At 55.7% G+C, this 115,343-nt stretch carries 97 protein-coding genes, 1 other RNA gene, 2 pseudogenes and 1 other annotated feature (1 of these 101 cut by a window edge); of the genes and pseudogenes, 36 read left to right on the plus strand and 64 right to left on the minus strand.

Going from position 1 to position 115,343, the window contains the following annotated elements; translation table 11 throughout:
• Positions 1 to 646 precede the first annotated feature (646 nt).
• The 9 genes from hycI to hycA form a co-directional block, all read right to left on the minus strand.
• Positions 647 to 1,111 carry a hydrogenase maturation peptidase HycI gene (hycI, locus tag DW56_RS18030; protein WP_024562329.1) on the minus strand — a complete coding sequence of 155 codons (465 nt, stop codon included), beginning with the start codon at positions 1,109 to 1,111 and terminating at the stop codon, positions 647 to 649.
• The gene (locus DW56_RS18035) at positions 1,104 to 1,511 is read right to left on the minus strand and encodes a formate hydrogenlyase maturation HycH family protein (protein WP_024555318.1); all 408 of its coding nucleotides are present in this window, start codon (positions 1,509 to 1,511) and stop codon (positions 1,104 to 1,106) included. The genes hycI and DW56_RS18035 overlap by 8 nt, the downstream gene beginning before the upstream one ends.
• On the minus strand, positions 1,511 to 2,275 hold the full coding sequence (locus DW56_RS18040; protein ID WP_024555317.1) for an NADH-quinone oxidoreductase subunit B family protein: 765 nt from the start codon (positions 2,273 to 2,275) through the stop codon (positions 1,511 to 1,513). The genes DW56_RS18035 and DW56_RS18040 overlap by 1 nt, the downstream gene beginning before the upstream one ends.
• Complete coding sequence (locus tag DW56_RS18045) at positions 2,272 to 2,814, minus strand: formate hydrogenlyase complex iron-sulfur subunit (protein ID WP_024555316.1); 543 nt, start codon at positions 2,812 to 2,814, stop codon at positions 2,272 to 2,274. Before DW56_RS18045 ends, DW56_RS18040 begins: the two co-directional genes overlap by 4 nt.
• 90 nt (positions 2,815 to 2,904) lie before the next feature.
• Entirely contained in the window at positions 2,905 to 4,614 is a 1,710-nt protein-coding gene (locus DW56_RS18050) for a hydrogenase large subunit (protein WP_024555315.1), read from the minus strand.
• Between the two features lie 16 nt (positions 4,615 to 4,630).
• Entirely contained in the window at positions 4,631 to 5,557 is a 927-nt protein-coding gene (locus DW56_RS18055; RefSeq protein WP_024555314.1) for a respiratory chain complex I subunit 1 family protein, read from the minus strand.
• 1 nt (position 5,558) lies between these two features.
• Entirely contained in the window at positions 5,559 to 7,373 is a 1,815-nt protein-coding gene (gene hycC, locus DW56_RS18060; protein ID WP_024562328.1) for a formate hydrogenlyase subunit 3, read from the minus strand.
• The gene (locus DW56_RS18065; protein WP_024555120.1) at positions 7,370 to 7,978 is read right to left on the minus strand and encodes a 4Fe-4S dicluster domain-containing protein; all 609 of its coding nucleotides are present in this window, start codon (positions 7,976 to 7,978) and stop codon (positions 7,370 to 7,372) included. The genes hycC and DW56_RS18065 overlap by 4 nt, the downstream gene beginning before the upstream one ends.
• 69 nt (positions 7,979 to 8,047) lie before the next feature.
• Positions 8,048 to 8,515 (minus strand): formate hydrogenlyase regulator HycA, encoded by a 468-nt coding sequence (gene hycA, locus DW56_RS18070; protein ID WP_024555121.1) that lies wholly within the window; start codon positions 8,513 to 8,515, stop codon positions 8,048 to 8,050.
• A gap of 209 nt (positions 8,516 to 8,724) precedes the next feature.
• Here hycA and hypA point away from each other — a divergent pair, with 209 nt between their 5' ends.
• The 8 genes from hypA (at position 8,725) to DW56_RS18110 (ending at position 16,095) form a co-directional block, all read left to right on the plus strand.
• Entirely contained in the window at positions 8,725 to 9,075 is a 351-nt protein-coding gene (gene hypA / locus DW56_RS18075; protein WP_024555122.1) for a hydrogenase maturation nickel metallochaperone HypA, read from the plus strand.
• Positions 9,076 to 9,077: 2 nt separating this feature from the next.
• Positions 9,078 to 9,944 (plus strand): hydrogenase nickel incorporation protein HypB, encoded by an 867-nt coding sequence (gene hypB, locus DW56_RS18080; RefSeq protein ID WP_024555123.1) that lies wholly within the window; start codon positions 9,078 to 9,080, stop codon positions 9,942 to 9,944.
• Positions 9,935 to 10,213: a HypC/HybG/HupF family hydrogenase formation chaperone gene (locus tag DW56_RS18085; RefSeq protein ID WP_024555124.1), complete on the plus strand. Its 279-nt coding sequence runs from the start codon at positions 9,935 to 9,937 to the stop codon at positions 10,211 to 10,213. Before hypB ends, DW56_RS18085 begins: the two co-directional genes overlap by 10 nt.
• The gene (hypD, locus tag DW56_RS18090; protein WP_029590135.1) at positions 10,213 to 11,334 is read left to right on the plus strand and encodes a hydrogenase formation protein HypD; all 1,122 of its coding nucleotides are present in this window, start codon (positions 10,213 to 10,215) and stop codon (positions 11,332 to 11,334) included. Before DW56_RS18085 ends, hypD begins: the two co-directional genes overlap by 1 nt.
• Positions 11,331 to 12,341: a hydrogenase expression/formation protein HypE gene (gene hypE, locus DW56_RS18095; protein WP_024552719.1), complete on the plus strand. Its 1,011-nt coding sequence runs from the start codon at positions 11,331 to 11,333 to the stop codon at positions 12,339 to 12,341. Before hypD ends, hypE begins: the two co-directional genes overlap by 4 nt.
• Before the next feature lie 92 nt (positions 12,342 to 12,433).
• The gene (gene flhA, locus DW56_RS18100; protein ID WP_024552718.1) at positions 12,434 to 14,515 is read left to right on the plus strand and encodes a formate hydrogenlyase transcriptional activator FlhA; all 2,082 of its coding nucleotides are present in this window, start codon (positions 12,434 to 12,436) and stop codon (positions 14,513 to 14,515) included.
• A gap of 260 nt (positions 14,516 to 14,775) precedes the next feature.
• Positions 14,776 to 15,243, plus strand: a complete 468-nt coding sequence (locus tag DW56_RS18105) for a GNAT family N-acetyltransferase (RefSeq protein WP_024552717.1) — start codon at positions 14,776 to 14,778, stop codon at positions 15,241 to 15,243.
• Between the two features lie 270 nt (positions 15,244 to 15,513).
• Positions 15,514 to 16,095, plus strand: a complete 582-nt coding sequence (locus DW56_RS18110) for a hypothetical protein (protein ID WP_024552716.1) — start codon at positions 15,514 to 15,516, stop codon at positions 16,093 to 16,095.
• Between the two features lie 396 nt (positions 16,096 to 16,491).
• Here DW56_RS18110 and DW56_RS18115 read toward each other — a convergent pair whose 3' ends face one another.
• Positions 16,492 to 17,184 carry a tetratricopeptide repeat protein gene (locus DW56_RS18115; RefSeq protein WP_024552715.1) on the minus strand — a complete coding sequence of 231 codons (693 nt, stop codon included), beginning with the start codon at positions 17,182 to 17,184 and terminating at the stop codon, positions 16,492 to 16,494.
• 137 nt (positions 17,185 to 17,321) lie between these two features.
• Positions 17,322 to 18,212 (minus strand): HARLDQ motif MBL-fold protein, encoded by an 891-nt coding sequence (locus tag DW56_RS18120; RefSeq protein ID WP_024552714.1) that lies wholly within the window; start codon positions 18,210 to 18,212, stop codon positions 17,322 to 17,324.
• A gap of 72 nt (positions 18,213 to 18,284) precedes the next feature.
• Here DW56_RS18120 and DW56_RS18125 point away from each other — a divergent pair.
• Positions 18,285 to 19,191, plus strand: a pseudogene (locus DW56_RS18125) (LysR family transcriptional regulator).
• A gap of 978 nt (positions 19,192 to 20,169) precedes the next feature.
• Complete coding sequence (locus tag DW56_RS18135) at positions 20,170 to 20,754, plus strand: hypothetical protein (RefSeq protein ID WP_024552712.1); 585 nt, start codon at positions 20,170 to 20,172, stop codon at positions 20,752 to 20,754.
• A 352-nt stretch (positions 20,755 to 21,106) separates the two neighbouring features.
• On the opposite strand, the gene DW56_RS22510 is transcribed toward DW56_RS18135, so the two are convergent.
• Both DW56_RS22510 and DW56_RS18140 read right to left on the minus strand, forming a co-directional pair.
• Positions 21,107 to 21,364 carry a DUF6685 family protein gene (locus tag DW56_RS22510; RefSeq protein ID WP_139152809.1) on the minus strand — a complete coding sequence of 86 codons (258 nt, stop codon included), beginning with the start codon at positions 21,362 to 21,364 and terminating at the stop codon, positions 21,107 to 21,109.
• Positions 21,365 to 21,643: 279 nt separating this feature from the next.
• The gene (locus tag DW56_RS18140; RefSeq protein WP_024552711.1) at positions 21,644 to 21,937 is read right to left on the minus strand and encodes a DUF1330 domain-containing protein; all 294 of its coding nucleotides are present in this window, start codon (positions 21,935 to 21,937) and stop codon (positions 21,644 to 21,646) included.
• A 295-nt stretch (positions 21,938 to 22,232) separates the two neighbouring features.
• On the opposite strand from DW56_RS18140, the gene DW56_RS18145 reads away from it, so the two are divergent.
• Complete coding sequence (locus DW56_RS18145; protein WP_024552710.1) at positions 22,233 to 23,138, plus strand: LysR family transcriptional regulator; 906 nt, start codon at positions 22,233 to 22,235, stop codon at positions 23,136 to 23,138.
• Positions 23,139 to 23,201: 63 nt separating this feature from the next.
• Here DW56_RS18145 and DW56_RS18150 read toward each other — a convergent pair whose 3' ends face one another.
• The 3 genes from DW56_RS18150 to DW56_RS18160 form a co-directional block, all read right to left on the minus strand.
• Positions 23,202 to 25,157 (minus strand): putative bifunctional diguanylate cyclase/phosphodiesterase, encoded by a 1,956-nt coding sequence (locus tag DW56_RS18150; protein WP_029590139.1) that lies wholly within the window; start codon positions 25,155 to 25,157, stop codon positions 23,202 to 23,204.
• Between the two features lie 17 nt (positions 25,158 to 25,174).
• The gene (locus tag DW56_RS18155) at positions 25,175 to 25,669 is read right to left on the minus strand and encodes a putative pterin-binding protein (RefSeq protein WP_024552708.1); all 495 of its coding nucleotides are present in this window, start codon (positions 25,667 to 25,669) and stop codon (positions 25,175 to 25,177) included.
• 885 nt (positions 25,670 to 26,554) lie between these two features.
• Complete coding sequence (locus DW56_RS18160; RefSeq protein WP_024562127.1) at positions 26,555 to 27,127, minus strand: DUF4142 domain-containing protein; 573 nt, start codon at positions 27,125 to 27,127, stop codon at positions 26,555 to 26,557.
• A 463-nt stretch (positions 27,128 to 27,590) separates the two neighbouring features.
• Between DW56_RS18160 and DW56_RS18165 the strand changes: the two genes are divergently transcribed.
• A complete protein-coding gene (locus tag DW56_RS18165; RefSeq protein WP_024552706.1) occupies positions 27,591 to 28,355 on the plus strand; it encodes a gamma-glutamyl-gamma-aminobutyrate hydrolase family protein in 765 nt (254 codons plus the stop codon).
• A gap of 48 nt (positions 28,356 to 28,403) precedes the next feature.
• Here the strand turns inward: DW56_RS18165 and DW56_RS18170 are convergent, their stop codons facing one another.
• The 3 genes from DW56_RS18170 to DW56_RS18180 form a co-directional block, all read right to left on the minus strand.
• The gene (locus DW56_RS18170; RefSeq protein WP_024552705.1) at positions 28,404 to 29,792 is read right to left on the minus strand and encodes an APC family permease; all 1,389 of its coding nucleotides are present in this window, start codon (positions 29,790 to 29,792) and stop codon (positions 28,404 to 28,406) included.
• Positions 29,782 to 29,964 (minus strand): hypothetical protein, encoded by a 183-nt coding sequence (locus tag DW56_RS18175; RefSeq protein WP_024552704.1) that lies wholly within the window; start codon positions 29,962 to 29,964, stop codon positions 29,782 to 29,784. Before DW56_RS18175 ends, DW56_RS18170 begins: the two co-directional genes overlap by 11 nt.
• Before the next feature lie 234 nt (positions 29,965 to 30,198).
• Positions 30,199 to 31,617: a glutamine synthetase family protein gene (locus tag DW56_RS18180; RefSeq protein WP_024552703.1), complete on the minus strand. Its 1,419-nt coding sequence runs from the start codon at positions 31,615 to 31,617 to the stop codon at positions 30,199 to 30,201.
• 215 nt (positions 31,618 to 31,832) lie between these two features.
• Here DW56_RS18180 and puuD point away from each other — a divergent pair, with 215 nt between their 5' ends.
• The 4 genes from puuD (at position 31,833) to DW56_RS18200 (ending at position 36,132) form a co-directional block, all read left to right on the plus strand.
• On the plus strand, positions 31,833 to 32,600 hold the full coding sequence (puuD, locus tag DW56_RS18185) for a gamma-glutamyl-gamma-aminobutyrate hydrolase (protein WP_024552702.1): 768 nt from the start codon (positions 31,833 to 31,835) through the stop codon (positions 32,598 to 32,600).
• A 23-nt stretch (positions 32,601 to 32,623) separates the two neighbouring features.
• Positions 32,624 to 33,181: an HTH-type transcriptional regulator PuuR gene (gene puuR, locus DW56_RS18190; protein WP_024552701.1), complete on the plus strand. Its 558-nt coding sequence runs from the start codon at positions 32,624 to 32,626 to the stop codon at positions 33,179 to 33,181.
• Positions 33,182 to 33,361: 180 nt separating this feature from the next.
• Positions 33,362 to 34,852, plus strand: coding sequence for an aldehyde dehydrogenase PuuC (gene puuC / locus DW56_RS18195; RefSeq protein ID WP_024552700.1), 1,491 nt, complete (start codon positions 33,362 to 33,364; stop codon positions 34,850 to 34,852).
• Complete coding sequence (locus tag DW56_RS18200) at positions 34,852 to 36,132, plus strand: NAD(P)/FAD-dependent oxidoreductase (protein WP_024552699.1); 1,281 nt, start codon at positions 34,852 to 34,854, stop codon at positions 36,130 to 36,132. Before puuC ends, DW56_RS18200 begins: the two co-directional genes overlap by 1 nt.
• 1,435 nt (positions 36,133 to 37,567) lie before the next feature.
• Here the strand turns inward: DW56_RS18200 and DW56_RS18205 are convergent.
• Together DW56_RS18205 and DW56_RS18210 are read right to left on the minus strand one after the other, a co-directional pair.
• Complete coding sequence (locus tag DW56_RS18205; RefSeq protein ID WP_029590141.1) at positions 37,568 to 45,187, minus strand: AIDA repeat-containing protein; 7,620 nt, start codon at positions 45,185 to 45,187, stop codon at positions 37,568 to 37,570.
• A gap of 33 nt (positions 45,188 to 45,220) precedes the next feature.
• Entirely contained in the window at positions 45,221 to 46,477 is a 1,257-nt protein-coding gene (locus tag DW56_RS18210; protein ID WP_024554737.1) for an autotransporter strand-loop-strand O-heptosyltransferase, read from the minus strand.
• Positions 46,478 to 47,315: 838 nt separating this feature from the next.
• Between DW56_RS18210 and ynhH the strand changes: the two genes are divergently transcribed.
• The 3 genes from ynhH to lpp all read left to right on the plus strand — a co-directional run bounded on the left by ynhH (position 47,316) and on the right by lpp (position 49,495).
• The gene (ynhH, locus tag DW56_RS23240) at positions 47,316 to 47,516 is read left to right on the plus strand and encodes a protein YnhH (protein WP_422652284.1); all 201 of its coding nucleotides are present in this window, start codon (positions 47,316 to 47,318) and stop codon (positions 47,514 to 47,516) included.
• A gap of 7 nt (positions 47,517 to 47,523) precedes the next feature.
• On the plus strand, positions 47,524 to 48,936 hold the full coding sequence (gene pykF, locus DW56_RS18220) for a pyruvate kinase PykF (RefSeq protein ID WP_024554739.1): 1,413 nt from the start codon (positions 47,524 to 47,526) through the stop codon (positions 48,934 to 48,936).
• A 322-nt stretch (positions 48,937 to 49,258) separates the two neighbouring features.
• A complete protein-coding gene (lpp, locus tag DW56_RS18225; RefSeq protein ID WP_001082307.1) occupies positions 49,259 to 49,495 on the plus strand; it encodes a murein lipoprotein Lpp in 237 nt (78 codons plus the stop codon).
• Between the two features lie 98 nt (positions 49,496 to 49,593).
• Here lpp and ldtE read toward each other — a convergent pair whose 3' ends face one another.
• The 7 genes from ldtE to sufA all read right to left on the minus strand — a co-directional run bounded on the left by ldtE (position 49,594) and on the right by sufA (position 56,266).
• Positions 49,594 to 50,640 carry a L,D-transpeptidase LdtE gene (ldtE, locus tag DW56_RS18230; protein WP_024554740.1) on the minus strand — a complete coding sequence of 349 codons (1,047 nt, stop codon included), beginning with the start codon at positions 50,638 to 50,640 and terminating at the stop codon, positions 49,594 to 49,596.
• Positions 50,641 to 50,737: 97 nt separating this feature from the next.
• Complete coding sequence (sufE, locus tag DW56_RS18235; RefSeq protein WP_024554741.1) at positions 50,738 to 51,154, minus strand: cysteine desulfuration protein SufE; 417 nt, start codon at positions 51,152 to 51,154, stop codon at positions 50,738 to 50,740.
• Between the two features lie 12 nt (positions 51,155 to 51,166).
• The gene (gene sufS / locus DW56_RS18240; RefSeq protein ID WP_024554742.1) at positions 51,167 to 52,387 is read right to left on the minus strand and encodes a cysteine desulfurase SufS; all 1,221 of its coding nucleotides are present in this window, start codon (positions 52,385 to 52,387) and stop codon (positions 51,167 to 51,169) included.
• Positions 52,384 to 53,658 carry a Fe-S cluster assembly protein SufD gene (gene sufD / locus DW56_RS18245; RefSeq protein WP_024554743.1) on the minus strand — a complete coding sequence of 425 codons (1,275 nt, stop codon included), beginning with the start codon at positions 53,656 to 53,658 and terminating at the stop codon, positions 52,384 to 52,386. The genes sufS and sufD overlap by 4 nt, the downstream gene beginning before the upstream one ends.
• Complete coding sequence (gene sufC / locus DW56_RS18250) at positions 53,633 to 54,379, minus strand: Fe-S cluster assembly ATPase SufC (protein WP_024554744.1); 747 nt, start codon at positions 54,377 to 54,379, stop codon at positions 53,633 to 53,635. The genes sufD and sufC overlap by 26 nt, the downstream gene beginning before the upstream one ends.
• Before the next feature lie 20 nt (positions 54,380 to 54,399).
• Positions 54,400 to 55,887 carry a Fe-S cluster assembly protein SufB gene (gene sufB / locus DW56_RS18255; RefSeq protein ID WP_024554745.1) on the minus strand — a complete coding sequence of 496 codons (1,488 nt, stop codon included), beginning with the start codon at positions 55,885 to 55,887 and terminating at the stop codon, positions 54,400 to 54,402.
• A gap of 10 nt (positions 55,888 to 55,897) precedes the next feature.
• Positions 55,898 to 56,266 (minus strand): Fe-S cluster assembly scaffold SufA, encoded by a 369-nt coding sequence (gene sufA, locus DW56_RS18260; RefSeq protein WP_024554746.1) that lies wholly within the window; start codon positions 56,264 to 56,266, stop codon positions 55,898 to 55,900.
• A gap of 494 nt (positions 56,267 to 56,760) precedes the next feature.
• On the opposite strand from sufA, the gene DW56_RS18265 reads away from it, so the two are divergent.
• Positions 56,761 to 57,489 carry a hypothetical protein gene (locus DW56_RS18265; protein WP_029697518.1) on the plus strand — a complete coding sequence of 243 codons (729 nt, stop codon included), beginning with the start codon at positions 56,761 to 56,763 and terminating at the stop codon, positions 57,487 to 57,489.
• Between the two features lie 45 nt (positions 57,490 to 57,534).
• On the opposite strand, the gene menI is transcribed toward DW56_RS18265, so the two are convergent.
• Together menI and ydiJ are read right to left on the minus strand one after the other, a co-directional pair.
• Positions 57,535 to 57,945 (minus strand): 1,4-dihydroxy-2-naphthoyl-CoA hydrolase, encoded by a 411-nt coding sequence (gene menI, locus DW56_RS18270; RefSeq protein WP_024554748.1) that lies wholly within the window; start codon positions 57,943 to 57,945, stop codon positions 57,535 to 57,537.
• Positions 57,942 to 60,998, minus strand: a complete 3,057-nt coding sequence (gene ydiJ, locus DW56_RS18275; RefSeq protein WP_024562263.1) for a D-2-hydroxyglutarate dehydrogenase YdiJ — start codon at positions 60,996 to 60,998, stop codon at positions 57,942 to 57,944. The genes menI and ydiJ overlap by 4 nt, the downstream gene beginning before the upstream one ends.
• Before the next feature lie 225 nt (positions 60,999 to 61,223).
• On the opposite strand from ydiJ, the gene ydiK reads away from it, so the two are divergent.
• Positions 61,224 to 62,342: an AI-2E family transporter YdiK gene (gene ydiK / locus DW56_RS18280; protein WP_029590147.1), complete on the plus strand. Its 1,119-nt coding sequence runs from the start codon at positions 61,224 to 61,226 to the stop codon at positions 62,340 to 62,342.
• A gap of 183 nt (positions 62,343 to 62,525) precedes the next feature.
• Positions 62,526 to 62,630: antisense sRNA RprA (gene rprA, locus DW56_RS21890), an RNA gene on the plus strand.
• Positions 62,631 to 62,640: 10 nt separating this feature from the next.
• Here the strand turns inward: rprA and DW56_RS18285 are convergent.
• The 3 genes from DW56_RS18285 to ppsA form a co-directional block, all read right to left on the minus strand.
• Positions 62,641 to 65,016, minus strand: coding sequence for a glycoside hydrolase family 3 N-terminal domain-containing protein (locus DW56_RS18285; protein WP_024553439.1), 2,376 nt, complete (start codon positions 65,014 to 65,016; stop codon positions 62,641 to 62,643).
• A gap of 3 nt (positions 65,017 to 65,019) precedes the next feature.
• Positions 65,020 to 66,408 carry an MFS transporter gene (locus tag DW56_RS18290; RefSeq protein WP_024553440.1) on the minus strand — a complete coding sequence of 463 codons (1,389 nt, stop codon included), beginning with the start codon at positions 66,406 to 66,408 and terminating at the stop codon, positions 65,020 to 65,022.
• Between the two features lie 221 nt (positions 66,409 to 66,629).
• Positions 66,630 to 69,008: a phosphoenolpyruvate synthase gene (gene ppsA / locus DW56_RS18295; RefSeq protein ID WP_024553441.1), complete on the minus strand. Its 2,379-nt coding sequence runs from the start codon at positions 69,006 to 69,008 to the stop codon at positions 66,630 to 66,632.
• Positions 69,009 to 69,364: 356 nt separating this feature from the next.
• On the opposite strand from ppsA, the gene ppsR reads away from it, so the two are divergent.
• Positions 69,365 to 70,198, plus strand: a complete 834-nt coding sequence (ppsR, locus tag DW56_RS18300; protein WP_024553442.1) for a posphoenolpyruvate synthetase regulatory kinase/phosphorylase PpsR — start codon at positions 69,365 to 69,367, stop codon at positions 70,196 to 70,198.
• 154 nt (positions 70,199 to 70,352) lie between these two features.
• Positions 70,353 to 71,399, plus strand: a complete 1,047-nt coding sequence (locus tag DW56_RS18305) for a 3-deoxy-7-phosphoheptulonate synthase (RefSeq protein ID WP_024553443.1) — start codon at positions 70,353 to 70,355, stop codon at positions 71,397 to 71,399.
• Positions 71,400 to 71,435: 36 nt separating this feature from the next.
• Here DW56_RS18305 and selO read toward each other — a convergent pair whose 3' ends face one another.
• From selO to DW56_RS23245, 16 genes and pseudogenes are all read right to left on the minus strand, one after another.
• Entirely contained in the window at positions 71,436 to 72,884 is a 1,449-nt protein-coding gene (gene selO / locus DW56_RS18310; RefSeq protein ID WP_024553444.1) for a protein adenylyltransferase SelO, read from the minus strand.
• Positions 72,885 to 72,945: 61 nt separating this feature from the next.
• Positions 72,946 to 73,656: an EAL domain-containing protein gene (locus DW56_RS18315; RefSeq protein WP_024553445.1), complete on the minus strand. Its 711-nt coding sequence runs from the start codon at positions 73,654 to 73,656 to the stop codon at positions 72,946 to 72,948.
• Between the two features lie 349 nt (positions 73,657 to 74,005).
• Positions 74,006 to 75,316, minus strand: a complete 1,311-nt coding sequence (locus DW56_RS18320) for a 6-phospho-beta-glucosidase (RefSeq protein WP_024553446.1) — start codon at positions 75,314 to 75,316, stop codon at positions 74,006 to 74,008.
• 173 nt (positions 75,317 to 75,489) lie between these two features.
• Positions 75,490 to 75,954: a C40 family peptidase gene (locus DW56_RS18325; RefSeq protein ID WP_024553447.1), complete on the minus strand. Its 465-nt coding sequence runs from the start codon at positions 75,952 to 75,954 to the stop codon at positions 75,490 to 75,492.
• Between the two features lie 80 nt (positions 75,955 to 76,034).
• A complete protein-coding gene (gene btuD / locus DW56_RS18330) occupies positions 76,035 to 76,772 on the minus strand; it encodes a vitamin B12 ABC transporter ATP-binding protein BtuD (RefSeq protein WP_029697517.1) in 738 nt (245 codons plus the stop codon).
• Between the two features lie 10 nt (positions 76,773 to 76,782).
• Positions 76,783 to 77,334 (minus strand): glutathione peroxidase, encoded by a 552-nt coding sequence (locus tag DW56_RS18335; protein ID WP_024553449.1) that lies wholly within the window; start codon positions 77,332 to 77,334, stop codon positions 76,783 to 76,785.
• 30 nt (positions 77,335 to 77,364) lie between these two features.
• On the minus strand, positions 77,365 to 78,345 hold the full coding sequence (gene btuC / locus DW56_RS18340; protein WP_024553450.1) for a vitamin B12 ABC transporter permease BtuC: 981 nt from the start codon (positions 78,343 to 78,345) through the stop codon (positions 77,365 to 77,367).
• 103 nt (positions 78,346 to 78,448) lie between these two features.
• A complete protein-coding gene (ihfA, locus tag DW56_RS18345; RefSeq protein WP_024553451.1) occupies positions 78,449 to 78,748 on the minus strand; it encodes an integration host factor subunit alpha in 300 nt (99 codons plus the stop codon).
• A 4-nt stretch (positions 78,749 to 78,752) separates the two neighbouring features.
• Positions 78,753 to 81,140, minus strand: a complete 2,388-nt coding sequence (gene pheT / locus DW56_RS18350; RefSeq protein ID WP_024553452.1) for a phenylalanine--tRNA ligase subunit beta — start codon at positions 81,138 to 81,140, stop codon at positions 78,753 to 78,755.
• Between the two features lie 15 nt (positions 81,141 to 81,155).
• Positions 81,156 to 82,139 (minus strand): phenylalanine--tRNA ligase subunit alpha, encoded by a 984-nt coding sequence (pheS, locus tag DW56_RS18355; protein ID WP_024553453.1) that lies wholly within the window; start codon positions 82,137 to 82,139, stop codon positions 81,156 to 81,158.
• A gap of 61 nt (positions 82,140 to 82,200) precedes the next feature.
• Positions 82,201 to 82,324 (minus strand) — a sequence feature (Phe leader region).
• Positions 82,275 to 82,319: a pheST operon leader peptide PheM gene (gene pheM / locus DW56_RS22520; RefSeq protein ID WP_152525475.1), complete on the minus strand. Its 45-nt coding sequence runs from the start codon at positions 82,317 to 82,319 to the stop codon at positions 82,275 to 82,277. (Overlaps the previous feature by 45 nt.)
• Positions 82,325 to 82,439: 115 nt before the next feature.
• Positions 82,440 to 82,796: a 50S ribosomal protein L20 gene (rplT, locus tag DW56_RS18360; protein WP_013366084.1), complete on the minus strand. Its 357-nt coding sequence runs from the start codon at positions 82,794 to 82,796 to the stop codon at positions 82,440 to 82,442.
• 112 nt (positions 82,797 to 82,908) lie between these two features.
• Positions 82,909 to 83,106, minus strand: a complete 198-nt coding sequence (gene rpmI / locus DW56_RS18365; RefSeq protein ID WP_001124225.1) for a 50S ribosomal protein L35 — start codon at positions 83,104 to 83,106, stop codon at positions 82,909 to 82,911.
• A 96-nt stretch (positions 83,107 to 83,202) separates the two neighbouring features.
• A complete protein-coding gene (gene infC / locus DW56_RS18370) occupies positions 83,203 to 83,745 on the minus strand; it encodes a translation initiation factor IF-3 (RefSeq protein ID WP_012905609.1) in 543 nt (180 codons plus the stop codon).
• Between the two features lie 3 nt (positions 83,746 to 83,748).
• On the minus strand, positions 83,749 to 85,677 hold the full coding sequence (thrS, locus tag DW56_RS18375; RefSeq protein ID WP_024553454.1) for a threonine--tRNA ligase: 1,929 nt from the start codon (positions 85,675 to 85,677) through the stop codon (positions 83,749 to 83,751).
• Positions 85,678 to 85,965: 288 nt separating this feature from the next.
• Positions 85,966 to 86,067: pseudogene (locus DW56_RS23245) on the minus strand (DUF4113 domain-containing protein); the annotation flags it as partial.
• Positions 86,068 to 86,413: 346 nt separating this feature from the next.
• On the opposite strand from DW56_RS23245, the gene DW56_RS18380 reads away from it, so the two are divergent.
• Complete coding sequence (locus tag DW56_RS18380; protein ID WP_152976863.1) at positions 86,414 to 87,916, plus strand: hypothetical protein; 1,503 nt, start codon at positions 86,414 to 86,416, stop codon at positions 87,914 to 87,916.
• A 760-nt stretch (positions 87,917 to 88,676) separates the two neighbouring features.
• On the opposite strand, the gene proP is transcribed toward DW56_RS18380, so the two are convergent.
• The 3 genes from proP to DW56_RS18395 all read right to left on the minus strand — a co-directional run bounded on the left by proP (position 88,677) and on the right by DW56_RS18395 (position 91,928).
• Positions 88,677 to 90,182, minus strand: coding sequence for a glycine betaine/L-proline transporter ProP (proP, locus tag DW56_RS18385; RefSeq protein ID WP_024553456.1), 1,506 nt, complete (start codon positions 90,180 to 90,182; stop codon positions 88,677 to 88,679).
• A gap of 496 nt (positions 90,183 to 90,678) precedes the next feature.
• The gene (locus tag DW56_RS18390; RefSeq protein WP_024553457.1) at positions 90,679 to 90,903 is read right to left on the minus strand and encodes a hypothetical protein; all 225 of its coding nucleotides are present in this window, start codon (positions 90,901 to 90,903) and stop codon (positions 90,679 to 90,681) included.
• A 266-nt stretch (positions 90,904 to 91,169) separates the two neighbouring features.
• Complete coding sequence (locus tag DW56_RS18395) at positions 91,170 to 91,928, minus strand: DUF481 domain-containing protein (RefSeq protein ID WP_024553458.1); 759 nt, start codon at positions 91,926 to 91,928, stop codon at positions 91,170 to 91,172.
• 292 nt (positions 91,929 to 92,220) lie between these two features.
• Between DW56_RS18395 and pfkB the strand changes: the two genes are divergently transcribed.
• The 3 genes from pfkB (at position 92,221) to DW56_RS18410 (ending at position 94,461) form a co-directional block, all read left to right on the plus strand.
• Positions 92,221 to 93,150, plus strand: coding sequence for a 6-phosphofructokinase II (gene pfkB / locus DW56_RS18400; RefSeq protein ID WP_024553459.1), 930 nt, complete (start codon positions 92,221 to 92,223; stop codon positions 93,148 to 93,150).
• 60 nt (positions 93,151 to 93,210) lie between these two features.
• Positions 93,211 to 93,498 carry a type V toxin-antitoxin system endoribonuclease antitoxin GhoS gene (gene ghoS, locus DW56_RS18405; protein WP_024553460.1) on the plus strand — a complete coding sequence of 96 codons (288 nt, stop codon included), beginning with the start codon at positions 93,211 to 93,213 and terminating at the stop codon, positions 93,496 to 93,498.
• Positions 93,499 to 93,600: 102 nt separating this feature from the next.
• Positions 93,601 to 94,461 carry a fructosamine kinase family protein gene (locus DW56_RS18410; protein WP_024553461.1) on the plus strand — a complete coding sequence of 287 codons (861 nt, stop codon included), beginning with the start codon at positions 93,601 to 93,603 and terminating at the stop codon, positions 94,459 to 94,461.
• A gap of 40 nt (positions 94,462 to 94,501) precedes the next feature.
• On the opposite strand, the gene DW56_RS18415 is transcribed toward DW56_RS18410, so the two are convergent.
• A complete protein-coding gene (locus DW56_RS18415) occupies positions 94,502 to 95,038 on the minus strand; it encodes a YniB family protein (protein ID WP_024553462.1) in 537 nt (178 codons plus the stop codon).
• A gap of 159 nt (positions 95,039 to 95,197) precedes the next feature.
• On the opposite strand from DW56_RS18415, the gene hxpB reads away from it, so the two are divergent.
• The 4 genes from hxpB (at position 95,198) to DW56_RS18435 (ending at position 98,997) form a co-directional block, all read left to right on the plus strand.
• Positions 95,198 to 95,866 carry a hexitol phosphatase HxpB gene (gene hxpB / locus DW56_RS18420; RefSeq protein ID WP_024562156.1) on the plus strand — a complete coding sequence of 223 codons (669 nt, stop codon included), beginning with the start codon at positions 95,198 to 95,200 and terminating at the stop codon, positions 95,864 to 95,866.
• Positions 95,867 to 96,015: 149 nt separating this feature from the next.
• Positions 96,016 to 96,777 carry a 2-dehydro-3-deoxy-D-gluconate 5-dehydrogenase KduD gene (gene kduD, locus DW56_RS18425; RefSeq protein WP_024562155.1) on the plus strand — a complete coding sequence of 254 codons (762 nt, stop codon included), beginning with the start codon at positions 96,016 to 96,018 and terminating at the stop codon, positions 96,775 to 96,777.
• 102 nt (positions 96,778 to 96,879) lie between these two features.
• Complete coding sequence (locus DW56_RS18430; RefSeq protein WP_024555307.1) at positions 96,880 to 97,470, plus strand: metal-dependent hydrolase; 591 nt, start codon at positions 96,880 to 96,882, stop codon at positions 97,468 to 97,470.
• 135 nt (positions 97,471 to 97,605) lie between these two features.
• Positions 97,606 to 98,997, plus strand: a complete 1,392-nt coding sequence (locus DW56_RS18435) for an L-cystine transporter (RefSeq protein ID WP_024562154.1) — start codon at positions 97,606 to 97,608, stop codon at positions 98,995 to 98,997.
• 55 nt (positions 98,998 to 99,052) lie between these two features.
• Here DW56_RS18435 and cedA read toward each other — a convergent pair whose 3' ends face one another.
• Positions 99,053 to 99,286 (minus strand): cell division activator CedA, encoded by a 234-nt coding sequence (gene cedA / locus DW56_RS18440; protein WP_024555348.1) that lies wholly within the window; start codon positions 99,284 to 99,286, stop codon positions 99,053 to 99,055.
• Positions 99,287 to 99,514: 228 nt separating this feature from the next.
• On the opposite strand from cedA, the gene katE reads away from it, so the two are divergent.
• Complete coding sequence (gene katE / locus DW56_RS18445; protein ID WP_024562153.1) at positions 99,515 to 101,773, plus strand: catalase HPII; 2,259 nt, start codon at positions 99,515 to 99,517, stop codon at positions 101,771 to 101,773.
• 75 nt (positions 101,774 to 101,848) lie between these two features.
• On the opposite strand, the gene DW56_RS18450 is transcribed toward katE, so the two are convergent.
• From DW56_RS18450 to osmE, 5 genes are all read right to left on the minus strand, one after another.
• Positions 101,849 to 102,877 carry a fimbrial protein gene (locus tag DW56_RS18450; protein ID WP_174516608.1) on the minus strand — a complete coding sequence of 343 codons (1,029 nt, stop codon included), beginning with the start codon at positions 102,875 to 102,877 and terminating at the stop codon, positions 101,849 to 101,851.
• A gap of 14 nt (positions 102,878 to 102,891) precedes the next feature.
• A complete protein-coding gene (locus DW56_RS18455; protein WP_394372240.1) occupies positions 102,892 to 105,441 on the minus strand; it encodes a fimbria/pilus outer membrane usher protein in 2,550 nt (849 codons plus the stop codon).
• Positions 105,442 to 105,462: 21 nt separating this feature from the next.
• Positions 105,463 to 106,122 carry a fimbrial biogenesis chaperone gene (locus DW56_RS18460; RefSeq protein ID WP_234409239.1) on the minus strand — a complete coding sequence of 220 codons (660 nt, stop codon included), beginning with the start codon at positions 106,120 to 106,122 and terminating at the stop codon, positions 105,463 to 105,465.
• A 119-nt stretch (positions 106,123 to 106,241) separates the two neighbouring features.
• Positions 106,242 to 106,772, minus strand: a complete 531-nt coding sequence (locus tag DW56_RS18465) for a fimbrial protein (RefSeq protein ID WP_024554950.1) — start codon at positions 106,770 to 106,772, stop codon at positions 106,242 to 106,244.
• Positions 106,773 to 107,229: 457 nt separating this feature from the next.
• Entirely contained in the window at positions 107,230 to 107,571 is a 342-nt protein-coding gene (gene osmE / locus DW56_RS18470) for an osmotically-inducible lipoprotein OsmE (RefSeq protein ID WP_024554951.1), read from the minus strand.
• Between the two features lie 254 nt (positions 107,572 to 107,825).
• Here osmE and nadE point away from each other — a divergent pair, with 254 nt between their 5' ends.
• From nadE to cho, 3 genes are all read left to right on the plus strand, one after another.
• Positions 107,826 to 108,653 carry an ammonia-dependent NAD(+) synthetase gene (gene nadE / locus DW56_RS18475; RefSeq protein ID WP_024562150.1) on the plus strand — a complete coding sequence of 276 codons (828 nt, stop codon included), beginning with the start codon at positions 107,826 to 107,828 and terminating at the stop codon, positions 108,651 to 108,653.
• A 40-nt stretch (positions 108,654 to 108,693) separates the two neighbouring features.
• Positions 108,694 to 109,611: an aromatic amino acid DMT transporter YddG gene (gene yddG, locus DW56_RS18480; protein WP_024555367.1), complete on the plus strand. Its 918-nt coding sequence runs from the start codon at positions 108,694 to 108,696 to the stop codon at positions 109,609 to 109,611.
• Between the two features lie 73 nt (positions 109,612 to 109,684).
• Entirely contained in the window at positions 109,685 to 110,566 is an 882-nt protein-coding gene (cho, locus tag DW56_RS18485) for an excinuclease Cho (protein ID WP_024562149.1), read from the plus strand.
• Here the strand turns inward: cho and ves are convergent.
• The 5 genes from ves to astD form a co-directional block, all read right to left on the minus strand.
• Positions 110,557 to 111,105, minus strand: a complete 549-nt coding sequence (gene ves, locus DW56_RS18490; protein ID WP_024562148.1) for an environmental stress-induced protein Ves — start codon at positions 111,103 to 111,105, stop codon at positions 110,557 to 110,559. The two genes, cho and ves, sit on opposite strands and share 10 nt — an antisense overlap.
• Before the next feature lie 312 nt (positions 111,106 to 111,417).
• Entirely contained in the window at positions 111,418 to 111,903 is a 486-nt protein-coding gene (gene spy, locus DW56_RS18495; RefSeq protein ID WP_024555284.1) for an ATP-independent periplasmic protein-refolding chaperone Spy, read from the minus strand.
• Positions 111,904 to 112,220: 317 nt separating this feature from the next.
• Entirely contained in the window at positions 112,221 to 113,189 is a 969-nt protein-coding gene (gene astE, locus DW56_RS18500) for a succinylglutamate desuccinylase (protein ID WP_024562147.1), read from the minus strand.
• A 12-nt stretch (positions 113,190 to 113,201) separates the two neighbouring features.
• The gene (gene astB, locus DW56_RS18505; RefSeq protein ID WP_024562146.1) at positions 113,202 to 114,527 is read right to left on the minus strand and encodes an N-succinylarginine dihydrolase; all 1,326 of its coding nucleotides are present in this window, start codon (positions 114,525 to 114,527) and stop codon (positions 113,202 to 113,204) included.
• On the minus strand, positions 114,524 to 115,343 hold the 3' portion of the coding sequence (gene astD, locus DW56_RS18510) for a succinylglutamate-semialdehyde dehydrogenase (protein WP_024562145.1). 656 nt of this gene lie beyond the right edge of the window; 820 of the gene's 1,476 nt are visible here — the last part of the coding sequence; the start codon falls outside the window, past its right edge; it ends in the stop codon at positions 114,524 to 114,526. Before astD ends, astB begins: the two co-directional genes overlap by 4 nt.

The raw sequence follows: 115,343 nt of genomic DNA on the forward strand, positions 1-115,343 counted from the left end.
CTTCTCCCTGGGCGGAAGCTGCTTTCAGACCCGTTAAGACACCCACATTGCAGCGAGGTTTTGTTCCTGTCTTAAAACTGCCTGAGACAAGTGGCGCTGCGCTTAGCTGTCCAGCTCAATACACCTTTCTCCCTGGGCGGAAGCCGCTCTCGGCCTCAGTAAAAATTTTACATCGCAGCGAAATTTGGGTCCGGCCTCAAAATCGCCTCAGCTTTTTCACGGTGGCCGGGGCGCACCGGCTGGACCCGGTGCGAGGGCATGTCGGCACAGGGACGTGCCGTCATGCCCGACCCGAAGCCAGCGGGGAAAAGATGAGGTTTCCCGCTTCAGCGGGCGATTTTGCGTGCCGGGAGCCGGGGTTGCCAGGGGGCTGGCGGCGAAGCCCCCTGGCACGTTCGCGTGAGAAAAGCGGACATATAAAGACAACGCCTTAGCGAACGGAACCTTTCACCAATCTCACATAAACCCAAACAGCCGCCGCTCCGGCGAACGGAACCTTCCACCACCCTCACATAAACCCAAACAGCAGCCACGCTCCGGCGAACGGAACCCTTCACCACCCTCACATAAACCCAAACAGCAGCCACTCCGGCGAACGGAACAATTCACCACCCAAACAACCGCCGCCCCGGCGAACCCCCCCCCTTTACTCCTCATCAAGGCGCGCAACCCCCCCATTTCCCCGCCAGCCTGCAAGCCGTTGATAAACCGTCTCAACGCTGCGCTTCACCGCCTCCGTCATCGGATAATAAAAACCCACAATATCGGGCTGAATGCCAAGAAACAGCACCTCGCCCACCGCGTCTTTAAGCTGATCCACCAGGTAATTGAGCGGCATGTTGTGGGTCGTCATCATGAACATCTGCGCAATGTCGTCCGGATCGATAAGACGAATGTCGCCGGGGTTTAGCCCCATGTCAGTGGCGTCGACAATCAGCAGCCGCGCCGGGCGCAGCGCCCGGATAGCGCCAATGTCATTCTCCGGCGCGCTGCCGCCATCGACCAGCACCCAGTCGCCCTGCGGCGCGGCGCGAAATTTCTCCGCCAGCAGCGGCCCCGCGCCGTCGTCGCCCATCATGCTGTTGCCCACGCACAATAAAACGTCAGTCACGATCCCTCCTTACCATCACATAAACCGCCGGCTCCTGCTGAATAGCCTGCAACAGGCTAAGCAGCTCGCGGCTCCAGCCCTGCTGCAACGCGCTCTGGCGAGGCAGCGCCTCGTCAAACGCTTTCGCCAGCAGCGTCACGTGGCTCTGGTCGATAACAATCTCCCCGTAGCGCGGCACGCCCTCCATTTTGCTGCGCGCAGCGCCTGCCGCCAGCGTGCCTGTCCACTTCTGATACTCGTCGAAGGGACAAACCAGCGCCGCTTTCAGGCAGTCGATGACGCCCAGATGATGACCAATCGCCAGGCTGTAATAGATAACCTGCTGCGCCTGCGGCGGCGTGCCGTCGTTTTCGTCGATAAACTTGCGGCTGAGCTTGCTGAACACCACCGTTTCCGTCATCAGACACGCTCCCGATCCACCACATCGTTAAGGTGCGAGACGATCTCCGTCAGGCGCGGATCGTTTTCCTGCTCCAGCCAGCGCGCCACGCTGTGATGCCCGTTAACGAGGTGGCGCATGAAGTCGTCGGCTATCTGGCGGCCATAGCGGTAGCCCGCGAGCCGCCGCGCGGCGCGATCCACCCTCACCCGCAGCGGCTGCACCATGTCAGAATGCAGGATCTGCGCAGGCTGGTTATCCTCCTCGCCCGGCAGACGCGCATGGATTTTTTGCTCCAGCAACCCCAGCGCCATCGCGAAGCCATACAGCGTGGCGGCAGGGGTTGGCGGACAGCCCGGAATATAGACATCCACCGGCACAATTTTGTCGGTGCCGCCCCATACGCAGTAGAGATCGTGAAAGATGCCGCCGCTGTTGCCGCAGGCGCCGTAAGAGATGCAGATCTTCGGATCGGGCGCTGACTCCCAGGCGCGCAGCGCCGGGGATCGCATGGCGCGCGTCACCGCGCCGGTAAAGAGCAGAATGTCAGCATGGCGCGGCGAAGGCACCACCTTAATGCCAAAGCGTTCAGCGTCGAAAAGCGGCGAAAGCGTGGCGAAAATTTCAATTTCGCAGCCGTTGCAGCCGCCGCAGTCAACCCGATAAACATAAGCGGAACGCCGGATATTTTTCAGAAGCGACGTTTTCATGCGCGCGACAGATTCCTCTACCGTCAACGGCAGCGGAATGCCGTTTTCATCGCGCGGCCCGAGCAGATTCATCACACGGCCTCCTTCATTTCACGGGTGAGATCGATACGCGCCGACGGAGCAAGTCCCTGCTGGCGTTTGCAGGCCGGACAGGTTTCAAAACTTTCACGGTGGCGCTCGGCGCGCTCGTCGCCGTTGTGCTTAAGCAGCGCAATCGCATAATCAATCTCTTTTTGCACCGCGAACGGCTGGCGGCAAACGCGGCAATGGCACACGTCAAAGCGCGCCTGCTGAAGAAAATCTTCCTTGCGCCAGACGGCCAGCTCATAGTCCGGCGTCAGGCGAATGGCGGCGGTTGGGCACACCTCTTCGCAGCGGCCGCAGAAAATGCAGCGCCCGAGGTTAAACTGCCAGGCAAGCTGTCCGGCCGCGAGATCCGTTTCCACCGTCAGCGCGTTAGAGGGACAGGCGTTCACGCACGCCGCGCAGCCAATACACTGCTGCGGGTTATGCTGCGGCTTGCCGCGAAAATTTTTGTCGACCGGCAGAGGCTCAAGCGGATAAGCGCGTGTGGCGACGCCGGTTTTTAACGCTTTTTTGATAAAGGTAAACATGTTGACTCCTGTGAGCGCCATGGCGTTGTCTCCCTGCCCCTCTGCGAAGAGAGGGCGATTGCGGGGAGCGCCCCCCACCACGGCGTTCGCTTATTTCAGCGGCGAGTTCTTGCGCTCAATGCTGTAGCGCTCCAGTTCTTTGTACGGCACCACCTGGCTTTTCTTCTTGCGCACATCCACTACCGTCATGCGGTCGGTGCAGGAGTAGCACGGGTCGAGGCTGCCGATGATAAGCGGCGCGTCGGAAACGGCGTTGCCGCGCAGCATGTAGCGCAGCGTCGGCCAGTTGGCGTAGGTCGCCGCCCGGCAGCGCCAGCGGTAGAGCTTCTGGTTGTCGCCGGTCATGCTCCAGTGGATATCGTCGCCGCGCGGCGCTTCGGAAAAGCCGAGCGCGAAGCGGTTGGGAATGTAAGTAAACCCCTCCACCATCAGCGGGCCGCCCGGCAGGTTATCAAGGCCGAAATCAATCATATTGAGCGCGGTAAACACTTCGTTAATCCGCACCTTAAGGCGCGAGATAACATCGCAGCCCTGCTCGCTGTGAACCTCAACCGGCAACAGCCCGTAGCCGACAAACGGGTGATCGGCGCGGGTATCGCGGACGTGTCCGCTGGCGCGCACCATCGGGCCAACATTGCTGAAATCCCGGGCGATCTGCGGGTCGAGCCGCCCCACGCCCACGGTGCGCTGCTCAATGTTCGGCGTGCTGAGTAAGATATCCACCAGATCCCGCACCTCACGGCGCATCTGCTGCGCCAGCTGGCGCGTCTGGAGCATGTCCTCTTTCAGCAGGTCGCGGCGAATGCCGCCTATGAGGTTCAGGCCATAGGTTTTGCGCGCACCGGTCAGGATCTCCGCCATTTTCATCGAGGTTTCCCGCACGCGGAAAAACTGCATAAACCCGGAATCGAAGCCGACGAAATGACACGCCAGCCCGAGGTTCAGCAGGTGGCTGTGCAGCCGCTCCACCTCCAGCAGAATGGCGCGGATCATCTGCGCACGCTCCGGCACCACGATGCCCATCGCGTTCTCCACCGAAGTGGTATACGCCGTGCTGTGGGCAAAGCCGCAAATGCCGCAGACGCGATCGGAAAGAAAGGTCACTTCGTTATAACCCATGCGCGTTTCGGCAAGTTTTTCCATGCCGCGGTGCACATAGAACAGCCGGTAATCGGCGTCGATAATGTTTTCGCCGTCAACAAACAAACGGAAATGGCCTGGCTCATCAGAGGTGACATGCAGCGGGCCGATGGGCACCACATTGTTTTTCTTGTCGCCCAGTTCGTTGATGAACTCATAGGTTTCGCTGTCGCTGACGGGCGCCGGGCGCTGGCGGTAATCCATGCTGTCTTTACGCAGCGGATACAGATCGTCCGGCCAGTCATCCGGCAGCACCAGGCGGCGCTCATCCGGCAGCCCGACCGGCACCAGGCCATACATGTCGCGCACCTCGCGCTCGCCCCAGACGGCGGCAGGCACGCGCGGCGTAACAGAGGGGAACTCCGGCCGGTCGGCGTCCACCTCCACCCGCACCGTTATCCAGCATTTCGTACCCTGCTCCATTGAAAGCACGTAATAAACGGCGAAGCTGCCGCAGAGCTTGCGCTCATCGTTGCCGAACAACACCGACAGCCAGCCGCCCTGCTGGTAATAGAGGTATTCCACCACTTCAGGCAGATAATTTAGCTTCACCGTGACGGTGAGCTGGTCGCGGGTTTGCCAGGCTTCATCCAGCACCACGCCGGGAAACGCCTCGTGCAGGGCGCGCAGGTAGTGCTGGCCCACTTTTTCTTCAGACATCATTCAGTTCTCTTGATCACGCCGCCAGCAAGGAGACGAAAGCTAAAAAGGCCAGACCGAATCCGGTCCAGGTGACGCGGGAGGCGGCGGCGAAACGCAGGCGCGCCATGCTGTTTTCAAACAGCGCGATGATGAGCGCCCCGAGCAGCAGCTTCACCACCGCCAGCGCCACCGCAGGCAAAAAACCCGCCGCGTTAAGCTGCGTCATCTGCCCCCAGGGCAGAAACACGCCGACAAACATCTGCAACACCACCAGTTGCTTAAAGCTCACGCCCCATTTCAGCAGCGCGAACCCCGCCCCGCTGTACTCTGAAAGCGGCCCCTCCTGAAGCTCCTGCTCCGCCTCGGCGAGATCGAACGGCAGCTTGCCCATCTCAATAAAGGTGGCGAAGGCGCAGGCAAGCCACGCCAGCCCAAGGGTCAGGCCGTGCTCCGCCGGCCAGCGCCAGACCGCGTTCGCAATCTGGCTGATGTGGGTAGAGCCTGCGACCTGGGCCGCCGTCCACAGGCCGAGCAGCAGGATGGGCTCTACCAGCACGCCGAGCATCGCTTCGCGGCTTGCGCCGATGCCGGTGAACGGGCTGCCGGTATCGAGCCCGGCGATGGCGAAAAAGAAGCGGGCAATGGCGAAGAGATAGATAAGCGTGATGAGATCGCCGAGCGCAGGCAGCGGCGACGCCAGGGTAATTACCGGCAAGGCGGTGGCGAGGGTAAACATGACCGCCACCATCACCAGCGGCATCAGGCGGAACACCCAACCCGAAGCCGCTGGCGCCACGCTCTGGCGGCCCAGCAACTTGATGAGATCGCGGTACTCCTGCATCACGCCCGGGCCGCGACGGTTATGCAGCCGGGCGCGGCATACGCGGCTCACGCCGGAAAGCAGCGGCGCAGCGGCAAAAAGCACCAGCGCCTGCGCCAGCGGAAAAACGATATTTTGCATCTCAGACTCCCCGTGAAATGACGACAACCAGCAGCACCGCCAGTTCGATAACCGCCAGGCGGCGGAAAAGCCCCGGCAGGCAGGCGCTTTGCCAGCCCGGTACGCCCGGCGTCAGATAGCGACGCAGCGCGATAAGCGGCGCAAAAGCGGCCTTCACCGGTTGGGCGAAGCCGTGGGCGGTAATCACCATCGCAGGCTCGTGATCGTAACCGCAGACCCAGGCGCTGCCGCGCGTGCGGGCGGGCAGCCTGTCGCCTTTCAGCAGGGTCAGCAGCAGGAACGGCAACAGCAGCGAACCGATGAGCAGCAGCGTCATGAGCGGCTGCGAAACGCCGGTCCGGGCGGTGACCAGCGGCAGCGGCACGGCGTGTTGCAGCAGCGGCAGCAGCCACGGCGCGCCAATACCGCCGATAACACAGCAGAGCGCGCACAATGCAGTGCTAAGGTTCATCAGCCCAGGCGCAGGCTGGGCGTTCTCCGCCTGCGGGGTTCTCGGCGCGCCAAGAAACGTCACGCCGTAAACCTTCGCCATGCACATCACCGCCAGCGCGCCGGTAACGGCAAGCCCCACCGCCAGCAGCGGCCCGCACAGCCGCGCGGCGAACGGCGAAAGTTGCCCCAGCCGGAAGAAAGATTGGTAGATAACCCATTCGCCGGCGAAACCGTTCAGCGGCGGCAGCGCCGCCATCGACATCAGCCCCACCAGCATGGCAAGAGAGATAACCGGCATCCGCTTGCCGATGCCGCCGAGCTTTTCAATATCGCGATGGCCGGTGCGATGCCAGACCGTGCCCGCGCCTAAAAAGAGCGTGGTTTTAAACAGGCTGTGGTTGAAGAGATGGTAAAGACCACCAGTCATGCCAAGCGCGATCAGCACCGGTTCGCGAAGCGCCATGCCGGTCAGCCCGGCCCCCAGCCCCAGCAGGATAATGCCAACGTTTTCCAGCGTGTGGTAAGCCAGCAGACGATGGATATGGTGTTCCATCAGTGCGTAAAGCCCGCCGATAAAAGCGGTAAGCATGCCAAGCAGCATCACCAGCACGCCCCACCACAGCGGCAGCGCGCTGTCGATAAGCGAGAACATCAGCAAACCATACAGCCCTACTTTGAGCGCCACGGCGGAAAAGAGCGCGGCGGCCGGGCTGCCTGCCTGGGCATGCGCCTGCACCACGCCGCCATGCAGCGGCACGATGCCCGCCAGCAGGCCGAACCCCGCCAGCCCCAGCAGGCGAACGCCGACGCCGGGCGACTGCGTGGCAGTCAGTTCATGCAGCAGCGTGAAATCCAGCGTGCCGTACTGGCGCCAGAGCAGCGCGCAGGCGCACGCCAGCAACAGCGTGCCGCCGCGCCCCAGCGCGAACCAAAGCTTGCCGGAGCCGGTCAGGAAAAGCGCGGCGAGGCTCATTATCTCCGCCATTACCACCAGCGCGGCGATATTGCGCGCCGTGACCGCCAGCACCGCGGCAGCCAGCAGCAGGTTAAACAGCCAGCCTTCGGTGCGCGGCGCGCCGGTACGATCGCCGGCAAGCGTAAAGAGGCTGACGAACAGCCCGGGCAAGCCGAAAGCGAGCAGCCAGACGCTGTTCAGCGGCCCCACCTGCACAGAAAAATGCCCCAGCCCGAGCGCGACGACGGTCGCCGGACACAGGCCGCTTAGCGCCAGCGCCCCTGCGATCAGTGTGCCAAGACTGCCGAGCACGCCGCCTGCGGCTGCGATAAATCCGCTCAGCGGCCTGTGCGCGCGCAGCAGCAACGAGAGCAGCGCGCCGCCCAGAAATGCCGCCAGCGCGCCATTCAGTAAAATCACTATGCTCATGAATTTCCTCTGCTTAATTCCGGCAGCAGCGACGGATCGCCCAGGTCGGCATGAAGGGTCAGCTCGCGTTTGCGGCGGCTGGCGCGCGCAATATCGTGGTTATCGACCAGATGCAATGCGTTGGTCGGGCAGGTGCGGATGCAGGCCGGGCCCTCTTCGTCGAAGGCGCACAAGTCGCATTTCACCGCTACTGCGCGAATGCCGGGAGTCCAGTCGAGAAAAGCCCCCACGTGGGCCGCAGCAGGCGGCGCGGGCGGCGCTTTTGGGGTGTTGACGTTGGCGGGAATATGCAGCGGACGGCTGCCGGAAAACTCAATCGCCCCGAACGGGCAGGCGATGCCGCACAGTTTGCAGCTTACGCACAGGCTCTCATTGAGCTGGACCGCCCCCGCCTCGCGCACAATGGCGTTTGCCGGGCAGACCTGGGCGCAGGGCGCATCTTCGCAGTGATGACAAAGCTGCGGCGCGGAGTCTTTTTCGTTGCGCATCACTTGCAGACGCGGCCGGGACTGCAAACCACGCAGGCGATGGGTCTCTGAACAGGCGGCCTCGCAGGTGCGGCAGCCGATACAGAGCGAAGAGTCAGCAATTACAAAACGATTCACCAGCAGTTCCTCAGGTGAGACATTTTTGACGAAATGTGTCGACATCGACAGTCGCCGACACGTGAACGGTCAGACAGCGGCGGGCTTATCGCCTTTCGCAAGCAGCGCGCTGATGCGAAGCGGCGCGTCGCTCTGCACCGCCTCATACAGTCCCTCATAAACGCCATTGATTTTATTGAGGTAATGCTCAAGCACCCGTTCGCGGTCGCGGATATCTACCGCGCCGTCAAGCTGTCCGTTCTGGTCAAGCTGCGCGCTGGCGATAAGGGCGCGCTCACCTCCGTCGCGGCTTTCCACAAAGTAATGGATGGTGTGGCAGTGAAAGCCTTCGCCCTGCTCCACGCGAATGACAAAGTGGTCGAAAAGAAAGAAGCAAAGCCCGGTTTGCGGCTCGCAGCCCATGGCGTGATGCAACTTGTGTTTCGACAGGGTAATGGCCTGAACAAGCGTGTTGCAGTAGGTGTGCCACTGCGATTGCAGGCTGCGGTGACGGTCCGCGATAAATTCGGCCTTCTGGCTGAGTTCGGAAAGGATCATGGCGTAGTACTCGTTTACGGATAGTCACCCCGTTTAGCACAAAACATGCCATTTTTTATCATATTGAAAATAATGAATTTTTAAGAAATCACGCGGTCAGGCGCGCTGTCGTGACATGTCATTTCGACAGCCTCGACACCTCTTCGCCAGCCGCTGTTACAGGGCTGGCACCTTAATTGCATTGGCTCCCGCACGACTCTGGAGGTCTTATGCATGAAATCACCCTTTGCCAGCGGGCGGTGGAAATTATCGAACAACAGGCGCAGCGGCTCGGCGCGCGCCGGGTGACCGGCGTCTGGCTGGAAATCGGCGCGTTTTCCTGCGTGGAGCGCAGCGCGCTGGAATTTTGCTTCGCGCTGGTCTGCCGCGATACCTGCGCCGAAGGCTGCGAGCTGCATCTGGCGCAGCAGGCAGCGGAGTGCTGGTGTCATGACTGCGCGCAACACGTTCACCTGCTGAGCCAGCGCGTGCGGCGTTGCCCGCAGTGTAGCGGCGAAAATCTGCGCATCGTCGCCGACGACGGCGTGCAGATCAAACGCCTGGAAATTGAACAGGAGTAGCTATGTGTACCACCTGCGGTTGCGAACAGGGCAACCTCTATATTGAAGGGGATGAACGCAACCCCCATTCGGCGTTTCGTGCCGCCCCCTTCGCGCCGCCAGCCCGCCTGGCGGCAGCCATCACCACGGTGAATCTCTTTACCCCTTCTGTCGCGGCGAAAGGCGATCTGCATTACGGTCACGGCGAAGCGGGCACCCATGCGCCGGGTTTAAGCCAGCGCAAAATGGTAGAGCTTGAGATAAACGTGCTGGAGAAAAACAACCAGCTTGCCCGGCGCAACCGTCAGCGCTTTAACGAGCGCCAGCAGCTGGCGCTGAACCTTGTCTCAAGCCCCGGCTCCGGCAAAACCACCCTGCTGACGGAAACGCTCAAACGCCTGCGCGACAAAACCCGTTGCGCGGTCATTGAAGGCGACCAGCAAACGGTGAACGACGCCGAACGCATCCGCGCCACCGGCACGCCTGCCATACAGGTCAACACCGGCAAGGGGTGCCATCTGGATGCGCAGATGGTAGCCGACGCCATGGCGCGCTTACCGCTCGCCGAAGGGGGCGTTCTGTTTATCGAAAATGTCGGCAACCTGGTCTGCCCGGCCGGTTTTGATCTGGGCGAACGGCACAAGGTGGCGGTGCTCTCGGTAACGGAAGGCGAGGATAAGCCGCTTAAATATCCCCATATGTTCGCCGCCGCCTCCTTGCTGCTGCTTAACAAAATCGATCTGCTGCCGTACCTCGATTTCGACATGGAAAAATGTCTGGCTTACGCCCGGGAAGTGAACCCGGAGATTGAAATCCTGCCGGTTTCCGCCACCAAAGGCGACGGCATGGACGCCTGGCTCGCCTGGCTGGAGGCGCAACGATGTGCATAGGCATTCCCGGGCGGATTTGCGAACTGGGGGAGGGAAACCTTGCCCGCGTAGAGGTCAGCGGCGTTACGCGCGAAGTAGACCTGACGCTGGTCGGCGCTTATGACCAACATGGGGCGCCGCGTCTCGGCCAGTGGGTGCTGGTGCATGTGGGTTTCGCCATGAGCCTGATCGATGAAAAAGAGGCGCTTGATACGCTGGAGGCGCTGCAAAACATGTTCGACGTCGAGCCGGACGTTGGCCCGCTGCTTTACGGCGAGGAGGCCCGCTGATGCGCTTTGTGGATGAATACCGCGAGCCGCAGCGGGTAATGCAGCTTATCGACAGGCTCAGCGAGCGGGCAACAAGGCTGGCCTACAGCGCCGCAAGGCCGCTGCGCATTATGGAAGTGTGCGGCGGCCACACCCACGCCATTTTTAAATTCGGGCTGGATCAGCTGCTGCCGGACAATATCGAGTTTATTCACGGCCCGGGCTGCCCGGTTTGCGTGTTGCCGATGGGACGTATCGACAGCTGCATTGAGATAGCAGAGCGACCGGGCGTTATCTTCTGCACCTTCGGCGACGCCATGCGCGTGCCGGGGAAAAACGGTTCGCTGTTGCAGGCCAAAGCGCGGGGCGCGGATGTGCGCATTGTTTATTCGCCCATGGACGCGCTGGCGCTCGCCGAAAAAAATCCGCAGCGCGAAGTGGTGTTTTTCGGGCTGGGTTTTGAAACCACCATGCCTGCCACTGCCCTGACGCTTCGGCAGGCGAAAGCGCGCGATGTTCGCAATTTTTATCTTTTCTGCCAGCACATCACGCTTATTCCGACGCTCGCCAGCCTGCTCTCGCAGCCGGACAACGGCATCGATGCTTTTCTTGCGCCAGGCCATGTCAGCATGGTTATCGGCACCGCCCGCTACGATTTTATCGCCGGGGAACACCAGCGGCCGCTGGTGGTGGCGGGCTTTGAACCGCTGGACTTGTTGCAGGGCGTGCTGATGCTGGCGGAGCAGAAAATCCGCGGGCAAAGCTGTGTTGAAAACCAGTATCGCCGCGTGGTGCCGGACGCGGGCAACCCGGCGGCGCAACAGGCGATTGCCGAAGTTTTTTGCGTGGAAGGCGACAGCGAATGGCGCGGCCTGGGGGTGATTACCGGCTCGGGGGTGAAGCTTCGCGAAGCCTGGCGCCGTTTCGACGCCGAAGCCCGGTTCGCGCCCAGGCAACAGCGGGTTAATGACGATCCGCAGGCCCGCTGCGGCGACGTCCTGACCGGCCGCTGCAAACCGGCGCAGTGCCCGCTGTTCGGCGCGCGCTGCAACCCGCAAAGCGCCTTTGGCGCGCTGATGGTCTCTTCCGAAGGCGCGTGCGCGGCATGGTATCAGTACCGTTCTCAGGAGTGTGAAGCATGAGCACCATTACCCTCGCCCACGGCAGCGGCGGCCAGGCGATGCAGCAGCTAATCAACCACCTTTTTATGCAGGCGTTCGCCAACCCCTGGCTTGCCGAGCAGGAAGACCAGGCGCGCCTGCCGCTCGCCTGCCTCACAGCCCAGGGCGACCGCCTCGCCTTCTCCACCGACAGCTACGTTATTGACCCGCTCTTTTTCCCCGGCGGCGATATCGGCAAGCTCGCCGTGTGCGGCACGGCCAATGATGTGGCGGTGAGCGGCGCCATCCCGCGCTGGCTCTCCTGCGGCTTTATCCTTGAAGAAGGGCTTGCGCTGGCCACGCTTGAGCGAGTGGTCGGCAGCATGGCCGCCGCCGCCCGCGAAGCGGGGATAGACATTGTCACCGGCGATACCAAAGTGGTGCCGCGCGGCGCGGCGGACAAACTGTTTATTAATACCGCGGGTGTCGGAGCGATACCATCCGAGATCCGCTGGAGCGCAAGCTCGCTGGCGCCAGGGGACGTGCTGCTGGTATCCGGCACGCTGGGCGACCACGGCGCGACCATTCTTAACCTGCGAGAACAGTTAGGGCTGGAAGGCGAGCTTGCCAGCGACTGCGCCCTGCTCTCGCCGCTGGTACAGGCGCTGCGCTCTGTTAAGGGCGTGAAAGCGCTGCGCGACGCCACGCGCGGCGGCGTTAATGCGGTAGCGCATGAGTTTGCCGCCAGCAGCGGCTGCGGCATTGCGCTTCAGGAGCAGGCGCTGCCGCTTAAACCTGCGGTGCGCGGGGTGTGCGAGCTTTTGGGGCTTGAGGCGCTGAACTTCGCTAATGAAGGAAAACTGGTGATTGGCGTGGCGCGTGAAGCGGCGCAACAGGCGTTGGACGCGCTGAAGGCTCACCCGCTGGGCGCCGATGCGGCTATTATCGGCGAAATGACGGCAGGCGCAGGCGTGCGGCTTTGCGGGCTTTATGGCGTGAAACGCACGCTGGAACTGCCGCACAGCGAACCTTTACCGCGGATCTGCTAAAGCCTGTTCCTGCGCAAAAAACCTTTAATTAAGCTTTAGTTATTATAGTGTTTTCTTGTTTCGCCTTTTGCGAAACCTTTCGGATGAGCCTAATGTCATATACCCCCATGAGCGATCTCGGCCAGCAAGGGCTGTTCGACATCACTCGCAACTTGTTGCAGCAGCCCGATCTCTGCGCGCTGGCGGAGGCGTTGAAAACCCTGGTGAAAAACGCAGGCATGGCGGATAGGGTTAACATTTTGCTTTACCACCCGAGGCATCAGCGGGTCTGTTTTTACAGCGTCGATAGCTCAGGCAAAGCGGTGCAGTACGAAGATGAAACCGTGCTATCCCACGGTCCGGTGCGCCGGGTGCTTTCCCGTCCCGAAGTGCTGCACTGCCGGTATGACGAATTTGCCGACACCTGGCCGCAGCTTGCGGCCCTGCCCCTTTACCCCTCTTTCGGCCACTATTGCCTGGCGCCGCTCGCCGCCGAAGGGCAAATCTTTGGCGGCTGCGAATTTATTCGCCATGCCGACGCGCCATGGAGCGAAAAAGAGTACTCCCGGCTGCAAACCCTGACGCAGATAGTGAGCGTGGCGGCGGAACAGATCCAGACGCGGGTGGGCGATAACCAGAACTACCAGTTGCTGTGCCGGGAGCGGGACGACTTTCGCATTCTGGTGGCCATTACTAACGCCGTGCTTTCCAAACTGCATCTTGATGAGCTGGTAACGGAGATCTCGCGCGAAATCCATTACTACTTCAATATCGACTCGGTCAGCGTGGTTTTGCCCTCGCCGCGTAAGGGTAAACTCACCATCTGGTCAACGCACTATGTTGACGAAACGGCGCCGCTGCACGACCAGAGCGAAGTGACGGCGAAAGGCACGCTTTCGGAACGGGTGCTGAAAAGCCGCGAAATGCTGCTGGTTAACCTGCACCAGCGCGACGATCTGGCGCCTTATGAGCGCATGCTGTTCGAGATGTGGGGCAACCAGATCCAGACGCTCTGCCTGCTGCCGCTGATATTCGGCGATAAACTGCTTGGCGTGCTGAAGCTTGCCCAGTGCGAAGAACACATTTTTACCGCCGCCAACCTGAAACTGCTGCGCCAGATTGCCGAACGCATCGCCATTGCGGTGGACAACGCCCTCGCCTACCAGGAGATCCACCGGCTGAAAGAGCGTCTGGTGGATGAGAACCTGGCGCTGACGGAGCAGATCAACAACGTGCCGGCGAATTTCGGCGAAATCATTGGCCGCTCGGATGCGATGACCACGGTGATGAAGCAGGTGGAAATGGTGGCGAAAAGCGACAGCACGGTGCTGATCCTTGGCGAAACCGGCACCGGCAAAGAGCTTATCGCCCGCGCTATTCATAACCTCAGCGAGCGCAACGGGCGGCGGATGGTGAAGCTTAACTGCGCGGCGATGCCCGCAGGCCTTCTGGAAAGCGACCTGTTCGGCCACGAGCGCGGCGCGTTTACCGGCGCCAGCGCCCAGCGCATCGGACGGTTTGAACTGGCGGATAAAAGCAGCCTGTTTCTGGATGAGGTGGGCGACATGCCGCTGGAGTTGCAGCCAAAGCTGCTGCGCGTATTGCAGGAGCAGGAGTTCGAGCGGCTTGGCAGCAATAAAGTCATTCAGACCGACGTGCGCCTCATCGCCGCCACTAACCGCGACCTGCGCCAGATGGTGGCCGACCGGGAGTTTCGCAGCGACCTTTACTACCGTCTGAACGTCTTTCCCATTAACCTGCCGCCGCTGCGCGAGCGCCCGGAAGATATTCCGCTGCTGGTGAAGGCGTTTACCTTTAAAATCGCCCGCCGCCTTGGACGCAGCATCGACAGTATTCCTGCCGAAACGCTGCACGCGCTGAGCAAGATGGAATGGCAAGGCAACGTGCGGGAACTGGAGAACGTGATTGAGCGCGCCGTACTGCTGACGCGCGGCAACGTGTTGCAGCTTTCTTTACCGGAAGTGACCTTTGCCGCGCCGAAAAAAGCCGCCCCCGCCCCGGCGGCTGATGAAGAACGCGAAGGAGAAGATGAATATCAGCGGATCGTGCGGGTGCTGAAAGAGACCAACGGCGTCATAGCCGGGCCGAAAGGCGCAGCCCAGCGCCTTGGGGTGAAGCGCACCACGTTGCTTTCCCGCATGAAGCGGCTGGGCATTGAGAAGGATGCGCTGTAGCGATGTGGCTTCGCGAAAGGCACTGCTCCGGCATCGCCGCTTTTCTCGCTCACCCAAATTCATCCGAACGTGTAAAGGGGGGGCTGCGCTCCCTTTGCAGATGCTACATGAGACAAAGGTCTGCTTTGAGCGAGGAGCAGGCGTTGTGCCTTAGCGTTAACGGTTCAATCTTCATATCAGACAGCGCGATTCAGTTGGGATAATTTCTTGTAGATAATGATAAGGTTAAGTCTCCCTGGATCATTTTGGCAGGTATAAAAATGAGCGTTTCAGCGATACATGAATGGCGTATGAATGATTTCCTGATTAGTACAGACAATGAAAAGCTGAACATAGAGGCTGTGCATCAGTATTTGACGAGATCCACATGGGCAAAAGGTATCGATCTGGAAACCGTCGCTGCTTCAGCAGCGAACAGCCTTAACTTTGGCATTTATCGCAATGAATCCCAGATAGGCTTTGCACGTCTGATAACGGATTATGCTACTTTCGCGTACCTTTGTGATGTGTATGTGCTTGAGGAGTACCAGGGCGACGGGTTGGGAAGATGGCTTATGGAGTGTATTCATAGCCACCCAATGTTTGAAAAGCTTCGCAGGATCTTGTTATTCACAACAACTGCGCCCTGGCTTTATGAAAAGTTTGGTTATGAACCGGTGAATCAGAAAAACTACGCGTGGGCCATTACCCGGCCTGATATCTATACCTCCAGACAAAAGCAAACATAACAAACGTTCACGATGCCTGGTCATCGGCCCTTTCAACGTGTAAGGGCCGCATTTGGCACAAAGCAGGCTGACCAACAGCCGGAAGGCCCGCTATGCGCGAAATGCGGGCTTTATTTTCCCGCTGTAAATACCCCGATGACGGACACAAGCTCTTATCTCCCCGTCCGTTATCACGCATGGCCCCCTGCGCCCATCAAATGTTGTACGGGTTTTGTTTGCTTCGAGGCCTCTGCTACTCTGGCTGGGCCTGAAGGTTAACAAGGAGGTAACATGCTGAACCCTGGATTCGTTACCCGTAAAGCGCTTGCTCAGTGGCAGGATATCCCCCTTCTTTTGCCGCAGTTCCAGTTTTATGAAAAACACCAGACCATCATTAAGACGAATTCGCCTGAAAGGATCCTGGCGTTAGTCACAGACTTCGACATTCAGCAGGATGCCGTCATCCGCCTGTTGATGTCTGTGCGACAACTTCCGCAGCGTTTTGGGCCAAAGAAACAGCCCCGGGCGGTTAACAGCTTTGGCCTGCACAGTTTTACCCTTCTGGAAAACTCAGCAACGGAACTCTGCTACGGCTTACGCGGACAATTCTGGCGTGCAGATTTCGGCCTTGAAAACGTGCCGGATACCGACGCTTACCAGGCGCCAGTCGCGCCGGGTAGCGCAAAGCTTTTACTGCGCTATCGGGTGACGGAACGACAAGAAGGTCAACACGCGCTGCGTACGGAAACGTTCATTTACTGCCCGGATCACGCCACTCAGCTAAAAATGACCGCCTACTGGCTGGCAATACGGGCAGGCAGTGGGTGGATCCGAAGAAGGACGCTCAGGTCTGTTCAGTCCACTCTTGGTTAGCAGGCGCAAAGCGGTCATGCTTCATAAGACAAAGGTCTGCTATGAGCGAGGAACGGACGTTCGGCATAAGGATTTTCTGGTGAACAGTAATGCCAATTAAGAGAGTAAGCAGGTAGCTGCTCGTCTTGACGGCCATACTATCAAATGATTATTACTGAGGTTTGGCCCGGCAATTAAGTGCAGTCCGCATTCTTCGGCTTTGTTATTGTGATGTATTAAAATTCATATTTCAAACTACTGCTTCAGGTAATAAACAGCGCTTCAGGATGGTCTTCGAAACCTGACGCCGGTTCAGTAGTATCTGAACTGGCGAGAGTTTCGGGAGGCGTCTACAAGGAAACGGGCAACAAACCTGATTCAGGTGTTATCAGTTACGTTAAGCTTAACGAAGCAGGCTTATTTTATTAGCTCGATATTATCGCAACCCGAGTCAAATCCCTGTATGCAGCTTTGTTTAAACCAGTAGGCGGCTTTAGCTTGATCCGGTTTTACAAATCTTTCATCCCCTTTCAAAAAAGCCATTCCGGCCCAGTACTCTGCATAACCAGTACGGGATATAGACGAACTGCGTTGCAGCCAGTAATGCGCCATTTGAGTATTTTCAGGCAAGCATACCCCTGCTGCATTCATGATCCCGAGCACCATTTGAGCGTCTACCGCAGCATCATCATCCGGATACGCTGACACCTGAGTCAGCAGAGCAGTGGCCCGGGAACAGTCTGTCAGCCCGGCCCGGCTGTTTATTAAAAGCCGGGATAAAATTACTTCTCCGGCTCTGCTGCCTGAGCTGGCAGCTTTGTCAGCAAAGTATTTAGCTTTTACGAAATCTTTCTTACCCTCAAGATGAATTTCAGCGAGAAGTGCATAGGCATCGGGCAGGCCTTGTGAAGCAGCTTTCTCGGCCCAGTAAGTCGCATGAGCTAAATCCCCTGCACTTACGTAAGTATCAGCCAAGAAGTACTGAGCGTGTTTGTCGCCCTGTTTAGCCAGGCTTTCATACTGGCTTCCTGGATCATCTGCATGCACCAGCCAGCTGCATGACAGGAGCAGGACAAACATCATTTTTAATGAATGGCTGGCATGAAACATTTTCAGGAATCCCGAAGTGTGGCCACTTACTGGCATGTGGCACTGTCAGAATAAATACCGTATGTCACATGAGAACGCAGCCGTTCTGACCTGCCTGCGAACTCATGGACACAAAACAAATTCAGATGATAAAAGCGCTACTTACTGAAACCGGCCTGTTTTTTCAAAAGCTCTTCAAAAGTCTGCTTTGATTGTGAAACATACTTTTGTAAACCATCCCGGTCTGTAAACGCGTTTTTATCTCCGGCGTACAGCCTGGTGCGCTTCTCTGCCAGGTTAAAACGTTCACCTTTGTTGGCTATAAAGATGTCCACATGCTGCGCTGACAAAGTAGCGAAACTTGTTCGAATATCATTCACCAGTGCAGGATAATTTTTATTATCAACAAGATAGTAGCCCGGGGTGGCAAGACTATCAGCATAAATCATTGTCCTGCCACGCGGAAGGCTGAACAACCATGAGGTGGAACCCGGAAGATGGCCCGGGGTTAACAGCGCTTTGATTGTTACTTCACCCAGATTAATTGTCTCGCCATTATGAACGATAATGTCGGTAGTAACAGGCGGGAAAGGAAGCGCATCACCCAATGCAAAATCATCTTTCCCACCGCGCCCCATCTGATCTGCATTCGCCTGGCTGGCTGCAAGTAACGCGCCGCTCCATAATTTTAATTTTGATATTCCTCCAGCCTGATCGAGTCTGGCATGGCTGTTAAGGATTATGCGGATATCATGAATATTAAAACCCAGGGATTCTATATTCTGTCTGATATTTTGCGCGCTGGCATCCAGGGCACCATCAACCAGAATATGACCTTCGGACGTTGTTATCAGAATGGATGAAAGGTTTTCCGTTCCGACATACCAGACATTATCAGCGATGCGAAAAGGTTTTACTGGCTTTGCCCACTCAGCAAATAAAGAAAAGGGCGGTGCTTCTGAAAGAGGCTGGTTAGGATTAAGGGTAGCAAATCCACTCAGTGGTAACATAAATAAAGACCAGGTTAAAAGTAATGCGGAACGATACATAAATGATCCTGACATAAAAAGCCGGAGTATAATGAGCCGCTATTTACTTTGGTGCAATTACATCGAATAAGAATGAATATCCTGCAACTTGACTTAAATCTCCTTAAAATTCTTTATGTTATGCTTTCGACAGGCTCTACCAGTCTCACCGCAAAGAAGCTCGGTCTGAGTGCCTCGGCGGTCAGCCACGCCCTGACGCGTTTGCGGGACTCGCTGAATGATCCCTTATTTCGTCGCGTTGGTAACCAGCAAGTTCCCACCCTGTTTGCTGAAAAGCTTAAAGAGAAGCTGGCTGGTTCCTTTGTTTGCCTCTCTCAACGAGGAGTTGTTTGGCGGGGCCAGCCCTGATGCCCGTCTTTTTCGGGTGGTGCTTCCTCCGGCACTTAACGTGCTCCTTACACCTGAATTAGCAAGGAAGGGACATGAGGCTGAAGCTGTCATTGAATGCCTTACCTTTGAACGACGTGAATGGCGTGATGAACTGATAGAAGAAAAAATTGATCTCCTCATTGCAGTCGGTGACTATCAGAAACAGTCCAGTGTCCTGCATTACGAACGTGTGGGAAGTACTCGTCTGGTCGTGGCTTACGGGCCGCTGCTGCGTGATAAAATGGGCGGGCGTACCGCTCTGGATTTCCATGAGCTGGAAGATTTTGAGCATTTTTATTGTCATCCCTGGCCGCAGTCGGCCAATGAACTGGACCGGCAGCTTTTCCGGTCCGGGTTATCACGTCAGCTGTCTTTTATATGTGGTGACTACAGCCAGTTAGTACCGGCGTTGCGTAATGCCCCCCTTTTGGCAGTCGTTCCGGCGCCCTGGGTTGAAAATCTTACTGACCGGAAAGAGATTAATGTTCTGCCGCTTCGGGGTTTCCAGGCGGAAGGGAGCGTATTTTTACAGTACCGGACATCTTCGCCAGACTGGAAAAAACGTATTATCAGTGGGCTACGTAAAGTACTGGCGACGCATTATTCCTGAAATAACTATAGTCGTTTCGGTTCATGGCTGTCAGAACATGGCCGGTACGCCTGAAGCAATGACTGAACAGCTTAATGCTGACAACGATTGATGATAATTCTCTTATCCGGACTATCGTAATCCACGCAACGGTTTCCGGGGATGTCTGCAAAAGTTGCTCAGGAACACGTGATTATGGCGAGCCGGTATCACACGTCCCGGTAGCTTACAGCATATTAAAAATTATGCGTCCTCCCGCTCAACAACACAGGCTGGCTTATGCTGCCGGGGCGGCAGACAGTGGCCTGGAATCGGCTACCTGAAAATAAGGTAAATCACAGCCGCTTAGTATCAGGATAATTAAGAGCAGACAGATATTTGCGGACAGGAAACATACAGAAAAAAACTAATATCAAAAAGTGCCAGTACCCGACATCAGAACGGTACTGGCATAAATCTGACAAATGCAAATACGGGGCAACTATATTAATTTGAGTTTGGGTTGCGCCAGTACCGTTCTGGTCAGCATACCGCTACGTTCATGAAATCAAGATATATTATATTTAGCAAGAAAAGTCTTAAAAAGAAGCCGATACGAACTCGTATCGGCAACCTCATGAAAGGCATAAACAATAGGGGGATTTCCTGCCCACAGATTAACCAGAACTGTCGAAACGGTATGTAAGTAATGTTCTGATAAAAAAAGATTTTTAAGCGCATAATCTGCACAGGCCTTAGTTTTTCTCTAAAACGCCTTTTTTTCAGTTTTTTCTGATCCGCAAGGTATAGCTCCTGAGATGAATAGCGCTTACCTTACACAAACTTTTATGAAAACTCTCTGATTGCCCGTGACAGGTTGCTTTAATCTTTATCGCAGCGTGTCAGAGAATATATATTGATGTCACCGTTACATGCCTGACCCGGACGGTACAAGGTTAATACAGACAAAAAACGCAAATGACCAACGCCGGTGAGTCAGGTCATTGAGGATGAATAACGATGTATGCAGAAAAGATTACCGCTCCAGGCTCAGGACAACTTCTCGGTGTGCAGGTAGGCTCAAAAAATCCGTCAGCATTGATAAGCATCGAACAGAAACGAATGTATCTGTTCGAAATGTTGAAAACCATCAGCAGGCAGGCCGCGTTTTTTCAGGATGAGGGCCTTTTCTGCTCCATTGTGGTTGCAGATGATGGCATGGCAGCCTTACTGACATTCGATCACCTTTGTCGAAGCATGCTCAAAACACTGCCCTTCGTGACCCTCCAGTTACCACAGGGATTGCATACCAAAATTGAAGATTTGTCGCGGGGAGTCAATTCCGTCTGGCTTGCAGATGTAGGGAACGGTCACCCTTTCGTTCAGAGCTGTGATGTCGTTGTACTGGATGAGGAATTTGCCCGGGTACAGATTGATAAAGAAACATTTAATATCCTGATTAATAACATCAGACGGTACAGCGATCGAATAATAGTCCGAACCGGCGATATGAATAAACGGGTAATTCTTCAGAATGCCGGTGTCTGGGGGTGTGCCGGGTTGTACGCGCCCACTCCGCTAACTCAGGTAAACACACTGCTTTAAGCATGCGCTGGCCGTCCCCTGGGCGGCCTTTTTTCTTTGCCGCTCTTACCAGTTCTGAAATAGGTGTCCCGACTATCCGGCGATGACCGGTGGGAAATGGGCTTCTTATTCGCAGACGGGGTTTGTTAGTGGCATTTTGCATAAGCTTGGGGCAGGCATGAGTAAGGATTCAAAAATACACTTAGCTTTTAATATTATTTAATCGTCTCGGACCGCAGGATCCCGGGAATAATCAAGCTTCCGGTCTGAGCATGACCATTTAGTCGCAGTTCAGCCAGTACAAACGCCGCGACGTCCATGGATAATCAGCAAAGCGCATATCATCGAGTCTGATACCCGGATGTTGCATGTTTTAAGCAAGACTTTGCTCAGTTATCGCTGAGATATAGCGTTTTGCATGACGAAGCGGGAAAGCATCTATATCCCGGATACCGTAATCTATAGAACTGGAAGAGGAAATCCCATTTACGTCGGTAATGTCGCAGGTAAAATTCTCTATCCCCTCTTCTTTAATCAGGCTTTGTACCTTAGATAAAAAGAGGCTATGGCCTTCGAGACGGCTGCCGTAACCAGGTGTGCGATAGTCAAGGTCGTACCGAGTTGATTCCATCCAGTCTTCCCATTGGACTACAGAATCCAACCAGAACGTGTCTGGAGGAGAGCACAGAGGGTAAGGCTTGAGCACTCCCGCAGATATAATATATACCAGTTTCTCTGGGTAACCGGTGGCGTGCCGGAAGTCTTCCCATAATACATTGGCAGCCCTTTTCCATAATGATGTAGGCTTTAAAACGTTAAATAATCTGCCTGACCTGCCCTCATTGACTAGTACATTCCGATATTAGCAACGTCCGCTTTTGGCACAAAACAGACATGCGCGTCTTTAATATTAAACACTGGCCCCTTCAACCAACACAAAAGTGCCGGTCGCAGCGCCGGCCCGTATTGACCTGGCGGCCTGATATCCGGGGCTTTCATAAAAACGCTTGGCCTCGGCAAAGGAAGCGAACTCAAAAACGACATGCCGTTCATGAGATTCGCCCTCAAGGTTTTCATACTGACCGGACCAGGCAACGATCTTCGGATTGAAATCTTTCATTGCCTCTCCGGCAGCGCGGGCATATTCAGCGTATGCGACAGGGTCTGATACCGTCACATGAGCGATCAAATAACCTTTATTCATTTCTCTTCATCCTTCGTAAATGGCGATCTATTTCAGCGTAAGCACGCAGACAGCCGCGAATAAACTGAAATGCGTTCACTACCCTGGGTTTACCCCTCTGCTTTAAAAGCGAAAGGTTCCGGGTAACGCTCTGCATCCTGGCGCTTGATCGTCTGCTCCGGATAACGCAGAGAAAAACATGTTGATTGCCTTCAGAAAACGTTACGCGGTTACGCGGTGTGAATGCAGTCTATTAAAAAGTAATATCGCCATAAACAGCCCAAAAAATAACGTACTGTTACCCTGAGGGTGAACAATGAAAAATCTCGATGCGCTGATCATTTTTGCGCGTGTTGCAGAAATGAAGAGCTTTACGCAGGCCGCTGAAAGTCTTGGCATCAAGAAAGGGCGCGCCTCGCTGGTGGTCCGTGAGCTCGAACGCGATGTAGGCGCTACGCTTCTGCACCGGACAACACGGACCGTACAACTGACAGAAGATGGGCGCGCGTTTTACTCACGCGCGCGTGACTTGTTGGCGGAAGCAGAAGAGCTGAAGTCTATGTTCGCGGATTTCGGCAGGCCGCTGCGGGGACGATTACGCGTTGATATACCGGCGGTGCTGGCACAGAGCGTGGTGATCCCAGCCCTGCCACAATTGCTGAATGCACACCCTGAACTGGAGCTTGAGCTTTCAAGTACCGATCGCCTTGTCGATTTGGTTCTGGAAGGATTTGACTGCGTCGTTCGCCTTGGGCCCATCGCCGATGAAACGCTTATTGCCAGGCCTCTGGGGCATCTGCGCATGATCAACGCAGCAAGCCCGGACTATCTGGATCGCTTTGGTGTACCGCAGACGCTTGATGATCTTCTCCATCAGGGGCACAGAATGGTTTACTACATGCGAAATTTTGGGTCGAAACCTGACGGGTGGGAGTATCCGACCGCCGATGGTTATAAATCTTTAATGTTGCCAGGCACGATGAGAGTGAATAGCGTACCGGCTTATCATGAGGCAGGGCTGGCGGGTTTAGGCTTAATTCAGGGAGGTTACTCCTCCCTCTTGCCGCATATCAAACGCGGCGCCCTGATTGAGGTGCTTCCTGATTTACGCCCCGAGCCGCTCACTGCCTCTTTTGTTATCGCGCACCGGCGCAATTTGTCGCAGCGGGTAAAGGCTTTTATGAGCTGGACTGAAGATATTCTGAGACCTTATTTTGACTAATGGCAGCCTTCAAGTGCCCGGCTCTCTTCAGCGCCTTGTACAGCGCAGCCGCCAGTCCGGGCTTTACAATTCAGGAATAGCGTTGGTAATTAACCCGTTTCTGATTTCCTCATCGACACAAGGCTGAGGTTTACCAAACAGATATCCCTGGGCGAAATCGCAACCCAGCGCCTGAAGACTTTGCAGTTGTTCCTGCGTTTCCACGCCTTCTGCAACCGCCTTCATATTGAGGGATTTCGCCATGCCCGTGATGAGCTTGATGATATTCAGCGCGTCTTCCTGAGTGGATATCGAATGCACAAAGGACTTATCTATTTTGATTTTGTCGAAGGCAAGCTTGCTCAGGCGCGAAAGTGAAGAGTAGCCCGTACCAAAATCATCAATGGAGATTTTCACGCCCAAATCTCTGAGCTTGTTCAGCGTATTCATCGGCGTAGCGCTCTCAGTAAAGAGAGAGGATTCCGTCACTTCCAGTTCAAGACGGTCAGCCGGAAGCCCTGTTTCTTTCAGAATGGAGAGCACTATGCCGGCAAAGGCTTTGCTGCTTAGCTGTACAGGCGAGACGTTAACTGAGATTTTAGCCGGAACCGCCCAGCAAGCCGCTTCCCGGCAGGCCATTTCAAGCACCAGTTTCCCCATCTCGTTAATCATTCCGGTTTTTTCAGCAACGGGAATAAAACTATCCGGCGAAATAAGACCCTTCAGAGGATGTCTCCAGCGAATCAGGGCTTCATAACTGTAAATTTCCCGGCTGAACGAATCGACAATCGGCTGATAATAAACCACGAATTCTTTGTTCACTAATGCCATTGCCATATCATGCTCAAGGGTTCTGCTTTCTTGCAGCTTGTCTAACATTCGCTGGCGGAAGACTTTTATTTTCCCCGGGCCTTCATTTTTGGCTTCATAAAGGGCCAGGTCGGCAAGTTTATAGAGATAGTCGGAGCGGCGTTCAGTGTCTGAAATAACAATACCAACAGAGGTGGTGATATTTATAATCGTATTATAAATCGTGTAGGGCTGATTAATAGAATGGCATATTTTTTGGGCTCGTGAAACCGCGCTGCTCTCTGTCAGGCCGCTTGAGAGAAACGCAAACTCATCGCCACCTAAGCGATAAAGCGTATCTGAATCCAGGCTCATCGACACCAGGCGGTGGGAAATCTGGCGTAATAACATGTCTCCGGCGTCATGACCATAGGTATCATTCACCTCTTTGAAGCGGTCTAAGTCAAATAACATCACCGTTACAGACGCGTTATTTCCTTCTGCCGCTTCAATGGTTTTATTCAGATTATCCCAGAAGAACTGGCGGTTATTCATGTCGGTAAGCGAGTCATGGTAAACGTCATATTCCAGTTTCGCATTCTGGATTTGCAGTTTCTCTTTAGATTCCTGTAGCTCTTCAGCAAGCGTCTTAACCTGAAGGTGCGCCTTGAGGATATTTCTGTTCTGGTAGAATATCAGAACGCCCAGAATCGCACTCAGTATGATTAGCAGTACAGACGTCGCTGAATAGATATAATAGAGCGTTTGAATTTTGTGATTCGCATTATTAATCGAATTCACATCCTTATTTAATGCACCCGATGAAAGGCGGCCCAGCGGCGTGTCCAGCGCATGCATTTTTTTCAGGTACGCCTGAAGCTCTGCACGGTTCATTTGTTCAAGATGAACATCCAGATAATTAAGCGTATTTTCAAGTTGTGAAGCCAGTTCATTATGCGTTTTATTGCTTTCTATAAAGCGCCCCAAATCGCCTTCTTTTACCAAGTCACTCTGGCTGAGCATAATATCAAGACGCAGGCGTACATCATCGATCTTCATAGAATCATCGATAGTATAAAGACCAAGCCAGGATTCGAAGCGGTAATATTCGGATACCAGCTGTGCAGCAGACCATGAATCGGTGTAATGCGTCAGTTTCTGTAGCTCTTGCTGCCTTTCATGCACAAGGAAAGATATATACCCGGTAGATATAAAAAGAAAAAATATAATACCAGCCAGTATTCTGTTCATGATGCGCTTCTGAGCCCCTACTCAATGTTCATTCTGCTGACCTGCCATGCTGACCTTGAATAATAAATCTGATTATTCAGTTCAGGTATGCTGTCATAGGGATAAACAATGAATAGCGGGCCTTTATCCCGGATACGCATATACTCTCCGTTGATTTTTACCGCCAGGATTGCATTGTATTTCCTGAAATCACTGAGAGGGATAACGGTGGTGTAGTCATTGAGCGCGGTGACCTTAACAACAGTCCCTTTCGCCCCGACATAATCCATGAGTTTTTGCAGCGGAATACCCGTAAACTTAGTGCGGCCATTATACCAGGGAGAAGTGGTCTGGAAACTTACCATGCCCAGTTTCTCAAGGCCTTCGATATCAAAAACGGCTTTCCCGTCTTCATTTGTATTTTCTATATTACCGGAGAGGGTTAAAAGGACTTTACCACCAGGTTTGGGAAGTTGGCCCGCCCAGACGTGTACAGAGACCAATAAGCTTAACAACATGACGATTAACCGCATTCTAACCTCATCTCTCATCCGGATATAAAAGAATTATAATTTAGTTAACAAGCCATTTATATATGCTGGGTGGATATTATTGGTTTAAAAAGCCCATGCATGCGTTAACCCATTAAAATCAACAGGTTAATTTTTTTTTAGGTTTTTAAATGATGTTTAAGCAAGAGCGGCAGTGTTATTTAAGATGCGATTAATCTTATGTCTTTGTACAAAAAAAAGACACCTGATGAGTCAGCGCAAATAATCACACTGCTGCAAGAATTGAGTAGGATATGCAGCGACAGCTTATCGCGGTTTGTCTCACGCCAGATCACACCGTTGATGATTGCTCTTCATTCCAGTAGCAGGTGTTCCCTGCCCCGGTTGATTGCTCACAAGTTCGGCTTGCGCATTCGTTTTCACCGGCATGAACGAGACCGTATTCAAGCGGCGCTAATTCCATGGCTGGCTCCAATGCCAGCGCCCGGTTCGCCAGCGCCACAACAGGCTAATGATTGCCGGGATGCGCTGGAGATTGCCAAAACGCCTGGCGAAACCGCCAACAGAGACGGGCAACGGTTTATAAACCGGGAATGGTAAGGCCGGGCTGCATCGTTGCCGGATGGCTAAAAATGCGATGAGCGGATGATGGCGCTGAACAAGAAGCGATCCCTCGCCTGTCTGCGCCCTGTAGCCTGCCGAACGGCTACTGCGGGTGGATTCTGGTCGTTAACAGGTAAAGCGAGTGCCAGTTTGCGGCGCCACCGGGCGAGCATCGATCGGCACATGTTCGTCAAAGCGGCCCCGTTCTATAACACCGTCCACAATGGCGCTCCCACCGTGACGCCTGAACACCCCGTTAAGGTCGCTGGATAATCTCCCCACCGAGCGACCTGTTTAGTGACCTTAATTCATTTTCATATCCTGGGCGGCCTTCAGGTGCTGCTCCACCACCGGCGTGTGCGCATCAGCCAGGGCCTTCACATCCGGATCCTTGATATTCGTGGCGTCGCTTTGCAGCTTCGACAGCACCATTTTGTGATCTTTGGTGCCCGCGTTTTCCATATACATTTTGTCAAAGGCGTCGCCGCTCTGCTTTTCCAGTTCAGCAGCCATGGTTTTATGCATCGCATCCGGCTCCGTCGGCAGCGTCACGCCCTTTTGCTGGGCGACCGCCTGTACTTTGGTCAGCGCGTTGCCGTGATCATCAACCATCTTCTGAGCGAATGCTTTAACGTCGTTGCTTTGCGCCTTGTTCAGCGCGATCTTAGCGGCGGCGATTTCATTGACATTGGCCTGCGCCATGTCCATTAACGCTTTTTCATCGCCGGAACTGAGCTTCCCGCTCGATTGGGTCTGGCCTGCGGCACCACTCTGCGCGGCGCTGGTCTGCGTCTGGGCTTGCACGCCGACAGTGACGAACATTGCTGCTACTGCCGATACGGTCAGCAGTTCTTTCAAGGTTTTACGCTTTTGCATTTTGTTCTCCTGAGGGTCATGGGTAAGGTTTGCGTCAAGTGATTAACCGTGGGCAGCCTCGTAGGTAAATGACAACTGCAATGGTCAGTATAGTGCATCAACGCGTTAAGCCAGCACGTTACGTTATATTCATCCGCAAGGGCGGCAGGAAATGACGAAAAAAGCGAAGCGGGAAGTGCATTATTGGGGAAATTAATGCAGACATAAAAAGCTAACGATGCCCGTTTTCCATTCAAAGCCCCCCTGTCACGCTTCGAAAGAGAAACAGCGGCTTTCAGAGCGGGTTGAAAGAGACGCAGAACAGGCGAAACCCGTGCTGCGTTGATAAGCTTGATTTTTACCGCCTTTCCCGCTCAACAAACGAACCCCGTCATTCCCGCCAAAAGCGATTAAAATTAGTTCTTATAACAGACGCGGGAATGCCCGTAACACGCGCAGGCGCCAGAGCGCCAGGAGAACGGCTATGCAACAACCTTTAATCGGCGTGACCGCCTGCCGCTGGGAGCATAACGGTCAATTTTTTCATGTGGCCGGGGATAAATACCTGCGCGCCGTGGTGTTTGGCGCCAGCGCCCTGCCGGTGATCGTGCCTGCGTTTGGCGACCTGATCGCGCCGGAAAGCTGGTTCGCGCGGCTCGATGGCCTGCTGTTTACCGGCTCGCCAAGCAATGTTAACCCGGACCTTTACGGCCATACGCTGCACATTCTTAACACCCACAGCGACACGGCGCGCGACGCCACCACCCTGCCGCTACTGCGCGCCGCCATTGAAGCGGGCGTGCCGCTGCTCGCCATCTGCCGGGGTTTTCAGGAGCTGAACGTGGCGATGGGCGGCACGTTGCACCAGGCGGTGCATACCGCAGGCCCGTGGGCGGATCACCGTGAAAACCCGGATGCCGATCTCACGGAACAATATGGCCCGGCGCATATCATTCATACCGAGCCGGGAGGCGTGCTGGAATCGCTCGGCCTGCCGCCGAAATTTGAAGTGAACTCCCTGCATACCCAGGGCATTGAAACGCTGGCGCCGGGCTTGCGCGTAGAGGCGCGCGCGCCGGATGGCCTGGTTGAAGCGGTGTCGGTGGAAAAGGCCCGCGCCTTCGCCGTTGGCGTGCAGTTCCATCCGGAATGGCAGGTACAGCATAACCCCCATTACCTGACGTTGTTTCGCGCTTTTTCCAAAGCCTGTATGGCGCGCGCAACGCGCCGGGCGCAGGGGGAAATTTAAACGGCTGAGCATAGCGGGCGCTGCACGCGCCCGCTATGCAGGATGCCGCTACTCGCTCACGCTTTCCGCCTGCTCGCCCTTAAACATCGGCGGCGGCTGGCGAAAACGTCGGGTCAGCCACGTCAGCCAGCCAAGGCCCAGCGCCGCCCAGATAAGCCCCATCACCAGCGAGCTTTTCTCCAGGTTTAGCCACAGCACCGCCACCGTCAGCGCGCCCACCAGCGGCAACACCAGATAGTTCAGCTTGTCGCGCCAGGTTTTGTTGCGCCCTTCCCGCAGGAAGAAGTGGTTTATCACCGAGAGGTTTACAAAGGTAAAGGCGACCAGCGCGCCGAAGTTAATCAGCGCCGTGGCGGTTACAAGGTCAAAAGAGAGCGCCGTCAGCGCTACAATTCCCACCAGGATGACATTCAGCGCTGGCGTGCGCCATTTCGGGTGAACATAGCCAAACACCTTTTCCGGGAAAACGTTATCGCGCCCCATCACATAGAGCAGGCGCGACACGCTGGCGTGCGAGGCGAGACCCGATGCCAGCGTATTCACAAAGGTGCAGCAGAGAAACACAGACTGGAACAGCTTGCCGCCGACATAAAGCGCAATCTCCGGCAGCGCGGCATCCGGTTCTTTAAAGCGGCTCATGGTCGGGAAGAAAAGCTGAATAAAGAACGAGGCGGCGATAAAGATAACCCCGCCGTATAACGCCGTCAGGAAAATCGCCCGGGGAATGGTTTTACCCGCGTTGGGCGTCTCTTCCGAAAGCGTGGTAACGGCGTCGAAGCCCAGAAACGAAAAGCAGACTATCGTCGCCCCGGTAATAATAGGCAGCAGCTGCGCATTTTCACTGACAAACGGCGAGAGCGACCAGACCGTCCCCACCCCTTCGCCTTTATGCAGCCCATGCACCACGAGGAAGATAAAGACCACGATGATCGCCACCTGCACGCCGACAAAAAGCGTGTTGAAGTTCGCCACCAGATTAACGCTCTTGAGATTAGCGATAGTCATGATGCCGACGTACAGCACAACCCAGATCCACTGCGGCACATCCGGGAACATGGCGGAGAGATAGAGCTTCGCCAGCAGCACGTTGATCATCGGCAGGAAGAGATAATCCAGCAGCGATGACCAGCCGACCAGAAAACCCACATGCGGGTTTATCGCCTGCTGAGCGTAGGTGTAGGCGGAGCCTGCGGTAGGAAAGCGCTTTACCAGCTTGCCGTAGCTTATGGCGGTAAAGAGTACGCCCGCGAGCGCCACCAGATAAGAGGCGGGCACGTGGCCGTTGCTCAAGCCCGAAACGATGCCGAAGGTATCAAACACGGTCATCGGCGTGAGATACGCAAGGCCCATCATCACCACTTGCCAGAGCTTCAGCGATTTGCGCAGCTGCGGTTTCGCCGCCGCGGACGCGACATTGAGATCGTAATTAATCGCCATGCCGGATCCCCTCTTTTGTCTCTGCGCCAGAGACGTTGGGGAACCCGTCAGACGAACACGGGGAGATGTGGCGTGGGGAAAGCTTTTGGTTATCACCGCCGGAAAACGGCCCGTATTTGCTGCGGCTCAGGCGGATGCCTGTGCGCGGCGGATAGACATAAACATACACCATCTCTTTTTCCTCGTAACGTATCCTGAACGTCGTAGTCAACCGTAGCCGCGCTTCGCTCCTTCGCGCGACGTCGGAAAAAGCCGGCCTGTTCCGCCCGGCAACGCTCGCCGCTTTCTTCCACAGAAGCGGCGTATTCTCTTTTGTCGGACTGCGGCCTCGACAGGGTATTACGGGTAAAAACTTCCCGGCCTGCGCTATGCAGGCAGGGAAGCGAGGTTGATTGTCAGCGGAAAATCAGGCGTTTTTCAGCATCCACTCAATTTCGGTTTCGGTGATCAAACGCTCAAACTGGATAAGCTCATCGTTCTTGCAGGCGTGGAACACGTCGCAGAAGCGGCCGCCGAGCAGTTCGCGCATGGCGGGATGAACCTGGAATTCGTAAAGCGCATCGCTTTGACGAATCGGGAATGGCGTGCCCTCTTGCTCAAGACCGTTACCCTCGACGGCCTCCGGCAAAGGGAGGTCATTATCCAGACCATGCAGGGCGCCTGCAAGCACTGCGGCCATCACCAGATAAGGATTGGCATCGGCGCCAGCGACCCGGTATTCAACCCGGTGGCTGTCGCGGTCGCCGCAGGGGATACGCAGCGCTACGGTACGGTTGTTATGCCCCCATGAGGCTTGCGTCGGCACATACATGCCAGGCTGGAAACGGCGATAGGAGTTAACGTTAGGGGCGAGCAGCGCCATTGAGGCGGGCATCAGGTCTATCATCCCTGCCAGCGCCTTCTTTAATATGCCGGAGTCTTCGCCGTTCGCGTCCGCCAGCACGTTTACCCCTTTATCATTCACGACGCTAATGTGGATGTGCATGCCGCTGCCGGCGTGCTCTTCATAAGGCTTGGCCATAAACGTGGCCTGCATGCCGTGCTTCTCGGCCACCTGGCGCACCAGGCGTTTAAGCGCCAGCGCGTGGTCGCAGGCTTGCAGCACGTCGCTGGTATGATGCAGGTTGATTTCAAACTGGCCGGGCGAGGCTTCCGCCACTGCGCCGTCGGCGGGGATCTGTTGCAGACGCGCCAGCTCGTCAATATCGTTCAGCACGTCGGCGAAGCGGTCAAGGTTGTCGACGGAGTAAACCTGGCTTTGGGTATTGCGATCCTGGGTGCCGGGCGCGCACGGCGGCTGAAGATACCCTTCGGCGTCGCGCTGGCGGTCAATTAAATAGAACTCCAGCTCTACCGCTACCACGGGGAACAGCCCGCGCTGGCGCAACTGCTGCCAGAGTCGGTTAAGCACGTTCCGTGGCTCAACGTCAAAGGGAGTACCATCTTCATCCTGCATCGTCAGCAGCAACTGACCTATATATTCAGGATCGGTGGTCGACGGCACCAGCGTGCCGGCTACGGGTACGCAGCGGCGATCCGGTTCGCCCAGCTCCTGCCCCAACCCCGCCTCTTCTACTACATTGCCTAAAATGTCCATCGCGAAAACCGAGGCCGGGAAATAGCACCCTTTCTCTGCTTTGCGCAAGCCTGCTACGGGAATGCGTTTGCCGCGAAAACAGCCGTTTAAATCTGTGAGCATCACGTCGACATGTTCGGTCAGAGGATAGCGCTCCAGATAGGCTTTTACTTCGCGAGCAAACGCACTGCTTCGCCTCTCTTCATTGTGCTGCATGAAATTCTCGACTTCTACGATATTGGTTTCCATGATTCACCGCCGTTGTTGCCAGGAGTCCCGGTCTGTTGACTGCGACCGTTCGATATAATTTCCATTTTTAAAATTTAGATGCAACTGAAATGTTTTTCAAATGTTAAATTACGTTTGAATTTTAGTTACGCCGCTGCTAGATTGAGAAAATATTGAACAACAGACGAAGCATTACCGTTATTTGTAAATAATTTAGTCCATCAGGCGAGGGCAAAATGGGCAATATATTTTACAGACCTCTCATTGGAGTGGTTATGTGCAGGAACAGGATAAAAGGACATTTAAGTCAAACTTTGCAAGAAAAGTACCTGGACGCTGTGCTTCACGCAGGCGGCCTTCCTGTTCCTTTACCGCACGCGCTGGCGGAACCGGAACTTCTGACTACGCTTCTCCCGCAGCTCGACGGCATTATGCTGCCGGGCAGCCCCAGCAACGTTCAGCCGCACCTTTATGGTGAAAACGGCGATGAGCCTGACGCCGACCCCGGGCGAGACACATTGAGCATGGCGCTGATTGAAAGCGCGCTCGAAAGGCGCATCCCCCTTTTCGCCATCTGCCGGGGCTTGCAGGAATTGGTTGTCGCCACTGGCGGAACGCTATATCGTCGGCTGTTCGAGCAGCCGGAGCTTCTTGAACACAGAGAGGATCCGGAACTGCCTTTGGCGCAGCAATATGCGCCCTCTCATGAAGTTCAGGTACAGCCAGGCGGCTTAATCTCCCGCCTTGTACCGGGTTGCAACAGGTTCTGGGTTAATTCATTGCATGGCCAGGGCGTGAGAACGCTGGGCCCTCGCCTGCGCGTGGAGGCAAGGTCAACCGACGGGCTGGTGGAAGCCGTGAGCGTCGAGGACCACCCTTTCGCGCTCGCGGTCCAGTGGCATCCGGAATGGAAGAGCGATGAATATGCCCTTTCGCGCCTGTTGTTTGAGGGTTTTATCACCGCCTGTCGGGGATACCGGGCAGAATTACGACCGCCCGCCTGACACTGACTTAAGGAAGCAAAAATATGAGCGATATCACCCTGGCGCCGGGGAAGCGTTTAGCGCAGATCCGCCAGCAACTGGGTTTGTCGCAGCGCCGCGTCGCTGAACTTTCGGGATTAACGCACAGCGCTATCAGCACCATTGAGCAGGATAAAGTCAGTCCGGCCATCAGTACGCTGCAAAAGCTGCTGAAGGTATACGGGCTGTCGCTGTCGGAGTTTTTTGCTGAACCAGAGAAACCGGACGAACCGCAGGTGGTTATCAATCAGGACGATTTGATTGAGATAGGCAGCCAGGGCGTCTCGATGAAGCTGATTCATAACGGTAACCCTCATCGCACGTTGGCGATGATTATTGAAACGTACCAGCCCGGCACCACGACCGGAGAAAGAATTAAACACCAGGGGGAAGAGATAGGCACGCTGCTGGAAGGCGAAGTGGTGCTGGCGATAAACGGCCAGACTTATCACCTGGCGGCAGGACAAAGCTATGCCATCAACACGGGCATACCCCACAGCTTCAGCAATACCTCGGCCGGGATTTGCCGCATCATCAGCGCGCATACGCCCACCACCTTCTGATAGCCGAAAAGCGCGTTTTCGGTTAACGAAGCAGGCCGAACGCGCCTCACCGCAGGCTGCATAACTGTAAAAGCAGGCCCGGGATTTTTATTAAAAATCTCCCGCGGCCCCGCTTTGCCCAAATTCCGTGACGTACCGGCGGAATGATTCGATAACACGTTGAATTTCAAAGGAGCACTTATGGAGTTTCATCAACTGGCTTACTGGCGGCAGCAGGCGAAACAGCTTGTCGCGCAGGGGCGCTTATTTATTAACGGCGAATACAGCGACGCCCTGAGCGGCGAGACGTTCGCCACCCTTAACCCGGCGACAGGCGAGAAGATTGCCGACGTCGCGCGCGGCAAGGTGGAAGATGTAAACGCTGCCGTAAGCAGCGCCCGCGCCGCTTTTGAACGCGGCGACTGGTCTCAGGCTTCGCCCGCCGCCCGCAAACAGGTGCTGAACGCTTTCGCCGCGCTAATGGAGCAGCATCACGAGGAGCTGGCGTTGCTGGAAACGCTTGATACCGGCAAGCCGATTCGCCATAGCCTGCGTGATGATATTCCCGGCGCCGTGCGCGCCATTCGCTGGTACGCCGAAGCGGTTGATAAAGTCTATGGCGAAGTCGCGCCGACAGGTGACAGCGAGCTGGCGCTGATCGTGCGCGAGCCAGTCGGCGTTATCGCTGCGGTCGTCCCCTGGAACTTCCCGCTGCTGCTGGCCTGCTGGAAGCTCGGCCCGGCGCTGGCCGCGGGCAACAGCGTCATCCTCAAGCCGTCTGAAAAATCGCCGCTCACCGCCCTGCGCATCGCCGCGCTCGCCAAAGAGGCGGGGCTGCCGGACGGCGTGCTGAACGTGGTGCCGGGCTTTGGTCACGAGGCGGGCAGCGCGCTGGCGCAGCATCCGGATGTCGACGCCATCGCCTTTACCGGCTCCACGCGCACGGCGAAACAGCTTTTAAAAGATGCCGGCGAGTCGAACATGAAGCGCGTCTGGCTCGAAGCGGGCGGCAAGAGCGCCAACATCATTTTCGCCGACTGCCCGGACCTGAAAAAAGCGGCGGCGGGCGCGGCGGCGGGCATCTTCTATAACCAGGGGCAGGTATGCATCGCCGGTACGCGGTTGCTGGTTGAGGAGAGTATTCGCGATGCGTTTCTGCAACTGCTCGCTGAACAGGCGCAGGCGTTCCAGCCCGGCGACCCGCTCGACCCGCAATGCGTCATGGGCACGCTGATCGACGAAAGCCACGCGCAAAGCGTGCGCAACTACATTGCGCTTGGCCTTGAGCAAGGGGCGCAGTTGTGGCTTGACGGGCGCGACGCGTCGCTATCCGCTGGCATCGGCCCCACTATTTTTACCGGCGTGGGCAACGACATGCGTATCGCCCGGGAAGAGATTTTCGGGCCTGTGCTGGCCGTCACCACGTTTACCAGCGAAGACGAAGCGCTGCGGCTTGCCAACGACAGCGACTACGGGCTGGGCGCCGCCGTCTGGACGCGGGATCTCTCCCGCGCCCATCGCCTCTCCCGCAGGCTGAAAGCGGGTTCCGTTTTCATCAACAACTATAACGACGGCGATATGACCGTGCCATTCGGCGGCTACAAGCAGAGCGGCAACGGCCGCGATAAGTCGCTGCATGCGCTGGACAAATTCACCGAACTGAAAACCATCTGGATCGCCCTGGAGCCTTAATCATGGAACATGTAAAAAGCTACTACGCCGCGAGCGCCAACGCGCATGCCCCCTATCCGACCCTTACCGAATCGCTGGAATGCGATGTTTGCGTGGTGGGCGGCGGCTATACCGGTCTTTCATCCGCGCTGCATTTAGTCGAGCAAGGGTATGACGTGGTGCTGCTGGAGGCGGCGCGCATTGGCTTTGGCGCCAGCGGGCGCAACGGCGGCCAGATTGTGAACTCTTACAGCCGCGACATTGATGTGATTGAAGAGCGCTACGGCGCGCCGACGGCGCGAATGCTCGGCAACATGATGTTTGAAGGCGCGCAGATTATCCGCGACCGCATTGCTCGCTACGATATTCAGTGCGATTACCGCCCAGGCGGGCTCTTTGTGGCGCTCAACCGCAAACAGTATCTGGGGCTGATTGAGCAAAAAGCGAACTGGGAGCGTTACGGCAACAATCAGTTGGAATTGCTGGACGCCGACAAGGTGCGCGATGAGATTGCAAGCAATCGCTACAGCGGCGCGCTGCTCGATCACAGCGGCGGCCATATTCACCCGCTCAACCTGGCGCTGGGCGAAGCCGAGGCGATTCGCTTACAGGGCGGGCGCATTTTCGAGCAGTCTGCCGTGGTGAAAATCGAACACGGTCAGCCCGCTATCGTGAAAACCGACAAGGGGCAGGTGAAGGCGCGCTATGTGATCGTGGCCGGCAACGCCTACCTTGGCAGCAAGCTGGAGCCTGCGCTGGCGCGTCGCAGCATGCCGTGCGGCACCCAGGTGGTGACCACCGAGCCGCTGGATGCGGATGTCGCCGCTTCGCTGCTGCCCAGTAATTATTGCGTGGAAGATTGTAATTACCTGCTCGACTATTACCGGCTGACGGCGGATAACCGCCTGCTTTACGGCGGCGGCGTGGTTTACGGCGCGCGCGACCCGGACGACATCGACAGGTTGATTATGCCGAAGCTGCTGAAAACCTTCCCGCAGTTGAAAGGGGTGAAAATAGACTACCGCTGGACGGGAAATTTCCTGCTGACCCTCTCGCGCATGCCGCAGTTTGGCAGGCTTGAAAACAACATTTATTACATGCAGGGCGACAGCGGCCACGGCGTGACCTGTACCCACCTGGCAGGCAAGCTTATCTCGGAAGCGCTGCGCGGCGACGCGGAACGATTCGACGCCTTCGCCACGCTGCCGCATTACCCTTTCCCCGGCGGGCGTTCATTCCAGATCCCGTTTACCGCCATGGGCGCGGCTTATTACAGTCTGCGGGACAGGTTGGGGGTGTGATGTTCGCGCGGGGGCGCGGCGCCATTTGCCTGATGGCTTTGTGGAGGTGAGTATGCGCGGACGGTGAAGGGTTCCGTTCGCCGGAGCTGTTGTTGGCTGGGTCTATGTAAGGCAGGTGAAAGGTTCCGTTCGCTATGGAGTCTGCTGTTTGGGTTTATGTGAGGGTGGTGAAGGGTTCCGTTCGCTAAGGCGTTGTCTTTATATGTTCGCTTTTCTCACGCGAACGTGCCAGGGGGCTTCGCCGCCAGCCCCCTGGCAACCCCGGCTCCCGGCTCGCAAAATCGACCCCTTCGGGGCAGACCTTCCGGCCTGGCATCTGGCTTCGGGTCGGTCCTGACGGTGCATCCCTGCACCGACATGACCTCACGCCGGTTCCCTCCGGCGTGCCCCGGCCATCTGCCAGCCCGGAAGGCGATTTTGAGGCCGGATAAACGTCACCGCTGACAGGTAAATGGAAACAGTAACGCAAATGTTGCTGTGAAAATGCTCGTGTTAGTACTCACTTACCCTTGAGCAAAAGTCACTTTCAGGCCCATTAAAACACCCATATCGCAGCGAGGTTTGGTTCCGGTTTTGAAACTGCCTGAGACAGGTGGCGCTGCGCTTAGCCGCCCAGCGCAAGACACCCTTCTCCATGGGCAAAAGCCGCTTTCAGACCCGTTAAGACACCCGCGTTGCAGCGAGGTTTTGTTCCGATTTTGAAACTGCCTGAGACAAGTGGCGTGTGCTTAGCCGTCAAGCACAAGGAACCTTTTTCCCTGGGCGGAAGCCACTTTCAGGCCCATTAAAACACCCATATCGCAGCGAGGTTTGGTTCCGGTTTTGAAACTGCCTGAGACAGGTGGCGCTGCGCTTAGCTGTACAGCGCAATGCATCCTTCTCGTTGGGCAAAAGCCGCTCTCGGCCTCAGTAAAAATTTTACATCGCAGCGAAATTTGGGTCCGGCCTCAAAATCGCCTCAGCTTTTTCACGGTGGCCGGGGCGCACCGGCTGGACCCGGTGCGAGGGCATGTCGGCACAGGGACGTGCCGTCATGCCCGACCCGAAGCCAGCGGGGAAAAGATGAGGTTTCCCGCTTCAGCGGGCGATTTTGCGTGCCGGGAGCCGGGGTTGCCAGGGGGCTGGCGGCGAAGCCCCCTGGCACGTTCGCGTGAGAGGTGATTACATATAAAGACAACGCCTTAGCGAACGGAACAATTCACTACCCTTACATAGTCCCAACCAACAACCGCCCCAGCGAACGGAACCATGCCCCCTCCCATAGACTCAACCAACAGCCACGCTACCGAACGGAACCTTTCACCAACCCTCCACAGCGTTTTGCGCGCCAGAAGGCAGGACCGCCAGAGTGCTGGCACAGAACCCCTGCGCCGCAAATAAAAAAACCGCGCCTTTTCGGGCGCGGTTTCTGACCACTTATTGCAACAGCTTTTTATCAGAAGCTGATTTTCAGCGTTACCTGACCGCCGTAGCCGCCGGTGCCGGCGTCGTCCAGCGTCTGGGTATAACCCGCGCGCACCCCTAAGGTCACGTTGTCGCGGATTTGCCCATCCAGGCCCACATCCAGCGCGGCGGCAGTGCCGTCCTGATCCGGGCTGAAGCTCGCCTCACTGTTGACCACGCCCGGCGCGCTGACGCTCAGATCGCCTTTCGAGTCGAAGGTCTGGATAAAGGACGGACGCACCCACCAGCTTACCGGCGGCGGGTTAGCCGTTGTTTTCAGCGTTGCGTTGTTGCCAAAACGCAGACCTGCGCGCACCTGCTGGCTGTGAGCATCGCCAAACGAAACGTCCGCCGCGTCATCGCTGCCGTCTTTCAAATCCACGCCGCGATACTGGTACTGCAACTGCGGTTCCAGCACCAGCCCCGCGCCCACCTCAAACGGCAGACCGGTTTCGAAGGAGCCGACATAGCCCCAGCCATGCGTCTTCATGCCGTCGCCGTCGCGCGGGTCGGTCTCGAAGTTATGGCGCGTGCCCTGGGCGACTACGTCGAACCACCAGCCGCTTTCATGCACGCCGTTGAAATAGAGACCGCCGCTGTAAGCGTCATCTTTCACCGTCCCCGCTTTGGAGTCGTTCTCACGCTGCACGTCTACTTTCGAAAGACCCGCCGCGCCGTAGATCCCCACGCTCAGCGCCATGGCACTGTCGGCGTTCTGCCAGAGATCGCTACCAATTTGCAGGAAGGTATAGCCGCCTTTGCTGTCTGGCGTATTGCCGCTGCGCAGGTCGTCGCTGCCATGGTCGTGGCTCAACTGGCCTGCCTGGAAACGCGCCCACATGTTGCTGCCGCTTTCAGTCGCTGCGCGAGCCGCGTAACGACGGCTGTCGAGCGAGCCGAGCAGCGCGCTGTCGTAGTCCATCGCCTGCGCAAAGAGCGAGTTGTAGAGATAGACGGCAGAACGGTAGTTCTGCGCCCCGCTCTCACCCGCGTCTGTCGCCGCCGTGGTCAGATACCAGCTTTCATCTGCCGTCCCCTGACGCAGGGTGTAGTTATAAGCACCCGCCTGCAACGCGCCCGCCATGCTGAAGGCGTCGTCTGCGGTAGTGGCGCCGTTAATGGCGTTAACGACCTGAATGCCTTCGCCGGTGGTGCTGGCGCCAAGGCCGCCCAGGTTGCGGATAGCCAGCCGGGTGTTGCCGGTAGCGGCGCCGCCGTCAATGATCAGGCTGTCGGTTACCGCTGCGTCGCCTGCAAAGAGCGTATTCAGCGTAATGGTGCCGCCGTTACCCACCAGGTTCGTTACCGTCAGGGTTTTCGGTACAAACGCCCCGGTCGGCGCCTGGTAGTCAATAGAGCCGCCAAGCGTCAGGGTATTGAGCAGCGAGTCGCCCGTCATCAGCCAGCTGGAGCCTGCGTCAATCGTCAGGTCAGTCGGGTCGATAATACCGGTCAGCGCGGTGCCGTTGGTCAGTTGCAAAGAGGTGCCGAGCTGCGCCACGATATCGGTCACTGCCTGTAGGCCGCTAAAGACCAGCGTACCGGCTTGCAGATAAGTGCCGCCTGTCTGGTTAAGCACGCCGCTTAAGGTCAGCTGACCGTCGCCCTCTTTATACAGGCTGCCGGTGCCGGTCAGCGCGCCGTTGTAGCTGCTGTCGGTGGTATCGGCAGTGATGCTCAGAATGCCTGCGTTGTTCACATCGCCTGTTAAGGTTGCGCCGTCGTTGAGTTCGGTCAAGCCGGTCAGGGTGCCGCCCGCCGTGACGTTCAGGCTGCCGCCCGCGTTGACGGTGGTGTTGTTCGCCGTGCCGTCAGCGCCTACCCCCAGCGAACCGCCGTTTTCCAGCAGCAGGCTGTCGGCAAGCTTATCGGCGATGGAGAAGGCGCCATTGTCGCTTTCGCCATCTGCGGTGACATCGGTGGTAGCCACCAGCGCCGCGCCGCTGTTCAGCATGATGTTGGTGGCGGTTGCGCCGCTTGCCAGCGCCAGCATCCCGCCCTGTTCAACGGCGGTGAGGTTGACCATGCCGCCCTCTTGCACCTTCTGCGCGCCGCCAGCGCTGACGGTGGTGGAAACCGCCGTGCCGCCGAAGGTGACGCTCTGGGTGCCGTTTTCGCTGACGGTGGAAGACGCCACTTCGCCGCCCGCGTTCACGACCTGATCCCCCGCCACGATGTTATCGACAACGATAGCGCCGTCGTTCACGTTCTGGATGCCGCCCGCCCTGATGACGGTAGAAATAACGGTACCGCCGCTGTTTACGTTCTGCGTGCCGCCCGTATTCAGCGTGGTGCTGACCGCCGTACCGCCAGTCAGAACGTTTTGAATGCCGCCTTCGTTAACTTCAGCGAGGTAAGAAGAGCCGCCGTTAAAGATATTCTGCACGCCGCCGCTGTTGAGCACGGTAGAGGTTGCCACGCCGCCGCGGTTGACGTTTTGCGCCCCGCCTGCCGCCACAACCGCATCCGTTGCGCTGCCGGCGACATTCTGGCGCGCGCCGTTGCTGACAGAAGCGCCAAGCGCCGTTGCGCCTGCGGCGATGTTCTGGGTGCCGCCGTTATCAAGCAGCGTATCGATGGCGCTGGCGCCGCCTGCCAGGTACTGGATGCCGCCGAGAATGGACGTATCCGTGACCTGGCCGCCGTCAAAGACGGTCTGGTTGCCGCCGCTTTCAATCAGGGTAGTCCGCACATCCGCGCCGCTATTCACGATCTGCTGACCGCCGCTGGCGATACGGGTCTGCGACGCTGTACCGGAAACGTCCTGGATGCCGCCTTCGCCGATGGCGGTCATCTCCGCCAGCCCGTCGGCCAGCACCGACTGGCGCCCTCCGTTCAGCAGAGAGGTGCCGCGAGCGCGCCCTTCCACGGTTTGCAGACCGCCGTTGACCTGGGTTACATCAGCAAACCCGCCCGCCATTACGTTCTGAACGCCGCCTTCAAAAACGAAGGTTTGCAGCGTTTCGCCGCCGGAATTGAGGTTTTGCACTGCGCCGCGGTTGATGAGCGTACCGCTGGCGTAACCGCCATCGCCCACATTCTGCGTGCCGCCAAGCATGCGGGTATCAATGGCTTTCGCGCCATTGTTGATGTTTTGCTCGCCGCCGTTCATGACGGTAGAGATAGCCGCCCCTGCGCTGCTGACGGTTTGCTTGCCGCCCGCGTTGATGACCGTATTACGTGACCAGCCATACGGGTTGACCACCTGCTGGCCGCCGTTGTTGATCACGGCGGCATCAGAAAGGCCATCCACGTGTTGCAGGCCGCCGCTGTTGACCAGCGTACCGCGCGCCTGGCCGCTCGTCATAACCAGCTGTACGCCGCCATCGCTGATGCTGGTGCCAGAGGCCGTGCCTTCCACCAGCTGTGTGCCGCCGCTAAAGACCGTGCCGTCGGAGGCCGCGCCGCCGAGGCTGATATGCTGCACGCCGCCGTTCTTAACGAGGGTGCCCGCCGCCAGGCCGCCGAGGTTGACCATTTGCAGGCCGCCGTCATTCACTACCGCGGAGACCGCCGCGCCGTCCACGCTCTGCGTGCCGCGGTTGTTAATGATAGTGCCGGTCGCTTTACCGCTGGTGGTAACCAGCTGGGTGCCGCCATCGCTCAGGCTGGTGCCGGAAGCCGTGCCTTCCACCACCTGTTTGCCGCCGCCGAAAACGGTGCCGTCAGAGGCCGCGCCGCCCACGCTGATGTGCTGAAGCCCGCCGCTGTTGACGGTGGTGCTGGCCGCCAGACCGCCGCGATTGACCAGCTGCACGCCGCCGTCGCTGACGACGGCGGAGATAGCAGCGCCATCGACGCTCTGGGTGCCGCCGCTGTTGATTTGGGTGTTATTGGCTTTACCGGTCGTCATCACCAGCTGTGTGCCGCCGTCGCTGATGCTGGTGCCGGACGCGGTGCCTTCCACAACCTGACGACCGCCGCTGAAAATCGTGCCGTCAGAGGAAGCGCCGCCCTGTTTAATGTGCTGGAGACCGCCGCTGTTGACAATGGAGCGGGTTGCCAGACCGCCGTTGTTCACCAGCTGCACGCCGCCATTATTCAGCACGGAGGCGACAGCCGTGCCATCCACCGCCTGGGTGCCGCCGCTGTTGACTTTGGTGCCGGTGGTTTTGCCGCTGGTCTGCACCAGCTGCACGCCGCCGTCGCTGACGCTGGTGCCGGACGCGGTGCCCGCCACGACCTGCTGGCCGCCGCCGAAAATGGTGCCATCGGAAGCCGCGCCGCCCAGGTTGATGTGTTGCAGGCCGCCGCTGTTAACGATGGAGCCTGCCGCCAGACCGCCGCTGTTCACCAGTTGCACGCCGCCGTTGTTAACGACAGAAGAGGTTGCCGTGCCGTCAACGCGCTGCAAGCCGCCCTGGTTGATAAGCGAACCGCTGGCGCTGCCGCCCGTCATCACATGCTGTACGCCGTTCTGGCCGATAACGGTGCCGCCCGCCAGACCCGCCACGCGCTGAATGCCGCCAAGCAGAAGCGAGCCGGATGCCGCCGCCCCCGCCCGTACCGACTGGATGCCGCCGCTGTTCACCTGGGTATTGTTGGCGTGAGAGCCGCTTTGCAGCAGTTGCAGACCGCCGTCGTTGATAATGGAGCCGTTGGCCGTACCGTCGACATTCTGCAAGCCGCCGCTGTTCACGTGCGTGCCTGTGGTTTGCCCGGTAACGTGAACCTGCTGCGCGCCGCCTGCATTAACGATAGTGCCGGAAGCGGTGCCTTCAACCACCTGCGTGCCGCCTGCCAGCAGCCCGTCGGAAGCCGCGCCGCCTTCGTTGATGTGTTGCAGGCCGCCGCTGTTCACCAGCGAGCCGGCAGCCAGGCCGCCTGCATGCACTAACTGCACGCCGCCGTCGTTTACCACCGCGGAAATGGCCGAACCGTCTACCGCCTGCGTGCCGCCGCTGTTGATGATGGTGTCGGTCGCTTTACCGGTCTGCTGAACCTGCTGGGTGCCGCCTTCGTTAATGCTGGTGCCGGAAGCGGTACCCGCCACTACCTGGGTGCCGCCGCTGAAAATGCGCCCGTCCGAGGCCGCGCCGCCTTCATTGATATGCTGAAGCCCGCCGCTGTTGACGATAGATCCCGCCGCCAGGCCGCCGCTGTTAACTAACTGCGTGCCGCCATTATTAACGACAGAGGACGTTGCCGTGCCGTCAACACGCTGCAAACCGCCTTCATTGATGAGCGAGCCGGTGGCGCTGCCGCCCACCTGCACATGCTGCACGCCGCCTGCGCCGATAATGGTGTCGGCCGCCACGCCGGCCAGCTCCTGAATGCCGCCAAGCAGCGTCGCCGCGGCGGCGGCGCCGCCTGCCAGCACATCCTGAATACCGCCGGTGTTTACCACGGTGCCGGTGGCAAGCCCGCCGCTGCGCACCTGCTGGATGCCGCCATCGTTGATGGTCGTGCCCGTCGCGGCGCCGTCCACATCCTGCTTGCCGCCGCTGTTAATGGTTGCGTCGGTCACTTTCCCGGTAGCGTGGATCTGCTGCACGCCGCCAGTGTTGATAAGCGTGCTGGAAGCGGTACCTTCAACAATTTGCGTGCCGCCGAACAGAATGCCGTCGGAAGAGGCGCCGCCTTCATTGATATGTTCAAGCCCGCCGGCGTTAACAATGGTGCCTGCCGCCACGCCGTCGCGGTGAATCAGTTGTACGCCGCCGTCGTTGACGACCGCAGAGAGAGCCAGGCCGTCTACCGCCTGCGTGCCGCCGCTGTTAATGATGGCGTTGATGGCTTTACCGGTCTGCTGAACCTGTTGCGTACCGCCTGCGTTAACGCTGGTGCCGGACGCGGTGCCGGCAACAACCTGGGTGCCGCCGCTGAAGATGCGCCCGTCAGTGGACGCGCCGCCTACATCAATATGCTGCAAGCCGCCGTTGTTAACCGTGGTGCTGCTGGCAAGCCCGCCGCTGTGCACCAGCTGCGTACCGCCTTCGTTTACTACAGCAGAAATGGCCTGGCCATCCACCGTCTGGGTGCCGCGGTTGTTGATGATCGCGCCGGTTGATTTGCCGGTCTGCTGAACTAACTGCGCGCCGCCATCATTCAGATGCGTGCCGGTGGTGGTGCCCGCGACTACCTGGTTGCCGCCGCCGAAAACGGCGGTGTCGGAAGCGGCGCCGCCGACGCTGACATGCTGGAGACCGCCGCTGTTGACGACGGCGCTCACGGAAAGGCCCTGATCCTCAACCAGTTGCGTGCCGCCCGTGTTTACTACCGCAGAGATGGCGGTGCCTTCCACACGCTGCAAACCGCCTTCGTTGATTAACGAACCGCTGGCGTTCGCGCCCAGCTGCACATGCTGCACCCCGCCGTTGCCGATAATGGTATCGCCCGCAGTACCTGCCAGCTCCTGTACGCCGCCCAGCAGTACGGAGCCTGAAGCCGCGCCGCCCAGCTTCACATCCTGGACGCCGCCCTCGCGGACTACGGTGCTGTTGGCATGGCCGCCGCTCTGAACAAGCTGGGTGCCGCCAGATTTAACTGTCGCGGAGTTTGCGGTACCGCCGACATTTTGCAGGCCGCCGCTGTTAACTTCAGCATCATCGGATTTGCCGGTCGCCTGAATCTGCTGCACCGCGCCTGCATCGATCTGCGTGTTGGATGCGGTCCCTTCCAGCAGTTGCGTGCCGCCGAAGAGATGGGCGTCTGCCGAAGCGCCGCCGACGTTGATATGCTGCAACCCGCCGCTGTTTACCTGGGTGCCGTTGGCAAGGCCGCCATTTTGCACAAGCTGCGTGCCGCCTGCTTTAACGACTGCCGACGTGGCGGTGCCTTCCACCGCCTGGGTGCCGCCGCTGTTGATTTGCGCATCGCGAGCCTGGCCGCCCAGTTGTACCTGTTGCGTGCCCCCCTCGTTAACGCTGGTGCCGGACGCGCTGCCCGAAACCTGCTGGATGCCGCCGCTGAAAATACGGCCATCGGAAGAGGAACCGCCCGCGCTCACATACTGCACGCCGCCATCCGTCACTGTGGTGCTGCGGGCGAAGCCGCCGCTTTCCACTATCTGATGACCGCCGTCGTTAACTACGGCGGAAATCGCCGTGCCGTCCACTGACTGGGTGCCGCCGTTGTTGATGATGGTGCCGGTGCCGGTTCCCCCTGCCAGAATATGTTGTTCTCCGCCGTCACCCACGACCGAGGCGTCAGCCGTACCGGCTACGCTCTGTACGCCGCCGCTGAGGATAGTCGTTTTGCTCGCCAGGCCATCGCTCTCCACCCACTGGGTGCCATTGTTGATGGTGGTGTCGGTGGCGCTTCCCTGCTGGCGCACGATCTGCACGCCGCCGTTATCAAGGGTGGTCTGTTGCGCCTGACCGCCTGCGATAATTTGAATGCCCTGGTCTGAAATCAGGTGGTTGGTGGTGGTGCCGCCAGTCAGTACGTTTTGCGTACCGCCCAGCACCACTTCATCGCTTATCGAGGATGTGACATCCGTGGTGAAGGCCAGCGCGGCGGAACTGGCGAGCGTGGTGCCTACCGCGGCTGAGATAAGCACCGCGCCGCTGGCGCGCTTGCCTTTCGCCCGGGTTAACTCTGATACCACGACAAAAGCGCGCTGCACTTCACTCCATACCAGCCGGTAGCTACAGTTAAGACTTTTCTTCATGTTAATGTCCTCGGGGACCCGTTTCATCGGCCGTCAGGCGGCGTGCTGATCGGGGTCTGCCAATGCTGTTGTTTTGATGTCTAAAGGATTGCTTCGCAGTGCGATCAGCCGACGTAGTTGGCCGATAACCTGCTTGCCGGTAATAAAACGCGTGCACTCGTACTGCCGGTCCGTGCCTTTGTGGCGCGGACACCAGAAATAGTCCTGATGGTCGAAATCAAGCCGCACGTCATCCCAGCACCCGTTACAGACGTGGGTGTTGATGACGCGCCAGGGGGTATAAAATTCGCTGTTTGGCAGGCTAAAACCGCTTATCAGCACAACCGGGATACGGCTTGCCCAGGCAAGCCAGGAGAGACCGCTGCCAAGGCCGATAAAAAAGTCGGCGTGCTCAAGCAGCGCTACGCGTTCGCGCAGCGGAAGGCTGCCGGTGAAATCTTCCGCGCCGTGGGGAATTTTGTTCCAGATGTAGCCACGCCCCACGACTTTCTCCTTGTCGATACAGATAACGCGGTAGCCTTCCGCCTTGAGAAAATCGATCACTTCCTGCCAGCCGCTGCCGTTGTTCCAGAACTTGGCCTGGCTTGTGGACTGCGTCGCGATGCAAACATAGGGCTCGGTTATCTGGCGCGCGGAATGCGTGCGCAGGTCGGGAATAATTTCGTCCGGGTCGACGCCGAGAATATGCCCAGCGGTGCGATGCAGACCGACCTGGCGAAAGTCATAAGGCTGGCGGTCAAGGTCGCCGTGAAAAAAGAGCCCGACGCGGAAGGTGGCGTAAAGTGAGTTATTTTCGCCGCGCTCTGCCTGCCACGCCTGCGGGGTAAAGAAATGAAGCCCGGGATAAACAGGCTGAAAAAGCTCCAGGATCGGCTGCGCCAGCGTGCAGTCTGTCTGGCAATCCCATGTTTTGCGAAAACGCTCGGCATAAGGCACCCAGCCCACCAGATCGCCAAGCGTGCCCGTTGGAAATGAGATCAGAACCTGTTTGCCGCGCATATCGAGCGCGTGATCGAGAACCGGGTTTTCCTCGCCTTTGCGCCAGACGCGTAACCGAAAAGGCACAAAGTATTTTTTCGTGCTAATGACCCAGCCCTGAATAACATCATTGGCGAAAAGCACATTTCCCGTTTCGTCGTCGCTTATTTCTACTCGCCAGTCGCCCTGCGGTAATAACAAACGCGCCCCGTCGTTGAAATCAAATAAAATGCCTTCCGGCCCCTGTTGTGTTGGTCGTTCCGGGGGCAATATAAAAGCGTGGCCATTACTGGCAGATGCGGAATTCGTCATCACCCTACCTTCCTTCATACTCAGCAAATCTTTTAAACAACGCTCTGGCTTAAAATATGGAAATCAGGCAGAAGCCATTCTCCGGATGTCTTTATCCGGAATGTTATTTATTCCTGCTATTGTTCATCCATTAACCACGCGAAAAGCTGGCTTAAGTGTAGTGAGGGGATAATTTATTGCAAATTCTTACCGTTTGTTAAATGATTTGTTTTTCAATGACTTAAAATTACTACCATTTTTGGTAATATTTATTAATTGCTTTAATAACAACAAGTTAAGCGGTAAGCGGTTTCTTAATTTTAAGAATATCCTTAACTAAAATCATTTTTAAAAATCACACTTTCGTCACGTTATAGAATATATCCCATGCCGCAAAGAAAGCTCACTCAGATATTCATATTTATTGCAATAAGAATGAAACCTAAAGATAAATAGTAAAAGTTGTGCGCGTTAGTGATATTTGTACAAGTTTAATTCACCTTTATAACGCTGCAATTAATTGCGTCAGTCAGGTTATTATCTGCCGGTAACTTATCTTCCCCCCAATTTTTAGTGGGAGGAGTCCCTCTTTTCAGGCGTTAATAGCAGAAACAGGTCGCAGCATAATAAGGCTAATAATTAATCAGCAAAAAAAACAGGACGCGGCAGGCGCGCAAACTCTTTTACAAAGCCGTTGATGCGGCATTTGGCAACCAACGCTTTCTTAATGGCTCTTTAACGGTTGGGTAACAGAAGGAGAGTCATTCGCTGATTTGTATTTTGAAACAGCGTTTTCAATTCCTTTATCCCGCTATGGAAGTTATAATGCGGCCACTTTATCTTGAATGGTTTCAGCGCATTGGACTGCCATAACCCAAACAAACCAACAGGCTTATCCCGGCTCGCTGAAGCGCAAGCACACTTTCCCCTGCACGCCTGGTTTATGTCACCTATTCTTATTAGGCTGTGGCATTGCCAGATGAGCGAAACAGATTCACACGCCACGGCGAGCGCGCCGCGGGAACGCATTTTTCCTATCCTTCATCAACTAAAAGATTAAGACTGTCATGAAAAAGACGAAAATTGTTTGCACCATCGGCCCGAAAACCGAATCCGAAGAGATGCTGACCAAAATGCTCGACGCGGGCATGAACGTTATGCGTCTGAACTTCTCCCATGGTGACTATGCTGAGCACGGCCAGCGCATCCAGAACCTGCGTAACGTAATGGAAAAAACCGGCAAGAAAGCCGCCATTCTTCTGGACACCAAAGGCCCGGAAATTCGCACCATTAAGCTGGAAGGCGGCAATGACGTTTCGCTGAAAGCAGGCCAGACCTTTACCTTCACCACGGATAAATCCGTGATCGGCAACAGCGAAACCGTCGCAGTCACTTATGAAGGCTTCACCAGCGACCTGAACGTGGGCAACACCGTTCTGGTGGATGACGGCCTGATCGGCATGGAAGTGACGGCTATCGAAGGCAACAAAGTTATCTGTAAGGTGCTGAACAACGGCGACCTCGGCGAAAACAAAGGCGTTAACCTGCCGGGCGTTTCCATTGCGCTGCCGGCACTGGCGGAAAAAGACAAGCAGGACCTGATTTTTGGTTGCGAGCAGGGCGTCGACTTTGTCGCCGCTTCCTTTATTCGTAAGCGCTCAGACGTTGAAGAAATTCGCCAGCACCTGAAAGCGCACGGCGGCGAAAACATTCAGATCATCTCCAAAATCGAAAACCAGGAAGGCCTGAACAACTTCGACGAAATCCTCGAAGCGTCTGACGGCATCATGGTTGCCCGCGGCGACCTGGGCGTAGAGATCCCGGTTGAAGAAGTTATCTTCGCGCAGAAGATGATGATCGAAAAATGTATTCGCGCGCGTAAAGTGGTTATCACCGCGACCCAGATGCTCGACTCCATGATCAAAAACCCGCGCCCGACCCGTGCGGAAGCGGGCGACGTGGCGAACGCCATTCTGGACGGCACCGATGCGGTCATGCTTTCAGGCGAATCCGCCAAAGGCAAATACCCGCTGGAAGCGGTAACCATTATGGCGACCATCTGCGAACGCACCGACCGCGTTATGACCAGCCGCCTGGATTACAACAACGACAGCCGCAAGCTGCGTATCACTGAAGCGGTTTGCCGCGGTGCGGTGGAAACCGCAGAAAAACTGGAAGCGCCGCTTATCGTCGTTGCCACCCAGGGCGGTAAATCTGCTAAGTCCGTTCGTAAATACTTCCCGAACGCGACCATTCTGGCGCTGACCACTAACGAGCAAACGGCGCGTCAGCTGGTGCTGAGCAAAGGCGTTATCGCGCAGCTGGTAAAAGAGATCGCCTCTACTGATGATTTCTATCGCCTGGGCAAAGAAGTGGCGCTTTCAAGCGGTCTGGCGAATAAAGGCGATATCGTGGTGATGGTATCCGGCGCGCTGGTACCGAGCGGCACCACCAACACGGCTTCTGTGCACGTGCTGTAATAATATTTCACTTTATTATTTCGTTTAAGAAGGCGCCGCAAGGCGCCTTTTTTTATTTGCCCGCTGCGACGCCTTTAATAAAAACTCAAACAATATTTAACTATTAACGTGCAGGCTAACCGCGCATTTATCTAAGAAGAATCCGATGAAACTGCCCTGTTTTCTCTGAGTTTTTTTAACTCACCGGGTAAAGTCGGTGTTTCTTTGAGCGAACGATCAAAATTAGGTGTATTCCCATCAAAAAAATATTCTCAACCCAAAAAAGTTTGTGTAATACTTGTAACGCTACATGGAGATTAACTCAATCTAGAGGGTATTAATAATGAATCGTACTAAACTGGTACTGGGCGCGGTAATCCTGGGTTCTACTCTGCTGGCTGGTTGCTCCAGCAACGCTAAAATCGATCAGCTGTCTTCTGACGTTCAGACTCTGAACGCTAAAGTTGACCAGCTGAGCAACGACGTGAACGCAATGCGTTCTGACGTTCAGGCTGCTAAAGACGACGCAGCTCGCGCTAACCAGCGTCTGGACAACCAGGCTACTAAATACCGCAAGTAATAGTAGCTTGATTGAAAAATGGCGCACACTGTGCGCCATTTTTTTTGCCTCTGGTTTGCCTTCGCTTTTCCTGCTTCCTGCCCCTTCTACTAAAACAGTTACTGCACAACCGTCACACTTTGCGTGCTGACCACCGGCGTGCCTTCCGCCTGCGTGACAGGCGCCGGGTGTACCGTTGCCTTAACGCTTTGCATGTTATTGACCGGCGCGGCAAGCTGCGGCGCGCTCTGCATCGCGCTGACCACCACCGGCACGCCTGCGCGACGCGTTATCGCATTATCAACGGCCATGGTGTCTGTACCTGCATCATCAATAAACCTGCCGAAGCTGGCATTAATGGCGATGGGCATCGTCTGCGGGTTATCCCAGTCGTTCTGCGAAAGCGGCTGATGCACCTCCACATAACGCTTGCCGTCCGGTTCCTGCGAGTATTTCACCGGTTCATTGATAATCTGCACGCGAGTGCCCCACTCCACCTGGCTGAAAAGCGACTTGATGTCTTCTGCGCGCATGCGCATGCAGCCGGAACTCACCCGCATGCCGATGCTGCGACGCGCGTTAGTGCCGTGGATAAGGTATTCCCCTCCGCCCTGCTCCAGACGCAGCGCATAACGTCCCAGCGGGTTATTCGGCCCTGCCGGGATAACCGCAGGCAGTTTAATACCCTGCGCCAGCGAACGGGCGCGAATGCCCGCCGTTGGCGTCCAGGTCGGGTTAGGGATTTTCTGGATAATCCGCGTTACCATGATGGGCGTGTCGCGCCCCTGCTGGCCGATGCCCAGCGGATAAACTTCCACGCGGTTCTCGCCGGGCGGATAATAATAGAGCCGCAGCTCCGCCAGATTTACCACAATGCCTTCGCGCGGCGTATCGGGAAGCAGCATTTGCGAAGGAATCACCAGTTCAGAGCCGGGTTTTGGCAGGAAGGGATCAACCGTATTATTCGCCTCCAGCATCAGCAACACGCCGGTATTAAATTTCTCGGCGATAGATTCCAGATTTTTTCCGTCATTCGGCACAGTGTAAATCTGCTGCTGGCCGATAAGACGGCTGCCGGGTGGCGGCAGAGGATAATCCACCGCATAAACGTTAGCGGCGCCCAGAAGACTTAATGAAATAAGAGAAAAAGAGAACGCGCGTTTCATACTGAATTCCTGTATTCACCGGCAGGCCGGAATGCTGAAAGATAAGCGGGGTAAAGGACTTACCCCGCGTAACAGGATGAAAGCTGTTCTGATAAGTTTAGCGTAGACTGGCGGCTTTAGTGCGAATCGCGCGGATCATCGCTTCAAGCCCCTGCGAGCGGGACGGTGTAAGGTGCTGAGTAAGCGACATTTTCTCAAACCACGGGCGCACGTCAAAGGCGACGATATCCTGCGCGGTCATCTGCTGATAAAGCGAAAAAACCACAGCGATAAGCCCTTTTACAATGGCGGCGTCGCTGTCGCCCGCCAGCTCGATAATGCCGTCTTCGCGCTGGTTCATTACAATCCAGACCTGGCTCTGACAGCCTGAAATACTGTTCTGCGGATTATGCGCGTCGTCATCAAGCAGCGGCAATCGCTGTCCCAGCTCGATGATGTAGAGGTATTTCTCCTCCCAGTTGGCGCAGCGGCTGAAATTTCGCAGCAGCTTATCTTTATCCGGCAACGTTGCCATGCCTCTCTCCCTTTAACCCAATAAACGATGAATACGGATGAGACCGGCGACCAGCCGGTCCACCTCTTCTTCGGTATTGTACATAGCGAACGAAGCCCGGCACATGGCCGGTACGCCGTAAAAGTGCATTAATGGCATTGCGCAGTGGTGTCCGGTGCGCACCGCGATCCCGTAGTTATCGAGGAAACTGCCAACGTCGTAGGCGTGATGCTTGCCAAGATTAAAAGCGACGACGCCAAGCCGCGAATCCGGGCCGTAGACGGTCAGGTCAGGCACGTTTTTGAGCTGCTGCCGGGCATAACGCATTAGCGAGCGTTCATAATCGCCAATCTCTTCAAGGCCGAGCGCCTGCACGTAATCCATCGCCGCGCCAAGGCCGATAATGCCCGCAGTATTAGGCGTACCGGCCTCAAAACGCCACGGCGCGGCGGCGTAGGTGGTGCCTTCGGTCAGGCTCACCTGGGCAATCATCGACCCGCCCCCTTCCCACGGCGGCATCGCCTGCAAAATGGCCTCTTTAACATACAGAATGCCGATGCCCGTCGGCCCATAAAGCTTGTGGCCCGAGAAGACATAGAAATCGCAATCCAGCGCCTGAACGTCGATGGCGTGGTGCATAACCGCCTGCGCGCCGTCAATCAGCACCTTCGCCCCAACGGCATGGGCGGCGCTGATAATCTCTGCTACCGGGTTTTCCGTCCCCAGCACGTTTGAGACATGGGTAATCGCGACCAGCTGCGTGCGCTCGTCAAGCAAGCCCGGCAGCGCATCCATTTGCAGCGTGCCGTCCTGGTTGATGGGCAATACGCGAAGCTCGGCGCTGGCGCGTTCGCACAACATTTGCCACGGCACGATATTCGCGTGATGCTCCATGGTGGAGATGACGAGGTTATCGCCCGCGCGCAGCTGGCTTTTGCCCCAGCTGTTAGCGACCAGGTTTATCCCCTCCGTCGTGCCGCGCACAAAGACAATCTCCTCCGGCAGACGTGCGTTAAGAAACTTCGCTGCCTGGGCGCGCACGTTTTCCATACGCTGCGTCGCCTCGGCGCTTAGCGTATGAATGCCGCGATGCACCGCGGCGTAACCGTGGCGGTAGAGATCCGCCTCGGCGTCAATCACCGCGTTGGGCTTTTGCGCGCTGGCCGCGCTGTCAAGGTAAGCCAGCGGCTGACCGTTAACTTCACGCGCCAGAACGGGAAAGTCGGCGCGTACTTTCTCCACGGAAAAACTCATGCCTTGCCCCCTGCGAGGCGCTGGCCGATTCGCGCCAGCACCTGCTGCTTCAGCGCTTCGTCGTGAATGCTCTCGGTGAGTTCAGCGGCGAAAGCGTAAATGATCATCTGCTGGGCAGCCGTTTCGTCGATGCCGCGCGAGCGCAGGTAGAACATCTGTTCATCGTCGATACGGCCCACCGTTGCGCCGTGGCTGCATTTCACGTCATCGGCGTAAATTTCCAGCTGCGGCTTGGTGTCCACTTCCGCAAGCTTGCCGAGCAGCAGATTGTTGTTGGTCATCTGCCCGTCGGTTTTGATGGCGTGTTGCGCCACTTTAATCAGCCCGTTGAACACCGCACGGCCTTTGTCGCGCACAATGGTTTTATGCAGCTGACGGCTGTTGCAATAGCCTTTGTTGTGCTCAAGCCAGGTACGGGTGTCGCACACTTCATTGTTCACCGGCAGCGCCAGGCTGTTCATACGAAGCGTGGTATTTTCGCCGTCCAGCCGGGTGCTGGTATGGTGTCGCGTAACCCCTGCGCCTAACAGAAAACTGCTGCTGTATGCGCCCGCATCCTGACCAAGCCAGATATCGTTATGGGCGAAGTGGTAGCTCGCCGGGTTCTCAAACGCCAGCTTGTAGTGATGAAGGTGGCTGTTGGCGGCAACCTGCATGGTAAAACGTGCGCCCGTAAAGTGACGTTTGTCGTCCAGGCTGACGTAATGCTCAATAACCGTCGCCTGCGCGCCTTCGGCAAGCTCGATATGATGACGATAGTGCGCCGTATTCATTTCGTCGCGTTCACTGCCACGGCTGATATGCATCAGCAGCAGCGGCTTCGCCGGACGCTGGTTGCGGGCCACGCGAATGCGGGTCGCGGCGCTGGCGAGGCTTTCCGTCAGGTGCAGGAACACCTCTGGCTGTATAGGCGCAGGCAGCCCTTCCCGCGTTTCATCAAAGGTAATGTCGAACCCGCTGGCGCTGACGTCATCGCTCAGTTCCGGCGAGAAGCGGCCGTCAATAAACACCAGGCGCAACGCGTCAAGGCTGAGCGCCAGCGCTTCGCGCTGCGCCTCGCTAAGTGGCTGCGGCTGCGGCAGCGCAAACTGGTTGTTCAGCAACCCTTCCAGCGGCGTATATTTCCAGTGTTCATGCTTGCGCGTGGGCAGGCCTGCGCGCAAAAGCTGCTGGAGATGCTGCTGCGCATATTCAGAGCGCTCGCCGCCCTGCGTTTCAAACAGGCGGTGCCACTGTTGCAGCGCGTTACTGTTGTTCTGTAAGCCAGCCATAGCCCTGCTCCTCCAGCTGTTTAACCAGCGTGAAATCGCCCGACTTCACGATCCGCCCCTGATAAAGCACATGGACGTAATCCGGCTTGATGTAATCAAGAATGCGCTGGTAGTGGGTCACGATAACGAAAGAGCGCTTATCGTCGCGCAGGCTGTTAACGCCATCCGCCACAATTTTCAGCGCGTCGATATCAAGCCCGGAGTCCGTCTCGTCAAGAATGCACAGTTCCGGCTCCAGCACCGCCATTTGCAGAATGTCGTTACGCTTTTTCTCGCCGCCCGAGAAACCCACATTCACGGAGCGAGTGAGCAAATCTTCCGGCATCTTCAGCAGCTTGATTTTTTCTTCCATCAGATCCTGAAAGTCAAAACGATCAAGCTCTTCCTGGCCGCGATACTTGCGCACAGCGTTAAGCGCCGTTTGCAGGAAGAACTGGTTGCTGACGCCCGGAATTTCTACCGGATACTGGAAAGCCATAAAGATCCCTTCGCCAGCGCGCTCTTCAGGAGAAAGCTCCAGCAGATCTTTGCCTTTGAAATGCACTTCGCCGCCGGTGACTTCGTAATCTTCGCGGCCGGCAAGGGTGGCGGAGAGGGTACTTTTGCCAGAGCCGTTCGGCCCCATGATGGCATGCACCTCGCCCGGACGAACGTCCAGATCCAGCCCGCGCAGGATCTGCTTATCTTCAACGCTTACCTGTAAGTTTTTAATGCTTAACATGTCTTATCCTTTCTTACGCCTTAGCCGACGCTGTGCTCAAGGCTAATGGCCAACAATTTTTGTGCTTCAACGGCGAACTCCAGCGGCAGCTCGGAGAAGACGTCCTTACAGAAACCGTTCACAATCATGGAGATAGCATCTTCTTCGCTGATGCCGCGTTGCAGGCAGTAGAAGAGCTGATCTTCGCCAATGCGCGAGGTGGTCGCTTCATGCTCCAGCTGGGCGCTGTTATTGCGACACTCCACATACGGGAAGGTATGCGCGCCGCAGTCTGCGCCAATCAACATGGAGTCGCACTGGGTGAAGTTACGGGCGTTGGTCGCCGTCGGCATGATTTTCACCAGCCCGCGATAGCTGTTCTGGCTGTGCCCTGCCGAAATCCCTTTGGAAATGATGGTCGACCTGGTGTTCTTACCAATGTGGATCATCTTGGTGCCGGTGTCGGCCTGCTGATGACCGCTGGTCAGCGCCACCGAGTAGAACTCGCCAATGGAGTTGTCGCCGCGCAGGATCACGCTCGGGTATTTCCAGGTGATGGCCGAGCCGGTTTCCGACTGCGTCCAGGACATCTTGCTGTTCTCGCCTTCGCACAGCGCGCGCTTGGTGACGAAGTTAAGGATGCCGCCGGTATTGTTATCGCCCGGGAACCAGTTCTGCACCGTGGAGTATTTCACTTCCGCATCTTTGTGGATGATCACTTCCACCACCGCCGCGTGAAGCTGGTAGCTGTCGCGTACCGGCGCGGAGCAGCCTTCGATGTAGCTCACATAGCTGCCTTCATCCGCCACCAGAATGGTGCGCTCGAACTGGCCGGTCTTTTCAGCGTTGATACGAAAATAGGTTGAAAGCTCCATCGGGCAGCGCACCCCTTTCGGCACGTAGATAAACGTACCGTCGGAAGCCACCGCCGCGTTCAGCGCCGCGAAGAAGTTATCGTTCGACGGCACCACGGTGCCGAGGTATTTCTTCACCAGTTCCGGGTGGTCATGTATCGCTTCGCCGAACGAGCAGAAAATAATGCCCTGCTCCGCCAGCTTTTCGCGGTAGGTTGTGGCAACGGATACGGAGTCGAAAATGGCATCCACCGCCACCTCTTTCCCTTCGCGCACCGGCACGCCAAGCTGGTTAAACGCCTCTTCCACTTCGTTGGTCAGATACGCATTGCTGCCGGTCTGCTGCACGGCGCCGGGCTGCGAAGCGCAACTGTCGTCGCAGTTGCCGCAGGAAGGCGCGGAGTAATAGCTGTAATCCTGATAATTCAGCTTATCGTAATGGGCGTGCAGCCAGTGCGGCTCTTCCATCTCCAGCCAGGCGTGATAAGCATTAAGGCGAAATTCCAGCATCCAGTCAGGCTCGTTGCGCCGGGCGGAAATCGCCCGCACCACCTCTTCGTTGATGCCTTTCGCCAGCTCATCGGTCTGCAACCGGGTGAAAAAGCCCTCTTTGTAGTTCAGGTGGCCGCCGGTCCAGGTTTGTACATCGTCAGTTGCTTCAGTATTACGAGACATAAGTTACCGCCTAAACCCCAAAACTTTCGCCGCACCCGCATTCGTGCTGCGCTTTCGGGTTATTAAATTTGAATATCTGATTTAATCCTTCGCGCACGTAGTCCACTTCGGTGCCATCAATAAACGGCATCGCCTGGAGCGACACGTAAAGACGCGCCCCGTCGTTTTCATAGACCAGATCGTCCTCTTTCGGCTCGCTGACGGTATCAAGGACATAACCAAAGCCTGCGCAGCCGGTCTGCTTAATGCCAAGACGCACGCCGAGCAGACCCGGTTTTTGCGCCATCAGCGAGCGGATATGCTCCGCAGCGCTCGCCGTCATGGTCAGACCCTGCCAGCTAAATTCTGCGGGATTGAAGGTTCCTGAATGTAATTCCATCACGCTACCTCACAATTGATTGCCTTTCAGGCGATAACACCATGTTAGTGATAATAATTATCACTTCAACCTCTGCGGATCAGGGGTATTACCCTAAAAGGCACTTTTTGAGCACACTTAATAAGCATAGACCCTCACAGAAATGCGATCAGACCGTAAATAACATTAATAAGTCTATGAAATTATTAATTAAAAACTTAATACCTTTTTAGATGCGCCACATGTTAAAAAGTTGTATAGAAAATACCTATTTATTAAATAGCCCACCCTTCAGGCAATACGTTGCCCCGTAACACTTCAGGTCGCCGCCTGGCATGCGCTGGCGTCATGCAAAATCTAAGCATGATAATGATTAAAGAATTGAGGTAATTTGCCGATATCTTCAACGGCCAGTAGATTCTGGCATCAACAAAAGGAAGGGTTGAGCTGCGCGGCCCGCGCGGTTGCTGCGGCGAGGACGCCCTGTTTTACCAGCAAAACGAATGGATAACTTTATGAAAGTTAAAGCAATATTAGCCGCTACGCTATTTTCTCTCTCCCTCACCTCCTGTTCGGCATGGATCCACGGAAATAAAACGCTGGCGGATGACAGCCAGAGCGACCAGCAGCTCAGCGCAAAAATCGTGGACGGAAAAAGCACGCTTCAGGATGTCGAAAAAACGTTCGGGGAAAAAGCAGCGAACCGCAGCACGCGCGCGAAAAGCTTTCCGGACGGAAAATACGCGCTTGCGCAATACACGGGGCATCTGAATGGCCTCAGCGGCACCTATGCGCACCGCTCGCTGTTTGTGGCTTACGACAGCAATCATGTCGTGGTGAACCACGCCATCACCACCAACAACTTCCGTGAAAAAAATAACTTCGAAAAAGATCCGCTTAACGTGAAAAACAGCGCGTTCGCCAGCCTTAATAAAGGCGACAGCCAGAACAAAGTCGTTACGCTTCTGGGCCAGCCGCGCGAAGCCACGTTCGCCGATAATGGCAATCTCCTGTGGATTTACAGCAGCACGGAAATCTCTCGCGACGCGTCATCCTATATTCCGCTTTACAATCTCGCCAGCGGCACCGAATCGGGTCAGTCCAACCGTTTGTACGTCGAGTTTGACCGCCAGAACCGGCTTGTGAATCTCTACTCTCTCTCGGTAAGCATTGTTCAGGGCAGCAGCCTGGGTAATGCGCAAGATTACCAGGAAAAAATCGACCGCCTGGTTAAAAAGTACTGATAAAAAAAGCGCCTTAGCGGCGCTTTTTTCTTGCGGTACAGGAAGTCACACCACTGCTGTGGTCAGCCTTGCGCTACAGCAGAGCCTGTTTTGCTCATCATAAATCTCTATCTGCCAGACCTGATGACGGCGCCCGGCGTGAAGCGCCCGGCAGACGCCGCGCACCCGGCCGCTGCGCACCGAACGCAGATGGTTGGCGTTAACTTCCAGCCCCACCACCTGCTGTTCGCCTTCGGTGCACAGATACCCTGCGACCGAGCCAAGCGTTTCCGCCAGCACCACGGACGCGCCGCCGTGCAGCAGGCCGAAAGGCTGATGGGTGCGACTGTCTACCGGCATTGTCGCTTCCAGTTCGTCATCGCCAAGACGCGTAAAACGAATATCGAGCAGCCCCACCATATTGCCCTGCCCCATGGCGTTAAGCGCTTCAAGCGTGGCGGTACGTTTCCAGATCATGGCAGAAACTCCAGCAGCGCCTGCAACGGATGACGCACGCCGTTGCCCTCGATGCGTTTCACCTGGCTGCGGCACGAATAGCCGGTGGCGAGGCAGCGGTTGCGCGGCAGGCGCTGCATCGCCTGGTGCCAGGAGAGCTCGTAAATGCCGAGCGAGCGCGCGTGGTTTTTCACCTCATGGCCATAGGTACCCGCCATACCGCAACAGCCAACATTCACGTTTTCAAGCTTCGCGCCGAAGCGGGCGAAAATTTGCGCCCACTGGCCGGGCGCGCCGGGCAGCGCCGTCACCTCTGTACAGTGACCGAAGAGATACCACGGCTCGCCGCTGACCGGCAGCGCCTCGCGTTTTTCCAGCGCCTGGGGCAACCATTCATGCACCAGCATGACGTGAAAATCGCCGCGCTCCGCGCCCAGCGTCTGTTTGTACTCATCGCGATAACAGAGCACCAGCGCCGGGTCGACGCCTACCATCGGCATACCCAGCGCCGCCACGCGGTTTAAAAACTCTGACGTTTTCTGCGCAGTGCGGGCAAAGCGTTGCAAAAAGCCTTTGATATGCTGCGCCTTGCCGTTAGGCGAAAACGGCAGCACCACCGGCTGGAAGCCGAGCTTTTCCACCAGCCGCACAAAATCCGCGACTACCTGGGCGTCGTAATAGCTGGTGAACGGGTCCTGCACCACCAGCACGGTGTTTTCCCGCGCCGCCTGAGAGAGCTTTTCCAGCTGCTCGAGCGTCATATTGGCAGAGCGGTTCCCCACCAGTTGCTGCTGAAGCGTGGGCGTGGAAAGCGGCGGCAGATCCACCATGCCGATGTGCTTTTCAGAAAAATTGCGCACCCACGGCTGGCTCATAAAGAAGTTGAACGTTTTGGGCGCGCGGGCCATCAGCGGCGCGTAGCTTTCCACTGTCGCCACCAGATGGTCGCGCAGCGGGCGCAGGTAACGGGTGTGGTAGAGCTGTAAAAAGCGCGAGCGGAACTCCGGCACGTCGATTTTTATCGGACACTGGGTTGAACAGGCTTTACAGGCAAGACAGCCCGACATCGCCTCTTTAACCTCATGGGAGAAGTCATACTCGCCTTTGTTGGCGTGCCAGCTGTTACGCGTGCGGGCAATCAGGGTGCGCAGGCTGGCGCGTTTCTCCGGCAGCGCTTTTTCAAGCTTTAACGGATCTATGCCGCGATCGGACAACAGCCTCAGCCACTCGCGTACAAGCGTCGCGCGGCCTTTTGGCGAGTGAATACGATCGCTGGTGATTTTCATCGACGGGCACATCGGGCTTTTCGCGTCGAAATTAAAGCACAGGCCGTTGCCGTTGCACTCCATGGCGCCGCGCCATGAGGTGCGCACGGCGAGCGGAATTTGCCGGTCCCAGGTGCCGCGCTTCACCGCATCCACTTTCATCATCGGCGCGTCAACGCCCATCGGCGGACAGATTTTCCCCGGGTTCAGGCGGTTGTCCGGATCAAAGGCGGCTTTAATGCGGCGTAGTTCGTTATAAAGCGTTTCGCCAAAAAAGGCCGGACTGTATTCAGCGCGAAAGCCTTTGCCATGCTCGCCCCACAGCAGCCCGCCATAGCGCGCGGTGAGCTCAACCACTTCATCGGAGATGCGCTTCATTAGCATCTCCTGCTGCGGATCGCACATATCCAGCGCCGGGCGAACGTGCAACACGCCCGCATCCACATGACCAAACATGCCGTAGCTCAGCCCGTGGCCGTCCAGCAAGGCGCGAAATTCAGCGATGTAATCAGCAAGGTGCTCTGGCGGCACGCAGGTGTCTTCCGCAAAGGGGATCGGCTTGGCGAGTCCTTTGGCGTTGCCGAGCAGTCCTACCGCTTTTTTACGCATGGCATAGATACGCTCCACGCCCGCCAGTTCGCGACAAACCTGCCAGCCAATAACGCCGCCTTCGCCTGCGGCCATCAGCGCATCCAGACGTTCGCACAGCGCCGCCACGCGGCTTTCAATCAGCGCTTCGTCATCGCCCGCGAATTCCACAATGTTTAGCCCGAGCATCTCTTTATCCGGCACATCGGTGATCAGCTCGCGCACCGAATGCCAGACAATATCTTCCCGCGCCAGGTTCAACACCCGCGAGTCTACCGTTTCCACCGACAGCGCCTTCGCCTCGACCATAAAAGGCGCGTTTCGCAGCGCGGAGTCGAAGGAGTCATATTTCACATTAACCAGCTGGCGGACTTTCGGCAGCGGCGTGATATCAAGCCGCGCTTCGGTAATAAAGGCGAGCGTGCCTTCGGAGCCGCAAAGAATGCGCGTGAGATCGAATTCGCTGAGATCGTCGTTGAAAACGTGGCGCAGGTCGTAACCGGTCAGGAAGCGGTTAAGCTTAGGGAATTTATCGAGGATCAACTGGCGCTGTTCGCGACAACGCTCCAGCACCGTTTTATAGATACGCCCGATGGCGGTGGCGTCGCGCCCCAGCGCTTCGGCAAGCGGCGTGGCGATAGACTGCGTGTCGAGAATATCGCCGCCCAACAGCACCGCCCGCAGCCCAATCACGTGATCGGACGTTTTGCCATAAACCAGCGACCCCTGCCCGGAGGCGTCGGTATTGATCATCCCGCCAAGCGTGGCGCGGTTGCTTGTAGACAGCTCCGGCGAGAAGAAATAGCCGTAAGGTTTAAGGAACTCGTTAAGCTGGTCTTTGATAACGCCCGCCTCAACCCGCACCCACCCCTGTTCCGGGTTGATCTCAATAATGCGGTTCATATGGCGCGACATATCAACGATGATGCCCTGGTTGAGCGACTGGCCGTTAGTGCCGGTACCGCCGCCGCGCGGGGTAAAGACCAGAGATTTAAAGCGGGGCTCGGCGGCGATCCGCGCTATCAGCGCGACATCGGCGGTTGAGCGGGGAAAAAGAACGGCATCGGGTAGAAGCTGGTAAACGCTGTTGTCGGTCGCCATGGTGAGGCGTTCCGCATAGCTGGTGGCGGTATCGCCGGTAAAACCCTTCTGCTCCAGTGCCTGCAAAAAATTGAGCACCAGCTGTACAAGCCCTGGCGCCTGAGAAATCTGTGGGATCATGAATCGTTGACCCTGCCTGACGTTGGTGATGTTAAGAAGTTATCGTTTGCGTTGTGCATTCAAGGTTGTATCACATTTTTTTAGCGGACGCCTGTAAGAATTGGCAGCGCTTTCCGTCTGTCAAAAATCACTGAAATACTTCATCATTTAAATACCGATGGGCCTGCAAGCGCCATCACAGCTCGCGCCTGGCGTAAGGCGCATTAATTAAGGTGAATGTGGTTTATGTTGAAACTTCGTCAGCCCATGGACGTGCCGCAGATTCTGTTGTCCGTGCTGTTTTTAACGGTGATGATTGTCGCCTGCCTGTGGATTGTCAGGCCGTTTATCCTTGGCTTCGCCTGGGCAGGTACGGTGGTGATCGCCACCTGGCCGGTGCTGCTGCGCCTTGAAAGTCTGCTGTGGGGCAGACGTTCGCTGGCAGTGCTGGTGATGACATTGCTGCTCATTTTACTTTTTGTTATTCCGATAGCGCTGCTGGTCAACAGCGTGGTGGATAACAGCGCGCCGGTGATCAAATGGGTGAGTTCCGGCCAGATGGCGCTTCCCGATCTCGCCTGGCTTAACAGCATTCCCATGGTCGGCAGCAAGCTTTATCTGGGCTGGCATAACCTGCTGGACAGCGGCGGCAGCGCTATTATGGCGAAAGCGCGCCCCTATATCGGCACCACTACCGGCTGGTTTATCGGCCAGGCGGCGCATGTCGGCAGACTGCTGATGCACCTTGGCCTGATGCTGCTTTTCAGCATTGTGCTTTACTGGCGTGGCGAACAGGTCGCGAACGGTATCCGGCATTTCGCTTTCCGCCTCGCCTCAAGGCGCGGCGATGCGGCCGTATTGCTGGCGGCGCAGGCAATCCGCGCCGTGGCGCTCGGCGTGGTGGTGACTGCGCTGGTGCAGGGCATTCTTGGCGGCGTCGGCCTCGCTGTGTCCGGCATCCCTTACGCCACGCTGTTGACGGTGGTGATGATCCTCACCAGCCTGATTCAGATTGGCCCGCTGCCGGTGCTGGTGCCGGCGATTATCTGGCTTTACTGGAGCGGCGACGCCACCTGGGGCATGGTGCTGCTGGCCTGGAGCGCCGTGGTCGGCACGCTGGATAACTTTATCCGGCCGGTGCTTATCCGCATGGGCGCCGATCTTCCAATGATTCTTATCCTTTCCGGCGTCATCGGCGGCCTTATCGCTTTCGGCATGATTGGCCTGTTTATCGGCCCGGTGGTGCTGGCGGTCTCTTGGCGGCTTTACTCGGTGTGGGTTCACGAGGCGCCGCCGCCGCAAAGTTCGCCGGAAGAGGCCATGGAAGTGCTGGAAGAGCCGGAAAACGAAGGCGCAGAAAAGTAATCAGCAGGCGGGGAAACCCGCCTTATTGTTAAGTTGTGCTTATCAATCGTAAACCACGACTTACTGGTCAGACCCTTAGGTTTCTTCTTTACAGCGGGTTTAACAACACAGATCATTCACCATTATTTAACTATTGAGACGAATCTGATCGACGTCAAAACGGCAGATGCCTACTATAAAGTCACGGTTATAAATCAACCCCTTGATTTATAAACATGGAAATCCCCTGAGTGAAACGAATTGCTGTGTGTAGTCTTTGCCCATCTCCCACGATGGGCTTTTTTTTGTCCTTTTTTTGCTACTGGCTCACTTCGCAATGACTGAGCATTTTCCACTGCTGGCCCAGAATACGCGTCTCGCCTGTCACCGTTACGGTCGCTGTTGCACGGATATCCGCGCTGGATGCGCCGACATGAATCTCAAATTCGCCCGGCTCGACAATACGCTCGCCGTCGCGGCGGGTGAAGTTAAGCATATCAACCGGCAACGAGAAGGTAAGGCGCGCGCAGGCGCCTGCTTCCAGCGTCACGCGCTGAAAGGCTTTTAGCTCCTGCACCGGCCGCACCATTGAGGCGACTTTATCGCGCACGTAAAGCTGCGCCACTTCGCTTCCCTTACGCTCGCCGCTGTTGGTAACGGTGACGGAAACGTTGATGATGCCGTCGTCAACGGCAACCTCAGACTCCGCCAGCGTCAACGGGCTGTAATCGAATTGCGTCCAGCTCAGGCCGTAGCCGAACGGGTAGCGCGCGCCAAAATGAAAGGCGTACGGCGTCCCTCCGCTTTTCAGCTTGTGGTTGTAGTAATAAGGCATCGCTCCGGCGCTTTTCGGCGCGGAAACCACCAGCCGCCCCTGCGGCTCCGCTTTTCCGCTAAGCACATCCGCGATGGCGTGACCGCCCTCCTGCCCCGGCGCCCAAGCCATCAGCAGCGCAGCAACGCGCGACTCCAGCCCGCCCAGGTGGTAAGGCCGCCCGCCGGTCATCACCACCACGACCGGTTTCCCTGTTTCCACCAGCGCCTCCAGCAGCTGTTGCTGCACGCCGGGCAGCGCCAGGCTGTCGGTATCGGACCCTTCGCCCACCGTACCGCTCTGAAAAAGCCCGGCGAGATCGCCGACAAACGCCAGCACCACATCGCTTTGCCGCGCCTGCTCCGCCGCCTGGGCGATTAAGCTCAGGTCGCGTGAAACCGGCGAGCTTTGCATCGGCTTGTTGCCGCTGTCACCCGGGAAAACAGGCGCCCCCGCCATGCGCTTCTCAATAATGTGACAGCCTTTGGCGTAACGCACGTTCGCTTCGCCCAGTTGCTCACGCAGCGCCTGTAGCGGCGTGGTCACTTGCGTGGTCTGCTCAAGCATGTCGCTGATGATTAGATGCACCGGGAAGCTATAGCCGCTCAGCAGCGCCAGCGGATCGTCAGCCGTTGGCCCAATAACCGCTACCCTCTGGCCGGGGGCCAGCGGCAACGCGCCGCGGTTTTCCAGCAGCGTCAGCGAACGAGTCGCCACTTCGCGGGCTACGCTTCGCGCCTCGTCGCTTTGCAGCACCACGGCGTTTTCATCGGCATAAGGACGCTCGAAAAGGCCGAGACGGAATTTGTGCGCCAGCACGCGCCCGACTATTTCATCTATTTTTTCCATGCTGATAAGCCCGCGCTCTACTGCTTCCCCCAGATGGCGCGCGCAGTCGTCTTTCGGCAGCTCAATATCCAGCCCGGCGTTGCAGGCAAGCGCGATGGACTCCGCGCCGTCGTGCGAAACGCCGTGATGCTGGTGTAAAAGGCTGACGCCGCCGTAGTCGGCCACAATAAGGCCATCGAAGCCCCACTGGTTACGCAGCACCCCGGTGAGCAGGAAATGGTCGCTGTGTCCTGGCTGGTTGTCGATATCGTGATAGGCAGGCATCACCGAACCGGCGTTCGCCAGTTTCACCGCCATCTCAAAGGGCAGCAGAAAAGTATCGTTAAGTTCGCAAAAGCCCAGGTGTACCGGCGCATGGTTGCGCGCCCCTTCGCTAAACGAATGACCGACATAATGTTTCAGCGTAGCGAGCAGGTCGCGAGATTTGCCCTGGAGCCCCTGTACGTAACGCGTGGCCATGACGCCCACCAGCCACGGATCTTCGCCAAAGGTCTCTTCGGTACGCCCCCAGCGTACATCGCGCGAGACATCCAGCACCGGCGCCAGCCCCTGGTGGCAACCCGTGGCGCGCGCCTCTGCGCCGATTGCCGCCGCGGCGCGCTCCACAAGCTCCGGATCCCATGTCGAGCCATAGTTAAGCGAAGAAGGGAAAAGCGTGGCGTCTTTACAGAGCAGCCCGACTAAACACTCTTCGTGAAACATCGCCGGAATGCCGAGGCGCGTCTCTTCCACCAGCGTTTTTTGCAGCCGGTTAGCGGCGCGCACTCCCTCTTTCGCCTCTACGATATGTGTGCCGAGCGGCCGGGTTATTTGCCCTACGCCGCGCTGAAGCCGGGTGGCGAGATCCGCCTGTTCGCTCACGCCGGCGAAGTCGTCGCTCAGGTCGCTGCGCTCGCGATGGTTTCCCTCGGGGGAAAGGATGAGCCAGTAAGCGTGCATCTGGGCAAATTTCTCCTCCGGCGTCATACGCGCCAGCAGGTCTGCCACGCGCTCGTTTACCGGGCGCTGCGGATCTTTATAAATCTCGGTCATCAGTTACTCCTGTACAGCGGGGTTGAGTGACGAGGTTTCTTCGCGGGTTTTGCGCTTGCGGGCCAGCGCCCCGGCGATATCGGCTACGCGGCGGCTGCTGAGTTTGTAAAAACAGAGCAGCAGCGCCATGCAAAGGAAAAGCGCGCAAGGGATCAGCGTAAACAGCGCATTGATGGTGGTCAGCACGGTAGCGCTCTGCGCGGTCTGGTTGGGCAGGTAATCAACCATGCCCAGCACCCACCCGACAACAGCGCCGCCCAGCGCCAGGCCAAATTTGATGGCGAACAGCGCGGTGGAGAAAACCAGCCCGTCGAGACGCCGCCCGCTGCGGTGCTCCTCGTAGTCCACAACATCAGAGAACATGGTCCATTGCAGGGGGGTCGTCAGGTTCTGGATAAAGCTGAAAACAATATTTATGGTGAATATGAGCCAGACAGCGGAAGGCGGGATAAAAAAGATCGCCGCCGCCAGCGCCACAAAGCTAATTATGGTCCACTGATAGGCGCGCACGCGGTCGAATTTCCCCAGCAGACGCTCTGATAATAAGGCGCCGGATAAATTCGCCACCATGCCGGAAACAATAAACGCAAAGACTAAATCGGGGCGCAGCATGACGTATTTGACGTAATACATGGTGGCGGAGCCACGCGTCACCACTGCGGTTAATAATAAAACGTTAAAGACAAAAATAATCCGCCACTGGCTGTTGGCCGTCAGCAGCTTTAAATCTTTAAGCAGTGAAGCGGAATTATCATTGCCTGGCGCATAGCGCTCGCGGGTCATGAAGAAACAGCAGTAAAAAAGCACGACGCCTAATAACCCCATTAACCCCATGGCGAAGAAATAGCCCTTTTGCGGGTTGCCGTCGCCAAGCCACTCCACCAGCGGCAAGGCGATCACTGTGACAATCAGGCCGCCGATAAACGACAGCCCAAAGCGCCAGGATTGTAGCGAGTGGCGTTCGCGCGGGTTAAGCGTCAGCGCGCCGGGCATGGCGCAGTAAGGCACGTTGATTGCCGAATAGACAAGGCTCAGCAGGCTGTAGGTAGCGCAGGCGTAAACGATTTTCAGCGTCGGGCTAAGGGGCGGCACATAGAATGTCAGCAGGCAGCTAACGCCAAAGGGGATCGCGAACCAGAGCAGCCACGGGCGAAAGCGGCCGTGGCGCGTTTGCGTGCGATCCACCAGCGCGCCGATGCAGGGGTCAATAAAGGCGTCGATGACCCGCACCAGTAAAAACATGGTGCCCATAATAGCGGCGGGAAGGCCGAATATATCGGTATAGAAATAAGCGAGAAATAAGGTTGCGGTTTGCCAGACCAGCGCGCTGGCCATATCGCCAAGCCCGTAGCCTATTTTATCTTTGGTAGTCAGCACAGAGGAGAGCGTCATTATTATTTGCCTTTTATCAGGTTAAAATTATTCAACCCGCACACCAACAGACCGTGCGATGTGAGGCTAAGTATTAATAAGCCCAGGCCGCGCAACAATTGCTGTAATTACCAGACAGATTACGTTTTTTTGCTTTTTCTCCTGACTGTGAGCTGGCGCAAATATATAAACGCGATAAATAAAAAAAGCCCGCATTGCGCGGGCTTTTCTCAACACTTACGTTACTTGTTCAGTTCGGCAAGGCTAAGCCAGGTTTGCACCACGGTATCGGGGTTCAGGGAAAGGCTGTCGATCCCCTCTTCCATAAGCCAGGCGGCGAAATCTTCGTGATCTGACGGCCCCTGGCCGCAGATACCGACATATTTGCCCTCTTTTTTCGCCGCGCGGATAGCCATGGAAAGCAGCGCTTTTACCGCCTCGTTGCGTTCGTCAAAGAGTTCAGATACGACGCCGGAGTCGCGGTCAAGACCGAGCGTCAACTGAGTCATATCGTTAGAGCCGATGGAGAAGCCGTCGAAGTGCTCAAGGAATTGCTCCGCCAGCAGGGCGTTAGACGGAATTTCACACATCATAATGACTTTCAGCCCGTCCTCGCCGCGCTTAAGCCCCTGACGCGCCAGCTCGTCCACCACGGCTTTCGCCTGCTCTACGGTGCGCACAAACGGGATCATGATCTCCACGTTAGTCAGCCCCATCTCGTTACGCACGCGTTTAACCGCTTCACACTCCAGCGCGAAGCAGTCGCGGAAGCTGTCTGAGACATAGCGGCCTGCGCCGCGAAAGCCGAGCATCGGGTTCTCTTCGTCCGGCTCGTAACGCTCGCCGCCCACCAGGTTGGCGTATTCATTCGATTTGAAGTCGGACAGGCGCACGATAACCCGTTTTGGCCAGAACGCCGCGCCAAGCGTCGCGATCCCTTCCGTCAGGCGGCCGACATAAAATTCGCGCGGTGAGTCGTAACCTTTCATCATTTCGCGAATTTCGTTTTGCAGGCCCGCTTCCTGCTGGTCAAACTCCAGGAGCGCGCGAGGATGCACGCCGATCATACGGTTGATGATGAACTCAAGGCGCGCCAGCCCTACCCCTTCGTTAGGCAGGCAGGCAAAGTCAAACGCGCGGTCCGGGTTGCCGACGTTCATCATTATTTTCAGCGGCAGGTCTGGCATGGTGTCGACGCTTGAGCTTTTGACGCTGAAATCGAGTAGCTCGGCGTACACGTAGCCAGTATCGCCCTCGGCGCAGGAAACGGTGACGTTTTCGCCATCTTTCAGCCGTTCGGTGGCGTCGCCGCAGCCTACAACCGCCGGAATGCCCAACTCGCGGGCGATAATCGCCGCATGGCAGGTGCGCCCGCCGCGGTTAGTCACAATCGCCGCCGCTTTTTTCATGATCGGCTCCCAGTCCGGGTCGGTCATGTCGGTGACCAGCACATCGCCTGGCTCAATGCGGTTCATCTCGCTGATGTCATGGATGACTTTCACTGCGCCCGCCCCGATCCGGTGGCCGATTGCGCGGCCCTCCGCCACGATTTTCCCCTGCGAATGCAGCTGATAGCGCTCCATGACCTGCCCGCGGGAACGCACGGTTTCCGGGCGCGCCTGGACGATAAACAGCTTGCCGGTATGGCCATCTTTAGCCCATTCGATGTCCATCGGGCGGCCATAATGTTTTTCAATCTGCACCGCCTGCTTCGCCAGCTCCTGCACCTCGTCAGGGGTAATGCAGTAGCGATCGCGGTCAGTTTGCGGCACATCCTCAATGCGCACCTGCTTGCCGTGCTCCTGGGTTTCGCCATAAACCATACGGATTTTTTTCGACCCCAGCGTGCGGCGCACAATCGCCGGGCGTCCCGCTTCCAGCCCCGGTTTATGCACGTAAAACTCATCCGGGTTGACGGCGCCCTGCACCACCATTTCGCCAAGGCCGTACGCAGCGGTAATAAATACCACCTGATCAAAGCCCGATTCGGTATCGATGGAGAACATTACGCCGGAAGCGGCGAGATCGGAACGCACCATGCGCTGAACGCCAGCCGAAAGCGCGACGCCGCGATGATCGTAACCCTGATGCACGCGATACGAGATAGCGCGGTCGTTAAACAGCGAGGCGAAGACATGCTTCACCGCCACCATGACCGCGTCGATGCCCTGCACGTTGAGGAAGGTTTCCTGCTGGCCGGCGAAAGAGGCGTCCGGCATATCTTCTGCCGTGGCGGAGGAGCGTACGGCAAACGACGCTTCGGCGTCGTCGGCGGAAAGCTGCTCGTAAGCGTCGCGGATAGCCTCTTCCAGCTCGGGCTGGAAAGGTGTGTCGATGATCCACTGACGGATCTGCGCGCCCGCTTTCGCAAGCTCTGACACATCGTCAATGTCGGTTTTATCCAGCAGTTCATAAATGCGCTGGTTGACGCCGCTCTGGTCGAGGAACAGGTTAAACGCCTCGGCAGTGGTGGCAAATCCATTCGGTACGGAGACGCCCATGCCGGAGAGGTTAGTAATCATTTCACCCAGGGAGGCATTTTTGCCCCCAACTCTGTCTACATCATTCATGCCGAGTTGGTTGTACCAAAGCACCAGCGGTGACGAGCCATTGTTGGTCATCGAACAATCCTTTTGTGATATATGAACGGGGATACGAAACACCTGACAACAAATTTAGTCTGGCATATTTATTCCGCAGCGAAAAACGGTGAATCGTTCAAGCATATTAAATTTTTTAATTTTCAGACCACTTACCATTAATTTCAGACCACTTTTCGTACTAATTCTAAGCTATTGATTAAGAAGAAATCATTATTAAAATAAAGGATTATCTGCCGCTTCGAAAAATTGAATGGTGGTTTTCATTAATTATAAAAACCCCGTTTCATTTTATAAAAATGAGATAATCGCTATGCTTTGGCCTGCGGATTTAAATTATGCTTAGGCCGGTTCTTAACTCATTCAGGATGCAGGCAATGGACAATGTGGTTGATCGTCATGTTTTTTATATTTCCGATGGCACCGCCATAACCGCGGAAGTGCTGGGCCATGCGGTGATGTCGCAATTTCCGGTTTCTATCAACAGCATTACCCTGCCTTTTGTGGAAAACGAGAGCCGCGCCCGGGCGGTGAAAGAGCAGATCGACGCCATTTTTCAGCAAACCGGCCTGCGCCCGCTGGTGTTTTTTTCTATTGTCCTGCCGGAAGTGCGCGCCATCATTTTGCAAAGCGAAGGGTTTTGCCAGGATATTGTCCAGGCGCTGGTCGCCCCGCTACAGCAGGAGCTAAAGCTGGACCCAACCCCGGTGGCGCACCGTACCCACGGGTTAACGGCGGGCAACCTGATGCGCTACGACGCCCGTATCGCCGCGATCGATTACACGCTCGCCCATGATGACGGCATTTCGTTGCGCAACCTCGACCAGGCGCAGGTGATCCTGCTTGGTGTTTCCCGCTGCGGCAAAACGCCCACCAGCCTTTATCTTGCAATGCAGTTCGGCATTCGTGCGGCAAACTACCCGTTTATTGCCGACGACATGGATAACCTGACGCTGCCTGCAGCGCTGCGCCCGCTCCAGCACAAGCTTTTTGGCCTGACCATCAGCCCGGAGCGGCTGGCGGCTATCCGGGAAGAGCGTCGCGAAAACAGCCGTTACGCCTCAATGCGCCAGTGCCGGATGGAGATTTCTGAAGTGGAAGCGCTTTACCGCAAGCACCAGATCCCCTACCTCAACAGCACGAACTTTTCGGTAGAAGAACTGGCGACCAAAATCCTCGATATTATGAAGCTGAGTCGACGCATGTACTAGCAAGCTAGTTCAACGGTGCGATAATTTATGGTAAGGTCTCGTTCATCTGGCTGATAATCTTTCTCGTTTCTTGAAATCAGACGTGATTCGTTTATCGTGATGGCCATCACTTTCCGGCGCTGTGGCCGGAAAGCAACCACTTTCGAGACACCCAATGAATAAAACCGATGAACTGCGCACGGCGCGCATCGACACGCTTGTCACGCCGCAGGAGCTGGCGCAACGCTATCCCGTCACGCCCGAAATGGCGGAACATGTCACCGGCGCGCGCCGCCGTATCGAAAAAATCCTTAATGGCGAAGATAACCGCCTGCTGGTGGTGATTGGGCCTTGCTCAATCCACGATCTTTCCGCTGCCGTAGAGTATGCCGGGCGGCTAAAGCCACTGCGCGAGAAGTATCAGGCGCAGCTTGAAATCGTGATGCGGACGTACTTTGAGAAACCGCGTACCGTGGTGGGCTGGAAAGGCCTTATCTCAGACCCGGACCTTAATGGCAGTTACCGGGTAAACCATGGCATTGAGCTCGCCCGCCGTCTGCTGGTGCAGATTAACGCGCTTGGCGTTCCCACCGCCACGGAGTTTCTGGATATGGTGACCGGCCAGTATATTGCCGACCTGATTAGCTGGGGCGCTATCGGCGCGCGCACCACAGAGAGCCAGATCCACCGGGAAATGGCCTCGGCCCTCTCCTGCCCCGTGGGCTTTAAAAACGGGACTGACGGCAACACCCGTATCGCCGTCGACGCCATTCGTGCTTCCCGCGCCAGCCATATGTTTCTGTCGCCTGACAAACATGGCCGCATGACGATTTATCAGACCAGCGGCAATCCATACGGTCATATCATCATGCGCGGCGGTAAACAGCCGAACTACCATGAGACGGATATCGCCGCCGCCTGCGCGACGCTGCGCGAATTTAATCTGCCGGAGCGGCTGGTGGTTGATTTCAGCCATGGCAACTGCCAGAAACAGCACCGCCGTCAGCTGGAGGTGTGCGAAGAGATTTGCCGCCAGCTGCGCGCCGGTTCGCAGGGCATCGCAGGGGTAATGGTGGAAAGCTTCATTAAAGAAGGCGCCCAGCCTGTCGCCGCCGGGCAGCCGCTGGTGTATGGTCAATCGATTACCGACCCGTGCCTCGGCTGGGAAGAGAGCGAAGCGCTGCTCGCCATGCTTGCAGAGGCAATGCAAAGCCGGGCCTGATCCCACGTTAAAAAGGCGCCTTCCGGCGCCTTTATGTTAGCTTGAACAGCTCACTTCCAGCCTTTTGCCCCAGTCCGGCGGACGGTGGGTGAAATCGTCATCGCGATCGGCAAACGGCGTTTGTAACGCTTCGCACAGGCGCGCCAGTTCGCTGGGATCATCTTTTTCCGCCCCTTCAATGGCCCGCTGCGCCAGCCAGTTGCGCAGCACCACCGCCGGGTTCGCCGCTTTCATCGCCTGCTGGCGCGCGTCGTCGGTGATCTCTTCCTGCTGCAACCGTTCACGGTAGCGGCTAAACCAGCTGTCGAAGGCTCCCCGGTCGATAAATTCATCGCGCAGCGGCGAGGCGGCGGAATGCTGTTCCGTCTGGCTCAGCATGCGGAAAGTACGGGTATAGTCGCTCCCCTCGCGCGCCATAAGCGAAAACAGCGTCGTCAGCAGATCGTTATCGGCCATCTGTTCGGTATGAAAGCCGAGCTTCGCGCGCATCTGTTTGCCGTAAGCGCGCATAAGCGACATCTGGTAGCGATCAAGCCCATTGTTGAGCACATCGACATCGATAAAAGGCGACAGCGTCTGCGCCAGCCGTTGCAGGTTCCATAACCCCACCGCAGGCTGATTATCAAACGCATACCGCCCCTGATAATCGGAATGGTTGCAGATAAAGTGCGGCTGGTAATCGTCCAGGAAACCATAAGGGCCGTAGTCGATAGTCAGCCCGAGAATAGACATGTTGTCGGTATTCATTACGCCGTGGGCGAAACCTACGCTTTGCCAGTGCGCCATCAGCGAAGCGGTTCGATCCACCACCTCGTTAAACCACAGGGCGTAACGCTCTTTCTCCTGCGCCAGGTGGGCAAAATGATGGTCGATAACGTAGTCGGCGAGCTGCTGCACTTTTTCCGGCTCGCGACGGTAGTAAAAGTGCTCGAAATGACCAAAACGCACATGGCTTTGCGCAATACGCATCAGCATGGCGCCGCGTTCGGTGGTTTCGCGCCGCACTGGCGTGTCGCTGGTGACTATCGAAAGCGCCCGGGTGGTGGGAATACCCAGATAGTGCATCGCTTCAGAGGCAAGGAACTCGCGCACCGTCGAGCGCACCACCGCACGTCCGTCGCCCATGCGGGAATAAGGCGTCAGCCCGGCGCCTTTCAGGTGCCAGTCGACTTTACGCCCGTCTGGCAGCTGTTGTTCGCCAAGCAGAATACCGCGCCCGTCGCCCAACTGCCCGGCCCAGACGCCAAACTGATGGCCGCTGTAAACCTGGGCCAACGGCGCCATGCCCGGCAACAGCGCTTCGCCGCCCCAGACGCCAGCCGCATGCTCTGGTGTAAATAACGTTTCATCAAGCCCCAGCTCTTGCGCCAGTGGCGCGTTATGCCACAGCAGGCGGCTGTTTTTCAGCGGCGTGGGGGAAAGCTCGGTAAAGAAACCCGGCAGCTCGTCGCGCCAGGTGGATACAAATTGGGGATTTTCGCTCATGAGGCCTCCTGCACTAAGTGTAGTGCCTCATGCGCCGTCTAAACACGGCGCTTATGCAGGGTTATTCAATGAGTTTCGCCAGCGAGGCGGCAAGAACGGGCGGCCAGAGGCTTCCCTGAACGGCGCCGACGCCCAGCGCTACCGCGTGACGGCGGGCTATTTCGTTGTCCACGCCCGGGAGGATAAGCGTTTCGCAACAGGGGGAGATCTGTTTAATGATGGCGGAAATAAAAGGCTCGAACGTCGCAGGCGAGAGTTTACGGTTAATAAAGTTTTTATCGAGCTTCACCCGCTGATAAAGCCCTTCATAAACTGCCCGGCTGGTTGTGCCGCCTGAACCATAGTTAGCCAGCATTAATGGATGGATTTTGTGCAAAGGGTGAAGTACCGAATGCGACTTACCTTCATTCAGCCCTGGAAAATCCTCAGTAATGCTGAACTCCAGAAATGACAATTCACTGACTCTTTTTTGCAATGCAATGCTGGTCAAAAGCGCCCTGGCGGTAATTTCATTAACGCTAACCCAGGCCAGAACATTATTATCGATAAAAAATGACCGATTATGCTCAACCAGACTAATAGCCTCATAAAAAAGGATGAGCTGTTGTTCCGCTGTAAGTTGAGAAAGAACTAATCCTGCCGGAATACGCACCGGGGCATTTTCGCTAATAAAGTCAGCGAGGAGTTCGACGCCCAACAGTGAGCCATCCCCCCGCCAGGTAGGGAGAAATAAATACTGCGAGCGGTATTGGACGTCGAGCGAAACAATCATTATTCACGCTCCGTCTGGTCCGGTAATAAACAACGAGATTTTTTGCATATCACAACGGTGCAACCAGACTGATTTTATTGCAATAATTACCACGCTCTATCCTTAGAGATTCAGAATTATCCTTAGCTGCTTTTAGCTTACTATAGTTAATCGTCAATAGACAAATTGGCTGAAAAAATTACCTGTCGCTATAAATGATTTGTAAGGTATCAATTACAAAAAATCTTAATTTATTTACGCTAAACAATGACCATAACTATTTTTTAACCTGAACGTTAAGCTGTGAAGGATTGTTTAACTTCTCTAACGGGGCAACTACGCCTGCCCCGCTATTTCATATATTCGGCAATCAGCGAAATGCGGGCAGGTAATCGCGATTGAGTGTTAAAAGCTCTTCAAGTATATCCCCGGCAAGCCCGGCGTCGCCCACCAGCGGATTAACAATCAATGCCAGCAACGCTGCCTGCTTATCGCCGTTTACCGCCGCGTCGATGGTCAGGCGCTCGTACGTTTTTACCTGGGTGGTCAGTGCGTGCATGGCGGGCGGCAACGCGCCAAACGCCAGCGGTTTCGCCCCTGCGGCATCGACCACGCAGTTGGTTTCCACCACAGCGTCATCCGGCAGTCCCTGAATAGCCCCCTTATTAGCGGTATTCACCACCAGCTGCGCGCCTGTATCGTTATGAATCGCTTCTATTAATTCCAGCGCGACCTGCGAGTAAAACGCGCCGCCGCGAAGGCTAAGCTCCGCGGGCTTATGGGCAAGATGCGGATCGCGGTACTGCCCGAAAAGCGACGCTTCTACTTTCATCACCTGCTCTGCGCGGGTGCCTTCCTTTTGCGCCGCCGCCTGCTCCTCTTCCAGCATATGACGGGGAAGATAAAAATAACGGTGATAAGGACACGGAATGGCGCCCAGCGCCCGCAACAGTCCGGCAGGCCATGGCGCCTCCTTAATATTGTTCATGGTCATCGCCGCGCCGCTGCAAAGTTTTTCGATAACCTCCTGGGTGCGGTTCTCACCCCGCACGTTCACTTCGTGTACCCAGACCATATGGTTCAGGCCGGCAAACCGCAAACGCAGCGCCTCGAAGGGCTCTTCCAGCATGTGGGCGAGCATATGGTGCATGGCGATCGGCACATTGCATAACCCGATGATTCTGGCGTTGGTATGGCGCTGCACCGCTTCGGTGACGATAGCTGCCGGGTTGGTGAAGTTAATTATCCAGGCTTCGGGCGCCAGCCTTTCCACCTTACGGGCGATATCAAGCATAACGGGAATGGTGCGCAGCGCCTTGGCGAAGCCGCCGATGCCAGTGGTTTCCTGGCCGATAAGATGATATTTCAGCCCCAGCCGTTCATCGGCGGCGCGGGCCGCTAACTGGCCAACCCTCAGTTGCGTCAATACGAAACTGGCATCGCGGATAGCCTCGTCGGGCTGGAAATGCACCGTCACTTTCACCGCCTCCATGCCGTTTTTCGCCAGCATCCTGCGGGTGAGCGCCGCGATGGTCTCGACTTTATCCCGTCCTGCCTCCACATCCACCAGCGCCAGTTCCCGTAGCGCCACTGACGCCCGGCGCGCAATTAGCCCCTCTACCAGTTCCGGGGTATAGCTACTGCCGCCGCCAATAACCGCAATTTTGATTGTTTTGCTCATTGCTGCTCCTGCGCCTGAAAAGGTCTGAATTGCTCGCGATCTGCGTAAGCGAAGGTTAAGCGTAGCGTCAGGTTGCCGGGCAAGGAGAGAGCGAGTCGCCATTGTTACAATATGGCGCAAGCAAAAGCGGAAAGTGTGAAGAGGAACGCCGCCGCGCAAGGCGGCGGGGAAAGTCAGATACGGCGCGCCTGCCAGAATTTTTTGCGCCAGTAGACGTTATCAAGCGAGGAGCGGATCACGCCACGGCTGGTTGAGGCGTGAATAAACTGGTTATCGGTATCATAAATGCCGACATGGAGGCCGTTCTGGCCGCTGCCGGTTTTGAAAAACACCAGATCGCCTGGCAGCAGATCGTCTTTATCGATTTCCGTACCGATTTCAGCCTGCTCGCGCGTTTCGCGCGGCAGCTGCAACCCGAACTTGTCGCGTAACGTCAGCATAACGAAGCCCGAACAATCCACTCCGCCGCGGCTCATTCCGCCATAGCGATAAGGCGTGCCGCGCCAGTGGCTAAGCTGGTCATTCAGGCCAGCGATAACGGTGATGGAATCAGACAGCCGCGCATTGGGCGGCGGCGCGCGATGATGGCTGCATCCTGCCAGCAGCAGGGTTGCAGCAAGGAGTAACCAGAGCCGCATTTTCAGGCAAATCCTCTACCCGTTTTTTGTTTTGGCTAATGTAGCCTGCCCCGGTTCGGCGAGGCAAGCGCCGTGCTTTGCTAAAGGGGACAAATGAGCATGCTGTGACCTTCCACCTGAAGGCGGCGAAACGGCAGGCCATAAGCGGTAGCGAGATGCGCAGGCGTAAGCACCTCATCGCGCTTGCCTTCGGCTATTAATTTGCCTTCGCGCAGCAGCCAGACGCGGTGCGCATGGCGCAGCGTGTGGTTTAGATCGTGGCTGCTCATAACGATGGCGATACCCGCCTCGCAGAGTTGATAGAGCAGCTTATCGAGCGCCGCCTGTTGCGCAACGTCCAGACTGTTCATCGGCTCATCCAGCAACAGGAGTTGCCCCGCTGGACTGGAATGCGGATCAATTTGCAGCGCGACAGCTGCAAGCCTTACCCGCTGCCACTCTCCCCCGGAAAGCTGGTTCACCGGCCGGGCGAGCTTATCATCAAGCCAGAGCGCCCCGGCTATCTCTGTTATCCGGCTTGCATTCGGGCTGGCATGCTGGTGCAGAGAAAGATAATGCCAGACCGGCATCGTAAAAGGCGGCATCTGCTGTTGCGTAAGAAAAGCGCGATGGCGGGCAAGCTGTTCGCTGCGCCATTCATCCAGCGGCGCGCCCGCAAACATAATGCTGCCCGCGCCAGTGGTAAGCCCCGCCATGCGCGCGAGCAGCGTGCTTTTCCCTGCGCCGTTCGGCCCGACAAGATGCAACAGCTCTCCCGGTTTCACGGTAGCGGTAAGCGGGCCAAGACGGCCCGGCACCGCCACATCGCGCAATTCCATCAGCGCCATTTTATTTCGCCAGCGCCACCTTGATAGCTTCCATCACGATGGGATCTTCCGGGGTCATATCCGGCGAGAAGCGTTGAACTACTTGTCCGTCGCGGCCAATCAGGAATTTTTCAAAGTTCCACAGGATGTCGTCCGGATAGAGCGGCGCGCGCCCTTTGCTTGCCAGACGCTCATAAAATCCGCTTGATTCCGGCGCAACTGCGGTTGGGCAGGCGGCAATCAGCTTTTGGTAAAGCGGATGACGGTTCTCCCCGTTGACGTCAATTTTGCTGAACAGCGGGAACGTTACGCCGTAAGTAGTGCTACAAAAGGTTTTGATCTCTTCTTCGCTGCCCGGCTCCTGGCCGAGAAACTGGTTGCAGGGAAAAGCCAGCACGCTGAAGCCCGCCTCTTCCCAGGCTTTGTGAATGTTCTCCAGCTGCTCGTATTGCGGGGTCAAACCGCATTTCGAGGCCACGTTAACAATCAGCAGCACCTTGCCTTTCCAGCGTTCAAGCGACGTAGTTTCACCGTCAATGGTCGTCACTTCGGTGTTCAGCACATCTTGTTGCATAGCATCCCCTTAATGGATTGAATGAAGGCTTTATCGTCCAGCCTTTAATAATAGCCAGATAAATACTGGCGCGCCCAGCGTTGCGGTGACAACGCCTATCGGTAGCTCCGCCGAAGCCAGCGCCAGCCGGGCAATGATGTCCGCCGCCAGCAACACCGCCGCGCCCGCCAGCGCGCAGGCGGGCAGCAGGACGCGGTGGTCCGTGAGTTTGCATAGCCGCAGAATATGAGGAATAACCAGACCGATAAAACCAATCGCGCCAGAAAGCGCTACGCTGACGCCAACCAGCCAGCCCGTCGCTATCACCAGCACATTACGCCAGAGCCAGACGGGCAGACCGAGCTGGCGGGCGGACGTTTCTCCCAGCGCCAGCATATTGAGCGGCAGCGCCTGACGGCAAACCCAGACCATTGCCGGCAAAAGCGCCGCAATGAGCCAGCCGTGCCGCCAGTCTACGCCGCCGAAACCGCCCATCATCCAGTACATCAGTTGGCGCAGGTCAAGACTGGTGGAGAAGTAAACGGCCCAGGTCATGAGCGCGCTGCAAATAATGCCGAGCGCCACGCCTGCCAGCAGCAGGCGGCTGTTGGAAAGCTGACGCCTGGCGAAACGCAGCAGGATAAGCGTGATCGCTAACGCCCCGCCGATGGCGCACAGCCCCAACAGCCAGCCAGGCAATGCGCCGTGGCCCAGCAGCACGGCGGCGATAAGCCCTACGCCCGCGCCGTTAGAGACGCCAAGCAGACCGGGTTCCGCCAGCGGGTTTTCAAACAACGCTTGCATAATGGCGCCAGAAAGCGCCAGTGCCGCGCCAACGACCAGCACCGCCAGCGTACGCGGCAGACGTATTTGCCATATGAATAGCTTACCGCTTTCGCTAAACCAGGCTGACGGCGCCAGCCACTGGTCGCCTGCGCAGAGGCTTAGCAACATCGTCAGCAGCATGAAGACCAGAAGGCCCCACAGCCAGCGGCGTTCATGCACACGTTGTTGTTCGATAAAAGAGAGCATGGGTGAATCTGACGTTATGGTTATAGTCCTTTGATTCTAAGGGCCGGTTTCGGCGCGCAAAAGAAAAAAGGCCGCACAATGCGGCCTTTTTGATTAGGTCAGATTACTCTGTCTTCGGCGAAGCGTTTTCAACCCGACTTTTCAACTTCTGTCCCGGCCTGAAGGTCACCACACGGCGCGCCGTAATGGGGATGTCTTCACCGGTTTTCGGGTTGCGTCCGGGACGTTGGTTCTTATCGCGCAGGTCAAAATTACCAAAACCGGAGAGTTTCACCTGTTCGCCATTTTCCAGAGCGCGACGGATCTCTTCGAAAAACAGCTCCACCAGTTCTTTGGCGTCCCGCTTGCTAAGCCCAAGCTTATCAAACAGATATTCTGACATTTCCGCTTTAGTAAGCGCCATAGGTTCAATCCCTCAATGATGCCTGGAATCGCTCTTTTAGTGCCTCTACACATCTCGCAACAGTAGCGGCAATCTCCTCTTCTTCGAGTGTACGGCTGGTATCCTGAAGGATCAGGCTGATGGCAAGGCTCTTGTAACCCTCCGCAACACCCTTACCACGGTACACGTCAAATAAGTTTACGCCAACTATCTGATTTGCGCCAACTTTCTTACATTCGGCCAAAATATCTGCTGCCGGTACGTTTTCAGCCACTACCACAGCGATGTCGCGGCGGTTCGCCGGGAAGCGAGAAACCTCGGTGGCCTGCGGTACAATGCGGTCCGCTACTTTGTTCCAGAGCAGCTCAAACACCAGCGTGCGGCCGTTGAGGTCGAGTTTGCGCTCAAGCTCCGGATGCACAACGCCAATGAAACCAATGCGTTCGCCCTTTAAATAAATGGCAGCACTTTGGCCAGGATGCAAGGCCGGATTCGCTTCCGCCTTAAATTCAATTTCAGATAATTTACCCGTAAGTTCCAGAACGGATTCCAGATCGCCCTTCAGATCATAGAAATCGACGCCGTTTTTCGCCTGGTCCCAGTGCTCTTCATACCGGTTGCCGCAAAGCACGCCCGACAGCATAAGATCCTGACGGATCCCGAGGTCCGCCTGCGTATCAGGCACAAAGCGCAGGCCGCTTTCGAAAATACGCACGCGGTTCTGCTGGCGGTTCTGGTTATAAACTACGGTGCTGAGTAAGCCAGTCCACAGCGACAGACGCATTGCAGACATATCGCTGGCGATCGGGTTTGGCAGGATCAGCGCTTCCTCGCCCGGATGCAGCAGTTGCTGCACTTTCGGATCGACAAAGCTATAAGTGATCACTTCCTGATAACCTTTATCCACCAGCAATGTTTTTACGCGCTTAAGCGAAAGATCCGCTTCGCGGTGGCTGCCCATTTCCAGGCCCGCCTGCACCGGCTCGTTAGGGATATTGTCATAACCATAGACGCGGGCGACCTCTTCTACCAGGTCTTCTTCAATTTCCATATCGAAACGCCAGCCTGGCGCCACAGCCTGCCATTCGTCCTGACCTTCAGTGACTTCGCAACCCAGACGCTTAAGAATGTCCGTTACCTGCTCGCTGGCAATAACATGGCCGATCAAACGGTCAAGCTTACTGCGACGCAGCGTAATGGTGGCGCGCTTGGGCAGATGCGCTTCACTGGTGACATCAATGACCGGGCCTGCTTCACCGCCGCAAATGTCGATAAGCAGGCGGGTAGCGCGCTCCATCGCTTTATATTGCAGCGCCGGATCCACGCCGCGCTCGTAACGGTGAGAAGCATCGGTATGCAGGCCGTGACGACGGGCGCGACCGGTGATGGAAAGCGGGCTGAAAAAAGCGCACTCAAGCAGCACGTCGCGGGTTTCGGTGTTGACGCCGGAATGTTCGCCGCCAAAGATACCGCCCATCGCCAGCGCTTTATTGTGATCGGCGATAACCAGCGTGTCAGCGCTCAGCTTCGCTTCATTGCCGTCCAGCAGTACCAGCGTTTCGCCCTCTTGCGCCATACGCACCACGATGCCGCCTTCAATACGGCTCAGGTCGAAGGCGTGCATCGGCTGACCCAGCTCAAGCAACACATAGTTGGTGACATCGACAACCGCATCGATAGAACGGATGCCGCAGCGGCGTAGTTTTTCGCGCATCCACAGCGGCGTCGGCGCAGAAACATCAATGCCTTTCACCACGCGGCCTAAATAACGCGGGCACGCCTCAGGCGCATCAACGCGAATGGGCAGCGTGTCGTTTACCGTTGCGGCAACAGGCGCAATTTCCGGCTCGTTCAGCGGCAACTGGTTCAGCACCGCTACATCGCGCGCCACACCGATAATGCCAAGGCAGTCGGCGCGGTTTGGCGTTACGCTAATCTCAATGGTGTTGTCGTCAAGCTTCAGGTAGTCGCGGATGTCTGTGCCGATGGGGGCATCGGCTGGCAGTTCGATAATCCCGCTGTGATCCTCAGAAATGCCTAACTCTGAATAAGAACAGAGCATGCCTTCTGACGGTTCACCGCGAAGCTTAGCCGCCTTGATTTTAAAATCGCCCGGCAGCACAGCGCCGATGGTCGCCACAGCGACTTTCAGACCCTGACGGCAGTTTGGCGCGCCGCAGACGATATCGAGCAGGCGTTCGCCGCCGACGTTAACTTTCGTTACGCGCAGTTTATCTGCGTTTGGATGCTGGCCGCATTCCACCACTTCACCCACTACCACGCCGTGGAAAGCGCCGGCAACAGCTTCAACGCCGTCCACTTCCAGGCCTGCCATGGTGATCTGATTCGCCAGCGCATCGCTGTCCAGGGATGGATTAACCCATTCGCGTAACCACAGTTCACTGAATTTCATTGTTCTTACCTGCCCTTATTTAAACTGTTTGAGGAAACGCAGATCGTTTTCGAAGAAAGCGCGTAAATCGGTGACGCCGTAACGCAGCATGGTCAGGCGCTCCATGCCCATGCCAAACGCGAAACCAGAATAGATTTCCGGATCAATACCGACATTACGCAGCACGTTCGGATGCACCATGCCGCAACCCAGCACTTCCAGCCACTTGCCGTTTTTACCCATTACGTCCACTTCCGCAGAGGGTTCAGTGAACGGGAAGTAAGAAGGACGGAAGCGAATTTGCAGATCTTCTTCAAAGAAGTTGCGCAGGAAATCGTGCAGTGTCCCTTTAAGGTTGGTGAAGTTGATGTTTTTATCAACAATCAACCCTTCCATCTGGTGGAACATTGGGGTATGGGTCTGATCGTAGTCGTTACGGTAGACGCGGCCAGGCGCGATGATGCGGATCGGCGGCTGCTGGTTTTTCATGGTGCGGATTTGCACGCCCGAAGTCTGGGTACGCAACAGATGCGTGGCGTCGAACCAGAAGGTGTCATGATCCGCACGCGCCGGGTGGTGCCCCGGAATATTCAGCGCGTCGAAGTTATGATAATCGTCTTCAATTTCCGGGCCGGTCGCCACGGTGAAGCCCAGCTCGCCGAAGAAGCTTTCGATACGGTCGATAGTGCGCGTTACCGGGTGCAGGCCGCCATTTTCCACTCGACGACCGGGCAGTGAGACATCAATCGTCTCTGCCGCCAGGCGGGCATTCAGCGCCGCGCTTTCCAGCGCTTCTTTACGCGCATTCAATGCCTGTTGAACCTGTTCTTTTGCTTCGTTGATCACCGCACCCGCCGCCGGGCGCTCTTCCGGCGGCAGTTCACGCAGGGTGGTCATCTGAAGGGTCAGGTGCCCTTTTTTCCCTAAATATTCGACGCGTACGTTATCTAACGCGGCAACATCCTGGGCATCGTTAATGGCTGCCTTTGCACTGGCAACCAGCTCTGCGAGATGTGGCATGGTGTTCCTCATTAATAGTGGCGTTGTGCCTTAATCAGTGGCGTTCTTCAAACCATCAGGCAATAAAAAAGCCTCCACGAGGGAGGCTTTTGGCGCTGTTTTCCGTTTCTTCTTTCACGCGCTAGCCTCCTGACATCAGGTGCTAAAGTAAAAAAAGAAGCGGAAAAGAGCAGCATTCATGCTTGCAGTTACCTTATGTTCTGAGCGTTTTCGTCTATTGAAAGGGCTCAGGGAACAATTGTCAACGTATTGAAGCGGTTAAATTAAAAGAGGGAGACAAGCTCCCTCTTTCAAACTGGCTTACGCCAGAGCTGCTTTCGCTTTTTCAACCAGGGCAGTGAATGCCACTTTGTCGAATACGGCGATGTCAGCCAGGATCTTACGGTCGATTTCAACAGAGGCTTTTTTCAGGCCGTTGATGAATTTGCTGTAAGAAATACCGTTCTGACGTGCTGCTGCGTTGATACGTGCAATCCACAGTTGACGGAACTGACGCTTTTTCTGACGACGGTCACGATAAGCATACTGACCAGCTTTGATAACAGCCTGGAAGGCAACGCGGTATACGCGAGAACGCGCACCGTAGTAACCTTTAGCTTGTTTCAAAATTTTCTTATGACGTGCACGTGCAATCACACCACGTTTTACGCGAGCCATGGCTCTCTCCTGTATCTATATTCTGATGTTGCCTTTACTCCACGTCTTGCTGCGTTAGTTGCAAAACATCGACGTTAAGCTTCAGGCGATAAAAAAGTTAAAGGTTAACGGCTTATGCGTACGGCAGGCACGCGATTACCAGACCCAGATCGCCTTTAGAAACCATGGCTTTCGGGCGCAGGTGACGTTTACGCTTGGTTGCTTTTTTGGTCAGAATATGACGCAGGTTAGCGTGCTTGTGCTTAAAACCACCTTTACCGGTTTTTTTGAAGCGCTTAGCAGCACCGCGTACGGTCTTAATCTTTGGCATTTTATTAACTTCCACTTCGCATTGTTGATAAACGAAACCCAGGCGAACAAAACCCGTGAAGCCTGTTGGCCCCACAGGTAATGTTACTTGATGGCCTTACTGTTTCTTCTTAGGAGCGAGCACCATAATCATCTGGCGGCCTTCGATCTTCGTTGGGAAGGATTCGACTACTGCCAGTTCTTGCAAATCGTCTTTCACGCGATTAAGCACTTCCATACCGATTTGCTGGTGGGCCATTTCACGCCCGCGAAAACGCAGGGTGATTTTGGCCTTATCGCCTTCTTCGAGAAAGCGAATCAGGCTGCGGAGTTTTACCTGATAGTCGCCTTCGTCAGTACCAGGACGGAATTTGATTTCCTTAACCTGGATAACTTTCTGCTTTTTCTTCTGTTCCTTAGAAGACTTACTCTTTTCATAAAGGAACTTGCCGTAGTCCATGATACGACAAACTGGCGGCTCGGCGTTAGGGCTGATTTCAACTAAATCTACTCCAGCTTCTTCAGCCTTTTCGATAGCTTCTCTCAGACTCACAATTCCCAGCTGTTCGCCTTCCAGACCTGTTAAGCGAACTTCCTGGGCGCGAATCTCGCCATTGATACGATTCGGACGTGCCGTTTGAACTCGTTTTCCGCCTTTAATACCTTATTCCTCCAGTTGTTGAAGACTGCGGCTGCGAATCTCTTGCTGCAGCTTTTCAATTACGTCGTTTACATCCAGGCTACCGAGGTCTTTACCACGGCGGGTACGAACGGCAACTTTGCCTGCTTCGACCTCTTTATCGCCACAGACCAACATGTACGGGACACGACGTAAAGTATGCTCGCGGATTTTAAAGCCAATCTTCTCGTTTCTCAAGTCCGCTTTTACACGAATGCCCGCATTTTGCAGTTTACGAGTCAATTCGTTAACGTATTCGGACTGTGAATCAGTAATATTCATCACCACAACCTGAACCGGCGCGAGCCATGTCGGGAAGAACCCGGCGAACTCTTCGGTCAGAATGCCGATGAAACGCTCGATCGAACCCAGAATAGCGCGGTGAATCATCACCGGCACCTGACGTTCGTTGTTTTCGCCCACATACGATGCGCTAAGACGCGAAGGCAGCGAAAAGTCTAGCTGAACTGTGCCACACTGCCAGGCGCGATCGAGGCAGTCATAGAGCGTAAACTCAATTTTCGGACCGTAGAACGCGCCTTCGCCCAGCTGATATTCAAAAGGAATATTGTTCTCTTCCAGCGCCACAGCAAGGTCTGCTTCCGCGCGATCCCACATTTCATCGCTGCCGATACGCTTCTCGGGACGCGTAGACAGTTTCACCACAATCTTATCGAAGCCGAAAGTGCTGTACATGTCGTACACCATGCGAATACAGGCATTCACTTCGTCGCGCACCTGCTCTTCTGTACAGAAGATATGGGCGTCATCCTGGGTGAAACCGCGTACGCGCATCAGGCCGTGAAGCGCGCCTGACGGTTCATTACGGTGACAGCTGCCGAACTCCGCCATACGCAGCGGCAGATCGCGGTAAGATTTCAGACCCTGATTGAAGATCTGAACATGGCCCGGGCAGTTCATCGGCTTAATGCAATATTCACGGTTCTCGGAAGAGGTGGTGAACATGGCATCTTTATAGTTGTCCCAGTGGCCGGTTTTTTCCCACAGGACGCGGTCCATCATGAACGGACCTTTCACTTCCTGATACTGGTACTCTTTCAGCTTGGAGCGCACAAAGGTTTCCAGCTCGCGGAAGATAGTCCAGCCGTCGTTATGCCAGAAAACCATTCCCGGGGCTTCTTCCTGCATGTGGTAGAGGTCAAGCTGCTTGCCAATTTTGCGATGATCGCGCTTGGCTGCCTCTTCCAGGCGTTGCAGATAAGCGTTAAGCGCTTTTTTATCCGCCCAGGCGGTACCGTAGATACGTTGCAGCATTTTATTATTGCTGTCGCCGCGCCAGTACGCGCCTGCGATTTTCATCAGCTTAAAGTGATGGCAAAAACGCATATTCGGTACGTGCGGCCCGCGGCACATATCGACGTATTCTTCATGATGATACAAGCCAGGCTTATCATCATGAGCAATGTTTTCATCAAGAATTGAAACTTTGTAATTTTCGCCGCGCTGCGCAAAAGTTTCCCGCGCTTCGTGCCAGCTTACTTTTTTCTTGATGACGTCGTAATTCTTCTCTGCAAGCTCGTGCATACGCTTTTCGAGTGCGTCGAGATCTTCCTGGGTCAACGTATGGTCCAGATCGACATCATAATAAAAGCCGTTGTCGATAACCGGGCCGATCGCCATTTTGGTATGCGGCCAAAGCTGCTTGATGGCATGACCGAGCAGATGCGCGCAGGAGTGGCGAATAATTTCCAGTCCGTCTTCATCTTTCGCGGTGATAATGGCGAGTTGCGCGTCTTGTTCAATTAAATCAGATGCGTCTACCAGTTCACCGTTGACGCGCCCCGCGATACAGGCTTTGGCAAGGCCCGGGCCGATATCAAGAGCGACATCCATCGGGCTGACGGCGTGGTCGAAATGGCGTTGGCTACCATCAGGAAGCGTAATAACAGGCATGTAAAATCCTTATTCACAGTGGTGCCCCACACGAAAGAGCACATATGATAATAAATAGTTTATTTATATCAGTAAGTTAAATGCGTTTCTAAGCTTCACTCTGCAAAGTGTGTACATGAGGACGTACTAAAACCGACATGTACCCGCTTTCACCTTCTGATACCGAAACACAATGGTACACGCCACGAGCAACTTAGGAAAGCACGCAGCGGTTAGTCTAAATATGCAGTAAAAGACGCAGCATCCGCTCATATATCGCGCGGTATAAAGGAAGGGAATGCAATTAGCCCTGGCAAGAGGGGTGTCTTCAAGCCTCGTCGTGTAGCACGGCGACAACATTTCCCTTCGCATTTGCCACGACGGGGTAATCCCCTGCCCGGCAAAATACAGCGAACCCTTTGCGTCTTTCATGTTCTGCTATCCATAACGGACATCAGCACCCCGCTATTCGGCTTCGGCGCTCTAGCGTCTAAAGGTTAATGCGCCACACCCTGGCTGAAAAGTCGACCAGCATGACGCCCGCTTGCAGGTATCGGGAACCGTCGCGCCAGATTAAAACAAAGTAATTTTGCCGGAAGAGCAGATCACGACGAGGTAGCCTGTGGATCTGCGGCAGCAGGACGCTCAATATCCGGCGCGATCTATCCCTGCCCTGTCGCACGGGCTTTTTTCGAGGTATAAATCCGCTCCGGGTGGTAAGATTGTTCTTAGTGACATTTTATTGAATATTGATCGAATGGAATTGAAAGAAATGGCTGAGATGAAACGCAGAAATTTGTTTTTTGGGATAATAATTCTATTGGCTATGTTTTTTGTTTCTTTAGCCATTAAATATAATGACATAAAGAATAACGAAGGCATTGAAAACATTGAGGCATCATTTCACTCTTTGCTGATAGCCAAATCAATGAATGAAAGAAGCATTAGTGAACACCACTTATTACCTATAGTCACGCAATATGGCAAGAACAATAATGAAATCCCATGGGGAGCGGCGGTGCGTGATAATGTTGGGGGCTACATATATACCAGCTTTCCAGGTATAGGCTTCATACTTCCAGCCTTATTTATTAAGATTTTTAATCTTGACTACTCCCTCATGAGTTTGTTCGCCTTTAACTCATTAGTTCTTTTGTTAACATTATTTGTGACATACCTATTTTTGATTAGAGTCTTCAATGTTAACCGAAGTTTTTACTATGCAGTTGCTGCGCTATCCTGCGCTCCACTTATACTGTCGAGAGAGTCTCTTGCTGCAACAGGGTTGATATACTGGCCTCAATCTCTCAGCCAGCTTTTTATAGCTATTTTCTTACTCTCATCTTGTGAGAGAATCAAACAAAAAGGGTATATCTGGCTTGTTGTAGCCGGATTAGCAATATATTTAATGGCAATGACAGAGTGGACTGGATATGTGCTTGGCGGTCTATCCTTAATCTACTTCTTCTTTTCTAAGAAGTCCAGAGATGTGAAGTTTAGTCTTACTTTAGTGATATCTCTTACTGCCGCTGTCGCGACCTATGTTGCCCAAATTTACCTGAGCGTCAACTTTCACGATTTCATCTCGGCATCAATTGCCAGATTTTCAGCCCGTAGTGGTGGTAATGCGAACTTCCTTGAGTTGATTACGGGTTACTGGTATTCCTTCGCATCATTCTTAATAGTCATACCGTTGTATTTATTTTTAAAGATAAAGAACAAGGATAATCATGATGAAGCATTAAAGTTTTCATTACTGGCGGCTCTTTTTCTTTTGGCTGAAAATATTGCTCTTGCCCAACATGCGACTAGCTACACCTTTGACAGACTCAAAATGTCATTTCTGCTGGCAATAATGATCTCGTATGTATCGCATAACGTTAATGCGAAACTAAATGGATTTCTGCTAGCGATAATTTCAATTTCAGTGATAATTTCAGTTTATCAATATCGAAATGATGTGAAGGAATTTGACAGCTGGAAAGAAATCCAGCAGAAAAACCTAAACTTAATAGGTCAGGCTTCGAATGATGTTAACTGGCAATGTTCCGTAATTTACAGCGACATGCGCGTGAGGGCCTATTTAAACCTGATTACTGGCCGCTCAGTATGGGAGAGACTGCCAACCCCGGAAGAGATGAAGAGTAATGCAGGATGTCCCGTTGTCATTATAAGCGGAGACATGCCTTATAAGGACTTACAGAGAATAAGTTCTATTAGCATCTACAGGGGTGGTAATCTTCAGGAAATAATAAAATAAAAAGAATGTGCGGGGCATTTAACTACATGCCCCGGCCTTTTTTCCGGCCGGCGACAGGAGAAGATGGAAATAATGGCGGCGTGGACAAGCGGATCGAACGGTAAGTAATCTCTCGTGGTACGCCGTTAAGCATGATAATTATGCTGTCTCCATTTTCTGGCCCGGTGCGCCACATCTTTTGCAGCGAAGCTCATCCCACTCAATGGCGATCTTAACAAAACAGACAACCCCCTGTTGCAGGCGCGACGCCGTACTGGTACCGGAATCAATATACTGGAACGCCCTGTCATGCCGCTCACGTCATTCAGCACGCCGACCTGCATAAAATCGGGCATTCCGTCCATACCGAAAGCGCTGAACGCCAGGGAAGTGGCATTATCAAAAATAGAGACGCAGGAAGAGAGCTATCGGCCCGTTGCCAGTCTGGTGGCCGGAATGACAACTCGCCGGACTCGATAAAGCGCAAGCTGACGTAACAGATGTGCCCTTCGCTGCGGGAGTGGCTGACACGAACGGAATCATCGACCGTAACCGTCATTTCTCCGTAACAGCGATGCAGCAAGGTGCATAGGGCGTGGTCGGCTTTCCGTTTAGCGTTACGAGTTATGCATCTGTGATGCATGTGTACATCCGCCCAATTATGTACATCAAAGTGTACATATTTCCGTGGCGTAAAGTGAAACAGGATAGAACGGAGTGAAATACCGGAACGGGGGCAGCCCGGCTTGTCCAGCCGGGCTTCAGGAGAAAGGCAACAACCTTATTCGTTAATATCCGGGTGTTGTTGCACCAGGCGTTTGCGTTTTTCCTGCAACTCGGAGATTTCCTGATCAATATCTTCGATTTTTTGCTCGATATTGTCGTGGTGCTCCTGCAAGATTTCACGCGCTTCCTGAATATCAGAAGCGGCTGGCGTCGCCCCTTTGAGCGGACGGTTCGCCGTTTCCTTCATGGTAATGCCCGTAATGAACCCAATAACCGCGATAACCATCAGGTAATAAGCTGGCATCATGAGATCTTCTGAGCTTTCCACAAGCCAGGCGGCAACAGTAGGCGTCAGACCCGCCACTAATACCGAAATATTAAATGCGCTGGCAAGCGCGCTGTAGCGAATATGCGTCGGGAACATCGCTGGCAGAGTGGAAGCCATAACGCCTGTAAACGCGTTCAGGATCACCGCCAGCATCAACAGGCCTGCAAAAATTAGCCCAATCACATTGCTGTTGATAAGCGTAAATGCCGGGATAACTAATACGAACAGCGCAATACTGCCGATAATGACGAACGGTCGGCGGCCGAAGCGGTCGCTAAGCAATCCCATTACCGGCTGGACAAACAGCATTCCCATCATAATAGCGATAATGATCAAAACGCCGTGGCTTTCAGAGTAATGCAGGTTATGCGACAGGTAGCTCGGCATATAGGTGAGCAGCATGTAGTAGGTTACGTTAGTAGCGATAACCAGACCAATGCAAGTCAGCAAACTGCGCCAGTGCTTAGTGGCAATCTCTTTAAAAGAGACTTTTGGACCATCCTGCAACCCCTGACGATCGCCCTGTTCAAGCTTATCAACGTGTTGCTGGAACGCTGGCGTCTCTTCAAGCGCATGGCGCAGATAAAGGCCGATGATGCCAAGCGGCAGCGCCAGGAAAAACGGAATACGCCAACCCCAGCTCTGGAAGTTTTCTTCGCCGACAATGGCGGAAATCAGCACCACAATCCCTGCGCCCAGCACGAAGCCCGCTATCGAGCCGAAATCAAGCCAGCTGCCCATAAATCCGCGCTTACGGTCGGGCGAATATTCGGCAACGAAAATAGACGCGCCGGTATATTCGCCGCCCACGGAAAAGCCTTGCGCCATTTTACAAAGCAGCAGCAGAACCGGCGCCCATATGCCAATGGTTTCATAGCCGGGAATTAAGCCGATACAGAATGTACTGATCGACATAATAACAATGGTAATAGCAAGGATTTTCTGTCGGCCATATTTATCGCCGAGCATCCCGAAGAAAAGACCACCGAGCGGGCGAATAAGAAAAGGTACAGAGAAGGTGGCAAGCGCGGCTATCATCTGCACGCTTGGGTTAGCTTCGGGGAAAAAGACTTTACCGAGTGCGTAGGCGACAAATCCATAGACACCGAAATCGAACCACTCCATCGCATTGCCAAGCGAAGCTGCTGTGATGGCTTTGCGCAGTTTTGCATCATCAATAATGGTTACGTCGCTAAGCGAAATGGGCTTAACTTTTTTTCTTTTTAATTTCATATCCATCCTCTTTAGAATCGCTCCCGACCCGGCGGAATACGTCCTGTATGTACGTATTTTACCGACTGTGGCCCGCCTCCTTAGCGATAAAGAAACCTGTATAACCAGGCTCCCATTAAGAGCGTAGCAGGTTTACCCCTGCAAGTTGGTTACAATGCAGCCGAATGAAAATTGTTCTGCGGTTTCGGATGCCTGAACATCTACCCTACCAGCGTTTAAATTTGTGATCAAATTCACAAAAAGTGGGGATATTCTGTACGGTTTCGCTTTAAGGTAAATTTTTTCTGAGTACAGCACGCCCTGAGCGATGAATAAAATCCAGAAAAACGAGTGAGCGAAATAAGAAAAAATTAAGCGGAAGGTTTCAGGAAAAAATAGCGAGGAATAAAAGGTAGTGGAGAAAAAAATAAAAACCGGAGATTGCTAACCGGTTTTTATTTTAACGACATAGCGTGCGCGCTATATATAAGGCATATAACCCCATGGGTTCGGGTTATTATGACCATTCACCCGCCACTAATGTATGAACATTAAACGCATCATTCATAGACTGGCCGGTAGAAGCTGCGCCTGGCTGAATAGACGAACCCGCTTCCACATCTTTAACATTCCAGGTGCTGGAAGGGGCGGTACGGGTATCGGTTGCAGTTTCGGCAGCGAAAGCGCCGAAGGAGAGCGCAGACAGCACAATGGCTGCGGCTGTGGTTTTCATCATATTCATCATCTTCTTCTCTTATTTTTCTGAATCCGGTTAAACCCTGCGGCAATAAAACCGCCGTACCGATATTGTAGATCCAGATCACACTTTTGCCCAATCAAATTATTTGTCATTTCGTTTCAAATTAATTGAATGTTTAACTCAGTGGCTAATTATGGAGGAAGTGTGAAGAAATGATTTTTTATATTATTTAAACCTACAAACCATTTTCAAAATTATGCATTGCGAAAGAGCTTAAAAAATCAGGCCGGAAAAACCGGCCTGACGTTTTACATCTTATAACCCAGCGTGACCGAGGTGCGCGTATCGGTATGCTCGGGTGCTGAGGATGGCGGCTCAGAGTTCCATGTAACGTTATAAGCCACCTTCAGGCCAAAGTGTGCGTTGATAGCGACATCCAGCGCCGTTTCGGAGTTAACGGTAGTATCGTCCGCGCCGAAGACAGAAACGCCCTGCGTGAATTTAGCGTTGTCGGTCAGTTGCCAGGCGTAGGTGCCGGAAGCATAGCCCAGCCCCTGAGTTTTAGTTTCGCCATTGGTGTACTCGTCATAGCGAACGCCCGGACCAAATTCAAAGCGCAGGCTGTGCACCGGACCGTTAAGAAGCTGACGACCATAACCGAGCGTGGCGACATCACGCTCGCGATAGCCGTTGTAGCGGTCGGTCAACCAGCTTGCCTGGCCGAACAGGTAGTCCATATCGGTTACGTTGTAGCGGCTACGACCGCCCACTGCGTATTTCTCTGACGAACGTTCATCGTTAGATGACGTATTGCTGGCGTTACCCCACAGCGACCATGCAGTGGTCTGACCGTACCAGGTCAACGTGGAGTCGGCGGTTAAAGAGGAGCTTTTCGTGTTGCCTGACTGGGCCAGATAGCCGGCGTTCAGGTTGCCTTCGAAAGGTTTTTTTGCGGTGGAAGGATCGTCCATGACAGTAAAAACGGTGTTGTCGGCGATTGCGAATTGGCTCACAAGAGCGCCTCCCGCAAGCAGCATAACTGCGGGTACTGTCTTCAAAAGCTTCATTTATTTTTAGGTCCGTACAACAAAAAAGAGACCGATAAGGTCCCGGAATGTTCACCTGTAATCAACGACATAAGGCACGCTGAAACGTTACAAATTATAAAAAGCCCCGAATAACATAGCAATAAAATCTTATAGCTATTTTTGAATAAGAGCGTTCTTAAAACTGCTTTTAATTCATATATATAGAATTAATGTTGATTCTTGCTTTATTTGATAAATCAGCGTGTTAATTCACACCGATGCCCGGCCGGGAGTGCTACGCTTATCGCAGCCCATTTTAAAAGGAGGTCACATGGTACGTATTTATACGCTGACGCTGGCGCCTTCGCTCGACAGCGCCACGCTTACGGCGCAAATTTACCCGGAAGGCAAACTGCGTTGCACCGCCCCCGTCTTTGAGCCTGGCGGCGGCGGAATTAACGTTGCCCGCGCTATTTCGCATCTGGGCGGAAAAGCCACGGCTATTTTTCCGGCAGGCGGCGCCACGGGCGAGCACCTCATCGCCCTTTTACAGGATGAGCAAGTCACCGTTCAAACGATAACGGCTAAAGACTGGACGCGGCAAAACTTGCATGTGCATGTGGAAGCCAGCGGCGAACAGTATCGCTTCGTGATGCCCGGCGCGGCATTAAGCGATGAAGAGTTTCGCCAGCTCGAAGAGAAAATCATGGCGATTGAAGCCGACGCTATTCTGGTAATAAGCGGCAGCCTGCCGCCGGGCGTGAATGTAGCCAAACTTTGCGACCTGATAAAAGCGGCGCAACGTCAGGGCATCCGCTGCATCCTCGACAGTTCTGGCGAGGCGCTCGCCGCCGCGCTGGAACTGGGTAATATTGAACTGGTGAAACCCAATCAGAAAGAACTCGGCGCGCTGGTCAACCGCGATTTGACGCAGCCGGACGATGTGCGCCAGGCAGCGACGGAACTGGTAAAAAGCGGCAAAGCGCGGCGTGTCGTCGTCTCGCTGGGTCCGCAAGGCGCATTAGCGGTTGATGAGCATGAATGCGTGCAAGTCGTGCCCCCGCCGGTAAAGAGCCAGAGCACAGTAGGCGCAGGCGACAGCATGGTCGGCGCGATGACGCTCAAGCTTGCTGAAGGCGCTCCGCTGCTGGATATGGTGCGTTATGGCGTGGCCGCGGGCAGCGCCGCCACGCTGCACCAGGGCACGCAGCTTTGCTCACGTGAGAACACCGACAAAATTTATCACTACCTGAAAGGCTAATTCTGCCTTTTCCCGTCCCGCCAGGCGCCTGCCTGGCGGCTTGCCACAGTGAGGTAAATAATGAGCAACGGAGAGATCACCCGCTTTATCGTTACCCTGAAATACCAGGAGCGCAGCCTTGCAGACATTAACGAGCTCACCAATGAGCTTACGCGGGGCGGCTTTTTACTCACCATAAGCGATGACGAAGGCAAAATTCACGAGCTTGGCCCCAACACGTTCGGTATGGTCAGCGCGCTGAGCAAAGAAGAAGTCGCGGAAATGGCGCGCGGTCTTGGCGAAGTGGCGCTCGATCAAAAACCTGAAGTGGAAGTCACCACCTGGGAGGCGTGGCAAAAAGCGATATAACATCCGCAGCGCAAGGTTAAAGGGTGTGCGTTAAGTCTGCTTTCTGAACCGCCCTTTTGCGCTAACCTGATGATGTGATTGATAACCCGGGAGATAAGCGTCATGTGGCAAGCGATAACGCGATTGTTGAATGAGCAACTGGGTGAAGGTGAAATAACCCATCGGCAAGAGCTGCCCGGAGGTGAAATCCACGCCGCCTGGAAGGTCTCTTTCGCCGGTCACGCCATCTTCGTTAAGTGTGATGACAGGGCGCTGCTGCCCGTATTTACCGCCGAGGCGGACCAGCTTGAACTGCTGGCTCGCAGTAAGACGGTAACGGTGCCGCACGTTTTCGGCTCAGGCAGCGACAGAGATTACAGTTTCCTGCTGCTGGAATACCTTGAGCCTCGCCCCCTCGACGCCCACCACGCTTTTCTTCTGGGGCAACAATTAGCGCATCTCCATCAGTGGAGCGAGCAGCCGCAATTCGGACTCGATTTTGACAATGACCTCTCCACCACGCCTCAGCCCAACGCCTGGCAGCGTCGCTGGGCCACATTTTTTGCTGAGCAACGCATAGGCTGGCAGCTGGAACTGGCGGCGGAAAAAGGCCTGGAGTTCGGTGATATCGATTTGATTGTCGACGCCGTGTATCAGCAACTGTCGGGCCACCAGCCTCAGCCCTCTTTACTGCATGGCGATCTGTGGTCCGGCAACTGCGCGCTTGGCCCGCATGGGCCTTATCTTTACGACCCGGCTTGTTACTGGGGCGACAGAGAGTGCGACCTGGCGATGTTGCCGCTGCATCCTGAACAACCCGCGCAGCTTTATGACGGTTATCAGTCGGTATCGCCTCTGCCCGCCGACTTTTTAACGCGCCAGCCGCTTTATCAACTTTATACCCTGCTCAACCGGGCGATACTTTTTGGCGGGCAACATCTGGTCACGGCGCAAAAGGCGCTGGAGCGGATTCTGGCAGCCTGAAGCGAAGACACAGCCACTCCGCAAAGGAGTGGCTCAAGCCTCAGATAAAACCAAGCAGTGAAAAGAAAAGGTATCCGAGCACGATGACAATCACCGGCAGGATATAGAGCGGGAAAATTTGCAGGAATATGGTGTGTCGCGGCACCACGATTTTTGACTCGATCTGCTCGCGGCTCAGCCCGTCTGGCCCTTTAGCTCGCTCCAGAATCAGCTGATCCTGCACGCCCTCACGCAGAAAGCGCGCCTGACGGCTCATACGCGCGCCGCTTGCCTGCAATGCAAGACCGACAAAAATCAGCGCAAAGATAACCCAGAACAGAATATTGGCCTGATGCCGGAAGTCGGGCAGCGGCGAGTTATACCAGAACAGATTCAGAAAAGGCGTGTTAAAACGCATCATTTCAATCATTACGTGAACAAAATCCAGCATGACGGCGTTAATGCCCGGCTGCTTGTCACTGTGCTCATACATAAATTTCAGAACGGAAATAACCGTGGAAACTGTCGCCAGAATAAAGATAAGCCATCCGGCTATGCGTTTTACAACGGCAATGCGTCCAGCTTGTTGATACGTCATGCTTTCCCCTTGATTGTGACGCCACATTGTCGCCATAAGTCTACCTTCTCCCTGCGCTTTTCGCTGAACTTTCCAGGCGCAAAGACAAACCAGTAGCCATACTTCGGTTTTCAGGCTATTGATAACGCCGCTTATAAAATCTGAAAAGGAGTGCAACAGATGTCGACCTCGCGCCAGATCCTCGCCGCGATTTTTGATATGGATGGGTTGCTGATTGATTCCGAGCCGCTCTGGGACCAGGCGGAGCTGGAAGTGATGCAAACACTGGGGGTGGATATCTCCCGTCGCCATGAACTTCCCGACACCTTAGGGTTACGCATCGATCTGGTTGTAGACCTGTGGTTTGCCCGGCAACCCTGGAACGGGCCTTCCGTTGCGGAAGTGACGGAGCGCATTATTAATCGCGCCATTAACCTTGTGGAAGAGAAACGGCCGCTGCTTGCTGGCGTGCACCAGGCCGTCGCGCTTTGCAAAGCGCAGGGTCTGAAAGTGGGGCTCGCTTCCGCTTCACCGCTGCGTATGCTGGAACAGGTGCTGGGCATGTTTGAACTGCGCGAGCAGTTCGATGTTATCGCCTCGGCGGAACATCTTCCCTACAGTAAACCACACCCGCAGGTTTATCTGGACGCCGCGGCAAAGCTTGGCGTCGACCCGCTGACCTGCGTCACGCTTGAAGATTCTGTAAACGGCATGATAGCCACTAAAGCCGCCCGCATGCGTTCTATAGTCGTACCTGCGCCGGAAAATCGCGGTGACCCACGCTGGGCGCTGGCGAACGTGAAGCTCGATTCGCTTGAACAGCTCACCTGCGAACATCTTCGCGGTTAACAGCTAAAGGGCGGCTTGCTGCCCTTTTTTATTAAGTCCATCAAAATTTATAAAACGCCTTTTCAAATTCATTTGTATTTTGTCTCTCCCCTTCCTATGCTTCTCGCAGGCTCATCCCTACCCTTTTTTATCACGATACAGAGGTATCTATGATTCTTGACGCTTTTAAGCTTGCGGGGAAAGTTGCGCTGGTCACCGGCTGCGATACGGGTCTGGGACAAGGCATGACGCTGGGTCTGGCGCAAGCCGGGTGCGATATTGTCGGGGTGAACCGCAAAGTGCCGCACGAGACCGCCCAAAAAGTGCAGGCGCTGGGCCGACGCTTTCACGCCATCCAGGCGGATCTTGGGCTTCAGGATCAACTGGAAGCGATTGTGCAAGAGGCGGTGGAGAAAATGGGCCGGGTAGATATTCTGGTCAATAATGCCGGCACGATTCGCCGCGACGACGCGCTCAGTTTTAGCGAGCGGGACTGGGATGAGGTCATGAATCTGAACCTGAAATCACTCTTTTTTCTCTCCCAGGCAGTAGCGAAGCAGTTCATTCAACAAGGCGACGGCGGCAAAATTATTAACATTGCTTCTATGCTCTCTTTTCAGGGCGGCATCCGCGTGCCTTCTTACACCGCCTCGAAGAGCGGCGTACTGGGCTTGACTCGTCTGCTGGCGAATGAATGGGCGCAGCACAATATCAACGTTAACGGCATTGCGCCCGGTTATATGGCCACCAACAACACCCAGGCGCTGCGGGAAGATGCCGCCCGCAACCAGGAAATCCTCGATCGCATACCGGCCGGACGCTGGGGCAAGCCAGAGGATTTACAGGGCGCAGTGGTTTTTCTCGCCTCACCGGCAGCCGACTATGTTAATGGCTATACCCTGGCGGTGGACGGAGGCTGGCTGGCGCGCTGATTATCCGCGCGGTTTGTGACAAAGAGTTACACCGTCACCACTTCCGCCCACTGTATAAAAACCCTATACTGGATGAATTGACAGTTGCTTTTGGGTTTTATCATGACGGCGGAAGGCCACCTGCTATTTTCTATCGCTTGTGCGGTGTTCGCCAAAAACGCCGAGCTTACGCCTGTGCTGGTGCAGGGCGACTGGTGGCATATCGTTCCTTCCGCCATTCTGACGTGCCTGCTGCCCGACATCGACCACCCTAAGTCTTTCCTGGGACAGCGGCTAAAGTGGATTTCGAAACCTATCGCCCGCGCTTTCGGCCATCGGGGGTTCACCCATAGTTTGCTGGCCGTGTTCGGTCTGCTGACGATTTTCTATCTCCAGGTGCCGGAAAGCTGGATTGTGCCCGCCGATGCGCTACAGGGCATGGTATTAGGCTACCTGAGCCACATTCTTGCCGATATGCTCACGCCAGCTGGCGTGCCGCTGCTATGGCCCTGCCGCTGGCGCTTCCGTTTGCCTATCCTGGCGCCGCAAAAAGGCAATCAACTGGAGCGCGTTTTGTGCATGGCCCTGTTCGCCTGGGCTGTCTGGATGCCGCAGGGAATGCCCGAAAACAGTGCAATTCGCTGGTCGTCTCAGGCGATTAATTCCCTGCAAAATGGCTTTAATCGCTTTATTCATCACCAGACCGAACAATAAACCAACAAAATAATACCGCGCGGAATAACCTATTCTTTTTGGATATAAAGGAAGCCCGGCGCTTCTGATACCCTTTGCGGCATAAAGGCATGCCATTGTACGCGTGCCTGCTATAAGAACTCAGGAGAAACGGGGATGAACTTTCCACTAATCGCGAACGTTATCGTGTTCGTTATTCTGCTGCTGTTGCTGGCGCAAACGCGTCACAAGCAGTGGAGCCTCGCTAAAAAAGTGCTGCTTGGTTTAGTCATCGGCGTGGTCTTTGGCCTGGCGCTGCAACTGATCTACGGCGCCGACAGCGAAGTGCTTAAAAGCTCTATCCAGTGGTTCAACGTGGTTGGCAACGGCTATGTTCAACTGCTGCAAATGATTGTTATGCCGCTGGTGTTCGCTTCTATTCTGAGCGCCGTGGCGCGCCTGCATAACGCCTCCTCGCTTGGCAAAATCAGCGTGCTGACTATCGGCACCCTGCTCTTTACCACGCTGATTGCGGCGCTGGTAGGCGTTTTCGTGACGAATCTGTTCGGCCTTTCGGCAGAAGGCCTGGTGCAGGGCAGCGCGGAAACCGCCCGCCTTAACGCCATTCAGACCAACTATGTCGGCAAGGTTGCAGACCTGACGGTGCCGCAGCTGCTGCTGTCGTTCGTACCGAAAAATCCGTTTGCCGACCTGACTGGCGCCAGCCCCACGTCCATCATCAGCGTGGTGATTTTCGCCGCCTTCCTTGGCGTGGCTGCGCTTAAGCTGCTGAAAGACGATGCGCCGAAAGGCGAACGCGTGCTGGCGGCTATTGATACCCTGCAAAGCTGGGTGATGAAGCTGGTTCGCCTGGTGATGCAGCTTACGCCTTACGGCGTGCTGGCGCTGATGACGAAAGTCGTTGCAGGCTCCAACCTGCAAGACATCATCAAGCTGGGCAGCTTCGTGGTTGCCTCTTACCTGGGCCTTGGCATTATGTTCGTGGTTCACGGCATCCTGCTCGCGGTTAATGGCGTAAGCCCGCTGAAGTATTTCCGCAAAGTCTGGCCGGTACTGACTTTCGCCTTTACCAGCCGCTCCAGCGCAGCCTCCATTCCGCTGAACGTGGAAGCACAGACTCGCCGCCTGGGCGTGCCGGAATCTATCGCAAGCTTCGCCGCCTCCTTTGGCGCCACTATCGGCCAGAATGGCTGCGCAGGTCTCTACCCCACTATGCTGGCGGTAATGGTCGCGCCCACGGTAGGCATCAACCCGTTTGACCCGATGTGGATAGCCACGCTTGTCGGCATCGTCACGCTCAGTTCCGCAGGCGTAGCGGGCGTGGGCGGCGGCGCAACCTTCGCGGCGCTTATCGTGCTGCCGGCGATGGGCCTGCCGGTAACGCTGGTGGCGCTGCTTATTTCCGTGGAACCTCTGATTGATATGGGTCGCACCGCCCTGAACGTAAGCGGCTCAATGACCGCAGGCACGCTGACCAGCCAGTGGTTGAAGCAGACTGACAAAGCGATCCTGAACAGCGACGAAGAGGCCGAACTGGCTCACCGCTAAACGCTTTAAAAAGCAAAAGCCGCCCGAGGGCGGCTTTTTTTATGCCTGCGGCAGACTACACATCTTCTTCCTGCCGGATCTGCATGGCCCAGCGCTGGGCGGATTCAGGCACGCTGAAGGCAGGCGAGCGGCGAAAATGCTCGCCCACCAGAACAAACGCGACGTATTTGCCACGCAGCAGGTACACATCCTGAAAACCCTCCATGCGCACGGCATGATCCGGCGGCGCCGGCTCCACGCGGGGTACATAGTTGATGATGGGACGATTCTGTTGACGAAGTGGTTTCATAGGCGTCGGTTTTTTACTCTTAACGATTCCATAAACAGGAAAAAACAATGATAGCGGATTGTGGCCCCGCACGTCGCGCCTCACGTGCGTCGATGGCTTGCAGATGGCGTTTTTCGCGCCAGATTGCCGCCTGGCGCAAACGCTATATTCCCTTCTCTGTTCTATAGTTAGAGAGCTTTTGAACACGAAAAAACCGCCTTTCAGCAATGAAAACAGGAGAAGAGTTCAATGTCGCATGAAGAGAATAACCCCCGCCATCACGAATCGCCCGTGCATGACGCCAACGAGTCGCGTCCCGGCCTTGATTCTCTGGCCCCGGAAGATGGTTCACACCGCCCCGACCCTGTCCCCACGCCGCCCGGGGAACAGCCTACGGCGCCCGGCAGCCTGAAAGCGCCGGATACCGCTAACGAAAAACTTAAAGCGCTGGACACTTTCCGCAAGGGAAGCGAAAACTTCCCGCTGACCACCAACCAGGGCGTGCGCATCGCCGACGATCAAAACTCGCTGCGCGCCGGTACGCGCGGTCCGACGTTGCTTGAAGATTTCATCCTGCGGGAAAAAATCACCCACTTCGACCATGAGCGCATTCCGGAGCGTATCGTTCATGCCCGCGGTTCAGCCGCGCACGGCTATTTTCAGCCTTACAAGAGCCTGAGCCATATCACCAAAGCCGATTTCCTTGCCGACCCGGATAAAATCACGCCGGTTTTTGTGCGCTTTTCTACCGTGCAGGGCGGCGCAGGGTCTGCCGATACCGTGCGTGATATCCGCGGCTTCGCCACCAAGTTTTATACCCAGGAAGGCATTTTTGACCTGGTTGGCAACAACACGCCGGTTTTCTTTATTCAGGACGCCCACAAATTCCCGGATTTCGTGCACGCCGTGAAGCCGGAGCCGCACTGGGCTATTCCGCAAGGCCAGAGCGCTCACGATACCTTCTGGGACTATGTCTCGCTGCAACCGGAAACGTTACACAACGTTATCTGGGCGATGTCCGATCGCGGCATTCCGCGCAGTTACCGCACAATGGAAGGGTTCGGTATTCATACGTTCCGGATGATCAACGCTGAAGGCAAAGCGACTTTTGTCCGCTTTCACTGGAAGCCGGTGGCGGGCAAAGCGTCGCTGCTGTGGGATGAATCGCAGAAGCTCACCGGCCGCGACCCCGATTTTCATCGCCGCGATCTGTGGGAAGCCATCGAAGCGGGCGACTTCCCGGAATATGAACTGGGGCTACAGTTAATTCCCGAGGAAGATGAGTTCAAGTTTGATTTTGACCTGCTTGACGCCACGAAACTGATTCCGGAAGAGCTGGTGCCGGTGCAGCTGGTCGGCAAAATGGTGCTTAACCGCAACCCTGATAACTTCTTCGCTGAAAACGAACAGGCCGCTTTCCATCCGGGGCATATCGTACCGGGGCTGGATTTTACTAACGATCCGCTGCTTCAGGGCCGCCTTTTCTCTTATACCGATACGCAAATCAGCCGTCTCGGCGGGCCGAATTTCCATGAAATTCCGATAAATCGCCCTACCTGCCCGTATCACAATTTCCAGCGTGACGGCATGCACCGTATGGATATCGACACCAATCCGGCCAACTACGAGCCAAACTCTATCAACGATAACTGGCCGCGCGAAACGCCGCCGGGGCCGAAGCGCGGCGGGTTCGAAAGCTACCAGGAGCGTATCGAAGGGCATAAAGTTCGCGAACGCAGCCCGTCGTTTGGCGAATATTATTCGCATCCGCGCCTTTTCTGGCAGAGCCAGACCCCGGTCGAACAGCGCCATATCATTGACGCCTTTAGCTTCGAGTTAAGCAAAGTAGTGCGCACTTATATTCGCGAACGCGTGGTGGATCAGCTTTGTCATATCGACATTTCACTGGCCCAGCCGGTTGCGGAGAATCTGGGCATTACGCTTACTGATGAACAGATGCACATCGCTCCGCCTAAGGATGTCAACGGGCTGAAAAAAGACCCTTCCCTCAGCCTTTACGCCGTGCCGGGCGGGTCGGTAAAAGGCCGCGTTGTAGCCGTGCTGCTTAACGATAACGTTAACGGCGCCGAGTTGCTCTCCGTGCTGCAAAAACTGAAAGCCCACGGCGTGCATGCGAAGCTGCTTTATAAACGGATGGGTGAAGCGGTGGCGGATGACGGCTCGAAGATCCCCGTCGCGGGCACGTTTGCCGGTTCCCCTTCTTTGACCGTGGATGCGGTGATTGTGCCAGGGGGCGACGTCGCCTCTATCCTGAATAACGCCGATGCGGCTTATTATCTGATGGAGGCGTATAAGCATCTTAAGGTTATTGCGCTGCTCGGCGATGCCCGCCAGTTCAAACCTTTTATTAAGGTGCCTGATGCAGGAGAAGAAGGCGTACTGGAGGCCGATAACGCCCACGGAAACTTCACTGATGATTTCGTGAAGCTGCTGGCGGGTCATCGTATCTGGTCGCGGACGACCAAAAGCCTGACTATTCCGGCCTGAGGCGTTGACGTGAGTAAAAAGCCCTCTGCGGTAAACGAGAGGGCTTTTGTTTTGTCCCTGGCGCGTCGTTGCGGCTCACTTGATGTTAATGGTAATGGACGCCGATGCGTTGAACTGGCCCGTGGCCGGAACATTCCCTGTGAGATTAACGGGCGCGGTCAAAATGTCCGCCGCGCCCTGCTGATTGATATAGCTGCCGCTCTGTTGCAGCGTCATCGGTAATTCACCCGTATTGAGCGGAATAACGGTGCCTGCGCCATCCTTTATCACCACGCCCACATCCGGATTAGACGTTTGCAACGCCTCCGGCATGTCGTCGGCGGCGGGGCCGGAAAAGGTCATGCTCAGCTGAACGGCTTCATCAATATTGTTGCAGATATAGGCAATCGAGGTGCGCTTCTCCGTATAATTGCTCGGTTTTTCATGCTTTGTCTGAAACTGGCTGGTTAAGATGGTGCCAAAGTCGATGGAAATCACGCTGCCCGCGTTAATCTCACAGTTTTGCGGCACGGTGATGATGCCCTGAACATAGACTTCAGCCATCGGCTCCGTGGAGTATTGTCCCGGGCGCACGGTGCCATAAATCGCCGCGACAGGCATACTGGGAATCACCACCTGGCCCAGAAACGGCTTATTAATCCGAAAGGTCAGCGAACCTTCCCTGCCCGTTGAAAAGCTGGTTAAGTCGCAGCCGTTATTTTTTTTATTCCAGATGTCCACAAAGGGAACGGCGAAATTGCTTTCGTAATTAGCGATATGAATAAACGCGGCCATATCCATATTATCGTTGATATGAATAAAGCTCATATCGCCCGTCTGAATGCTGGGCACCAGGTATACAGCTTTATAATAGGCCCCGGCGTTTTGCTGCTTGTCGTTCACGTCGCAATCGCATTTCGCGGCATAAGAATCTGATGAACCAAAGTTAACGTTGAACGTTTTTCCCGCCGCGTTAAGGCTGCCGTCGTCCAGTTTTGACGTTGCGTCGACGTTGTAAATCTTCGGCCCCCCCTCCGTGTTGCAATACCCTGTCGCCGCCCGGGCGCAAGAAAAAGAAACCATCACAGCGCCAGACAACAGGGACACGATTAAACGAATACGCATACTCTCTTCCTTGATTAGATGCACGCCGCAGTCAGGTCGAGCATGTCTCGTCCTTCCGGCAGGGCTGGCGGTAAAATAACGTTAGCCTGGCAGTGCTGAGTGCTTTCCCGGCCCCACTTCACCTGCAAAGTCGTCTGGTCGTTGATGCCAGACAGATAGACCACGCCCCCTTCGTCTACGATGCTTTCCGTATCGCTTGCCTCTTTACGCGTCACGATGGCGCCAAACGGCACGACGTCGCCGTTTGCGCGATGCAGCGTCAGTAAGATGCGATAACCTCGTCGGGCGTCGAATTGCGCCTCTACCAGCGCCCCTTTATTCGGGATAACGCGGGCGGAAGTCGTTTCGGTATCGACGTCAGGCGGCAGCGTGGTGGTATCAATGGTTAACCGATTTTCCTGATAAGGCGTAAGCCAGGGTACAACGGCGTAGCCAAACCAGTCTGTCGAGACGCCGGGCTGGTTGACCAGCCTGATGTCGCTGGCGCCATTCGCGCTGACCAGCGCAAACGCATCGCCAAGCGGCTGCGAAAGCGTAATGCCATGAGGATGTACGACCACAGCCCCGGCTGCGCCATAGCTCCACTGACGGCTGGTGTCGCTCCGGTAATAGCCAAGATTCAGGTTGGCGTAGCGGGATTTATAATTCACCTCGGCATTGCTGTCGCTGTCAACATCGTGCGAATCCCCTTCACGGTTAACGCTTTGCGAGAAAGCGTAGCCCAGCCGACCATCATCAAACGCGCTGCCGCTCAGGCCGGTTTGCAGCCTGCTGTCGCCCGCTTTGTTCTGGCTCATGCTGACCGTTGCCCAGCTATGGGGAAGCCACTCGCTGAGCGGGATGGAAATCCCCAGCGCAATTTGCCGATCGGTTTCGCCCTGAGTTTTATTCCAGTTGAGCGACACGTTGTAGCTTACTGTCGCGTAGGTTATCGCCATACCGGCGGAGAGGCTTTTCTCGGTGTCGTCGCGATCCCAGTAGTTTCGCTGCCAGGCGTTAATGTAATAAGAACCGTACTCGCGCGTGCTCTGATTGATACTGATCTGGAACTGACTGCGCTTTTGGTCGAAAGCATAATCAGAAGCGCTGGCGTCGTTTTCCCCACGATTTGCCTCTTCGAAGGTGTAATAACCCGCCGTGGAATAGCGATAGCCGGCGAGGGTTACGGCAGTGCCGGTCGCCTCGATATTTTTGGCGTACTGGAAGCGAAAAGATTGGCCATCATGAACCGATTCATCCTGTAAGACGCTGTGCGCCTGCGTGATATCCAGCGATACCGAGCCCCACTCGTCCATACCGATGCCCACACCCAGCGCTGCCGCCTGATACTGTTCGGCGCCGAGCGCGCCGCCGTAAAGCGTGACCCGGTTATTCACGCCGTAAAACAGCGCCCCTTGCACAAATTCCGGTTCGTTGTCATGCGCCCAGCCTGATTCATAGCGGCCAGCCGTCAGGTTGTACTTCGCCTGACCGGGCCGCTGCATCACAGGCACGGAGGAAAAAGGCTGGATAAAGACATGCTCTCGTCCATCGGCTTCTTTCACCGTGACTTCAAGATCGCCGCTGTGGGAGGTGGGATACAGATCGTTAATCTCAAACGCACCGGGAGCCACCACGCTCTGGTAAATAATGTAGCCGTTTTGCCGGATGGTGACCTGGGCGTTGCTGTTGGCGATGCCGCGAATGGTCGGCGCGAAGCCCCGCTGGCTATCCGGCAGCATATTGTCGTCCGAGGCGAGCTGAACGCCTTTAAACTGCACGCTGTCAAACAGCGCTGACGGCGTATAGCTTTCACCGATCACCAACTGCGCGCGCAAGGCTTTTATATCCCGCTCAACCCAGCTTGACAGCGAATTCCAGTGCGACGCCGCATCATCTTTCGTCCAGGTGGAGTAATTGCGCACGCGCCATGGGCCGACGTTAAGCCCGTTTTGCAGATTCACATACTGCGACTGTTCATCGGGACGGCCATCCGCCTGATTTTGCGAACCCGACCAGGAGTAATTGCTAAACAGCGTGGTGATGCCATTATTCCAGTATTGCGGATCCACATAGCCGCGGGGGGAAACCACCAACGCAGCCTGTGGAATACTGACGTTTAAAATCATGCGCCGGGTATCTACTTTCGCAAATGCGGCGGGGATAATGCTTCCCAGGTCGTTGACCGGCGCGTCATCCGCTAACGTTGCCAGCGCAGGGTAAGCCTCAACCCGAACGCCCAGGTCTTTTAGCAATCGCCGGGTTATCACCGGGGACATTTCAGCCGGAGCAGAGGCACGCAAGGTGATATCCCGCGTCAGGACGTCGCTCCCGTTAAGCCAGACATGAAGCTTGTAACTGCCCGGCGGCAGCGTTCCCCGGTCGCTAAAAATAGATAAATCCACGCCTTGCTGGCCAGGGTTCCCCTGCTCCATCAGCATCGGATCAAACCAGACGCGATCGCGGGCGTTGGCTGGCTGGGTTTCAGAAAAGAGTAAAGCAAAGCAGCCTGCCATAAGCGTTGTGCGGGCAAGCGCATCTGGCAGGCTTTTACCCGATGGCGCGTACGTGCGTTTTTCTTGCATCCTGCGCAGTTTCATCCTGTATCAAAGAGCGCGAGTCTCGCTTTTCGTGGCGCCGCCATAATCATTGATGGCGGACCAGGTCACGCGACGGGAGCGTTCTGTTGAAGGCAACGTAAAGACGTTTTGGCCAAACGGCCCTACCATGTCAGCCTGTTTGAGGGTCGTGGTGCCGACCTTTAAATATTCAAACACCACATGCCAGGGCGTGGGATTTTCAACGGTTAACGTTTGTCCCGTTAACTGGAAACGTAATTTTTTATAAGCATCCTGCGCCCCGGTAACCAGCCCCCGGGGGCGATAAAACAGTTTGAGCCGCGTTTTTACCACGAGCTTTAACGTATTCACCGAGGCAGGATCGGAGGGAGGAATCGCGCGAATATTTAAATAAAAAAGCGATTCTTTATTCTCCGGTAAATCGTTACGCGTCTTCGCAATACGCAGCGTACGCTCTTCCAGGGGTTCAATGCGAAATAAAGGCGGCGTGACGATAAAAGGCCCTCTCGTCTTTCCATCGCCAGTATCTACCCATGACTGTATCAAAAAGGGGTTTTCAGTATTGTTATTTTTAACATTCAGTGAAGCTTCTTTTTTATTATCCTCATAAAAGACGCGCGTGCCGCCAATCACAATGCCGCCCGCCAGAACAGGGTGTGATAAACCTGCCGTCATAATACCTGCCATGAGCAGTAAGCCGGATAACTTACATGGCCTCATTAAATGTTTCCTTTAATTATATAAACAAAACAGAAAAGGCCGAAAGCGAGATGCCTTCGGCTTAGTGTTATATAAAACGGTAAATGCTACCGGTAGTCGAACGTAATATCGGTAGTTCCGTTAGCTACGCCCGGAGTAATAGTTGTGGCCGTAGATTCATAATATGCAATCAGGTTTAAATCCACATTCGCTGAGGGCACTTCAAATTTGCGGGTGGTAAAGTTGTTCATAGGAACGATATTGCCCTGGTCGTCATGAATGACAATGGCAACGCCCGCCGCCCCGCCGGTTACCTTCAGATAGTCTTTATTGACTACATCGGAATCGCCGGTCAGGTAAATGCTGAAATGCGGGTTCTCGCCCTCTTCTACCACCGGGCAATTTTTTAATTTAATAACAAAAGGAATGGGCGGCGTTTTGGTGCCCACGACGCCATTAAATTGTCCCACAGAATAGGTGCCTAATTCGACATTGATTTTATGGTTCGGCGCGTCAATTTCGCACGCCTGGTCAGTAATTTTGCCCGTAAAATTAATGGTGCCGTCTGCTGCAAAGGTTAATGCGGGAGCGGCGGCTAAAAAACCAACCGCGGCTAAAGACGCAAACCATTTTTTCATATTTTCCTCCATGATGATGGCTGGTGCTGATTGCTGGCGGAATAACCTTCAGAATACAGGTTGTTTTTAGTGGAACTATTAACCCGGCCATAAGTTGAGCCGCGGAAATTTATAGCAAAGCATAAGTAAAAATCAACCTGAGATTACATTGACAAAGCAAATACTTTTTTGTTTTTTATAGCGCTAAATTATTTTTAGAATAACAACTAATATTTGTGCTGATAATACCCGCAAAAAAAGCGTCATTCACGTCTTAAAAACAACCAATTCAGAAGCGGGAATGATGAAAAAAAATAAACCCAACCCGTAATAAAAAAAATACGAAAAGTGCTATTTTTTAGTCTGGCTTTTTGTTTCGCGATGTGCGTCGTGAAGAGGAAAAAAACAAACAGGGGCTTATTGATAAATAAACATAAAAAAACCGGCCAGCGCCGGTTTTTTTATTGCCTGAAAGCGCTTACTGCTTCGGCGCCTGCGGGTCGGTGTCGTATTCGGCACAGGTCTGGTAGCCGGAGTTAAGTACGTGACCGGTGTCATCCAGGGCGACGAAATAGGTTTCAGTTTTGCCGTTACGGCTGCCCAGGATATAGGTCTGGCAGGTGCCACGAGCATGGATCATGGTCACTTCAGAAGAAGGCTGACCGGCAATCTGGCGAACCTGTTCGCGGCTCATGCCTTTTTTCACATCTTTCACTACAGGCTGCGTGAACTGATCGGCAGTGCGGTCATAAGCCGTACAGCCCGCCAGCATAGTCATAACCGCCGCTGCACTTAAAAATCCTGCAAAGTTCTTTTTCATTTTGTCTTCCTCTTTTCTCAGCGTGTGAAATAAGCCTGGAATAGAAATGAACATTTATCAACTCGTTAGCGATAAGCGAAGCGAATTAGGATTATTCCCTGATGGACATAAGGGAAAAGGCAAGCGACGCAATTAGCAGCGCTTGTACGTGCGAAGACGGCAGGAAACTTGTCGTTTTGCCGTCAAAGGGTTAGCTTTAACAAATGCTGATTTTTCGCCTGCGCGTTGCAGGTAACCACAACCGGAGGGGTTAAATGTCTTTGCAGCAAGAGATTATTCAGGCGCTTGGCGCGAAACCGCAAATTGACGCCCGTGAAGAGATCCGCGCCAGCGTCGATTTCCTCAAAAGCTACCTCAAAACCTATCCCTTTTTGAAAACCCTGGTGCTGGGGATAAGCGGCGGCCAGGACTCCACGCTCGCCGGCAAGCTAAGCCAGCTGGCTATCAGCGAGCTGCGTGACGAAACCGGCGACAGCAGCTATCAGTTCATCGCCGTACGCCTGCCGTTTGGCGTGCAGTTTGATGAACAAGATTGCCAGGACGCGCTGGCATTCATCCAGCCGGATAAAGTACTGACGGTAAATATTAAGGAATCTGTGCTCGCAAGCGAGAAAGCGCTGCGCGAAGCGGGCATTGAGCTGAGCGATTTTGTACGCGGCAACGAAAAAGCGCGCGAGCGTATGAAAGCGCAATACAGCATTGCGGGCATGACCAAAGGGGTCGTGGTCGGCACCGACCATGCGGCGGAAGCGATTACCGGCTTCTTCACCAAATATGGCGACGGTGGCACCGACATCAACCCGCTGTTCCGTCTTAACAAACGTCAGGGCAAACAGCTGCTTAAAGAATTAGGCTGTCCGGAGCATCTGTACCTGAAAGTGCCAACGGCCGATCTGGAAGACGACCGTCCTTCCCTGCCGGATGAAGTGGCGCTGGGCGTGACTTACGAAAACATCGATGATTACCTCGAAGGCAAGCAGATTGACGAAAACCTCGCGAAAACCATCGAAGGCTGGTATCTCAAAACCGAGCATAAGCGTCGGCCGCCCATCACTATCTTTGATGATTTCTGGAAAAAATAATCGCGCAAAGGTGGCTTCGGCCACCTTTTTATGGAAGCGTATGCCTGATTCCTCCCCTTCCCTTTCCGCTTCGCCGGTTTGCACGCAGCGCGCCACCCTGGCGGGGCTGACAGCCATTCTGCTCTGGAGCACCTCCGTTGGCTTATTTCGCAGCATTGCCGAACAGTTTGGCCCAACAGGCGGCGCCGCGCTCATCTACACCGTAAGCGCCCTCTGTCTTTGTCTGGCCTCTGGCTTGCCGCGCCCGCGCCTGCTGCCTGAGCGTTACTTGTTTATCGGCGGCGCGCTTTTTGTCAGCTATGAGATAAGCCTCGCGCTTGCCATCGGGCTTGCGCACACGCGGGCGCAGTCGCTGGAGCTTGGCATGATCAACTACCTCTGGCCGAGCCTTACCGTGCTGCTGGCGCTGTTTTTAAACGGCCAGCGCGCCTCGTGGTTCATCTGGCCGGGCCTGGCGCTGGCGATAACCGGCGTGGCGCAGGTGATGAAAGGCGACGGTGACTGGTCTCCCGCGCTGCTGTGGGCCAACATGCAGGATAATCCCGTCGCTTATGGTCTGGCCTTCGCCGCCGCGTTTATCTGGGCGCTTTACTGCAACCTCACGCGCCGCTGGAGCAAAGGCGCGAGCGGCGTCACGCTCTTCTTCTGCGCCACGGCCGCGGTGCTGTGGGGGAAATTTTTCTTCACTGCGCAGCCTGCGCTGCATTTTACGCTGCCCGCCTCGCTGCAACTGCTGTTTATGGGGCTCTCTACTGCTGTCGCTTACTCCGCCTGGAACCACGGCATCAGCCGCGGCAATATGACGCTGCTTGCCACCGCCTCTTACTTCACCCCCGTGCTCTCCGCGCTGCTGGCGAGCCTCTGGCTGGGCCTGACTCCCGGCTTCGGTTTCTGGCAAGGCGTGGGCATGGTGGTGCTCGGATCGCTGGTCTGCTGGCTTGCCACGCGCAATCGCTGAGCAAGATGACGCTTTTTCCACCAATCATTCCCTGATAGACTGGATAAGTAAACAGTATTCAGGAGAGTAATGAGTGGTAAGGCGTACTGGCGCGCCAAGGCTCGATTTCGAAGCTGCGGCGATTTATGAATACCCTGAGCATCTGCGTCCCTGGCTTGAAGATTTACCCAGGCATCCGGGCGTGTATGTGTTCCATGGCGAAAGCGAAACCATGCCGCTTTATATCGGTAAAAGCGTAAACATCCGCAGCCGTGTGCTGTCGCATTTGCGCACGCCGGATGAGGCGGCAATGCTGCGCCAGTCGCGGCGAATCACGTTTATCCGCACGGCGGGCGAAATTGGCGCGCTGCTGCTGGAAGCGCAGATGATTAAAGAGCAACAGCCGCTGTTTAATAAGCGCCTGCGCCGCAACCGACAGCTCTGCTCGCTGCGCCTGAACGGCGCGAAGCCGGAAGTGGTCTACGCCCGCGAAGTTGATTTCTCCCATGAGCCGGGGCTTTACGGCCTTTTCTCCAGCCGCCGCGCCGCTTTGCAAACGCTCCAGTCGCTGGCGGATGAACACCAGCTCTGTTATGGGCTATTGGGGCTGGAATCGCTAAGCCGCGGCCGCGCCTGTTTTCGTTCGGCGCTGAAGCGCTGTGCGGGCGCCTGTTGCGGGCGTGAAAGCGAAGAAGCGCACAATGAACGGCTTATGGCGGCGCTGGCGCGCATGCAGGTGATCTGCTGGCCGTGGCAAGGGCCGGTGGGGCTGAAAGAGAGCTTTGGCGAGATGACCCAGTACCATATTATCCATAACTGGTTCTGGCTTGGCTCGGTTAACACGCTTGAAGAGGCGAAAGCCATTAAGCGGGCGCCGCAGGGTTTTGATAACGATGGCTACAAAATACTCTGTAAGCCGCTTATCAGCGGCCAGCACGCTATTGTGGAGCTGGCCGCTGAACTCGCTCAGAGATAAGTGATTTCGCTAAACAGCAGCTGGCCTTCTGGTTTCAGTAGCCGTAGCGTATGGACGCCCTCCTGCCACCAGGCGCCCTGATCGGCGGTAAGCAGTTTGTCCCCCAACTGCCACGCGCCGCTAATCACATAGATTATCCCGCCGCGCGAGCGAAACGTGGTGAAGGTGCGGTCAGCGACCCGCACCTTCGCCTGGCAGCGGCCGCGACGGGTCATAAGATTAAAATCCATCGACATCCTGCCAGCGGATAATTCCGCGCGCACCGGTTGCTCGCCGGAAAAACTAAACGGCTGGTGGCGGCGCAGGGTATGACGAAACGCATTGCCGCCATCAAGCGTTATTTCGCTGCCTTCCAGCAGGGTGATCACCCGATCTATCTGCGGTAAGGGGGCGAATTCGCCGTTGCCTGAAAGCGAGGCAATGCTGGCTCGCCAGTTAAAATCGCGGGTAGCGGGCGGAAAACAGCAAATCTCGCGCGTTTCGCCTGCGCCGTTTCGCCATAAATTGACCGGCATTTTTTTAATATCAAAAAATTCCATTACCGCTCCTGAAAAAAACGCATCATGCGCCAAAGCTCCGCCATAAAGAGGCAGAGCGAAAATGTTATGGGTATAAACAAAACCGGATATCGGCAGCGCCGCGCCAAAGTCGCAAAAGCCGGGCGGCTCTTTTTACCAGCGGATTTAACATCCTGACAGCAAAAGTTTTTTAACGGACGCTGAGGCAATGAGAATAACGATCTGCCAGCCGCAGGCAAGAGGGAAACGCAAAAAGAAAACCGCCGGTCCTGTCCACAGCGACATGGCGCGCTATGGACAAGACCGGCGGTCTTGAAGGTGTCGCTGTAAGGGTTACTCAGCAGCTTCCGGCATTTTACCTTCCGGCGCCGGACGTTCTGTCAGACGCTTCTCAAAATTGGCGTTAAACTGCTTTTTCTGCTCCGGCGTCAGAATGTTATAGATCTTATTCTGGGTTTCCAGATGAGCCATCATGCGCGCTTTGTTCTGCTCGGCCATTTTGTCGACCTGGGCCTGCGCTTTGGTGCGGTCGAAGCTGTCGCTGGCGATGAGGTTGTGCATTTCACGGCGCTCCTCCAGAGACGGACGCTTGAACTTCTCGCGCTGCGCTTTATGAATATCGCGAATCTGCTGTTTCTGCGCATCAGTCAGGTTCAGGCCTTTGAACATCATCTCATTGTGCGGACCGCGCGGGCCTTTATGGTGCTGCATCGGCTTGCTGTCGGTGGTTGCGGACGTGGCGGTATCCGCCGCATGTGCCAGATTAGCTGCGCCCAGAGCCAGAGTGGAAGCAACAAAAATCGCAGTTAATTTACGCATAATATTGTCCTTACTTTGTTTATTCAGCGACAGGGTTTGTCGCGTTGACGAGAATGAGTTTAGGGCTTCTTACGTCAAGTAATCAGAGCCACAGTAAAACAATGAAAGGATAAAAAACAAGATTTAATCAATTATGAAGGAAATAAGGATAAAGCGTGGAGAAACGCTAAAAAATATAACAATCACTTGATTACGAAGGAAATGTGCAGAAAGTATAAAGTGAAGCCGATGCAAAATAAAGCAATACGCCAGGAATATTCTGCAAATAGTTTTCGGCCAGTCAGAATATAAACAGGCTCCTGAACGGAGCCTGTAAATTATTTCATCTCAATAAGCATTAATCCTGCCCGCATACCGGTCGCGACCGCGGGGTTCGGGAATAAAACATATTCTTTGTCATGCGTCGCTTCATAACGCGTCTCGCCATCTTCCGCAAGCAGCGTACCGCGTGGAAAGGCGGTGAAGTTGAGCGTTTGCGCCGTCATGTGCAGCACGAAATTTTCACTGTGGCGGGTAATTTGCTGCACCACTTTATAACGCAGCGGCGGCGCCTGCGCCACCGGCGCCTCGCCGCCTGAGAGCAGCGCCGCCAGCGCCTCCTGCGTTTCAGCGAACTGCGTAAGATCGTTTTCACCAAACGGCTGCGCCTTACCCAGCTCCAGCGTACAGCTCAGCGCGCCAAAATGTTCGCTGCTGAAATGGGTAAACGTGCCGCCGGGGGCGCGATGAAAAACCAGCGCCTGTAACCCCGCGCAGCCAAGCCACGCCAGATAAGCGTCGTCATAAGGCAGAGGCCGGGCCGGCAAAACGCCGAAGCGCGGATGATAAGAGCCGCGAATAGCCGTATGCATATCCAGATGCCAGCGCACTTTCTCCTCGCCGCTGGCGAAAAAGGTTTCCAGCTGGTGCTCGAGCACGTTGGCCCGCTGCGTCTCGACGCTATCCGGAAACTGTTGCCAGCGCCCGCCAAACATACGGTTCATATCGCTGTGCAAATAACGCTTGCCGCTGCGCAGCGACGCCGGGTTGCCCAGTATCACCAGCAGCCGCCACTGTAGCGTGAGTGCGCCGTCGAACAGCTTTTTGAGCAAGCTATCCACTATTTCCACTGGCGCGGTTTCGTTGCCGTGAACGCCCGCAGAAAGAATAAGCGACTTCTCTACCGGCTGGATGGGGGTCAGAAGTAAAACGCCTTCATCCCACCATTGCCAGCGAAAGTGCGCGGTCTCGCCCTGCTTTTGCTTTGGCGCTTTGCCCCGCAGCGTTTGCGCCAGAAAATCCCGCATGATGCCTCCTCGTCAGCACTGGAAAGGATAAACCGATCCTAAGTCTAGCAAGCGCGTCAGTTCATCCAGCGCTTCCCTGCCCTCGCGCAGCAGCTGCGGGTCGGCGAGATCCGCCTGCGTCAACCTGTCGCGGTAATGTTTCTCCACCCAGCGGGTTAGCGTTTCAAACAGCGCGTCGTTCATCATTACGGCGGGGTTCACCGCCTGACGCTCCGCTTCTGTCAACACCACGCGCAGACGCAAACAGGCGGGGCCGCCGCCGTTAGCCATGCTTTCACGCAGGTCGAACACTTTCAGTTCGCTTATCGGATTCCTGGCGGCCAGCAACGCGTTCAGATAACGCCAGACGCCTTCATGCTGGCGCGACTCCTCCGGCAGCACCAGCGTCATTGAGCCATCTTCGCGGCTCAACAACTGGCTGTTGAAAAGGTAAGTTTGTACCGCGTCCTGTACCGAAACTTCGCTCGCCGGCACCTCAATGGCTATAAAGCCTGGCACTTTCGCCCGCAGCTCGCCTAATACATCCTGCTGATGAAGAAAGGCCTGCTCGTGGCAAAACAGCACCTGCTGGTTAGAAACCGCAATGACATCGTTATGGAATACGCCCTGGTCGATCACCGCCGGGTTTTGCTGGGCAAAAATCACCTGCTTCGGGTTGACCTGATTGACGCGGGCCACCGCCTGGCTTGCCTCCAGCGTCTGGCGCGCCGGGTAGCGGGCCGGAATAAGCCCGCCGCTCTCTTCGCGGCCATAAACAAAAAGCTGTATGCCCGGCCCGCCGTAGTCGCCGCCAAGGCGGTTATGGTTGGCCGCGCCTTCGTCGCCGAACATCGCCACCTGCGGCAGCGCCGGATGTACGGCGAAGCGTGTTTCATCGCGAAAGATAGCGCGCAGCAGCCGTTCAGTGGTGGGCGCCTCGCTGGCGCGGTGGAATTTATTATTGAGGTTAGCCACGGTCAGGTGCACTTTGCCATCCAGCGCATCGGCGGAGGGGCAGACTGTCGCCGCGTTCGCCACCCACATAGAAGACGCAGAGCTTGCCGCGCTAAGTAAATGCGGCGCCTGCCGCCAGGCTTTTTCCACCACCTGCTCATCCGTGCCGCTAAAGCCCAGCAGGCGCAGCGCCTGCACATTAGGGCGCTCCTGCGGCGGGATAAGCGCCTGGGCAAAACCGGCATCCGAAAGCGCTTTCATCTTGCGCAGCCCCTGCAACGCAGCAAGTTTCGGGTTAGAGACCTGATAACGGTGCTTTGTGGAAGCTTCGTTGCCAAATGACAGCCCGGCGTAGTGGTGAGTTAACCCCACCAGGCCGTCAAAGTTTACTTCGCGCGCTTTCATGCCTGCTCCTTAGTAAAGTCCAGACCGGGGCTTAACGTCGCTGGCAGCGCAAAATTCGGACTTTCGAGCGAGGCCATCGGCCAGGCGCAATAGTCTGCGGCATACCAGGCGCTGGCGCGATGGTTGCCGGAAGCCCCCACGCCGCCAAACGGGGCGGTACTCGCCGCGCCGGTAAGGGGTTTATTCCAGTTAACTATCCCCGCGCGCGCTTCCAGCAACAGCTGGTCGAACCGCGCCCGGTCGGGGGAAATCAACCCGCTTGCCAGGCCATAGCGGGTGTTGTTCGCCATGCGGATAGCGTTCTCAAAGGTGTCGTAGCGCCAGACGCACAAGAGCGGGCCGAAAACTTCTTCATCCGGCACGTCGCGCGCTTCGCTCATTTCTATAATGCCAGGGGTAAGCAACGAACTGCCCGCTTGCAGCAGTTTCGGCTCCAGCAACGGCTTGCCGCCGCGCGCCAGATGCCCCTGCCACGCTTCCAGCACCCGCTCCGCCGCCTGGGCGGAAACCAGCCCGCCGATAAACGGCTGCGGCTCGGCGTCCCAGCGGCCCGGGCGAATACGGGCGCTTACCGCCACCAGACGCGCCAGGAACGCATCCCCCGCCTCGCCCCGTTTCACCAGCAGGCGACGCGCGCAGGTACAGCGTTGCCCCGCAGTGATAAAAGCGGACTGAATAGCCAGATGCACCGCGCCGTCGAGATCCGCCGGATCGTCCACGATAAGCGGATTATTGCCGCCCATCTCCAGCGCCAGAATTTTCTCCGGCTGTCCGGCCAGCTGGCGATGAAGCTGATAACCGGTGTTGGCGCTGCCG

The organism is Franconibacter helveticus LMG 23732 (genome assembly GCF_000463115.2).
GTDB lineage: Bacteria > Pseudomonadota > Gammaproteobacteria > Enterobacterales > Enterobacteriaceae > Franconibacter > Franconibacter helveticus.

What these genes read in the sequence shown, in the direction of transcription:
- DW56_RS18035 (WP_024555318.1), bottom strand. Translation starts at nt 1,511, where the DNA reads ATGACGGAAACGGTGGTGTTCAGCAAGCTCAGCCGCAAGTTTATCGAC.
- DW56_RS18045 (WP_024555316.1), bottom strand. Translation starts at nt 2,814, where the DNA reads ATGTTTACCTTTATCAAAAAAGCGTTAAAAACCGGCGTCGCCACACGC.
- DW56_RS18050 (WP_024555315.1), bottom strand. Translation starts at nt 4,614, where the DNA reads ATGTCTGAAGAAAAAGTGGGCCAGCACTACCTGCGCGCCCTGCACGAG.
- DW56_RS18055 (WP_024555314.1), bottom strand. Translation starts at nt 5,557, where the DNA reads ATGCAAAATATCGTTTTTCCGCTGGCGCAGGCGCTGGTGCTTTTTGCC.
- hycC (WP_024562328.1), bottom strand. Translation starts at nt 7,373, where the DNA reads ATGAGCATAGTGATTTTACTGAATGGCGCGCTGGCGGCATTTCTGGGC.
- hycA (WP_024555121.1), bottom strand. Translation starts at nt 8,515, where the DNA reads ATGATCCTTTCCGAACTCAGCCAGAAGGCCGAATTTATCGCGGACCGT.
- hypA (WP_024555122.1), top strand. Translation starts at nt 8,725, where the DNA reads ATGCATGAAATCACCCTTTGCCAGCGGGCGGTGGAAATTATCGAACAA.
- hypB (WP_024555123.1), top strand. Translation starts at nt 9,078, where the DNA reads ATGTGTACCACCTGCGGTTGCGAACAGGGCAACCTCTATATTGAAGGG.
- DW56_RS18085 (WP_024555124.1), top strand. Translation starts at nt 9,935, where the DNA reads ATGTGCATAGGCATTCCCGGGCGGATTTGCGAACTGGGGGAGGGAAAC.
- hypD (WP_029590135.1), top strand. Translation starts at nt 10,213, where the DNA reads ATGCGCTTTGTGGATGAATACCGCGAGCCGCAGCGGGTAATGCAGCTT.
- hypE (WP_024552719.1), top strand. Translation starts at nt 11,331, where the DNA reads ATGAGCACCATTACCCTCGCCCACGGCAGCGGCGGCCAGGCGATGCAG.
- flhA (WP_024552718.1), top strand. Translation starts at nt 12,434, where the DNA reads ATGTCATATACCCCCATGAGCGATCTCGGCCAGCAAGGGCTGTTCGAC.
- DW56_RS18105 (WP_024552717.1), top strand. Translation starts at nt 14,776, where the DNA reads ATGAGCGTTTCAGCGATACATGAATGGCGTATGAATGATTTCCTGATT.
- DW56_RS18110 (WP_024552716.1), top strand. Translation starts at nt 15,514, where the DNA reads ATGCTGAACCCTGGATTCGTTACCCGTAAAGCGCTTGCTCAGTGGCAG.
- DW56_RS18115 (WP_024552715.1), bottom strand. Translation starts at nt 17,184, where the DNA reads ATGTTTCATGCCAGCCATTCATTAAAAATGATGTTTGTCCTGCTCCTG.
- DW56_RS18120 (WP_024552714.1), bottom strand. Translation starts at nt 18,212, where the DNA reads ATGTATCGTTCCGCATTACTTTTAACCTGGTCTTTATTTATGTTACCA.
- DW56_RS18135 (WP_024552712.1), top strand. Translation starts at nt 20,170, where the DNA reads ATGTATGCAGAAAAGATTACCGCTCCAGGCTCAGGACAACTTCTCGGT.
- DW56_RS22510 (WP_139152809.1), bottom strand. Translation starts at nt 21,364, where the DNA reads ATGGAATCAACTCGGTACGACCTTGACTATCGCACACCTGGTTACGGC.
- DW56_RS18140 (WP_024552711.1), bottom strand. Translation starts at nt 21,937, where the DNA reads ATGAATAAAGGTTATTTGATCGCTCATGTGACGGTATCAGACCCTGTC.
- DW56_RS18145 (WP_024552710.1), top strand. Translation starts at nt 22,233, where the DNA reads ATGAAAAATCTCGATGCGCTGATCATTTTTGCGCGTGTTGCAGAAATG.
- DW56_RS18150 (WP_029590139.1), bottom strand. Translation starts at nt 25,157, where the DNA reads ATGAACAGAATACTGGCTGGTATTATATTTTTTCTTTTTATATCTACC.
- DW56_RS18155 (WP_024552708.1), bottom strand. Translation starts at nt 25,669, where the DNA reads ATGCGGTTAATCGTCATGTTGTTAAGCTTATTGGTCTCTGTACACGTC.
- DW56_RS18160 (WP_024562127.1), bottom strand. Translation starts at nt 27,127, where the DNA reads ATGCAAAAGCGTAAAACCTTGAAAGAACTGCTGACCGTATCGGCAGTA.
- DW56_RS18165 (WP_024552706.1), top strand. Translation starts at nt 27,591, where the DNA reads ATGCAACAACCTTTAATCGGCGTGACCGCCTGCCGCTGGGAGCATAAC.
- DW56_RS18170 (WP_024552705.1), bottom strand. Translation starts at nt 29,792, where the DNA reads ATGGCGATTAATTACGATCTCAATGTCGCGTCCGCGGCGGCGAAACCG.
- DW56_RS18175 (WP_024552704.1), bottom strand. Translation starts at nt 29,964, where the DNA reads ATGGTGTATGTTTATGTCTATCCGCCGCGCACAGGCATCCGCCTGAGC.
- DW56_RS18180 (WP_024552703.1), bottom strand. Translation starts at nt 31,617, where the DNA reads ATGGAAACCAATATCGTAGAAGTCGAGAATTTCATGCAGCACAATGAA.
- puuD (WP_024552702.1), top strand. Translation starts at nt 31,833, where the DNA reads ATGGGCAATATATTTTACAGACCTCTCATTGGAGTGGTTATGTGCAGG.
- puuR (WP_024552701.1), top strand. Translation starts at nt 32,624, where the DNA reads ATGAGCGATATCACCCTGGCGCCGGGGAAGCGTTTAGCGCAGATCCGC.
- puuC (WP_024552700.1), top strand. Translation starts at nt 33,362, where the DNA reads ATGGAGTTTCATCAACTGGCTTACTGGCGGCAGCAGGCGAAACAGCTT.
- DW56_RS18205 (WP_029590141.1), bottom strand. Translation starts at nt 45,187, where the DNA reads ATGAAGAAAAGTCTTAACTGTAGCTACCGGCTGGTATGGAGTGAAGTG.
- DW56_RS18210 (WP_024554737.1), bottom strand. Translation starts at nt 46,477, where the DNA reads ATGACGAATTCCGCATCTGCCAGTAATGGCCACGCTTTTATATTGCCC.
- pykF (WP_024554739.1), top strand. Translation starts at nt 47,524, where the DNA reads ATGAAAAAGACGAAAATTGTTTGCACCATCGGCCCGAAAACCGAATCC.
- lpp (WP_001082307.1), top strand. Translation starts at nt 49,259, where the DNA reads ATGAATCGTACTAAACTGGTACTGGGCGCGGTAATCCTGGGTTCTACT.
- ldtE (WP_024554740.1), bottom strand. Translation starts at nt 50,640, where the DNA reads ATGAAACGCGCGTTCTCTTTTTCTCTTATTTCATTAAGTCTTCTGGGC.
- sufE (WP_024554741.1), bottom strand. Translation starts at nt 51,154, where the DNA reads ATGGCAACGTTGCCGGATAAAGATAAGCTGCTGCGAAATTTCAGCCGC.
- sufS (WP_024554742.1), bottom strand. Translation starts at nt 52,387, where the DNA reads ATGAGTTTTTCCGTGGAGAAAGTACGCGCCGACTTTCCCGTTCTGGCG.
- sufD (WP_024554743.1), bottom strand. Translation starts at nt 53,658, where the DNA reads ATGGCTGGCTTACAGAACAACAGTAACGCGCTGCAACAGTGGCACCGC.
- sufC (WP_024554744.1), bottom strand. Translation starts at nt 54,379, where the DNA reads ATGTTAAGCATTAAAAACTTACAGGTAAGCGTTGAAGATAAGCAGATC.
- sufB (WP_024554745.1), bottom strand. Translation starts at nt 55,887, where the DNA reads ATGTCTCGTAATACTGAAGCAACTGACGATGTACAAACCTGGACCGGC.
- sufA (WP_024554746.1), bottom strand. Translation starts at nt 56,266, where the DNA reads ATGGAATTACATTCAGGAACCTTCAATCCCGCAGAATTTAGCTGGCAG.
- DW56_RS18265 (WP_029697518.1), top strand. Translation starts at nt 56,761, where the DNA reads ATGAAAGTTAAAGCAATATTAGCCGCTACGCTATTTTCTCTCTCCCTC.
- menI (WP_024554748.1), bottom strand. Translation starts at nt 57,945, where the DNA reads ATGATCTGGAAACGTACCGCCACGCTTGAAGCGCTTAACGCCATGGGG.
- ydiJ (WP_024562263.1), bottom strand. Translation starts at nt 60,998, where the DNA reads ATGATCCCACAGATTTCTCAGGCGCCAGGGCTTGTACAGCTGGTGCTC.
- ydiK (WP_029590147.1), top strand. Translation starts at nt 61,224, where the DNA reads ATGTTGAAACTTCGTCAGCCCATGGACGTGCCGCAGATTCTGTTGTCC.
- DW56_RS18285 (WP_024553439.1), bottom strand. Translation starts at nt 65,016, where the DNA reads ATGACCGAGATTTATAAAGATCCGCAGCGCCCGGTAAACGAGCGCGTG.
- DW56_RS18290 (WP_024553440.1), bottom strand. Translation starts at nt 66,408, where the DNA reads ATGACGCTCTCCTCTGTGCTGACTACCAAAGATAAAATAGGCTACGGG.
- ppsA (WP_024553441.1), bottom strand. Translation starts at nt 69,008, where the DNA reads ATGACCAACAATGGCTCGTCACCGCTGGTGCTTTGGTACAACCAACTC.
- ppsR (WP_024553442.1), top strand. Translation starts at nt 69,365, where the DNA reads ATGGACAATGTGGTTGATCGTCATGTTTTTTATATTTCCGATGGCACC.
- DW56_RS18305 (WP_024553443.1), top strand. Translation starts at nt 70,353, where the DNA reads ATGAATAAAACCGATGAACTGCGCACGGCGCGCATCGACACGCTTGTC.
- selO (WP_024553444.1), bottom strand. Translation starts at nt 72,884, where the DNA reads ATGAGCGAAAATCCCCAATTTGTATCCACCTGGCGCGACGAGCTGCCG.
- DW56_RS18315 (WP_024553445.1), bottom strand. Translation starts at nt 73,656, where the DNA reads ATGATTGTTTCGCTCGACGTCCAATACCGCTCGCAGTATTTATTTCTC.
- DW56_RS18320 (WP_024553446.1), bottom strand. Translation starts at nt 75,316, where the DNA reads ATGAGCAAAACAATCAAAATTGCGGTTATTGGCGGCGGCAGTAGCTAT.
- DW56_RS18325 (WP_024553447.1), bottom strand. Translation starts at nt 75,954, where the DNA reads ATGCGGCTCTGGTTACTCCTTGCTGCAACCCTGCTGCTGGCAGGATGC.
- btuD (WP_029697517.1), bottom strand. Translation starts at nt 76,772, where the DNA reads ATGGAATTGCGCGATGTGGCGGTGCCGGGCCGTCTTGGCCCGCTTACC.
- DW56_RS18335 (WP_024553449.1), bottom strand. Translation starts at nt 77,334, where the DNA reads ATGCAACAAGATGTGCTGAACACCGAAGTGACGACCATTGACGGTGAA.
- btuC (WP_024553450.1), bottom strand. Translation starts at nt 78,345, where the DNA reads ATGCTCTCTTTTATCGAACAACAACGTGTGCATGAACGCCGCTGGCTG.
- ihfA (WP_024553451.1), bottom strand. Translation starts at nt 78,748, where the DNA reads ATGGCGCTTACTAAAGCGGAAATGTCAGAATATCTGTTTGATAAGCTT.
- pheT (WP_024553452.1), bottom strand. Translation starts at nt 81,140, where the DNA reads ATGAAATTCAGTGAACTGTGGTTACGCGAATGGGTTAATCCATCCCTG.
- pheS (WP_024553453.1), bottom strand. Translation starts at nt 82,139, where the DNA reads ATGCCACATCTCGCAGAGCTGGTTGCCAGTGCAAAGGCAGCCATTAAC.
- rplT (WP_013366084.1), bottom strand. Translation starts at nt 82,796, where the DNA reads ATGGCTCGCGTAAAACGTGGTGTGATTGCACGTGCACGTCATAAGAAA.
- rpmI (WP_001124225.1), bottom strand. Translation starts at nt 83,106, where the DNA reads ATGCCAAAGATTAAGACCGTACGCGGTGCTGCTAAGCGCTTCAAAAAA.
- thrS (WP_024553454.1), bottom strand. Translation starts at nt 85,677, where the DNA reads ATGCCTGTTATTACGCTTCCTGATGGTAGCCAACGCCATTTCGACCAC.
- DW56_RS18380 (WP_152976863.1), top strand. Translation starts at nt 86,414, where the DNA reads ATGGAATTGAAAGAAATGGCTGAGATGAAACGCAGAAATTTGTTTTTT.
- proP (WP_024553456.1), bottom strand. Translation starts at nt 90,182, where the DNA reads ATGAAATTAAAAAGAAAAAAAGTTAAGCCCATTTCGCTTAGCGACGTA.
- DW56_RS18390 (WP_024553457.1), bottom strand. Translation starts at nt 90,903, where the DNA reads ATGAATATGATGAAAACCACAGCCGCAGCCATTGTGCTGTCTGCGCTC.
- DW56_RS18395 (WP_024553458.1), bottom strand. Translation starts at nt 91,928, where the DNA reads ATGAAGCTTTTGAAGACAGTACCCGCAGTTATGCTGCTTGCGGGAGGC.
- pfkB (WP_024553459.1), top strand. Translation starts at nt 92,221, where the DNA reads ATGGTACGTATTTATACGCTGACGCTGGCGCCTTCGCTCGACAGCGCC.
- ghoS (WP_024553460.1), top strand. Translation starts at nt 93,211, where the DNA reads ATGAGCAACGGAGAGATCACCCGCTTTATCGTTACCCTGAAATACCAG.
- DW56_RS18410 (WP_024553461.1), top strand. Translation starts at nt 93,601, where the DNA reads ATGTGGCAAGCGATAACGCGATTGTTGAATGAGCAACTGGGTGAAGGT.
- DW56_RS18415 (WP_024553462.1), bottom strand. Translation starts at nt 95,038, where the DNA reads ATGACGTATCAACAAGCTGGACGCATTGCCGTTGTAAAACGCATAGCC.
- hxpB (WP_024562156.1), top strand. Translation starts at nt 95,198, where the DNA reads ATGTCGACCTCGCGCCAGATCCTCGCCGCGATTTTTGATATGGATGGG.
- kduD (WP_024562155.1), top strand. Translation starts at nt 96,016, where the DNA reads ATGATTCTTGACGCTTTTAAGCTTGCGGGGAAAGTTGCGCTGGTCACC.
- DW56_RS18430 (WP_024555307.1), top strand. Translation starts at nt 96,880, where the DNA reads ATGACGGCGGAAGGCCACCTGCTATTTTCTATCGCTTGTGCGGTGTTC.
- DW56_RS18435 (WP_024562154.1), top strand. Translation starts at nt 97,606, where the DNA reads ATGAACTTTCCACTAATCGCGAACGTTATCGTGTTCGTTATTCTGCTG.
- cedA (WP_024555348.1), bottom strand. Translation starts at nt 99,286, where the DNA reads ATGAAACCACTTCGTCAACAGAATCGTCCCATCATCAACTATGTACCC.
- katE (WP_024562153.1), top strand. Translation starts at nt 99,515, where the DNA reads ATGTCGCATGAAGAGAATAACCCCCGCCATCACGAATCGCCCGTGCAT.
- DW56_RS18450 (WP_174516608.1), bottom strand. Translation starts at nt 102,877, where the DNA reads ATGCGTATTCGTTTAATCGTGTCCCTGTTGTCTGGCGCTGTGATGGTT.
- DW56_RS18455 (WP_394372240.1), bottom strand. Translation starts at nt 105,441, where the DNA reads ATGCAAGAAAAACGCACGTACGCGCCATCGGGTAAAAGCCTGCCAGAT.
- DW56_RS18460 (WP_234409239.1), bottom strand. Translation starts at nt 106,122, where the DNA reads ATGGCAGGTATTATGACGGCAGGTTTATCACACCCTGTTCTGGCGGGC.
- DW56_RS18465 (WP_024554950.1), bottom strand. Translation starts at nt 106,772, where the DNA reads ATGAAAAAATGGTTTGCGTCTTTAGCCGCGGTTGGTTTTTTAGCCGCC.
- osmE (WP_024554951.1), bottom strand. Translation starts at nt 107,571, where the DNA reads ATGAAAAAGAACTTTGCAGGATTTTTAAGTGCAGCGGCGGTTATGACT.
- nadE (WP_024562150.1), top strand. Translation starts at nt 107,826, where the DNA reads ATGTCTTTGCAGCAAGAGATTATTCAGGCGCTTGGCGCGAAACCGCAA.
- yddG (WP_024555367.1), top strand. Translation starts at nt 108,694, where the DNA reads ATGCCTGATTCCTCCCCTTCCCTTTCCGCTTCGCCGGTTTGCACGCAG.
- ves (WP_024562148.1), bottom strand. Translation starts at nt 111,105, where the DNA reads ATGGAATTTTTTGATATTAAAAAAATGCCGGTCAATTTATGGCGAAAC.
- spy (WP_024555284.1), bottom strand. Translation starts at nt 111,903, where the DNA reads ATGCGTAAATTAACTGCGATTTTTGTTGCTTCCACTCTGGCTCTGGGC.
- astE (WP_024562147.1), bottom strand. Translation starts at nt 113,189, where the DNA reads ATGCGGGATTTTCTGGCGCAAACGCTGCGGGGCAAAGCGCCAAAGCAA.
- astB (WP_024562146.1), bottom strand. Translation starts at nt 114,527, where the DNA reads ATGAAAGCGCGCGAAGTAAACTTTGACGGCCTGGTGGGGTTAACTCAC.